The 115,343-nt window shown below is 53.3% G+C and carries 117 protein-coding genes and 1 pseudogene (1 of these 118 running past the window's edge); 8 read left to right on the plus strand and 110 right to left on the minus strand.

Features of this window, described 5'->3' with window-relative positions; all coding sequences use genetic code 11:
- Positions 1–112 precede the first annotated feature (112 nt).
- The 9 genes and pseudogenes from hisIE to KNP60_RS04105 form a co-directional block, all read right to left on the minus strand.
- Positions 113–750, minus strand: a pseudogene (hisIE, locus tag KNP60_RS15670) (bifunctional phosphoribosyl-AMP cyclohydrolase/phosphoribosyl-ATP diphosphatase HisIE).
- A complete protein-coding gene (gene hisF, locus KNP60_RS04070; RefSeq protein ID WP_214797010.1) occupies positions 699–1,466 on the minus strand; it encodes an imidazole glycerol phosphate synthase subunit HisF in 768 nt (255 codons plus the stop codon). Before hisF ends, hisIE begins: the two are co-directional and overlap by 52 nt.
- Positions 1,459–2,172 carry a 1-(5-phosphoribosyl)-5-[(5-phosphoribosylamino)methylideneamino]imidazole-4-carboxamide isomerase gene (gene hisA / locus KNP60_RS04075; RefSeq protein ID WP_214710015.1) on the minus strand — a complete coding sequence of 238 codons (714 nt, stop codon included), beginning with the start codon at positions 2,170–2,172 and terminating at the stop codon, positions 1,459–1,461. The genes hisF and hisA overlap by 8 nt, the downstream gene beginning before the upstream one ends.
- Positions 2,150–2,737, minus strand: coding sequence for an imidazole glycerol phosphate synthase subunit HisH (gene hisH, locus KNP60_RS04080; RefSeq protein WP_214797011.1), 588 nt, complete (start codon positions 2,735–2,737; stop codon positions 2,150–2,152). Before hisH ends, hisA begins: the two co-directional genes overlap by 23 nt.
- The gene (gene hisB / locus KNP60_RS04085; protein WP_214797012.1) at positions 2,734–3,321 is read right to left on the minus strand and encodes an imidazoleglycerol-phosphate dehydratase HisB; all 588 of its coding nucleotides are present in this window, start codon (positions 3,319–3,321) and stop codon (positions 2,734–2,736) included. The genes hisH and hisB overlap by 4 nt, the downstream gene beginning before the upstream one ends.
- A complete protein-coding gene (locus KNP60_RS04090) occupies positions 3,308–4,321 on the minus strand; it encodes a pyridoxal phosphate-dependent aminotransferase (protein ID WP_138859525.1) in 1,014 nt (337 codons plus the stop codon). Before KNP60_RS04090 ends, hisB begins: the two co-directional genes overlap by 14 nt.
- Positions 4,318–5,535: a histidinol dehydrogenase gene (gene hisD / locus KNP60_RS04095; RefSeq protein WP_034777383.1), complete on the minus strand. Its 1,218-nt coding sequence runs from the start codon at positions 5,533–5,535 to the stop codon at positions 4,318–4,320. Before hisD ends, KNP60_RS04090 begins: the two co-directional genes overlap by 4 nt.
- A complete protein-coding gene (hisG, locus tag KNP60_RS04100) occupies positions 5,532–6,140 on the minus strand; it encodes an ATP phosphoribosyltransferase (RefSeq protein WP_034777382.1) in 609 nt (202 codons plus the stop codon). The genes hisD and hisG overlap by 4 nt, the downstream gene beginning before the upstream one ends.
- Positions 6,137–7,060 carry an ATP phosphoribosyltransferase regulatory subunit gene (locus KNP60_RS04105; protein ID WP_214710981.1) on the minus strand — a complete coding sequence of 308 codons (924 nt, stop codon included), beginning with the start codon at positions 7,058–7,060 and terminating at the stop codon, positions 6,137–6,139. The genes hisG and KNP60_RS04105 overlap by 4 nt, the downstream gene beginning before the upstream one ends.
- A gap of 109 nt (positions 7,061–7,169) precedes the next feature.
- On the opposite strand from KNP60_RS04105, the gene hisJ reads away from it, so the two are divergent.
- On the plus strand, positions 7,170–7,982 hold the full coding sequence (hisJ, locus tag KNP60_RS04110) for a histidinol-phosphatase HisJ (protein WP_214752796.1): 813 nt from the start codon (positions 7,170–7,172) through the stop codon (positions 7,980–7,982).
- A gap of 162 nt (positions 7,983–8,144) precedes the next feature.
- On the opposite strand, the gene KNP60_RS04115 is transcribed toward hisJ, so the two are convergent.
- The 13 genes from KNP60_RS04115 to KNP60_RS04175 form a co-directional block, all read right to left on the minus strand.
- A complete protein-coding gene (locus tag KNP60_RS04115; RefSeq protein WP_034777378.1) occupies positions 8,145–8,501 on the minus strand; it encodes a hypothetical protein in 357 nt (118 codons plus the stop codon).
- A 200-nt stretch (positions 8,502–8,701) separates the two neighbouring features.
- Positions 8,702–9,277: a deoxycytidylate deaminase gene (locus KNP60_RS04120; RefSeq protein ID WP_034777377.1), complete on the minus strand. Its 576-nt coding sequence runs from the start codon at positions 9,275–9,277 to the stop codon at positions 8,702–8,704.
- Between the two features lie 53 nt (positions 9,278–9,330).
- The gene (locus KNP60_RS04125) at positions 9,331–10,560 is read right to left on the minus strand and encodes a toxic anion resistance protein (protein ID WP_034777376.1); all 1,230 of its coding nucleotides are present in this window, start codon (positions 10,558–10,560) and stop codon (positions 9,331–9,333) included.
- Positions 10,544–11,260, minus strand: coding sequence for a 5-bromo-4-chloroindolyl phosphate hydrolysis family protein (locus KNP60_RS04130; RefSeq protein WP_034777375.1), 717 nt, complete (start codon positions 11,258–11,260; stop codon positions 10,544–10,546). Before KNP60_RS04130 ends, KNP60_RS04125 begins: the two co-directional genes overlap by 17 nt.
- Positions 11,261–11,444: 184 nt before the next feature.
- A complete protein-coding gene (locus tag KNP60_RS04135) occupies positions 11,445–12,797 on the minus strand; it encodes a sodium-dependent transporter (RefSeq protein ID WP_214797199.1) in 1,353 nt (450 codons plus the stop codon).
- Positions 12,798–12,918: 121 nt separating this feature from the next.
- Entirely contained in the window at positions 12,919–13,797 is an 879-nt protein-coding gene (locus tag KNP60_RS04140) for a diacylglycerol/lipid kinase family protein (protein ID WP_214797013.1), read from the minus strand.
- A complete protein-coding gene (locus KNP60_RS04145; protein ID WP_214797014.1) occupies positions 13,794–15,299 on the minus strand; it encodes an ABC transporter permease/substrate-binding protein in 1,506 nt (501 codons plus the stop codon). Before KNP60_RS04145 ends, KNP60_RS04140 begins: the two co-directional genes overlap by 4 nt.
- Positions 15,292–16,026, minus strand: coding sequence for an ABC transporter ATP-binding protein (locus tag KNP60_RS04150; RefSeq protein WP_034777371.1), 735 nt, complete (start codon positions 16,024–16,026; stop codon positions 15,292–15,294). The genes KNP60_RS04145 and KNP60_RS04150 overlap by 8 nt, the downstream gene beginning before the upstream one ends.
- A 158-nt stretch (positions 16,027–16,184) precedes the next feature.
- Positions 16,185–16,928 carry a 3D domain-containing protein gene (locus KNP60_RS04155; protein WP_034777370.1) on the minus strand — a complete coding sequence of 248 codons (744 nt, stop codon included), beginning with the start codon at positions 16,926–16,928 and terminating at the stop codon, positions 16,185–16,187.
- 223 nt (positions 16,929–17,151) lie between these two features.
- Positions 17,152–17,616, minus strand: a complete 465-nt coding sequence (locus KNP60_RS04160) for a GDYXXLXY domain-containing protein (RefSeq protein WP_034777369.1) — start codon at positions 17,614–17,616, stop codon at positions 17,152–17,154.
- Positions 17,613–18,803, minus strand: coding sequence for a DUF2157 domain-containing protein (locus tag KNP60_RS04165; protein WP_214797015.1), 1,191 nt, complete (start codon positions 18,801–18,803; stop codon positions 17,613–17,615). The genes KNP60_RS04160 and KNP60_RS04165 overlap by 4 nt, the downstream gene beginning before the upstream one ends.
- Positions 18,804–18,820: 17 nt before the next feature.
- Positions 18,821–19,021 carry a DUF2187 family protein gene (locus KNP60_RS04170; RefSeq protein WP_021067243.1) on the minus strand — a complete coding sequence of 67 codons (201 nt, stop codon included), beginning with the start codon at positions 19,019–19,021 and terminating at the stop codon, positions 18,821–18,823.
- Between the two features lie 41 nt (positions 19,022–19,062).
- Positions 19,063–19,689, minus strand: a complete 627-nt coding sequence (locus tag KNP60_RS04175; RefSeq protein ID WP_214709992.1) for an NUDIX hydrolase — start codon at positions 19,687–19,689, stop codon at positions 19,063–19,065.
- A gap of 104 nt (positions 19,690–19,793) precedes the next feature.
- Here KNP60_RS04175 and KNP60_RS04180 point away from each other — a divergent pair, with 104 nt between their 5' ends.
- A complete protein-coding gene (locus KNP60_RS04180) occupies positions 19,794–21,332 on the plus strand; it encodes an FAD-dependent monooxygenase (RefSeq protein WP_235420188.1) in 1,539 nt (512 codons plus the stop codon).
- A 33-nt stretch (positions 21,333–21,365) separates the two neighbouring features.
- Here KNP60_RS04180 and KNP60_RS04185 read toward each other — a convergent pair whose 3' ends face one another.
- The gene (locus KNP60_RS04185) at positions 21,366–21,614 is read right to left on the minus strand and encodes a hypothetical protein (protein WP_034779838.1); all 249 of its coding nucleotides are present in this window, start codon (positions 21,612–21,614) and stop codon (positions 21,366–21,368) included.
- 95 nt (positions 21,615–21,709) lie between these two features.
- Here KNP60_RS04185 and KNP60_RS04190 point away from each other — a divergent pair, with 95 nt between their 5' ends.
- A complete protein-coding gene (locus tag KNP60_RS04190; RefSeq protein ID WP_235420186.1) occupies positions 21,710–22,003 on the plus strand; it encodes a hypothetical protein in 294 nt (97 codons plus the stop codon).
- Positions 22,004–22,031: 28 nt separating this feature from the next.
- Here the strand turns inward: KNP60_RS04190 and KNP60_RS04195 are convergent, their stop codons facing one another.
- From KNP60_RS04195 to recU, 8 genes are all read right to left on the minus strand, one after another.
- Positions 22,032–22,607, minus strand: a complete 576-nt coding sequence (locus KNP60_RS04195; protein WP_138859540.1) for an NERD domain-containing protein — start codon at positions 22,605–22,607, stop codon at positions 22,032–22,034.
- A gap of 18 nt (positions 22,608–22,625) precedes the next feature.
- Positions 22,626–22,922: a cell division regulator GpsB gene (gpsB, locus tag KNP60_RS04200; protein ID WP_034777365.1), complete on the minus strand. Its 297-nt coding sequence runs from the start codon at positions 22,920–22,922 to the stop codon at positions 22,626–22,628.
- Between the two features lie 5 nt (positions 22,923–22,927).
- The gene (locus tag KNP60_RS04205; RefSeq protein ID WP_034777364.1) at positions 22,928–23,473 is read right to left on the minus strand and encodes an SLOG family protein; all 546 of its coding nucleotides are present in this window, start codon (positions 23,471–23,473) and stop codon (positions 22,928–22,930) included.
- Positions 23,470–24,627, minus strand: a complete 1,158-nt coding sequence (locus KNP60_RS04210; protein ID WP_214797016.1) for a ribonuclease H-like domain-containing protein — start codon at positions 24,625–24,627, stop codon at positions 23,470–23,472. Before KNP60_RS04210 ends, KNP60_RS04205 begins: the two co-directional genes overlap by 4 nt.
- On the minus strand, positions 24,624–26,873 hold the full coding sequence (locus KNP60_RS04215; RefSeq protein ID WP_214797017.1) for a DEAD/DEAH box helicase: 2,250 nt from the start codon (positions 26,871–26,873) through the stop codon (positions 24,624–24,626). Before KNP60_RS04215 ends, KNP60_RS04210 begins: the two co-directional genes overlap by 4 nt.
- Before the next feature lie 14 nt (positions 26,874–26,887).
- Positions 26,888–27,448 carry a hypothetical protein gene (locus KNP60_RS04220; RefSeq protein WP_251128543.1) on the minus strand — a complete coding sequence of 187 codons (561 nt, stop codon included), beginning with the start codon at positions 27,446–27,448 and terminating at the stop codon, positions 26,888–26,890.
- An 89-nt stretch (positions 27,449–27,537) separates the two neighbouring features.
- On the minus strand, positions 27,538–30,165 hold the full coding sequence (locus KNP60_RS04225; protein ID WP_214752779.1) for a transglycosylase domain-containing protein: 2,628 nt from the start codon (positions 30,163–30,165) through the stop codon (positions 27,538–27,540).
- Positions 30,166–30,186: 21 nt separating this feature from the next.
- Positions 30,187–30,783: a Holliday junction resolvase RecU gene (gene recU / locus KNP60_RS04230; RefSeq protein WP_084592793.1), complete on the minus strand. Its 597-nt coding sequence runs from the start codon at positions 30,781–30,783 to the stop codon at positions 30,187–30,189.
- Positions 30,784–31,135: 352 nt separating this feature from the next.
- On the opposite strand from recU, the gene KNP60_RS04235 reads away from it, so the two are divergent.
- Entirely contained in the window at positions 31,136–31,987 is an 852-nt protein-coding gene (locus KNP60_RS04235; RefSeq protein WP_034777355.1) for a DUF3800 domain-containing protein, read from the plus strand.
- Positions 31,988–32,027: 40 nt separating this feature from the next.
- On the opposite strand, the gene KNP60_RS04240 is transcribed toward KNP60_RS04235, so the two are convergent.
- The 15 genes from KNP60_RS04240 to bshB1 all read right to left on the minus strand — a co-directional run bounded on the left by KNP60_RS04240 (position 32,028) and on the right by bshB1 (position 46,982).
- Positions 32,028–33,248, minus strand: a complete 1,221-nt coding sequence (locus KNP60_RS04240) for an MFS transporter (RefSeq protein ID WP_214752777.1) — start codon at positions 33,246–33,248, stop codon at positions 32,028–32,030.
- A 104-nt stretch (positions 33,249–33,352) separates the two neighbouring features.
- Positions 33,353–34,015: an endonuclease III gene (nth, locus tag KNP60_RS04245; protein ID WP_034777352.1), complete on the minus strand. Its 663-nt coding sequence runs from the start codon at positions 34,013–34,015 to the stop codon at positions 33,353–33,355.
- Positions 34,015–34,602, minus strand: coding sequence for a DnaD domain-containing protein (locus KNP60_RS04250; protein ID WP_034777350.1), 588 nt, complete (start codon positions 34,600–34,602; stop codon positions 34,015–34,017). Before KNP60_RS04250 ends, nth begins: the two co-directional genes overlap by 1 nt.
- Positions 34,603–34,661: 59 nt before the next feature.
- A complete protein-coding gene (gene asnS / locus KNP60_RS04255) occupies positions 34,662–35,963 on the minus strand; it encodes an asparagine--tRNA ligase (protein ID WP_034777348.1) in 1,302 nt (433 codons plus the stop codon).
- A 20-nt stretch (positions 35,964–35,983) separates the two neighbouring features.
- A complete protein-coding gene (locus KNP60_RS04260) occupies positions 35,984–37,171 on the minus strand; it encodes a pyridoxal phosphate-dependent aminotransferase (RefSeq protein WP_034777347.1) in 1,188 nt (395 codons plus the stop codon).
- Between the two features lie 21 nt (positions 37,172–37,192).
- Positions 37,193–37,651, minus strand: a complete 459-nt coding sequence (locus KNP60_RS04265; RefSeq protein WP_235420184.1) for a hypothetical protein — start codon at positions 37,649–37,651, stop codon at positions 37,193–37,195.
- Between the two features lie 17 nt (positions 37,652–37,668).
- Positions 37,669–37,854 (minus strand): YpmA family protein, encoded by a 186-nt coding sequence (locus KNP60_RS04270; protein ID WP_016509977.1) that lies wholly within the window; start codon positions 37,852–37,854, stop codon positions 37,669–37,671.
- Between the two features lie 66 nt (positions 37,855–37,920).
- Complete coding sequence (gene dinG, locus KNP60_RS04275; RefSeq protein ID WP_214752775.1) at positions 37,921–40,731, minus strand: ATP-dependent DNA helicase DinG; 2,811 nt, start codon at positions 40,729–40,731, stop codon at positions 37,921–37,923.
- Positions 40,732–40,838: 107 nt separating this feature from the next.
- The gene (panD, locus tag KNP60_RS04280; RefSeq protein ID WP_021067221.1) at positions 40,839–41,222 is read right to left on the minus strand and encodes an aspartate 1-decarboxylase; all 384 of its coding nucleotides are present in this window, start codon (positions 41,220–41,222) and stop codon (positions 40,839–40,841) included.
- Positions 41,223–41,227: 5 nt separating this feature from the next.
- Positions 41,228–42,058: a pantoate--beta-alanine ligase gene (panC, locus tag KNP60_RS04285; protein WP_034777344.1), complete on the minus strand. Its 831-nt coding sequence runs from the start codon at positions 42,056–42,058 to the stop codon at positions 41,228–41,230.
- The gene (panB, locus tag KNP60_RS04290; RefSeq protein ID WP_138859551.1) at positions 42,055–42,891 is read right to left on the minus strand and encodes a 3-methyl-2-oxobutanoate hydroxymethyltransferase; all 837 of its coding nucleotides are present in this window, start codon (positions 42,889–42,891) and stop codon (positions 42,055–42,057) included. The genes panC and panB overlap by 4 nt, the downstream gene beginning before the upstream one ends.
- A gap of 218 nt (positions 42,892–43,109) precedes the next feature.
- Positions 43,110–44,072, minus strand: a complete 963-nt coding sequence (locus tag KNP60_RS04295; RefSeq protein ID WP_214752773.1) for a biotin--[acetyl-CoA-carboxylase] ligase — start codon at positions 44,070–44,072, stop codon at positions 43,110–43,112.
- Positions 44,045–45,184: a CCA tRNA nucleotidyltransferase gene (locus KNP60_RS04300; RefSeq protein ID WP_034777341.1), complete on the minus strand. Its 1,140-nt coding sequence runs from the start codon at positions 45,182–45,184 to the stop codon at positions 44,045–44,047. The genes KNP60_RS04295 and KNP60_RS04300 overlap by 28 nt, the downstream gene beginning before the upstream one ends.
- The gene (gene bshA / locus KNP60_RS04305; protein WP_034777340.1) at positions 45,181–46,302 is read right to left on the minus strand and encodes an N-acetyl-alpha-D-glucosaminyl L-malate synthase BshA; all 1,122 of its coding nucleotides are present in this window, start codon (positions 46,300–46,302) and stop codon (positions 45,181–45,183) included. The genes KNP60_RS04300 and bshA overlap by 4 nt, the downstream gene beginning before the upstream one ends.
- Positions 46,299–46,982, minus strand: coding sequence for a bacillithiol biosynthesis deacetylase BshB1 (gene bshB1, locus KNP60_RS04310; RefSeq protein WP_034777339.1), 684 nt, complete (start codon positions 46,980–46,982; stop codon positions 46,299–46,301). The genes bshA and bshB1 overlap by 4 nt, the downstream gene beginning before the upstream one ends.
- Positions 46,983–47,093: 111 nt before the next feature.
- Between bshB1 and KNP60_RS04315 the strand changes: the two genes are divergently transcribed.
- Positions 47,094–47,969, plus strand: coding sequence for a YitT family protein (locus KNP60_RS04315; protein ID WP_034777338.1), 876 nt, complete (start codon positions 47,094–47,096; stop codon positions 47,967–47,969).
- 46 nt (positions 47,970–48,015) lie between these two features.
- Here the strand turns inward: KNP60_RS04315 and KNP60_RS04320 are convergent, their stop codons facing one another.
- The 27 genes from KNP60_RS04320 to prsW all read right to left on the minus strand — a co-directional run bounded on the left by KNP60_RS04320 (position 48,016) and on the right by prsW (position 69,720).
- The gene (locus KNP60_RS04320) at positions 48,016–48,483 is read right to left on the minus strand and encodes a GreA/GreB family elongation factor (protein ID WP_052090100.1); all 468 of its coding nucleotides are present in this window, start codon (positions 48,481–48,483) and stop codon (positions 48,016–48,018) included.
- Positions 48,484–48,542: 59 nt separating this feature from the next.
- A complete protein-coding gene (locus KNP60_RS04325) occupies positions 48,543–49,226 on the minus strand; it encodes a zinc metallopeptidase (RefSeq protein WP_034777336.1) in 684 nt (227 codons plus the stop codon).
- Positions 49,227–49,264: 38 nt separating this feature from the next.
- Positions 49,265–49,879, minus strand: a complete 615-nt coding sequence (locus KNP60_RS04330) for a DUF1405 domain-containing protein (protein WP_034777335.1) — start codon at positions 49,877–49,879, stop codon at positions 49,265–49,267.
- A 99-nt stretch (positions 49,880–49,978) separates the two neighbouring features.
- Positions 49,979–50,773: a menaquinol-cytochrome c reductase cytochrome b/c subunit gene (locus KNP60_RS04335; RefSeq protein WP_021067210.1), complete on the minus strand. Its 795-nt coding sequence runs from the start codon at positions 50,771–50,773 to the stop codon at positions 49,979–49,981.
- Positions 50,774–50,806: 33 nt separating this feature from the next.
- Positions 50,807–51,478, minus strand: a complete 672-nt coding sequence (gene qcrB / locus KNP60_RS04340) for a menaquinol-cytochrome c reductase cytochrome b subunit (RefSeq protein WP_021067209.1) — start codon at positions 51,476–51,478, stop codon at positions 50,807–50,809.
- Between the two features lie 15 nt (positions 51,479–51,493).
- A complete protein-coding gene (locus tag KNP60_RS04345; RefSeq protein ID WP_021067208.1) occupies positions 51,494–51,997 on the minus strand; it encodes a QcrA and Rieske domain-containing protein in 504 nt (167 codons plus the stop codon).
- A gap of 110 nt (positions 51,998–52,107) precedes the next feature.
- On the minus strand, positions 52,108–52,548 hold the full coding sequence (locus KNP60_RS04350) for a DUF2487 family protein (protein ID WP_034777334.1): 441 nt from the start codon (positions 52,546–52,548) through the stop codon (positions 52,108–52,110).
- A gap of 168 nt (positions 52,549–52,716) precedes the next feature.
- The gene (locus KNP60_RS04355) at positions 52,717–53,250 is read right to left on the minus strand and encodes a ReoY family proteolytic degradation factor (RefSeq protein ID WP_034777333.1); all 534 of its coding nucleotides are present in this window, start codon (positions 53,248–53,250) and stop codon (positions 52,717–52,719) included.
- A 24-nt stretch (positions 53,251–53,274) separates the two neighbouring features.
- Positions 53,275–54,546 (minus strand): tetratricopeptide repeat protein, encoded by a 1,272-nt coding sequence (locus tag KNP60_RS04360; protein WP_034777331.1) that lies wholly within the window; start codon positions 54,544–54,546, stop codon positions 53,275–53,277.
- Positions 54,547–54,582: 36 nt separating this feature from the next.
- A complete protein-coding gene (aroA, locus tag KNP60_RS04365) occupies positions 54,583–55,833 on the minus strand; it encodes a 3-phosphoshikimate 1-carboxyvinyltransferase (RefSeq protein ID WP_034777329.1) in 1,251 nt (416 codons plus the stop codon).
- A 1-nt stretch (position 55,834) separates the two neighbouring features.
- Positions 55,835–56,881, minus strand: a complete 1,047-nt coding sequence (locus tag KNP60_RS04370; RefSeq protein ID WP_034777327.1) for a 3-dehydroquinate synthase — start codon at positions 56,879–56,881, stop codon at positions 55,835–55,837.
- Positions 56,875–58,035: a chorismate synthase gene (aroC, locus tag KNP60_RS04375; protein WP_034777325.1), complete on the minus strand. Its 1,161-nt coding sequence runs from the start codon at positions 58,033–58,035 to the stop codon at positions 56,875–56,877. Before aroC ends, KNP60_RS04370 begins: the two co-directional genes overlap by 7 nt.
- 10 nt (positions 58,036–58,045) lie before the next feature.
- Positions 58,046–58,825 carry a CheR family methyltransferase gene (locus tag KNP60_RS04380; RefSeq protein WP_034779832.1) on the minus strand — a complete coding sequence of 260 codons (780 nt, stop codon included), beginning with the start codon at positions 58,823–58,825 and terminating at the stop codon, positions 58,046–58,048.
- Positions 58,826–58,942: 117 nt separating this feature from the next.
- Positions 58,943–59,359, minus strand: a complete 417-nt coding sequence (ndk, locus tag KNP60_RS04385) for a nucleoside-diphosphate kinase (protein WP_034777324.1) — start codon at positions 59,357–59,359, stop codon at positions 58,943–58,945.
- A 91-nt stretch (positions 59,360–59,450) separates the two neighbouring features.
- Positions 59,451–60,413, minus strand: coding sequence for a polyprenyl synthetase family protein (locus tag KNP60_RS04390; protein WP_034777323.1), 963 nt, complete (start codon positions 60,411–60,413; stop codon positions 59,451–59,453).
- Between the two features lie 3 nt (positions 60,414–60,416).
- Complete coding sequence (locus KNP60_RS04395; RefSeq protein WP_034777322.1) at positions 60,417–61,118, minus strand: demethylmenaquinone methyltransferase; 702 nt, start codon at positions 61,116–61,118, stop codon at positions 60,417–60,419.
- A 20-nt stretch (positions 61,119–61,138) separates the two neighbouring features.
- Entirely contained in the window at positions 61,139–61,711 is a 573-nt protein-coding gene (locus KNP60_RS04400) for a heptaprenyl diphosphate synthase component 1 (protein WP_034777321.1), read from the minus strand.
- 127 nt (positions 61,712–61,838) lie between these two features.
- On the minus strand, positions 61,839–62,111 hold the full coding sequence (locus tag KNP60_RS04405; protein WP_021067196.1) for an HU family DNA-binding protein: 273 nt from the start codon (positions 62,109–62,111) through the stop codon (positions 61,839–61,841).
- Between the two features lie 109 nt (positions 62,112–62,220).
- Positions 62,221–62,931, minus strand: coding sequence for a hypothetical protein (locus KNP60_RS04410; RefSeq protein ID WP_034777320.1), 711 nt, complete (start codon positions 62,929–62,931; stop codon positions 62,221–62,223).
- A 3-nt stretch (positions 62,932–62,934) separates the two neighbouring features.
- Positions 62,935–63,135 carry a DUF2768 family protein gene (locus KNP60_RS04415; protein WP_034777319.1) on the minus strand — a complete coding sequence of 67 codons (201 nt, stop codon included), beginning with the start codon at positions 63,133–63,135 and terminating at the stop codon, positions 62,935–62,937.
- Between the two features lie 80 nt (positions 63,136–63,215).
- Positions 63,216–64,259, minus strand: a complete 1,044-nt coding sequence (locus tag KNP60_RS04420) for an NAD(P)H-dependent glycerol-3-phosphate dehydrogenase (RefSeq protein WP_034777318.1) — start codon at positions 64,257–64,259, stop codon at positions 63,216–63,218.
- 17 nt (positions 64,260–64,276) lie between these two features.
- Positions 64,277–65,587, minus strand: a complete 1,311-nt coding sequence (gene der / locus KNP60_RS04425) for a ribosome biogenesis GTPase Der (protein ID WP_034777316.1) — start codon at positions 65,585–65,587, stop codon at positions 64,277–64,279.
- Between the two features lie 129 nt (positions 65,588–65,716).
- A complete protein-coding gene (gene rpsA / locus KNP60_RS04430) occupies positions 65,717–66,865 on the minus strand; it encodes a 30S ribosomal protein S1 (RefSeq protein ID WP_034777315.1) in 1,149 nt (382 codons plus the stop codon).
- Between the two features lie 140 nt (positions 66,866–67,005).
- Entirely contained in the window at positions 67,006–67,629 is a 624-nt protein-coding gene (locus KNP60_RS04435) for a lysophospholipid acyltransferase family protein (RefSeq protein WP_034777314.1), read from the minus strand.
- Entirely contained in the window at positions 67,626–68,303 is a 678-nt protein-coding gene (gene cmk / locus KNP60_RS04440) for a (d)CMP kinase (RefSeq protein WP_034777312.1), read from the minus strand. Before cmk ends, KNP60_RS04435 begins: the two co-directional genes overlap by 4 nt.
- Positions 68,304–68,377: 74 nt before the next feature.
- Complete coding sequence (locus KNP60_RS04445) at positions 68,378–69,043, minus strand: flagellar brake protein (protein ID WP_034777311.1); 666 nt, start codon at positions 69,041–69,043, stop codon at positions 68,378–68,380.
- 20 nt (positions 69,044–69,063) lie between these two features.
- The gene (gene prsW, locus KNP60_RS04450) at positions 69,064–69,720 is read right to left on the minus strand and encodes a glutamic-type intramembrane protease PrsW (RefSeq protein WP_034777310.1); all 657 of its coding nucleotides are present in this window, start codon (positions 69,718–69,720) and stop codon (positions 69,064–69,066) included.
- Positions 69,721–69,828: 108 nt separating this feature from the next.
- Between prsW and KNP60_RS04455 the strand changes: the two genes are divergently transcribed.
- Together KNP60_RS04455 and KNP60_RS04460 are read left to right on the plus strand one after the other, a co-directional pair.
- Positions 69,829–70,800 carry an asparaginase gene (locus KNP60_RS04455; RefSeq protein ID WP_034777308.1) on the plus strand — a complete coding sequence of 324 codons (972 nt, stop codon included), beginning with the start codon at positions 69,829–69,831 and terminating at the stop codon, positions 70,798–70,800.
- Positions 70,801–70,836: 36 nt separating this feature from the next.
- Positions 70,837–71,844, plus strand: a complete 1,008-nt coding sequence (locus tag KNP60_RS04460; protein ID WP_034777307.1) for a YpdA family putative bacillithiol disulfide reductase — start codon at positions 70,837–70,839, stop codon at positions 71,842–71,844.
- Positions 71,845–71,898: 54 nt separating this feature from the next.
- Here KNP60_RS04460 and KNP60_RS04465 read toward each other — a convergent pair whose 3' ends face one another.
- The 7 genes from KNP60_RS04465 to KNP60_RS04495 all read right to left on the minus strand — a co-directional run bounded on the left by KNP60_RS04465 (position 71,899) and on the right by KNP60_RS04495 (position 78,676).
- Positions 71,899–73,167, minus strand: a complete 1,269-nt coding sequence (locus KNP60_RS04465; RefSeq protein ID WP_021067184.1) for a Glu/Leu/Phe/Val family dehydrogenase — start codon at positions 73,165–73,167, stop codon at positions 71,899–71,901.
- 151 nt (positions 73,168–73,318) lie between these two features.
- Complete coding sequence (locus KNP60_RS04470; RefSeq protein ID WP_034777306.1) at positions 73,319–74,236, minus strand: D-alanine--D-alanine ligase; 918 nt, start codon at positions 74,234–74,236, stop codon at positions 73,319–73,321.
- 96 nt (positions 74,237–74,332) lie between these two features.
- Entirely contained in the window at positions 74,333–74,914 is a 582-nt protein-coding gene (locus KNP60_RS04475) for an adaptor protein MecA (RefSeq protein WP_034777305.1), read from the minus strand.
- Positions 74,915–74,975: 61 nt separating this feature from the next.
- On the minus strand, positions 74,976–75,833 hold the full coding sequence (locus KNP60_RS04480) for a MerR family transcriptional regulator (protein WP_034777304.1): 858 nt from the start codon (positions 75,831–75,833) through the stop codon (positions 74,976–74,978).
- A 164-nt stretch (positions 75,834–75,997) separates the two neighbouring features.
- On the minus strand, positions 75,998–76,201 hold the full coding sequence (locus KNP60_RS04485; RefSeq protein ID WP_034777302.1) for a hypothetical protein: 204 nt from the start codon (positions 76,199–76,201) through the stop codon (positions 75,998–76,000).
- Positions 76,202–76,242: 41 nt separating this feature from the next.
- The gene (locus KNP60_RS04490) at positions 76,243–77,670 is read right to left on the minus strand and encodes a RecQ family ATP-dependent DNA helicase (protein WP_084592791.1); all 1,428 of its coding nucleotides are present in this window, start codon (positions 77,668–77,670) and stop codon (positions 76,243–76,245) included.
- On the minus strand, positions 77,654–78,676 hold the full coding sequence (locus tag KNP60_RS04495) for a YpbB family protein (RefSeq protein ID WP_251131339.1): 1,023 nt from the start codon (positions 78,674–78,676) through the stop codon (positions 77,654–77,656). Before KNP60_RS04495 ends, KNP60_RS04490 begins: the two co-directional genes overlap by 17 nt.
- Positions 78,677–78,819: 143 nt before the next feature.
- Between KNP60_RS04495 and KNP60_RS04500 the strand changes: the two genes are divergently transcribed.
- A complete protein-coding gene (locus tag KNP60_RS04500; RefSeq protein ID WP_021067177.1) occupies positions 78,820–79,068 on the plus strand; it encodes a ferredoxin in 249 nt (82 codons plus the stop codon).
- Between the two features lie 38 nt (positions 79,069–79,106).
- Here the strand turns inward: KNP60_RS04500 and KNP60_RS04505 are convergent, their stop codons facing one another.
- The 30 genes from KNP60_RS04505 to pyrH all read right to left on the minus strand — a co-directional run.
- A complete protein-coding gene (locus KNP60_RS04505; protein WP_034777300.1) occupies positions 79,107–79,904 on the minus strand; it encodes a thermonuclease family protein in 798 nt (265 codons plus the stop codon).
- Positions 79,905–79,995: 91 nt separating this feature from the next.
- Positions 79,996–80,955 carry an ABC transporter permease gene (locus KNP60_RS04510; protein WP_034777299.1) on the minus strand — a complete coding sequence of 320 codons (960 nt, stop codon included), beginning with the start codon at positions 80,953–80,955 and terminating at the stop codon, positions 79,996–79,998.
- Positions 80,952–82,016: an ABC transporter permease gene (locus tag KNP60_RS04515; protein WP_034777298.1), complete on the minus strand. Its 1,065-nt coding sequence runs from the start codon at positions 82,014–82,016 to the stop codon at positions 80,952–80,954. Before KNP60_RS04515 ends, KNP60_RS04510 begins: the two co-directional genes overlap by 4 nt.
- Positions 82,013–83,539 carry an ABC transporter ATP-binding protein gene (locus KNP60_RS04520; RefSeq protein WP_034777297.1) on the minus strand — a complete coding sequence of 509 codons (1,527 nt, stop codon included), beginning with the start codon at positions 83,537–83,539 and terminating at the stop codon, positions 82,013–82,015. Before KNP60_RS04520 ends, KNP60_RS04515 begins: the two co-directional genes overlap by 4 nt.
- Positions 83,540–83,600: 61 nt before the next feature.
- The gene (locus tag KNP60_RS04525; RefSeq protein WP_034777296.1) at positions 83,601–84,686 is read right to left on the minus strand and encodes a BMP family lipoprotein; all 1,086 of its coding nucleotides are present in this window, start codon (positions 84,684–84,686) and stop codon (positions 83,601–83,603) included.
- A 128-nt stretch (positions 84,687–84,814) separates the two neighbouring features.
- On the minus strand, positions 84,815–85,534 hold the full coding sequence (locus KNP60_RS04530; RefSeq protein ID WP_034777294.1) for a GntR family transcriptional regulator: 720 nt from the start codon (positions 85,532–85,534) through the stop codon (positions 84,815–84,817).
- Between the two features lie 402 nt (positions 85,535–85,936).
- On the minus strand, positions 85,937–88,114 hold the full coding sequence (locus tag KNP60_RS04535) for a DNA translocase FtsK (RefSeq protein WP_034777293.1): 2,178 nt from the start codon (positions 88,112–88,114) through the stop codon (positions 85,937–85,939).
- 62 nt (positions 88,115–88,176) lie between these two features.
- Entirely contained in the window at positions 88,177–89,844 is a 1,668-nt protein-coding gene (locus KNP60_RS04540; RefSeq protein ID WP_034777292.1) for a ribonuclease J, read from the minus strand.
- Positions 89,845–89,939: 95 nt separating this feature from the next.
- On the minus strand, positions 89,940–90,593 hold the full coding sequence (locus KNP60_RS04545) for a M15 family metallopeptidase (RefSeq protein ID WP_034777291.1): 654 nt from the start codon (positions 90,591–90,593) through the stop codon (positions 89,940–89,942).
- Positions 90,590–91,843 carry a lipid II:glycine glycyltransferase FemX gene (locus KNP60_RS04550; RefSeq protein WP_034777290.1) on the minus strand — a complete coding sequence of 418 codons (1,254 nt, stop codon included), beginning with the start codon at positions 91,841–91,843 and terminating at the stop codon, positions 90,590–90,592. The genes KNP60_RS04545 and KNP60_RS04550 overlap by 4 nt, the downstream gene beginning before the upstream one ends.
- A gap of 3 nt (positions 91,844–91,846) precedes the next feature.
- Positions 91,847–93,307 carry a UDP-N-acetylmuramoyl-L-alanyl-D-glutamate--2,6-diaminopimelate ligase gene (locus tag KNP60_RS04555; RefSeq protein ID WP_034779828.1) on the minus strand — a complete coding sequence of 487 codons (1,461 nt, stop codon included), beginning with the start codon at positions 93,305–93,307 and terminating at the stop codon, positions 91,847–91,849.
- Between the two features lie 83 nt (positions 93,308–93,390).
- Positions 93,391–94,608, minus strand: a complete 1,218-nt coding sequence (locus KNP60_RS04560) for a M16 family metallopeptidase (protein WP_214797018.1) — start codon at positions 94,606–94,608, stop codon at positions 93,391–93,393.
- Positions 94,609–94,658: 50 nt separating this feature from the next.
- A complete protein-coding gene (gene pnp, locus KNP60_RS04565; protein WP_034777287.1) occupies positions 94,659–96,875 on the minus strand; it encodes a polyribonucleotide nucleotidyltransferase in 2,217 nt (738 codons plus the stop codon).
- Positions 96,876–97,007: 132 nt separating this feature from the next.
- Positions 97,008–97,277: a 30S ribosomal protein S15 gene (rpsO, locus tag KNP60_RS04570; RefSeq protein WP_015881433.1), complete on the minus strand. Its 270-nt coding sequence runs from the start codon at positions 97,275–97,277 to the stop codon at positions 97,008–97,010.
- A gap of 124 nt (positions 97,278–97,401) precedes the next feature.
- Entirely contained in the window at positions 97,402–98,328 is a 927-nt protein-coding gene (locus KNP60_RS04575) for a bifunctional riboflavin kinase/FAD synthetase (RefSeq protein ID WP_034777286.1), read from the minus strand.
- A 15-nt stretch (positions 98,329–98,343) separates the two neighbouring features.
- The gene (gene truB, locus KNP60_RS04580; RefSeq protein ID WP_034777284.1) at positions 98,344–99,252 is read right to left on the minus strand and encodes a tRNA pseudouridine(55) synthase TruB; all 909 of its coding nucleotides are present in this window, start codon (positions 99,250–99,252) and stop codon (positions 98,344–98,346) included.
- Between the two features lie 48 nt (positions 99,253–99,300).
- Positions 99,301–99,651: a 30S ribosome-binding factor RbfA gene (gene rbfA, locus KNP60_RS04585; RefSeq protein ID WP_034777282.1), complete on the minus strand. Its 351-nt coding sequence runs from the start codon at positions 99,649–99,651 to the stop codon at positions 99,301–99,303.
- Between the two features lie 18 nt (positions 99,652–99,669).
- Complete coding sequence (gene infB / locus KNP60_RS04590; RefSeq protein ID WP_034777280.1) at positions 99,670–101,904, minus strand: translation initiation factor IF-2; 2,235 nt, start codon at positions 101,902–101,904, stop codon at positions 99,670–99,672.
- A 21-nt stretch (positions 101,905–101,925) separates the two neighbouring features.
- Positions 101,926–102,222, minus strand: coding sequence for a YlxQ family RNA-binding protein (locus tag KNP60_RS04595; protein WP_021067159.1), 297 nt, complete (start codon positions 102,220–102,222; stop codon positions 101,926–101,928).
- Positions 102,219–102,497, minus strand: coding sequence for an RNase P modulator RnpM (gene rnpM, locus KNP60_RS04600; RefSeq protein WP_200881481.1), 279 nt, complete (start codon positions 102,495–102,497; stop codon positions 102,219–102,221). The genes KNP60_RS04595 and rnpM overlap by 4 nt, the downstream gene beginning before the upstream one ends.
- Entirely contained in the window at positions 102,494–103,660 is a 1,167-nt protein-coding gene (gene nusA / locus KNP60_RS04605; protein ID WP_034777276.1) for a transcription termination factor NusA, read from the minus strand. The genes rnpM and nusA overlap by 4 nt, the downstream gene beginning before the upstream one ends.
- Before the next feature lie 12 nt (positions 103,661–103,672).
- Entirely contained in the window at positions 103,673–104,143 is a 471-nt protein-coding gene (rimP, locus tag KNP60_RS04610; RefSeq protein ID WP_034777274.1) for a ribosome maturation factor RimP, read from the minus strand.
- 119 nt (positions 104,144–104,262) lie between these two features.
- Complete coding sequence (locus KNP60_RS04615) at positions 104,263–108,555, minus strand: PolC-type DNA polymerase III (protein ID WP_034777272.1); 4,293 nt, start codon at positions 108,553–108,555, stop codon at positions 104,263–104,265.
- 75 nt (positions 108,556–108,630) lie between these two features.
- Positions 108,631–110,331 carry a proline--tRNA ligase gene (locus tag KNP60_RS04620; protein ID WP_034777271.1) on the minus strand — a complete coding sequence of 567 codons (1,701 nt, stop codon included), beginning with the start codon at positions 110,329–110,331 and terminating at the stop codon, positions 108,631–108,633.
- 46 nt (positions 110,332–110,377) lie between these two features.
- Positions 110,378–111,628: an RIP metalloprotease RseP gene (rseP, locus tag KNP60_RS04625; protein ID WP_034777270.1), complete on the minus strand. Its 1,251-nt coding sequence runs from the start codon at positions 111,626–111,628 to the stop codon at positions 110,378–110,380.
- Positions 111,629–111,644: 16 nt separating this feature from the next.
- The gene (gene dxr / locus KNP60_RS04630; RefSeq protein ID WP_034777257.1) at positions 111,645–112,790 is read right to left on the minus strand and encodes a 1-deoxy-D-xylulose-5-phosphate reductoisomerase; all 1,146 of its coding nucleotides are present in this window, start codon (positions 112,788–112,790) and stop codon (positions 111,645–111,647) included.
- Between the two features lie 12 nt (positions 112,791–112,802).
- The gene (locus KNP60_RS04635; RefSeq protein ID WP_034777254.1) at positions 112,803–113,600 is read right to left on the minus strand and encodes a phosphatidate cytidylyltransferase; all 798 of its coding nucleotides are present in this window, start codon (positions 113,598–113,600) and stop codon (positions 112,803–112,805) included.
- 1 nt (position 113,601) lies between these two features.
- Complete coding sequence (locus KNP60_RS04640) at positions 113,602–114,339, minus strand: undecaprenyl pyrophosphate synthase (protein ID WP_214797019.1); 738 nt, start codon at positions 114,337–114,339, stop codon at positions 113,602–113,604.
- A gap of 83 nt (positions 114,340–114,422) precedes the next feature.
- Positions 114,423–114,983, minus strand: a complete 561-nt coding sequence (frr, locus tag KNP60_RS04645) for a ribosome recycling factor (protein WP_034777248.1) — start codon at positions 114,981–114,983, stop codon at positions 114,423–114,425.
- Positions 114,980–115,343, minus strand: the 3' portion of a protein-coding gene (pyrH, locus tag KNP60_RS04650; protein WP_034777246.1) for a UMP kinase. Its footprint extends 362 nt past the window's final position; 364 of the gene's 726 nt are visible here — the last part of the coding sequence; its start codon lies beyond the right edge, outside the window; its stop codon occupies positions 114,980–114,982. The genes frr and pyrH overlap by 4 nt, the downstream gene beginning before the upstream one ends.

Here is a 115,343-nt window from a genome sequence, read left to right on the forward strand (position 1 = left end):
GAATGCCGACTTCTCGCCATAAAAAAACACTCCCCAATAGAATAAACAGATTTGTTATTTCATCTGTCTACCTATTGGGGAGCATATCATTGTGGCTTCGTTCCTTTTTGTGTTACCAGTCGGTAACGTCTCGGCGTGGTTTCGCCGGAGTCGTCGTCCCGTGCCGTTTGGCGAGGAGCGCCTCAACGTCTTGTAATGAAACGCCTTTGGCGGCGAGTAAGACGAGCAAATGGTACAAGAGGTCGGCCGACTCTTCGACCAAATCTTCATCGTTCAGCGCCGCGATGACGACCTCGAACGACTCTTCCCCAAACTTTTTGGCAATCTTGTCGACACCTTGGTCGAACAGATACGATGTGTATGAGCCTTCCTTCGGTGACGCCTGTCGTTCTTGAATCAACTTCTCTAATTCGTGAATCATCCTTCCACCTCCGTGAAAAAGCAGCTTCGATTTCCTGTATGACACGTCGGTCCATTGGCACGGACACGGACCAACAACGCGTCTTGATCACAATCGACGTGGATGCTTTCGAGCTCGAGCGTATTTCCGCTCGACTCCCCTTTCATCCAGAGTCTCCCTTTCGAACGTGACCAGAACGTGACCGTGTTCGTCTCGAGCGTCTTCTGAATCGCCTCGTCGTTCATGTAGCCTAACATGAGGACGGCGTCGTCCTCTGTCGACACGATGATGGCTGGAATCAATCCATTGTCGTCGTAACGAACCGCATCGGCAAGTTGTGCTCGCTGCATACGTGTTTCACCTCTTCCACTGTCGTTTTCCGGTCATGCAAAATCGAGGCGAGTAGCGCCGCATCGACCTTCTCGAGCGCGTCGACGACGTGATTCGCGTTCCCGGCACCGCCAGAGGCGATAATCGGGATATCGACGGCGTCCCGGAGCAAATCAAGGATTCGCAAATCGTAGCCGCTCTGCTTTCCGTCCTGATTCATCGACGTGACGAGCAGTTCACCCGCCCCAAGTGCGGCCACTTGCTTTGCCCAATCGACGGCCCGCAACTCGGTCCGGTTCTTCCCGCCATACGTATAGACGAAGTAATCGTCGTCTTCGAACTTGACATCGATGGCGATGACGATACATTGTGACCCGAACCGCTCGGCCGCTCGTTTGATCAAATCGGGTGATTCGACGGCGAGCGTGTTGAGCGACACTTTATCGGCCCCAGCTTTTAAGAGCGAGGAAATATCCTCAAGCGACCGGATGCCGCCACCGACCGTGAGCGGAATGAACACTTTCCGGGCGACAGCACTGACGACGTCAAGCATCGTCTGGCGGCGTTCCGTACTCGCGGTGATATCGAGAAACACGAGCTCATCCGCACCGGAGGCGTCATAATACTTGGCAATCTCGACCGGGTCGCCGATGTCACGTAACGCGACAAACTCGATCCCTTTGACGACACGACCGTCTTTCACATCAAGACACGGAATGATGCGACGTTTAAGCATGGCGCGCCTCCCACTCGATCAAGTCATCAAGACTGACTTGTCCGGAGAGTAGTGCCTTCCCGACGACCGCCTCGTCGATGCCGGCCGCTTGAAGCGCCTCGACGTCAGCCTCGGTCGTCACGCCACCCGAGGCAATGATCGTGACCGAAACAGCCTCACGGAGCGCCTTCATCCGCTCAAGGTTCGGTCCGTTCAATTTCCCGTCCGAACCGATATCCGTATAGAGAATCGTCTTGACCCCACGGTCGACGAGTTCTTTCGCGGCATCGATATCTTTTAAGTCGGTCGCTTCTTGCCATCCGTTGACGGCGACGATGCCATCATAGGCGTCGAGGGCGACGGCGACACGATCACCGTACTTCGCGAGCGCCCGGTCCAAGAAATCCGGGTCTGTAAACGCCTTTGTCCCAAGCAAGACACGGTCGGCGCCGGTCGCCATGACCGCATCGAGCGCTTCCTCGGAACGAATGCCTCCGCCGGTCTGGACGAAGAAGCCGCACGATTTGGCGAATCGGACGACATCAAGATGTCTCGGTTCGCCGGCTTTCGCTCCCTCGAGATCAATCAAGTGAAGCATCGGAACGCGCCCTTGCCATTCCTTCAATTTTTCGTATGGGTCGCCATACTGTTCTTCTGTATTGAAATCGCCTTCCGTCAAGCGGACGATTTTTCCGTCAATCAAATCAATGGCCGGTAGTAATCTCACGTTCGACCGCCTCCTTCCATTCTTTCAATAAACTGAGTCCAAACGCGCCGCTCTTCTCCGGGTGGAACTGCATCCCCGTGACGAGCCCTTTTTGCACGATGGCTGGCACGTCTTCCCCCATATAATCGGCAGAAGCGATCACATGGGTCGGGTCGGTCACGACGTGATACGAGTGAACGAAATAGACGTCCTCGTCTCGCAAAATCGAGTTCCAGCCGACGTGTGGCAGACGTTTCGCCCGCATCCGTTCGACGCGCCCTTTAATCAAACCGAGTCCTTCTGTCGGCAACCCTTCCGTGCTCGACTCGAATAAGAGCTGCATGCCAAGGCAAATGCCAAGGAACGGTTTTTCTTGTGCCGACCGTTTCAACAGCGGAATCAGACCCGTCTCGTTCAGCGATTGCATCGCCTGCGGGAACGCTCCGACACCAGGTAACAAGATGGCATCAGCTGCCTTGATTTCCACTGGATCGTTCGTGATGATGACGTAACAGCCGATAGCTTGGAGTGCCCGTTCGACGTTGAACACGTTACCCATTCCATAATCGATGACCGCGATTTTCATCCTTCGATCAGTCCTTTCGTCGACGGCAATCGATTCGACCCGTCTTGCCCAATCGCCTCGGCGAGGGCGCGACCGAACGCCTTGAACAACCCTTCAATCATGTGGTGCGAGTTCGACCCGTAGAGGACCTCTAGGTGCAGTGTCAACCGGGCGTTCATCGCCACGGCCCGGAAAAACTCTTCGGCGAGCTCGGTATCAAAGTCTCCGAGTTTCGGATTTTTAATATCAGCCCGGTAGACGAGGAACGGACGGCCCGACACGTCGACGACGGCACGCGCGAGCGTCTCGTCCATCGGCAAATAACTCGTGCCGTAGCGGCGAATGCCGATTTTGTCGCCGAGCGCTTGATTGATCATCTGCCCAAGGGCGATTCCGACGTCTTCGACCGTATGGTGAGCGTCGACCCACGTATCCCCTTCGACATGGACCGTCAAATCGATTTGGCTGTGGAACGCGAACAGTGTCAGCATATGGTCAAAGAAGCCGACACCTGTCTTGATGTCACTTTGTCCTGTCCCATTCAAATCAAGCTTGAGCTCGATGTTCGTCTCTTTTGTCTCTCGTTTCGTCTCAGCTGTTCTCAAGTGAAGTCACCTCTTCTATCGTTTGTTGAAGCAAGCGGTACGCCTCGTCCGTGCCGGCACTGACACGAATCCCGTCTGCGAACGCGCGAACATGGACATCCTTTTCTAAGAAACGGGCGGCCCAAGCTTCGCTGTCCGGTGTTTTGACGTATAGGAAATTGGCACGGCTCGGTAAGACGTTTCCAATCGGTGCGAGCAACGTTTCAAGCTTTTGTCGTTGCGTTTGATGGAAGTTGATCGACTCCTCGATATATTCGGAGTCGTTCAACACGACCGTCGCCACGGCCGCACTCAGCCCGCTCACGTTGAATGGCGAACGGAACCGGTCAATCTTCTCGATTAAGCGCTCGTCGGCAATCATGAAACCGATGCGCAGATTCGCGAGTCCGAACGCTTTCGATAACGTACGGAGAATGATGACGTTCGCGTGGTCCGCGAGTCGGTCTTTGAATGAATCTTCCATCGTGAAATCGATATATGCCTCGTCCACGACGAGATATGGAACACGGCTAGCGACCGTTTCGAGTTCATCGAGTGACCACATCTTTCCCGTCGGATTGTTCGGGTTCGACACGAGCACAAGTTTCGGCCGTTCCGCCTCGATCGTCTCGAGCAATGATTGAATCGACAATCCGTCCGCATCCGGCTGCACAAAATTCCCGCGAGCGATATGCGTATAAATGCCGTACATCGAAAAATCGGGAATCGGGGCGGCGACGACGTCATCGGCGTCAAGAATTGCCTGACATAAAATGGCTAGCAGTTCGTCACTGCCGCTCCCGACCATGAGTTGTTGCGGATCCACACCAGCATATGTCGCATAACTTTGTTTCAGCGCTGCCAACTCATCGACCGGATAATGGCTCAAATCGAGCGGAAGCTCTCGGATTGCCGTCTTTAACCGCTCTGGGAACTCATATTGGCTCTCGTTTTGATTCAACGCATGTCCTTTGACCGCCTGCGGGACGTAGCGGGGAATCGTCTCATAGTTCTGTCTCATACGTCCTCCAATCGAACCGCCATCGCTCGGGCGTGGCCGTCAAGTTGTTCTTGTTGTGCGATGCGAATCGCGGCGCGTGTGACACGTTCATCGAGCTCCGTCATCTGAAGGAACGTCTGTCTCCGGTAAAAATCATCGACCGAGAGGCCGCTCGAGAAGCGGGCCGTCCCGCTCGTCGGCAAGACGTGGTTTGGTCCAGCGATGTAATCGCCAAACGCTTCCGCGGCTTCATGACCGAGGAAGAACGAACCACCGTGACGGATGGCTTGCATATAGGTTTCCGGGTCGGAGACGGCAAGTTGCACGTGCTCGGCTGCCATCTCGTTGGCGACTTCGATTGCACGTTCGCTCGACATGATGCGTACCCCGCCTCGTTTCAATGCCTCGACCGCAATGTCACGGCGTGGTAGCTCGGCCAGCTGGCGTGCCAATTCCTGTTCGATCCGTTCGGCCAACTCGTCTGACGTGACGAGAGCGAGTGCCGTCGCTTCGACGTCATGTTCGGCTTGGGCGAGCAAGTCGGCGGCGACCCATTTCGGATTGGCCGTCTCATCGGCGATGATGAGTACTTCAGACGGCCCAGCGACCGAGTCGATGCCGACGATGTGAGAGACGAGCGACTTCGCGGTCGCGACATAGGCGTTACCAGGTCCGACAATCTTGTCGACCGGTTTGATCGTCTCGGTGCCAAACGCAAGCGCGGCCACGGCTTGTGCCCCGCCGACCAGATGACACTCATCTGCCCCTGCGATTTTTGCCGCAATCAATAGCGACAAGTCGATGCCATCTGGTTTTGGCGGCGTCACCATGACGATCCGTTTCACACCGGCCACTTTCGCCGGGATGATGTTCATCAAGACGCTCGAGGGATAGACGGCCGTCCCACCCGGTACGTACACGCCGACCGAGTCGAGTGGCATGAAGCGACGTCCGAGTCTGAACATGCCATCTTCATACGCGTCGTCTTGACGACGCTGACGCTCGTGGAACGTGCGAATGCGTTCGGCGGCGAGCGTCAACGCCTCGGTCAACTCCCCGTAAGCTTCAGGTGGCGTGAAGGCCGTCAAGTCGACCGTTTCGATTACGTCGACACCGTCAAATTTCTTTGTAAACTCTAGGAGCGCCTCATCTCCGTTCGACTCCACGGCCTCGAGAATTGGCTTAACCGCTTCCGCCCAGCTTTCACGCCGGCTCCGATTCGTTTCCGTGCTCATTTCGCTTCCTCCTTGCTTAAACGACGAATCCAGGCCTTCAATTCATCAGGATCGTTAGCGAGCGCCGTCTCACTCGTGATGAACTTGGCGTTCACCGTGAAAATCGTTTCGTATTCCTCGAGGTCGTTCGCACGAAGCGTCGCCCCCGTCTCGACGATATCGACGATGCAATCGGCGAGTCCTGTGAGCGGTGCGAGTTCGACCGAACCGTTCAACGCAATCACTTCGACGTTCTGTCGCTTCGAAGCGAAGTGAGAGATGGCGATATTCGGATACTTGCTCGCGACTTTCAATTTTTTCGTCCCGTTCTTTCGTTCTTTCGGTCCGCAAACCGCCATCCGGCAACGGCCGAACGGCAAATCGACGACTTCGAGGACGCCAGGCGTCTTCTCTCGCAAGATGTCGCCACCGACGACGCCGACATCAGCCGCGCCGTGCATGACATATTTATAGACGTCATCCCCTTTGACGAAGATGAACTCATGCCCGTCGACTTCGACGGTCAGTTCTCGGCCGCGTTTTTCGGGCCAGACGGTTAATCCGACTTGTTCGAAATAGTCTCGGGCCGCTTTTTCAATGCGTCCTTTCGCGATGGCCACTTTCATAAAATCACCTCACCTAACTGTTCTAAATCAAGCGACAATCCGAACGCCCGTCGCGATTGGCCGAAATGTCCGTATAGCGAATCATAGCGACCGCCCGAGAGGACGCGCCGTCCGTCGATGCTTCCTGTCACCGTCAATCCTGAATAATAATCAAAATCGCCGGTCTGTCCAAAGTCGTACGATACGTTCAAACCGATGGCGCGTAAATGTTCGACCGCCCGCTCGACTTCATTGATCGCAGCCGTCAACCCTGGCTCGGCGACTTCTCGTAGTTCAGCGAGTGCCGAATCACCGATTAAGAACGGTAGCTTCGCGATTAACGGGTATTGGTACGTATCCGCGAGGTCACGAAGTGATTCCAAGTTACGGAGCGCCAAATATTGACGGAGCGTCCGCTCTGGGATCCCGGCCTCTTCCGCCACGGCCGCGACCAAGGCAGCCGAGCCGACTTGAATCCGAAGCCCGTCTTGCGGCAACACCCGCTCGGTCATACTGAGGAACGATGCAATCAGCTCCATATCTGGTGCATCACCATCAATCCATTCAAGCCCGAGCTGTTGACGCTCATGCGGCTGACCCGAATGTTTCGGGGTACGCCGATAGACGGCACCGGCATAGGCGACTCGCATCGGTTCATGACCATCGGCGAGCTTCCGAGCGATTTGCAACGTATAGTCCGGACGCATGACGAGCAACTCGCCGTCATTCCCGAACAGACGATAATAGGCCGACTCATCGAACAAGGCCAAGTCTTGATAGTGCGAATAATATTCCACGAGCGGCGGCTCAATGACACTGTAGCCATTTGACTCGGCTCGTTCTAAAAATGACAACATCCACTGCTTCGGACGCAGGACGTCTTCCCCTTGCAATTCGTGCCATCCTTCCGGGATGGATCCTTTTGTATTGAACCAGATCATCAATATCACCCTTTATCTTATTATCACTTTACCAAACTAAAGTAGTGTGTTAAATTTATCAAACCAAGCCGTTGCTGTCAACCGGCGAACTCGAAAGGAATGTCGACTGATGATTGACTTTACCCGTGATGGTCACCTTCACACCCCATTTTGTCCGCATGGTTCATCCGATTCGCTCGAAGCGTATGTAAAGCGCGCCTTGAACCAAGGAATCAAGACGCTCACGTTCACGGAGCACGCTCCTCTCCCGGCCCGGTTTCAAGACCCGACGCCAGACCAAGATTCAGCGATGGCGCTCGATTTGCTCCCGCGTTATATAGAAGCTTTGCAGACGTTGAAGCGGTCGTATCCCGAACTTGATCTCCGCATCGGTTTGGAGATCGACTATTTGCCCGGATATGAGTCCGAGACGCTGGCGTTGCTCGAGCCGTATGCCGACGTATTAGACGAAGCAATCTTGTCCCAACACTTTCTCCTCGTCGACGACGAGCTCCTGCCTATCGACTTCTCGGCCGACACGTTTGATGCGCTCGTCAAACGTGTCGGCTCGTTCGAGGCCGTGATGAAACAATACTACACGGCGCTCGCTGCCGGACTCGCATTCCCTTGGGAGCGCTTGAAAGTGGACCGCATCGGACATATCGACTTACCGATCAAATATCAACACAAGTACACGTGGGCCCGCTCGAACGTGCAGGACGAACAGACGCGCTTGCTACAAACGATCGCCACGCGCGGTTTCGGTCTCGATTTGAATACGGCCGGTCTCCGCAAGCCCGATTGCGGCCAACCTTACGCCATTGACGTCGCGTCCGAGGCGGCCGCACTCGGCATCCCGTTCGTGCTCGGTTCAGACGCCCATATCGCCTTCGATGTCGGCGCCGGGTTCGAAATTATACAAAAAAAAGCCACGTTCCTATGAACGTGGCTTTTTCACAGCGATCTAGCTATCTAGATCCCCATTTTTGGTTGTCGATAACGATATGGCGTTCCATTTCTTCATCTATTGACAATAATACCATACTGAACCCGCATTGCAACCCGAAAATGAAAAAAGGATGACGTGGGTGTCATCCTTACAAAGTTAGACCGCCATCTCGGCGTATAGGTCTTTCAACTCTTCCGTCGCTGCCTCGTCCATTTGTAACGCCACGAGTTCAACAAACCGGAGCGCCGGATCCGTATCCCCTGACAAGGCGACGATCTCAGCTGCGGCACCATCGAGCGCTAGCAAGATGCCCGAGACACCGAGCGTCGGATAGTAGCGAAGCAACGCCCGAACGTGCTTCAACTCCGAAACCTCATTTCCGTTGATCTTTAATGACTTAACGGCGAGCTCTTTATGCGTCCCGATGGCAAATTTATCTTCCCACACCTCTTCGAGTGTGATCAACGCTTCCACATCATAGGCACCATCTGTGAAACGAACTTGTTTTTCCATGTAACATTTCCCCTCTCGTTAATCTACTTTCATTATAAGAAAGAAACCCACGAAAAGATTGTGAAATATTGAACATTATGTGTAAACTTTGTCTCACCTGTGCTTAGCCATAAAAAAAGGTCCCTCCGAAGAGAGACGAATAATGGAAGAGTAAAACACCATTGGCAGTACATTAATAATATAACATCGAATGTAAACGTTTACAATGTGTTTTTGAAACTTTTTTCGAGTGGCATATGTACCACGTCAATCCCACTCTCACGCATCAAATCGAGGCCGTCACCGTGCTCATAGCCGACCGCATAGACGACACGGGCTACGCGTGACGCAATCAAAGCGAGCGAACAGGCATGACATGGTGAGTGGGTCACATAGGCTGTCGCGCCGAAGGCGTTCGTCGAATCCGCGGCGAGCTTACCAATCGCGTTGATTTCGGCGTGGATTTCATGTTGCTTCGACCAATTATGGTGGTCGTATGGGTCCGAACATCTAATAAATGTCACACCCTCATGGATGAATGAAACCGGTGCCTCGAGCAAATCGACCGCATCTTCTGACACGTACTCGGCCCGTTTATAAAAACCGTCTTCCCGTTTTAAAAAGATCTCATTGCAGTTCGTATGCCCGGGTGGCGTCCCATTGAGCCCAATCGAGATCGGCTTCTCATCTTTGACGATGACGCAAGCGACACTTTTCGAGGCGCATTTCGAATGGCGTACCGCCATCATATCAGCGAACTGCAACCACGTCTCATCCCATAGCCGTTGTTTTTCCATTTTCTTATCCTCCTCAAAGAAAAGGAAAGTCTGAGGGCTCAGACTTTCCTCGTTCAATATCCAGTCTCTTTTGGCAACTCTTTGTTTTTTGAAGCGATCTCGATGACTTTTTCTTTCAACTCGTGCTCCATGCGATCGAGTTCACGTTCGGCCTCACGACGCTTCTGACGTCCTTCTTGTTGAATCCGGAGCGTCTCGTCGAGCGTCGAGAGCAAGTTCTCGTGCGCCACTTTGAGCGATTCGACCGAAACGATGCCTTTCTCGTTCTCTGTGGCGATCTCGATCGATGAGTCTTTCAACATCTTCGAGTTCTGCTCGAGCAACGTGTTCGTCGTCTTCGTGACGTCTTGCTGCATGCGGAGCGCCGTCTTTTGTCGTGTCAAGCTGAGCGCAAGCACGACTTGGTTTTTCCAGAGCGGAATCGTATTGACGACCGCCGACTCGATTTTCTCGGCTAGAATCTGGTTGTTCTGTTGGATGACCCGAATTTGCGGTGCCATCTGCAGACTGATTGTCCGGCTCAGTTTCAAATCGTGCAATTTTTTCTCGAATCGGTCCGCGAGTTGAATCATGTCGTTCAACTGTTGAAGTTTGACCTGGTCTTTCGACATCTCCACTTCTTGACGGAGCGGGGCGATCTCATAGCTGCGCACGTGGTCAAGTTTCGTCTCACCGGCGGCGATATAGACGTTAAGCTCTTCAAAATAACGCTTGTTCTTATCGTACATCTGATCGAGCATCGTGATGTCCTTCATCAAACCGAACTTGGCCCGGTCTAGATTATGGATGACTTCTTCTAAATAGACGCTCATCTTTTCAAACTGGAGTTTGTAGTTCTCGGCTTTCTTCTTGGCCCGTCCGATGAGCGGCAAGTTGTCCATAAAACTCTTCTTCTCTGGCTGCAACATGTCCGGGTCCATCTTGCGTACGTTCTGCATCAAGTCGGACAATAGCTTTCCGGCGTCACCGCCATCCTTCATCCGGACCTCGGTCAAGATTTGGTCCGAGAATTGCGACAGTTCGCGTTGCACGTTTGAGCCGAACAACATGACGGAATCTGTCTTTTTAATATCGATCGACTCTGCGATGCGCGTGATCCGTTCTCGGTGTTCCTGGGGGACATCTGGATTCACTTGAATCGCCGGCACCTCATGTTTCTCTGTCATAGATGACCAGTCCACGGACGGGTCCGAAATCGCATCGGTTTCCGTCTTCGTTTTCGTCTGTGAAGTGAGCTCTTCTTCTGGCCATGACTGCCAGTTCGTTTCATTCGATGAAGTCATGTTTTTTTCTCCCTTCTGGTTGATCGGCCAATACTTTTTCCATCATGATCAACTCTCGTTCAAAGTCGACCGCATCGTCTTCTAAGAGACGGCTGCGTTGCTGTTTGAACTTATCGACGATGAGTCGCATATTGGTAATCAACTGTTCACGTGTCTCTTCTTGAATGACGACGCGTTTTCCTTCTAGTTCTTTAAATTTCAACACGACCGACACAAGCGAATCCAAATAGAACGTGAAGAGATCACGAACATGTTTCGCGTCTTGTGGATTCTCGAACAGTTCGGCGAACAGTTCGTGCGCTTCCTTCGAGACGGCCTTCATCTCACGCCGCACCTCGATGTCTTTGATTTCCGGCAAGACGCGGTCGATTTGTTGCAGTTTCTCATAGCCTTGTTCAATCGTCCGTTGCAAAAATTGAAGCTCTAAATCGTCGGTCGCCTCGAACTGACGTACCGGCGCCGCTTCTTCAAGCGGTTTCAAGATACGCGAGCCGACGAACGGTTCGTCTTCATCGAGCAACAGCTTTTTCTTGGCCCGTTTGGCAACGGGGGCCGGTGCCCGCTTCCGGCGTTTATTGGTCGACCACACTTCGTTTAATACGAGCGCCCCGACGATGATAAACAACCAAGAGAAATCAAAAACGTTTATGGCAAAATATAGGATCGCCCCGGTCAGGGCCCATTTCATCCATGTTTTCATCCGTTTCACCTCGTCTCATGATACTTCTATTGTACCTTACGTGACCCTTCAAAAAAAGTTTCGTCATCTTTATAAGCTTAGCATAATGACGCCGCACGCTCTCTCGGTCGCAAGAACGAAAAGTCAGGGTCGCTCGAATGTAAAAAAACCTCCTGATTCAATGAATCAGGAGGAGTTCGTCACGTTAAACCGTGACCCACGTTGTCACCATGACGATGGCGACCGTCACCGGAATGACATAACGAATGAGGAAGTGCCAGACCGGGTACAGCTTGACACCAGCGCCCGATGTTTGAATCTCTTCTTTAAGAATGCGTTGATCAACGACATACCCGACGAAAATCGATGTCAAGAGCGCACCGACCGGCATCAAGACATAGCTGACGATATAGTCCATCGAATCGAAGAACGTACGACCGTTCAAGAACTGTATCTCGCTCATCACTCCGAACGAGAGGGCCGAAGGGATACCAACCGCAAAAACGATCGCTGCTGACAAGAGTGTGACGTTCCGTTTCGACATCGTCTGTTTCTTTTCGTTCAGTCGGTCGGTCACACCGGCGACGACGACTTCAAGCATCGCAATCGATGACGTGATCGAGGCGAACGTGAACAGCAAGAAGAACAATACCATGAAGAAACCACCGAGCGGGACTTGATTGAAGACGGCCGGCAAGACGACGAAGAGAAGCGCCGGGCCTTCAGCCGGGTCGAGACCTGATGCGAACACGGCCGGGAAAATCGCGAGACCCGCCAACAGCGAGACGGCGATGTTCAATAGAACAATCATGTTCGCCGAGCGATTGAGCGTGCCTTTCGTTTTAATGTAGGACGCATACGTCAACATGGCCGCAACCCCGAGTGATAGCGAGAAGAACGCTTGACCGAGGGCGAACAAGACCGATTCCCCCGTCAAGGCAGAGAAGTCAGGCTGCAAGAAGAAGCGAACCCCTTCCATCGCCCCGTCGAGCGTCAATGAGCGGATGACGAGGACGATGAAACTGACGAACAGGAGCGGCATCAAGATCTTGCTCATCCGCTCGATTCCAGCTTCGACGCCTTTTAGCACGATTAAGAGCGTGATCAATAAGAATAAGAATTGACCGAACACGGCGATGCCTGGTGACGAGACGACATCTCCGAAGACGGCACCGAATTCGTCAGGCGATCGGCCGTTCAATGTCCCGCTCAAGCCGAGACCGACATAGATTAAGACCCAACCACCGATGACACTGTAGAATGAGAGCAATAAGAAACATGCGATGACACCAAGGTAACCGACGAGCGTCCAACGGCCGTGTCCTAATTTTTTGAATGCGAGCAGTGCCGTTTTTTGTGTCGAGCGTCCGACGATGAACTCACCGATCAATAACGGGAGACCGAGTAAGAGCGTAAACGCTAAAAACATGAGCAAAAAGGCGCCGCCTCCACTTGTGCCGGTGACATACGGAAATTTCCAGATCGCACCGAGACCAATCGCTGACCCTGCGGCCGCTAAGATGAATCCAATTTTTGAGGCGAACGAGTTTTGCGCCATTACCATCCCTACTTCCTGTTTTCATATCTATTTTCATAATAATAGTGAAATACTAACACGGTTCAGAAATGAGAACAACAAAAAACAGAGAAAAGTCTGAATTCTTTTCTCTGTCTGGTTTTTAGTGGGATGGCACAAGGAATGTCAGTTCACTTGGCAAGACGTCGATGTGTAATCGGTCCGCCTCAAAATGTTCCCCATCGACGTCGATGATCTGTGATTCGCTCAAATGGACGGTCAGTTGAGACATCTGTAGATGGACCCACTCCGGCGACGACTGTTCGAGTCCGAGTTGTTGCGTAAGCAGTTGCCGAATCATTGGAAAGCCGATGGCCGAGCTGTGCACGACTTCGACGAGTCCGTCGGTGAACGATTGGGTCGGTAACTTTGTCGGTACCGTACCAAGATATGCCCCGTTTCCGACGTACAAAAAACTGACCGGCCCATCATGGACGACTTCTCCGTCCTGCTCGATGCGGACGTCGAACGGGTCGAGTTCACGAAACTGCCGGATTGTCGCTAAAAAATACCCAATGGATCCGAGTGATTCTTTTTGGAGCGGATCGATTTGTCGCGATGCGTCGGCGATCAGGCCGACCCCAATAAAATTGAGGCCATATCGATCATTGACCCGCATGACGTCGACGGGCTGGACATGACTCATCTTAAATAACCGGGCCGCCTCAATCGGTTCGACTGGTAAATCGAGCGCACGGGCAAAGTCGTTGCACGTACCACCGGGGACGAGGCCGACCGTCGGACGCTCGTCCTTCGGAAGTGACATGAGGCCGTTGACGACCTCATGCAGGGTCCCGTCCCCACCGATGACGATCAAGTGCTCGAACGACCCACTCGCCTCGGCAAAGCGGGCAGCATCTCCTTGTTCGAGCGTCTTTCGAATCAGAATCTCGTCATACAAGGATTCGACCGTCCCGACGACCTCACCGAGCATCGTTTCACTTGCACCGGATGTTGGATTCGAGATAATCATTGCTCTCATAGGAGACCTTCCTGCTCCAAGAAGTCTTGTGCGACGTCATAAGCACGCTCATTCCCATACGCGACGCGGCGGTTGAGTTCAGACATTTCTTCATCTGTAATTTTACCGGCCAATTGATTGAGCGCGTCCTCGATTTCAGGGTGCTCGTCTAATGTCTCTTGCTTGAGCAACGGTGCCCCTTGATATGGCGGGAAGAACTGTTGATCATCTTCAAGGACGAGCAAATCATTCTCGGCGATATCCGGGTCCGTCGCGTATGCATCGACAAGGTTGACGTCACCACGAGCGATGGCGCGGTAACGGAGTTTCTGTTCCATCGATACGACCGACGGGAAGTCGAGACCGTAGGCTTGCTGAAGTCCAGGGTATCCGTCTTCCCGGTCCGTAAACTCGAGCGTGAAGCCGGCTTTAATGTCCGTTTGCACGTTCCGTAAATCAGAAATCGATGTGATGCCTTCCTCTTCGGCGTAGTCGCGTGGGATGGCGATGGCATATGTGTTGTTGAACTGCATCGGCTCAAGCAAGGCATAACCGTCGTCTGCCAGCGCATCACGAGCCTGTTCATACACTTCGCGAGCGTCATTTGAGTTCGGTGTCTCTTTCACGAGACTGGCGAGTACCGTCCCTGTGAATTCTGGGTAAATATCGACATCACCAGATTGGAGCGCACCCCAGACGAATGTCGTCTCGCCAAAGTTTGGTCGGACAGAAACAGTCAAATCAGTCTCTTCCTCGATCAATAATTTATACAAGTTCATTAAAATTTCAGGCTCTGGTCCAAGTTTTCCGGCGACGACGAGATCGGTCTGTTGCGTGCGACCGAGCGCGAGCGGTGCCGCGACGATTAACGCCAAGACGGTAGAGACAGCAATCAATTTTGTCTTATTCCGCGTAGCTGTCGCGCCTTCCATTTGTCGGAGCAAGAAATCGAACAAGAGAGCGAGGATGGCGGCCGGGATGGCGCCGAGTAAAATCAAGTAGTTGTCATTCCGGTTGATTCCTAGAAGAATCAACGTCCCGAGCCCACCTGCTCCAACGAGGGCAGCGAGCGTCGCCGTCCCGACGATGAGGACCATCGCCGTTCGAATCCCGGCCATAATGACCGGCAAGGCGAGCGGGAGCTCGACTTTCATCAAGCTCTGGTTCGGCTTCATGCCGCAAGCTCGTGCCGCTTCGATGAGCGATTTGTCGACCTCGTTCAGTCCGGTGAACGTGTTTCGTAAAATTGGGAGTAAGGCGTACAACACGAGGGCGATCGTCGCCGGCAAGGCGCCAATCCCAACAAGTGGAATCATCAGTCCGAGGAGCGCCAAAGAAGGAATCGTTTGAATGATGGCAGTGACACCGATGGCGGTCTCGGCCACTTTTTTACGGCGCGTCAACCAAATACCGAGCGGGACGGCAATCAAGACCGCGATCAATAAGGAGACGACGGAGAGCTGCAAGTGCTCGATGAGCGCCTCGACGAGTTCCCCTCGTCGGTTTTGGAATGTCTCAAGCATCAACCTCACCTCTTCCGCGTTGTGTAAAGTCGAGGACGAACGGGTCCGTGCTCGCTCTGATTTCATCTGGTGTCCCGACGACGACCAACTCGCCGTCACGCATCAACGCGATACGGTCTCCGAGCTTCATCGCTTCCTGCATGTCGTGGGTCACGAACAAAATCGTTTTCCCAAGTTCATCGTTCAAGCGTTTAATATCGTCTTGGAGTTGGCCCCGGCTGATTGGGTCGAGTGCCGAGAACGGCTCATCCATCAAGATGACGTCAGGATCGGCCGCGAGCGCACGGAGCACCCCAACGCGTTGCTGTTGTCCACCGGATAGCTCGGTCGGCTTTTTAGCCCGCAAGACGGGATCTAATCCGGCGATTTCCATGAGTTCGGTCACGCGGTCTTTCGTCTTTTGCTTTGGCCACTTCAATAGTTCAGGAACGACAGAAATATTTTCTTCGACCGTTAAATGAGGGAATAAGGCAATTTGTTGAAGTACATAACCGATATTGCGGCGTAACTCATAAATATCGAATTGGTAAATCTCTTTCCCATCAATCAAAATTTTCCCGTCGGTATGATCGATCAGTCGATTCACCATTTTCATGGTTGTCGTCTTGCCACACCCTGATGGGCCGATCAAGACAAAAATCTCGCCTCTTCGTACTGTTAAATCCAAATCTTTGACGGCTAACGTCCCGTCTTCGTAACGCTTAGATACATTTTGGAATTCTATCAACTCTACCCCTCCTCGGCTCGTAACTTTTCATGAAAGTCAAATATTAGTTTGCCCGTTTCCAACGATTGTTAAACAATGAAACGTGCTGGGACGCGGTCGAAAGACTGCCAACCCACGAGGCGAGACAAAAAAGGTTCCCCCGCAGGAGAACCTTTAAATTATGGCAATGTGATTGTGATATGACGACGACCCCAATTGATGGCCTCGCTCTTCGTGTCGACGAGTAAATCGACGATGTTCCCTTTAATGCGTCCTCCTGTATCAAGGGCGATCGCTTGGCCGATGCCGTCGATTTGAACGACCGTACCGAGCGGGATGACAGATGGGTCGACTGCGATGATACGCATGCCGTTATAATAAATCGAGTCTGTCACGTCATGGCCTGTCGCCGTCAAGACGCGTCCCCCGTAAGAACCGTTGTCAGCTGCATCGTTCGTGTAGGCCGTTGACTCGGCTTGAATGACACGTCCTTGTGTCGAGACCGGTGTCACGGTCGCACTCGATGCCGCTTGTTGCTTCTTCTCGGTTTTTGCTGCGGCTTGGCGTTTCGCTTCTTCTTGTCGTGCCTTTTCGGCAGCGACGCGCTTTTCTTCTTCCAAACGTTCTGCTTTCGCTTTCGCTTCACGCTCGGCCTGTTCACGTTTGGCTTTCTCTTCTGCCAAGCGCTTTTCTTCGGCTAAACGTTTTTCTTCAGCGAGCCGTTTCTCTTCGGCAAGACGTTTCTTGCGTTCGATTTCTTGCTGGCGCTCCAACTCAATGGCCTGACGTTCTAATTCAAGTGGGTTTTGGACAATTTTCTGTTCAGTCCCGATTCCAATTTGGGCGGCATCGGCATTCGCAGCAAACACGAATGTTCCAACAGCGGCAAATAAAATCGCGATTATATATTTTAAGGAATGCATTAATAGGTCAGCACCTTTCTCGTCATCTAACGAACAGGAGTAAATTTACCATGTCGTTTCAATCACGAGAAGGGATTTTGACGAAGTGAAATATTTCTGACACATCAAGAAAGAACTGGTTACAATCTGTAACATTTACAATAAACCTAGTGTTACCAACCGTTTTCGTAAAAAATTACAGATTCGTTACAACATAACGTGTAACAAATCTGTAATCTGATTGTCATTCTGTTTCAGCTTCAATCGAGCGTAAATCATGGGGGCGAACCATGCCCCAAGGTGCCACGTCGACATCCACTTCGAACGTTTTCGCACCTTCGATCGCCGACGTTTCTTCTTCGGCGACCCGATACGAACTCATGTCATCGATATACACTTGCCGGTCATAGTAATTGGCACGAGTGCCACCGAAGAACGGCCGTGAACTGACCCGATCAATGGTCGCGTAACCGTCGTCCCCCGTTTTGAACGACACGTATACCGTCCCTGATTCGACATCTTGTCTGCCGTCGAACGAATCGTATTCCAAATAGACAAAGTCTCCAAAGAACGGATCGTACGGCTCATAGGAGGTCGCTTTGAACGTATACGTCTCTCCGAACCAGGAGACCGCATAGACGAGCAGAATAAAACCGACAGCGATCACTACTTGCAAAACCGGCACTAGCCAAGGCGTCAATCGTTTCATGTCTGAGCATCCCCTCTCGTACGGCTACGGCTGCGCCACCACAAAGCGAGCGACAATGCGAAGACGATCAATGCTCCGATGAGGAAGAACAGCGAAATGTCGAGTCGATCCCAAACGTAAATGAAGTAAATCGTCATTTGGACGAGCAAGAAATAAATGAAAGCAAGCACGATCGGTTTGCGATTGTGGTCTTGATAGACGAGATAGGCGAGTGCGACCACTTCAAGTAGCACCGCTAGCAAGATGCCGGAGTCTTCGAATAATGAGAACGGGATGACAGCGAGTAAACTGACCCACATCAAGTCCTGGCGTCGGTGAAGTAAATAGACGGCGACGAGGACGACCGAAAGGATCGTCGCCTCGATGACCGAGGGCGTTCGTTGCGACAACCAGCCTTCCGTCGCATTGATTAAATAACCGATCGATAGGACGGCCGCGACGAAGAGGTACAAATAATTCCACTGGGCCCGCTCACGATAGATAAGGAATAGGACATGTAAGGCAGCAAGGGCCCATAGCGGCCAAAAGCGTCCTTCGTAGCCGGCATATTGACCGATTGTGATGAGGAGGCCATAAAAGCCGAACCAGGCGAAGATACGATCGAGCTCGTTGTCTCCGTAATGGAACCAGACCCAGGTTACGAGGAACCCGAACGCGATCAACGTGATGCCGATGCCTTGAAAACTGTTCGTGATCGCCAAAAAGGCAGCGAGCGCGGCCAGGAACGTGTAGATGGGATGCTTATAGATCAATTTATGCAGGACAGCGACGGCAAGGAAGAGCCAAAATAAGAGCGGGATTTGCGAGGACAGATTATAAGTGGAGAAGATGACGATCATCGTGGCGACGAAGAAAGCGACGCCTAAAAGCCGGAACAGCGTGACATAGCGTGACGCCTTCACTTGCAGGCGTTCGGCGGTCACATACATCCCGACCATAAACACGAGGAAAATAGCGACTTTCACAAGGTCAGGAATCGCTTGCCAATTGGCCGCGACAAAGCTGAATAGACTGAGTGCGAGCAAAATAGAACCGATGATCACAAGAATAGGCGGTTTGTGCTCACGTTTGTCACCGACCGCCAATTTCTTATGTTCATATTCGACCAAGCGCTGACCGGTCACTTCATCAAGTAAACCGGCCTCTTCCCATTCACGAACTTTTTTGTCAATGGACACCTGAATCATCCCTTTCGATTAAAAGGTCAGCTGGCGCGTTCGATCAATTCCAAATCTTTTTTCAGTAAAACTTGCTTCTCAAATTCGAGACCAAGCTGTTGAAATTCTTCCATGATGGAAACGTCCCCGATGACCGTATTGGTCAATACGGCAGTCACTTCTGCGACCCAACCTTCACGAGTTGACTTGACGATATCACCCACAACGAATTCTACAGACACACCCATTCACTTCCAATCTTAAATTTGTTTCTATCATTATAACGAAATTATATCGGTTTGAATACGTTTTCTTTAAGCCGTTTAATAAATTGTGTCAAAATTTTTCCAGTCAATCCCCAAATAATGTAGTCTTCATGTTCATAAAAAGGTTCTCTCATTTTAATTACCCGTTTTTCGTACGCTTTAGCATTCGCCATCCGTTCAAATGGGATATTTTGATCCGGGTTCATCGTCCATTCCATCTCCCCATGGAACGGGTCTAGCAAAAGCAACGTCTCGACCGGGATTGAAAATAAATGGTCGACCTCATCCGTATGATGCACGTCCGGTAGCAGTGGAATTACCCCGACGAACGGATAGATCAGTTGCCGGTGCGGCGTCGCGAGCGGCTGCAGGCGACCGATGACCTCGATATCGGATAAGGCGAGTAATAACTCCTCACTCGTCTCTCGAACAGCGGCCTCGACCGGTGTCTCACCGGGATCGAGACGGCCGCCCGGAAATGAGATTTCTCCGGGTTGACGCCGCATTGTATGGGCGCGTACTTCAAAGACGACGTGCCACGTCCCGTCGACCTCGGTCAACGGGATCAAAACGGCTGCCGTCTGTTCATAGTTTTCTTCCATCGAGAAACTGTCACGTAGTTGTTGTTCCGTGATCCACGATTTGTCCATTCTCTCCACCTCGTTCTCTTTGTTTCTACACTTCCACCGTTGTCTCCTCGTTTAAACGCATCAAATGTCGGAAATATCATTATTAACGATAGGAGTTGGTGGATGTGGTGGATAAAAAAGTTGATGTATTGATCGTCGGAGCGGGCCCGACCGGACTCACGCTCGGATTGACGTTAGCCAGATATGGGATCTCATTTGAAATCATTGATCGTAAGACGACCCCGTCGAACAATTCCCGGGCCATCGGGATTCAACCGCGAACGATCGAAGTGTTCTCTCGTCTCGATGTCGCCAAGGAAGTACTCGGCCGGGCACGGACCATCGAGAAAGGCAATCTATACTTCTCGGGTCAATGGACGGCCAAACTTGAATTTTCTCGCCTCGTCACGCCGTACCCGTTCGTGACGCTGCTACGCCAAAACGAGACCGAGGCGATTTTAGAGGATGCGTTAAACGGACACGGTCATTCCGTCCAGCGCGGTGAATCGCTCGTCTCGTTGACACATTACCCGTCTCGAGTGCTCGCCCACCTTGAGTCAGATGCATCAAACCGGACGATCGAAGCCAAATACGTCGTCGCGGCCGATGGGGCGAACAGTTCGATTCGCCGGATGCTCGCCCTTCCGTTTAGCGGAAAATCGTTCAAAGAGTCGTGGGTGCTCGCCGATATGAAAGCCAAATGGAATATCTCGCGCGAAGAAGTGCATATTTTCTTTTCCGACCGGGGCGTCTTAGAAGTTTTCCCGCTCACGGATGACACGATTCGCATCACAGGGAACCTCGCGAGCGACGAGTCGTTCAATGAGTCGGAACTGCGCAAGTTGATTGAACAGCGAAGCCATATGGATGTTGAGATCGACGAAGTTGAGTGGTTCTCGCTCTTCCGGGTCCACAACCGTATGGTCGACTCGTTCATCCACAATCGAGTCATTTTAATGGGAGACGCCGCCCATATCAACTCACCCGTAGGCGGACAAGGGATGAACACCGGCATCGCCGACTCGTTCAACCTCGGGTGGAAGTTGTGGCTTCATTTGAAGGCTGGTGCCCCGTTCCGCGTCGTCGCCTCGTATCGCGACGAACGTGAACACGTGGCTCGTAACGTACTTCAGACGACGAACGTGGCGACTGAGGTGTTACAGACGACGTTGCCTGTCCTCTTGCCGTTCCAAGCGCTCGGCGCCGACGTCTTTACGCGCGTCAACTTGGTCAACCAAAAAATAACGGAACGAATCGCCCAACTGCACTTGTCTTATCCCGGGCATTCCCGAATTCCGTTCTTGCGTGTCACCAAGGGCAAGATCTTCCCGGAGATCGAGATCATCCGGACCGATGACGGGTTGCGCACCAAAATCTCGGAGATTGCGGACGGCCGGTTCCAAGTGCTCATCCTCGACGATGATAAACGTGATGCGACCGCACTCTATGATTATTTGAACGATCATCAATCGTTCTTCCAAATCATCACGCTCTCGAAGACGAGTCGTCCCTTCTTCGACCAAGGCAACGAGCTCGCGAAATCATTGTTCATGAAGCGCGGCGTGCTCGTCATCCGACCGGATGGCTATTTGCTTCATAAACAGCGGCACCTGCGCCCTGATTCGTTGCAAGAGACGATGTCCACTTGGCTGCCGACACCATGACAAAAGCTCCACTCGAGATGAGTGGAGCTTTGTTTACGCTTGGTTATAATAAAGCGTCCCTGGCTTCGAGAGCGTCAAATCGTAGAACGCCTCAAACGCTTCGATGTCCTCTAACTTGCGGAAATCGACTTTGTCCGTCTCTTCATTCGGAATCGCGACGACGATTCCGTCTTCGGTTTGTTTGATCATCCCGGTCTGCCCGTTATGGATGCGGATGTAGAGCACGTGCTTGTCTTCTAGCAGCGTCACGGCTTCGCGACGCGATTGAATCGTTGTTTTCATCGTCATCCCTCACTTTCTTTTGAGTATACCGGTCTATCGTTGTTGCTTTCAAGCGGTTGCACCCTTAAAATTATGTAAAGAAGGGGTTGAACGCTTTGGATTTGGAAACGCTATTGATTATCGTCTTAGGCATCACATTCGTCGTGCTCGTCTCGATCCGCGCCGTCCGCAACTTACAGTGGGTCCGTTTCGGCGAGGCGTTTGGCAAGCAAGGCGAGGCGCTGCTCGACGACTATACGTATTTGACGGAACAAGGCATCACGTGTCGCGTCGAACACGGCTTGCCGACCGGGCGCCTGTTCCGCCCGCTCGCAAAAAACTTGGACGACCGGGTCGCTTTGTTCGTCCATCGTAAAGATGCAGAACAAGCCCGACAATTATTGAAATGAAAATGGCGCTGAAGCTTCAGCGCCATTTTCATTTATGTACTTGACGCTCCGAGCAATAGTAGGCGATGTGTTTAATTGTCGCCTCCGATAACAGCTCGAGCTTCGTTTTCGCGATGACGTCATCAATCACATCGAACGTATCGGCACAGTTGGCTTTGATGCGTTCGACCTTGAGACGGGATGTCTCAGGGAAAATCAAGAACGACGTGACAGGGACTGCCTGTCCGCATTGCTTCTTCAGGACGCTCCTGACGTGCTTCGTCATCCGCTCAAGCTCTTCCATCGGATGCGGATAGATGTTTTTCCAACCGAGCGACGTCTCGAGACGACAGTCACGGTTCGTCATATGGACGGCCGACGTCGTCCGATTGATGCGGACTAAAAAGACGCCTTTCGGGCCGACCAATACATAATCGAGCACATCCTCACCAAGCTCGACTTGTTCGATCATCATCCAATCAAACCGGCATGTGTGACGGATAATCTCGACGATCTCGTCCGTGTACGACTTCGGCGGTGCGATGACTTCTTCTTTCGTGCGGAACAAGCCTTTCGTCTGTCGTTTCTCAGGTTCTTTTTTGACGGCCGTCAATACTTGTAACATCTTCTCCACCTCCTCACTTTATTCGCTCGGGCCGACCTGTTTTCCGAAGACGGCCTTTTCTAAATTCGAGATGCGACGCAACATGTCATAGTTCGACGCGACAGGCTGGGCCGGTTTGACCGGTTCTGCTTGTTCGTTCGAACCGCGGCGGAGCGACTCGTTCTCTTGGCGCAACCGTTCGATTTCTTTCGTCATCTTCTCATAATCGCGGATGACGACGTCCAAAAACTGGTCGACTTCTTCTTGTGAGTACCCACGAAGGGCGGTCTTGAATTCTTGTTTATAAATGGCTTCGGCTGTTAATTCAGTTTGCATCATTTTCACTCCCAATGTTGTTCCCATTGTTTTTCTTCTTCGATCACGCGTAATTCTTCCTGTGTGATCAAGAATAACTCCATCTGGTGTTTTCGTTTAGCCCCTTCGACGAGAAAGCGTGGGCTTCCTCCCGTCTCTTCGTCATACAGTGTGATTAATCCTGCTGCTTTGTCTAAAAAGAAGGCGGTTTTTGCCCGCAACTGGCTCGGGTCCTCGTAAGGACGCTGGGTCAGTGCTTCAAAAAAGTCGGCCTCGAGCTGCAAACGAATGAACAATTCTTGCTCGTACGGCTTATACTTCTCTTCCATCTGTAAAAAAGGTGGAAATACGGCGATTTTGATTGGATAAGTTTCTCTTAACTCTAACAATACTTCTCCAGCCCATAATTCACAACCGTTCGTGCCACTAAAAATGAACCATTCGGCTCCGAGCTCGATGGCTTCGACAATTTTTCGCTCATACGCTTCCTTGATGATGCCGATACCGGGATGGTCGGCTTTGAAGATGCCGAGCTCATGCGGCCGGTATCCTGTGATGGCGACAACTTTCATGACTGCTTCCTTTCTAGCCGGTTCATCCGGTGCCGAAGCGCCCGCATCTCGGTCAAAGCGGTCTGTCGAAGCACCGTCTCTTTCCGTTCCGCCAAAGCGATGGCCTGTTCGGTATAGATGATGGCCCGATTGATGTCTTTTTCGCGATGTTCGGCGTATTTCGCCAATTCGACGAGCGCCTCGACCGTACCGACTTGTTCGAACAGCGGCAACGCCTGCTCCATCTGACCGGTCCGTTTTAACAGGAGCGCTTGACGCATCAAGGCCCGCTTCGTCGGCTGTTCGAGCCGCTCGTACTCTTGAAGCGCCGCCTCGGCGTTGCCGAGGTCGTTCAACCAGTGCGCCCGTTCTTCACCAAATGGCGTCTCGTCGGCTTCGACGAGATGACAGAGCCGTTTGTAGAGCGAGACGAGGCTTAGACAGTCGGCATGATGGTGTTCGATGACCGGCTGTAAAATATCCGGTTCCCGGTCCTTCACATATTGGAAATAGTGCATCGGGGCCAAGAAGCCGGGCAAGTCGTCCGTCCGGGCGTGGCCGAAATGGGCCTCGACCGCTTTGAGCGATACCGATTCGAGCGTCGGTTTCAGCAATCGCCGTGAGGCATGCAACAAATCGACATGGCCGACGGCCGGTAACGCCTTGACTTTCGAGCGGACGAACGTGTGCCGTGTCTTGATTTGGGGCCAGTCGAACGATTTTCCGTTATACGTCACGAAACGGACCTCGTCGCCGATGTCGTTCAAGAAGTGATAATAAAACGCCGTCTCGAACGCGGGATGAGGCAACACGTATTGGATCATCTCGAGATGGTCGTCTTGGAAACGCGCGAATCCGATCAAAAAGATCGAAGTCCCCGATCCGCGGAGCCCGGTCGTCTCGGTATCCATGAACAACACCTGCTCGGACGGGACATCGACTTGGAAAAAGGGATGGGTCGATGTCGCGAGTGAAGCTTTGGCGGAACCGAACGTAAAGTCGTGGTACGTCTCGTCGAGCGGATAAATCTGCTTCAAGCGGACACACCACTCTTGTTCGAACGTCAGGATTTCTCCACCTCGGGCCCGCCATTTTGCTTGTTCGACGTCGTCCGGCGTCACGGCCGTTTGTTTCGGTTCATTCGTTTTGATGAGTCGTGATAGTTTTGCTTTCATATCGATCCTTTCAATGCATACAACTGCTGGACGACTTGCTGTTTGAAATCACCGTATCCAATCATGCCGACGCAACGCGGACAGCCGCTCTCACACGGACAGTCCTCGACCGTACGGATGGCTGCATCCAAGACCTCATCGGCGTCGCGATAAAGTGCCTCGCTCAGTCCGATGCCGCCTGGGTAGCGGTCGTATAAATAGACGGTCGGTTTGTTCGTATGGGTCGCTTTCATTTGAATTGTCGTGAACAAGTCGAGCGTGTCACACATCAAATAGAGCGGGGCGAGCCGCCGCAAGAGATCACTGACCGCTTCGAGCTGATCTTCCATGTCGGCCTCCGAGTAGGCGAACCGTTCGTCGAGCGTGAACCACGTCGCCGTCGTGTGCAATTCTCGTTCCGGCAAATGAATCGGCCCGGAACCGATATTCTCGTGCGTCCCGAACTTGATTTTCTTGAATAGTGTCGCCATCGCGATGACCGATACTTCTCCAAACGTCTTCACGCCGGTCGTCTTGTTCTCTTCCAACACTTTCAGTTCGACCGCCAAATTGGCGTCCGTATAGTAGTCGACGTCGACACGTCGGACGTAAGCTTTCTTCTCTTCAAAGTCGAGTCGTTCGACTTGGTATTGCTCGGCCCCATGTAAATAGATGGCCTCGTCATGCAGTAACGTCATCGCGCTGAACGTATCCATCTCACCGATGACCTGGTTTTTCGCGGTCTGGTCGACGATGACGACATTCTCTTGGTCACTCGTCCGCAGCGAGATGTCGTGAGCCGGGAATGCGTCCGTCATCCAATAATATTTATTGGCCCGTTCATGCAAGATGTGGGCGTCCGTCAAGAAATCGAGAATTTCTTCCGTCTCGACCGTGCCGAATCGTTCCCCTTTCGAGAAAGGCAGTTCGAAGGCGGCACATTTCATATGGTCAACGAGAATGATTAAATTGTTCGGGTCGAGACGAGCCGCTTCCGGAGACCGGTCTAAAATCAAATCGGGCTGTTCGACGACGAGTTGGTCGAGCGAAGACGACGAGGCGACAAAAATGACGAGCGCTTCGGAATGACGGCGTCCGGCCCGGCCCGCTTGTTGCCACATCGAGGCGACCGTGCCCGGATAGCCGTTCAAGACACACGCCTGCAACTGGCCGATATCGACGCCGAGTTCAAGCGCATTCGTCGAGACGACAGCTTTAATCTCACCGTTACGGAGCCGACGCTCGATTTCACGACGCTCCGACGGTAAGTAGCCGCCCCGATAGCCAACGATCGATTTTGGTCCGAGCTCGCGCCGCGTCAGTTCTTGTAAATACGTCAACAACACTTCGACCCGTACCCGTGAGCGGGCGAAGACGATCGTCTGAATGTCCGCTTCGACGAGCTTTGAGGCGATCCGCTTCGTCTCGAGCGTCGCGCTCCGACGAATCCCGAGCGCCTCATTGACGACAGGCGGATTGTAGAAAATTAAATGTTTCTTCCCTTGGGGCGCCCCGTTGTTGTCGACAAGCACGACGTCCTCTTCGGTCAACAGTTCAGCCAGCTCGACCGGGTTGGCGATCGTCGCTGACGTCATGATCCATTTCGGATGGCTCCCATAATAGGCACAGATCCGTTTCAAACGACGAAACACGTTGGCGACGTGGCTACCGAATACCCCTCGGTACGTGTGCAACTCGTCGACGACGATATATTCCAAGTTCTCGAACAAGCGAATCCATTTCGTATGATGCGGCAAGATTCCAGAGTGAAGCATATCGGGATTCGTGATGACGATATTGCCGGCGTCCCGTACTTTCGTACGAGCCGCTGGCGCCGTGTCCCCATCGTAAGTGAAACAGCGGAGGTCACCTTCGAGCGCCTCGACCATCTCCATCAAATCACTGTTTTGGTCTTGGGCGAGCGCTTTCGTCGGGTACAGGTAGAGCGCCCGGGCATTCGGTTGTTCAATCATTTTCGATAAAACCGGCAGATTGTAACAGAGCGTCTTCCCGGAAGCGGTCGGGGTGACGATGACCGTCGAGTTGCCTCGAGACGTCTGCTCGATTGCTTCGGCCTGATGGGTGTACAGTTGTTCGATTCCGCGGCCATGGAGCACCCGGACGAGATCTGGCGGGACGCTCGCTGGAATCGGCGCATACCGGGCCGGCTTCGCCTCGACCGTGTGCCAATGCGTCACGTTGCCCGAGAAACCCGGGTCGGTCTTGAGCGTCTGAATCATTTCTTCCACGGAACGTTTTTTCCGCATAGAGTTCACCTTCTTTACGATTTCGAAGGTGCAAGACGTTCCACGACAGCCTTGACTTGGCTGATCCGTTCGTCGCGTACGAGCCGGTGGACGGCCGGCAAACGGAGCACGTCCATCGCTTTGAACGAATCGGCGACATGCTCATTCTCTTCTTCGAGACGCGTGATCGCATCGTCAAACAACCGTTGCGTCGACCGTCCGAACAAGACGATGGTATGTAGCTTCGTGCACTTCGAGTGGACCGCTTGTAAATGCTTCGTGTAACGCTGCACCGCTTTATGATAATCTTCATGCGTCGCGAGCGCTTGGCGCTTGCCCCGCAGAAGTTCAGGGTAGTATGACTCGTCGCCGAGAAACATCGTCTCAACGCCGATCCGTTTCAAATAGGGATGGCCACTGGCCTCGGCCACGGCTTGATCATCAATCAAGCGTCCGAACGGAATCGATTCCTCGAGGAGCAATCGGCCCATCTTCAAGCCATTGACGCCATGTAACGGGATGCCTAAATCATCCTCTTGCAGTCGGTCGATCACAAACAATACTTTCATCTTACGTTTCAATGAGAGTTGTACCATGTGTCACCATCCTATTCGCTTTCTTTTCATTATAGCAAACGAAACAGAAAAACAGGGCGCTGATGTCGCCCTGTTTCCTGTGAGTCAGATTAGTCACGACCCCCGTTGCCATTCCCGTTGCCGTTGTTACGGTCATCCGAGTCTGACGTCGATTGACGGCTGACGTCCCCCTCCGAATCCGACTCCCCGTCTGTCTCATCGGTTGTCGGTTCTTCTTCGGTCGGTTCTTCCGTGTTCTCGTCTTCGGTGTTGTTGTCGTTTCCGTTATTCTCATTGTTTTCGTTATTGCCATTGTTCTCGTTGCTCTCACCATCGGTTTGCTCGCCTTCTTCTTCAGGAGGCGTCTCTTCCGTGGCTGGCTCTTCTTCCTCTTCGGCAGCAGGCTCCTCGCTCCGTTCGACCGTGTAGGAAGTTTGGAGCGGGCTCGACTGTTGATCGCCGACGAGCGCGTTCGTCGCGTTGGCGACAATCGTGAACGTCGTCTCCCCTTCACCGAGGCCAGAAATGGCGATGCTCGTGTCTTCGGTCGTGCCGACGACACGCTCGCTACCGTCCGGACGTGTCTCCGTCACGGTGAACGAAAGTCCTTGGTAACCAGCTGCTTCGACTGCTTGCTTGTCGTATGACCACGAGAGCGTACCTGTCTCGCCTGGCACATCGTAGTCAATCGATGCGCCGGTCGGCGCGGCGAGTTTGTCCGGCTGCAAGTCTTTCGGTTTCGTTCCTTTGACGTACAACTCGTTCCCGAGCGAGAGCACCGATTCCGGTTGCTGGAAGCGATCCGGTTGACCCGTCGCTTTCGTCACTTCTTGCATCATATACTCGAAGTAATATTGGGCGTAGTTCGGTTTAAACAACGATACGGGTATGTCATTTGATACACGGGCCGTCCATACCGAAATTGAGTAATCGGTCGTATAGCCGGTAAACCATTTATCATTCTCCTCGCCCTTTTCATCGTTCGTCGTCCCGGTCTTCCCGGCGACGTCGTACGGGAACGCGCCTGGTTCATACGTCCCGTTCGAACCGCTGACGACGTCACGAAGCATGTCCGTCAACATGTAAGCCGTATAGTCTTCCATCGCCTGCTTCGCTTTGATCGGTGAGTTGATCGTCGAGCCGTCATTGAATTCAATTTTTTGAATCAAGTGCGGCTTCGTATACATACCGTTCGTGCCGAGCGCCGCGTAAGCAGCCGCCATTTGTGTCGTGCTCGCTTCTGCTACACCAAGACTGTTTGCCGGCAGAATCTCGTCACCCGCACGCGCCGGCTCGATGCCGACGTTCTCGACGAACGACTCAATCGCCTCCGAACCGAACTCTTCCTGTACTTCATAGAAGGCACGGACGGCTGGTGTGTTCCCGGAAACCGTCAAATAGTAACGCATCGTGTTGGCACCGCGGAACCCTGGATAGTAGTTCCCTGGTTTAAAGGTTTCACTTTCGTCAAACTCTTTATCGATCAAAATTTTCCCAGTCGACCACTGTGCGTTCTCAATCCCTGGGCCGTAATCGAAGAACGGCTTCGCCGTCGAACCGATTTGGCGTTTTTCGCGCGAATAGTCGCGATAGTTCTTATCGCCTTGTTTCGCTTGTTCACTGTCGATAACGGCGACGATTTCACCCGTCTTCGTGTTCAACACGGTCGCTCCCATGCGAAGATCTTCTGGGAACTCACTTGTTGGAAGGTTGACGTTATCGTTCTTAATGTCGTTATTGAACTTCGTATGCAAATCTTTATTGATTGACGTATACACTTTCAAGCCCGTCCCGTAAATGTCGGCCTGCTCGAGACCGTAGTCTTCCTCGAGCTCGGCTTGGACGCGAGCGTAAATAGAGCGCGTGTACGTCTCTTCTTCTGTTTCTTCACCTGGTGAGATGACGTCCGCGATCTCGACGTCGAGCGCCTGGTTGTATTCTTCTTCCGTGATATGACCGTCACGCTTCATCGCTGAGAGCACTTGCTCTTGACGATAACGCGTCAGTTCCTGGTCCCCGTTGATCGGGTCATAGGCACTCGGACGTTGCGGGAGACCCGCCAAAATGGCCGCCTCTTGGTAATTCACTTCTGAGACCGGCTTATTGAAGTAGCGTTTCGATGCCGTTTGGACACCATATCCGCCTGTACCGTAATAGTTCTTATTCAAGTACATCTCGAGAATCTGCTCTTTCGTGTACTCGCGCTCAAGTTTGATGGCGAGCCACTGTTCTTGCAGCTTCCGCTTCAATTTCTTGTCGGTCGACAAGAACGATTGTTTGACGAGCTGTTGCGTGATCGTCGAACCACCTTCGGCCCCAAAGCCGTCCGTCAAGTTCGCGACCACGGCGCCGCCGATACGGCGCAAGTCGATTCCGTTATGTTCATAGAAGCGACGGTCCTCGATTGAGATGACCGCTTGTTGCATCACTTCTGAAATTTCATCGATGGAGACGTACTCCCGAATTTGTCCGCTTCCTTCGAGCGGTTCGCCTTCAGCTGATAATAGTTGGATCGGATACGTATCGACCAACTTCTCTTCATCGAGCGGCGGTGCCGTCGCGATCGCATACGCCGTGTATGCGGCGCCGGCGATGACGCCGATAATGAATAAAATCCCTAAAATCGTTAAAATGCGTCGAAACTTTGACTTCTTCGTTTTTTGTTTCGGCTTCTTGGCCGCTGGTTTACGTTTATTGCTCGTCGTATCTTGTCGACGTGCCATCCGACTTCGTTCCATTCACGCTTCACTCCTTCTATTTCAATCGAGCCACGCCTCAATCGCCGTCAAATAATCGACGGCGGGCATCGCCCGGGTTGGAACTTCAATTGCTTCTTGCTCGATATAAGAGAGCGGAATCGACTTCCGTCCCGATTCGCGCTGTTCCCACCAAACTAATAATTGCTCCGTTGATAACACATATTGCGTATTATAGCGGCTAAACCGAATGATGACAAAACAAACCCCTCCATGCCGCTCGCACTCACGCATGTGGTTGATTTGGTGGTCGTGGAAGTTTCCGAGTGGAAATGACGTCTTATTGTTCGTCTCTTTCGCCTCGAAATCGATGTACTTCCCGCGATACACTCCGTTATAATCGGTCGTCGACGCTTGCTTGAAATACGCCTCGGTCACTTTCGCCGCACTCCGTTTCGGGTAATCGACTTTCACGATTTGCAGCGGTGTCGGCTTCTTATGGATGACCGCTCGTCCATGGAGTCGGTAAAACTCATTCGTGTCGTTCAGCAGCGTCTCAAGGTTCATGCCTCGATTCGCATACGTCTGCGGATTAGAGCGGACCGGCGTTGCCGCAGGTTTCGGCTTTTTCCCGTTCGGATAATGGAACAATGTCGTCACCCCTAGTCTCTAGTTTAACAGGTTGGTCCAGCCGTTCCTTCCGTCTGAAGTCTGATTGTCGAGTTCTGTCGCTCGACTCCTGTGTGGATTTTCCGCAATCCATATCGTACCAAACTCCCGTATGTTAAACTAGTATGTAGTTCATTGTGTAGTCAAATTGACACGACCTTGTTACGGAAGAGCTATTTATTTTTCTGAAATAAGTCTTCTACTTATTAGCCATAATCAAGACAGATTAAACGCAGATTGACGTAAGTTTGAAAAAGTGCGCAATAAGCAATGTAAACCAAGGTTGGAAAACAATTAGCAGGCTCGCTTAGATAAACAGTTGAGCCATGGTTGGAGGAGTAAGATGGAAACACAAAAGAAGTATGTCATGTTCGTCGATGAGACGGGCACGCCAAAAGGAAATACCCAGTTCAACCTCACCGGCGTATTGATGGAATACAAATATGCAATCGATGCCGACGAGGCCGGGATGCCATGCGAGTTGAAGCGCCGGTTACATGCCTTCAAACGCGACGTGTTCAAGACGGAGAATATCCCGCTCCATTTAAAAGAGATTTTAAAGGCCGAGCATCCGTATGGAAAAGAGGATGGCATCACGATCGATATGCTTCGTGACTTTTGGAACAAGTTGCCGGACTTCCTACGCGATATCAACTGCACGATCATCAGCGTCGAGGTCGATAAACAAAAACTTCACGACTTTTATTCAACGCCGAAAGACCCGTACGTCGTCGCCTTCGCCCACTTGATGAAATCGTTTTATGCATTCTTAGAAGAGACGGAAGCGGTCAGCGCCCGTGTCGTCTTGGAGTCGCGAGACGACTATCAAAACTTGCTCATCCAAAAAGCGTTCTTCGATATCTTCAATTCAGGGACGGTCCATCTCGACGTCGAGAAGAGCCGACAAAAGATTAAAGGTTTCATCTTCTCGGAGAAACAGAACACCATCTATCAGTCTGGGCTTGAAATCGCTGACCTCGTCTGTCTCCCGCTCTCGCGCGTACGTCGCGGCGTCATCGAAGTGAAACCACGGTTCGTCCATTATGGGGATGAGAACCGGATCTTCAAAGCCATCAAGGACAAGATTTACATTCGTAAAGAAAGTCCTGACCAAGATTTCCGTAACTGGGGATTCAAAAAAGTACCCATCACGAAAAAACGCCGCGAATGGAGCGACCATCCGTGGAACCATTAAAAAACTGCCTTGCCGAAGCTTCGGCAAGGCAGTTTTTTGATTAACGCAAACCTGGAAGTGTCTCCCGCAAACGACCGAGCGCATTGAGTCCGGCCAGGAACGGTAGGACGGCCACAAGCCCGATTGCCCAATCGATGGACAATATGTCGGTCAACACCCCGGCAAAGATGGCTCCGAACGCATAGCCGCTGTCGCGCCAAAACCGATAAACGCCCATTGCTGAGGCGCGCCAATACGGCTCGGCGACGTCACTGATCGAGGCTTGGAGCGTCGGATAGACCATTGCCGTCCCGATGCCGAGCATGACCGCGGCGAGCACCCATTGCCAATAGTCGGACATGACAAGAATCGCCCAAAGCGAACCGGCCTGGACCCACATCCCGGTGACGATCAATCCTTTGCGTCCGATGCGATCGCTCCATACCCCGGTGAACAGTTGGAAGAAGCCCCACGCCGCGGGATATACCGCCACGATTAATCCGACTTCAGCTAGACTGAGCCCTTGTGCGGCAAAATAAATCGGGAACAAGCCCCATGCCATCCCGTCTTTCAGATTGGTCGACAGACCGGCCACCGTCAGACTCGAGAGCGAGCGATCTTTCCAAGTCGTCGTCATAAATACGTCTCTCGCAGAACGTGTTTTCTCAGACCCGCTCGTCGGTTGGAGCTGTACCTGATTCGTCGTATCGCGGACGAACAGTGATAACCCGAGACCGATGAATGCGACGAGGACGCCGATATAAAACGGTTCCGGCCGACTGCCGTACGTGACGGCAATCATCCCAGAGACGGCGGCCATCACGGCGACACCGACATAACCGGCGAATTCATTCAGTCCGACCGCGAGCCCCCGCTCCGTCGGTTTAGCCAAATCAATCTTCATATTGACCGTCATCGACCACGTCAGTCCTTGGTTGATCCCAAGCAAGACGTTCGCCACGATGATCATCCACCAGGCCGGGGCCAACATGACGAGCACGGGGACGAATAACCCGATCCCCCAGCCGAAGACGAGCACTTTCTTGCGCCCGAATCGATCGGCGATGGCCCCTGCGAAGTAATTGACGACAGCCTTCGAGAATCCAAAGCTGATGATGAACGATAGCGCCGCACTCGTCGAGACGAGACCGAAGTCCTCTTCTCCGATGATGGGCAAGATCGTCCGTTCGAGGCCGACCATCGACCCGACGAAAAAGTTCGTCACGACGAGCAAGATGAAGTTCATTTGATTTTCTTTTATTCCAATCCGGGTTTCACCCATATACATCCTCCTTGCCAATCGCTAACTGGATTGAGTATACCAAAAAATACCCCCCTGCGTATAAAAAGCGTCTTCCTGATCATTGTAATCAGGAAGACGCTTGTTCATTGTCCGGTCGCTTGCTTGGACTTCATTCGTTTCTTGCCTTCGCGGCACATGTGCAACAGCGGACATGTCTCGCAGGCAGGACGTTGCGCTTTACAATGGTAACGTCCGAAAAAGATGAACTGATGATGGAGCTGAGACCATTCTTCGCGCGGGAACTTCTTCATGAGCGTGTCCTCGACTTGACGGACGTTGTCTTTCCAACGACAAATCCCGAGCCGTTTCGAGACGCGCTCGACGTGTGTGTCGACGGCGAACGCCGGTTCATGAAACGCGACGGACAAGACGACGTTCGCCGTCTTCCGTCCGACGCCAGGCAATGCCTCGAGCGATTCGCGGTCCGACGGAACGATTCCGTTATGACGTTCCACGATTTGCATCGACAGCGCCTTCACGTTTTTCGCCTTGTTCCGATAGAGACCGATACGCTTGATTAACGCCTCGATGTCGGCGACGTCTGCCGCGGCCATCGATTCGACGGTCGGATAGGCCTCGAACAGACCAGGCGTCACTTTGTTGACGAGTGCATCCGTCGCCTGCGCCGATAACGCCACGGCCACGACCAGTTCGAACGGGTTGCGGTGCGTCAACTCACAGTGGGCGTCCGGGAACATACGGCGCATCTCGTCCGACACTTCGTTCAATTGGGCTCTCGTCAACATCACTTTTTCCTCCGTTGATAATCGACGAGGTCCTCGAGCGACTCGACGTTATGGTCTTGCCACACCCGGAGGATCTTGTCCATATATTTGAAGTTCCGTACGTTGCGTAGTTTTGCTTCCCGAAGCGCGGCCATGATCAGCTCTTCGCTGAAGCCGTCCTCGGTCAACCAGCCGACAATCTGCTCGATTTCAAATGGAGTGATTGTCCCGAACTCGCGCTCAAACGTATGAATGATGTTCTCATTCAACGAATGGGCCGATTTTTCAGGTGCCGCCCCTTCCTCGAGCGCCAAGAACAATGGAAGCAGACTGTATCGTTCGACCTCGGCCGACGCGTCGATGGCGATCAACTCTTTTTGGAGCAGGCCGAGCAACACGGCGCGGGCCTCGCTCTCGGCCACGTTCATCCGGTCCCCGAGCTCACTCGGAAGCGGCATCTCGATGCCTTCCCCAATCATTTCAAGCAGATGGATGACGAGATTGAACTCGACCGGCGTCAAGTTGAGGCGACGTGCCTCGGTGAACAGTTTCCTCGGAACGACGACTGGATTTTGTTCGAACAGCTTGATTATATTATGTGCATCCATGTCGCACATCCTTTCTAGACAAATCAATCGGGGAAGACAAAGTCATCCCCGATCGGCGATTATGGGTGAATGCGGTTCAAGAGACGTGGGAACGGGATCGCTTCGCGGATATGCTCGATACCGCTAATCCAAGCAACCGTCCGCTCAAGGCCGAGGCCGAATCCAGAATGCGGGACCGACCCGTATTTACGGAGTTCGAGGTACCAGTCGTACGCGTCCGTCTCATCAAGACCTTCTTTGATGATTTCTTCTTTCAAGCGGTCGTAGTCGTCTTCACGCTGCGAGCCGCCGATGATTTCGCCGTAACCTTCCGGCGCGATCAAATCGGCACAAAGGACGAGTTCCGGGTTCTCCGGGTCGACTTTCATGTAGAACGGTTTGATGTCTTTCGGCCAATGGGTGATGAACACCGGGAGGTCATGCGCGTTGGCGATGGCCGTCTCGTGCGGTGCACCGAAATCGTCACCGTACTCGATGTCGTCGAAGCCTTCCTCTTTCAAGAACTTGATCGCATCCGTATAACGGACGCGCGGGAACGGTGCTTGAACTTTTTCAAGTTTTGACAAGTCACGTCCGAGCAGTTCCAATTCGTTACGGCAGTTCTCAAGTGCAGACTTGGCGATGTATGAGACGTAACGCTCTTGGAGCTCGAGGCTCATGTCGTGGTCGAAGAACGCCATCTCTGGCTCGATCATCCAGAATTCGATCAAGTGACGGCGCGTCTTCGATTTTTCGGCCCGGAACGTCGGTCCGAACGAGAATACTTTCCCGAGTGCCATCGCTGCGGCTTCCATATAAAGTTGGCCCGTTTGCGACAAGTAGGCCGGCTGTCCGAAATAATCTGTCTCGAACAATTCCGTCGTGCCTTCCGGTGCGCTCGACGTGATGATTGGTGGGTCGATCTTCACGAATCCTTCTTGGTTGTAGAACTCGTACGTCGCCCGGATCAATTCGTTACGGACTTTCATGATCGCGTGCTGACGACGCGAGCGGAGCCAAAGGTGACGGTTGTCCATCAAGAACTCTGTCCCGTGCTCTTTCGGTGTGATCGGATAGTCGACGGATTCCGCGATCACTTCCATATCTGTCACCTCGAGTTCGAACCCGAGCGGCGTGCGACCACCGTCCGATTTGACGGTACCGGTCACCCAGACCGATGTTTCTTGTGTCACGCCTTTGGCGAGGGCAAACAAATCTTCGGCCACATCGGCTTTGACGACGACCGCTTGGGCGAAGCCGCTCCCGTCACGAAGTTGAAGGAACGCGATCTTTCCGCTCGAACGTTTGTTGGCGATCCAAGCTCCGACCCGGACCGTCTGGCCTTCATAGTCTTTAAATTGGCTGATTGAAATAGTTGTCATGTTCATATCCATCCTTTCGCTTATCGAGCGTTACGTGTAATGAAGTCTTCCACTCGATCGAGCGCTTCTAGTACTCGTTTTAATTCTGTTGCATATGACAAGCGGACGTAGTCGTCCTGACCAAAACCTGAACCCGGGACGAGCGCGACGTACGCTTCACCGAGGACGGCCTCGCACCACGCATCGACCGAGTCGTAACCGCTCATCGTGGCCGCTTCTTTGGCGTTGGCATATAAGTAAAATGCGCCTTGTGGCTTCAAGCATGTGATTCCTGGAATCGCAATGAGTCGTTCATAGACGATCTCGAGTCGTTCAGCAAACGAGACACGCATCATCTCGACGTCATCTTGTGGCCCATTGTAGGCTTCGACCGCCGCAGCTTGCGCGATCGACGTCGGGTTCGATGTCGAGTGCGACGCGAGGTTCGTCATCGCCTCGATGATCGTCTTGTCACCGACTGCATAGCCGATGCGCCATCCCGTCATCGCATGCGACTTTGAGACACCGTTGATGATAATCGTCCGTTCCCGCATGTCAGGAAGCGTCGCGATGGAGACGAACTCCGCCTCACCGTAAACGAGTTTCTCATAAATCTCGTCACTGACGACGAGCAGATCGTGCCGTTTGACGACGTCCGCAAGCGCCGAAAGTTCAGATTCTGTATAAATCATGCCGGTCGGGTTCGATGGGCTGTTCAAGATGACCGCCTTCGTACGATCCGTGATAGCCGCCTCGAGCAGCTCCGGCGTCAGTTTGAACATCGTCGTCTCGTTCGTGTCGACGTAGACCGGAACTCCGTCAGCCAGCTTCACTTGCTCCGGATAACTGACCCAATATGGTACCGGGATGATGACCTCGTCCCCTTCATCTAAAATCGCTTGGAACAGCGCATAGAGGGCGTGTTTCGCACCGGAAGCGACCATGACCTCTGGACGTGTGAACGTTAAGTTGCTGTCGCGTTTCGTCTTTTCGATGATCGCGTCTTTGAGTGCGACCGTCCCGCCAGATGGGGTATACTTCGTGTCGCCATCGCGTGCAGCCTGACAGGCTGCCTCGATGATGCGTTCAGGCGTATTGAAGTCCGGCTCACCGGCCCCTAGCCCGATCACGTCTTGACCCGACGCTTTTAACGCTTTCGCTTTCGCCGTGATGGCGAGTGTCGTTGAAGGTGTCAACTGCTTTACACGTTGTGCCAATAGATGTTCCATTGAGATCCCCCTCTAGTTTCGTCAAGGCGAGTCCGTCAATTGGACCCGTCGAATGAATTCGCCCGCTTGGAGCGTATAGTACGAGTACGTGTAAGACGTGCCCGCTTTTGTCACGACTTCGATCAATGCCCGTTCATCGAAGCCATATTTACAGCTGACGAGCGTACCGCCGGTCTCTGCGACCGAATCGGCACAGATTTGTTCTGAATCGACCGTTGCGATATCCCGTGTCTCGATTGGCAACTTGTCGTCGACCGGCACGAACTGGACCCGATCCGTCTCCTCGAAGACGACATACGGTTCTGTCCCGTTAAACAGTTCGGCCCGTTCAATCGAGACGGACGGTTGCTCGTCGACGAGTCGCTCACGCGCTTCCTCGATCATTTTCTCTTTCGTCCGCTCGGTGTGGCCGACCGTGAACCAATAAATGCCACTAAATACGATGACGACACCGATGAGTGCCGTCATGAACGCAATCACTACTTTTGTCTTCCGTGTCATTCCGTCCGATAGATGGTGAACACCATCTCTTCTTTCTTCGGATCATTCACTTTTTTCTCTAAAGCAAGACCGAACATTAAATCTTGGCTCTTCAACGTACGATTCAACAAGTCGACGATTTTGTAGACGTCTGCCGTCGGCTCGATTCGAACCGTCGCCAACGTCTCAATATTCGAATTCATGATTACTCCTCCTTCAAAAAACACTATACCCATTATTATAAAGCGATAATTTCACGATGCCTAGCGTTATCTCTGATTTCCTAGCCCGGTCTTCTCTTTCTCGTCTAAAAACAGCTCAAGTTCAGCGAGTGCGGTCTCGAGCGGTCCGTCAATTCGATCGACGGATGGTAGACTGTTGATGAACTGCTTGCCGTAACGCGTCGTCTCGACGCGACGGTCGAAGACGAAGATGGCGCCATAATCCTCTTTCGAACGGATCAGGCGACCGACCCCTTGCTTGAAGCGGATGACCGCTTGCGGAAGCGATAGTTCAAAGAAAGACGATTTACCGGTCGCCTCGATCTTCTCGGACCGAGCCTGCATGACCGGCTGGTCGGGCGGCGCGAACGGAAGCCGGACGATGATGAGGCAGGTGAGTGCCTCGCCTGGAATATCGACCCCTTCCCAAAAGCTTGCCGTTCCGAACAAAATCGACTGGTCGATCCGCTTGAACTGTTTCGTCAAGCGGCTTCGCGATCCGCCGCTGACCCCTTGGGCGAGGAGCGTGTACGCCTCATCCAATTGGTCTTTGACAGCCTCGTGCGTCAAACGCAACAGTTCGTTCGACGTGAACAAGACAAGCATCCGTCCTTTCGTCACGTTGGCGATTTGGGCGATCGAGTCCGCGATCTGCTCGACGAACCGCGGCAACGGAACTTCGTTGATGAGCGGGATGTCGGACGGCACGAACAGTTTCGCTTGCTTCTTGAAATCAAACGGTGACGCCAGGACGACGCGGCGAACGTTTTCCCCATCGAGTCCGAGACGCCGCTCGATGAAGCCGAATCGTCCTGAGACGGTCATCGTCGCAGACGTCAGAATGGTCGGCCGTTTGGCGAACAGCCGCTCATGCAGGAGCGGTCCGATCTCGACCGGCTGGGTGTACACCGAGGTCAACTTGCGATTAGCCAGATTGAGCTCAACCCAACTGACGGCATCGTCGTCCCGCGTGAGCATCGTCTCGTAGAGGACGCTCTCGATATCGCGCACGTCGCCGATGAATGCCTTCAAATCACCGAGCACGGCCCGTTGTTTGAACGTCATATGCTCTTTATGCTCATCGAGGAGACGGTGCAGTTGTCGCAATGTCGTCCGTAACGTGCGCAGTCGGTCCTCGAGCCGTTTCGCCACTTCACGAATCGGTCGGAACGGTTCCCCTTCCCGCTCGAAGCGGACGGTTTGACGTTGCTCCCGCTTTTTCCCGAGCGACTGGAGCGCCGTGAGCAAATCGTTCAGCTCATCGTCGACGCGGGCGAGTGCTTGATCGGTCGCTTTGCTGAACGCCTCCGCCTCTTCCGAGACGGACGTCAAATCGGCGAGCCCGAGCACGCGCGAATGAAACTTGCCGTCGGCACCGTAGCCGAACCATTTGAACAGGCGGTCAAATTGAATCGCGTCAAACGTGACTCCGAAGTGATGCGACGCGACTTCCTCGACTTGATGCGCCTCGTCCAAGACGAGTGGCGTATCGGTCGGGAGAATCCCAGCCTGGTGTTGCAAATCAGAGAACAACAAAGCATGGTTCGTCACGATGATATCGGCCTCTTTCGAGCGCAAGACGGCCCGGGTGAAGAAGTCACGGCTATACCAAGGGTCGAAGCGACCGAAGTCAGAGGCTGCATCGGCCTGGATCAGCCGTTTGAACGAGGCCGGCCCTTGTGACGCCGCACCGGGCAATGACAACTCTTCCAAGTCCCCCGTCTCGGTCTCGGTCAACCAGACGAGGACCATCGCTTTGCACATCGCCGGGAGCAGCCCGTCATTCGTTTCTTCGAGAATCATCTCGAACTTTCGGAGGTCGATGTAGTTGCGTCTCCCTTTCAAAAGTGTGAACTCGATTTCAGGGAAAATCGCTTTTAAGATTGGTAAATCTCGATTCAACAACTGTTCTTGCAACTGAATCGTATGTGTGCTGACGACGACCGGGCGCTTCGTCTCGAGGGCGTGGTGTGCGCTCGGAATCAAATACGCCAATGTCTTTCCGGTCCCCGTACCCGCCTCGATCAACAGCGTCGCCTCGTCGTCGAGCGCCTTATAGACGTGTCGCATCATCTCGAACTGGCTTTGACGCGGTTCAAATTGACCGAATAGCGCCGGAAGCGTCTCTTCGATTGTCCGGTGAAGAAACGGCTCGAACGGTTCGCGTTCGACAGCGGGTTCGAATGTATCGACGAGACGTCGGAGTGCGATTTTCCGATGAATATCGAACGTCGTCTCATCGTCGGCTCGGATCCCGACCTCAAGAATCAACTCGTCGAGGAGCGGTTCGACGTTGCTCGTCCACGACTCGGACAGGCGTCGTAACTGTTGTAACGTCACGAGTGGTAAGGCGCGCAACCGTTCAATCAAACGAATGAACAGTTCTGCCGTCGCTTCGGCATCGCTGAGCGCCCGGTGCGCGTCAGTATGCACGAGATCAAACGTCTCGGCGAGCGACTCGAGCGCATGGCTCTCAAGCGTCGGGTATAGGATCCGGGCCAGCTCGACCGTATCGATCGCTCGCCCTTGGAACGGCAAGTACCCGGCTTGCTCGAGGCTTTCATTTAAAAAATTCAAATCGAAAGACACGTTGTGGGCGACGAATATTCGCCCATCGAGCATCTTCCATATATCTGGGATCACTTCCTCAAACGTCGGGGCTTCCGCCACGTCTTGGTTCGTGATCGTCGTCAACTGCGTGATAAAAGGCGGGATTGGGCGACTCGGGCGAATCAAGGTACTGTAGCGCTCAATCACTTCACTCCCTTGAACGACCACCGCCGCAAATTCAATCAGTTCGTCGCCGGACTTGACGGAATGACCAGTCGTCTCCAAATCCACTATCACATAGGTGTCCATAACATCCATCCCATCTTCGGCACGCTCGTGCTTTCTGTCTGTCTCATCTTACCATAGAACGATACACGAAAAAACGGGGATGCCTCTATCGGACATCCCCGCTCGTTTCATAGAATCGTATGGGCGATCTCTTCATAAAGAAGTTGATCGATCTCGTTCCGTTCGTTCAAGACGGCGACTTTCGGACGATGCTGTTTCGCTTCCTCGGCCGTCATTTGGCCGTACGCCATGATAATGACGACATCTCCGACTTGGAAGTGGCGGGCCGCTGCCCCGTTCAGACAGACGACACCCGAACCTCGTTCTCCTTTGATGACATACGTCTCGATACGAGCTCCGTTATGGTTGTTCGTGATGTGCACATGTTCGTTTTCCATGATGCCGACCGCGTCCATCAAATCTTCATCGATTGTGATTGAACCGACGTAATGCAAGTTCGCCTCGGTGACGGTCGCTTTGTGTAGTTTCGCGTGCATAAATGTTCGAATCATTGGATTCATCCTCTCTTCCAAATCACATTATCAATCAAGCGGGCCCGTTCGAACTGCACCGCTACGGCAATCAATAGTTCGGTCGACGCGGAGGTCACCTCGGTCAACGTCGGGTAGTCTTTGATCTCGACATAGTCGATCGTACTGTTTGGGATGTTCTTCAGACGTTCCTCGAGATGTGCTTTCACATCTTGAATCGTTTTGCCTTGTACAAGCGCATCCTTTGCTTCAGCCAATGCCCGATTGATGTCACTTGCATCCGCCTTCTCCGTCTCCGACAAATAGACGTTCCGGGACGACTTGGCGAGACCTGATTCTTCACGGATGATTGGACAGCGTCGAATCTCGACCGGGACGAAATAGTCACGGACGTATCCTTCGATCAAGGCGACTTGTTGCGCGTCCTTCAAACCAAAATAAGCACGCGTCGGACGGACCAAGTTGAACAGCTTGGACACAACGGTCAAAACGCCATCGAAATGACCGGGCCGGCTCGCTCCGCAGAGGACATCTGCGCCGGTACGTACCGTGACGCGAGCCATGTCGAGCGGATACATCGTCTCCGTGTTCGGGTAGAACAAGACGTCGACACCCGCCTCGCGGGCGAGCGCCTCGTCACGCTCGAAATCACGCGGATAGCGGTCGAGGTCCTCGTTCGGACCGAACTGGGTCGGGTTGACGAAAATGCTCATGACGACGAGGTCGTTCTCTGACTTGGCCGCCTCGACGAGACTGAGATGCCCTTCATGCAAATAACCCATCGTCGGGACGAAACCGATCGTCCCGGCGTCGGTCAACAGTTTCTGTAAGTCATGTGGTGTCGTGACGATGTTCATGCCTTGCCCCCGTAGAGCGTGTCGAGCAACGACTCATCCATCGTGAACGTGTGCCGTTCGAGCGGGAACGAGCCGTCTTTCGTCGCCTCGACATAATTGCGGATTGCCGTCGTCGCGACCTCGTTCACATCAGCATACGCCTCGACGAACTTCGGCAGACGGTCGACGCCATATTTCAAGATATCGTGATAGACGAGCACTTGACCGTCCACGTCGGCACCGGCACCGATGCCGATGACCGGGATTGTAAGTGCCTCGGCAATCTTTTTGGCCAATTGGTGCGGCACACACTCGAGAACGAGCATCTTCGCACCGACCCTTTCGGCCTCGAGACTGTCGGCGATCAACTGTTCGGCATCCTCGAGCGATTTCCCTTGTACTTTATAGCCTTCAAGTACACCGACCGATTGTGGGGTGAGGCCAAGATGGGCCACACACGGCATACCGACTTTCGTCAGACGTTCAATCGTCTCGAGCACCTCACCGGCCCCTTCAAGTTTGATGGCATCGGCCTGACCGTCTTGGAATAACGTCGCGGCCGCTTGAAGCGTGCGGTCGAAGTCGCCATGGTATGTCGCGAACGGCATGTCGACGACGACGAACGTGTTCCGTGCCCCGCGGCGCACGGCCTTGGCATGGTGGACCATGTCGGAGGTCGTCACTGGGATTGTCGAATCGTAGCCGAGCACGACCATTCCGAGCGAGTCCCCGACTAAAATGATGTCGACCCCTGCTGCCTCGGCCAGTTTCGCCGACGGATAATCGTAGGCCGTCAACATGACCAATTTCTCTTCTTGCTTCATCTTCTTCAATAACGAAGTCATCGTGTGCATATGGTTCTCCTCCTAAATGTGGAGACAGGTTACAAAAAACGCCTTCCTACACGAATGGTAAGAAGGCGCACGAAAACGATCTCAAGTAGTTGAGTGTCCTTCTGTCCCTGTCAAAATGATCAAGGCAGACAAAATATAGAGTGGCGGTCTGCAGTTCCGGTACACTTCGCGAGCGATAGCGTCCGGCACAATCATTATAGACCACGAACCCGTTTCCATCAATCATTCCAAACTGCGATCTCCGCCGAATAAATCGGCTCGATGATTCCTTCTTGTTCCAAAAGGAGTGCGCCTTCTTCCGAAATACCGCGCATCGTTCCATACCTCGGCTTACCTGACGCCGTCAACGTGATCGATTCGTTCAGATAAGCGGCATGCTCGAGCCAATGCTTGCGCACAGGGCCGAACCCAGACTCAAGGAACAAGTCATATTCGCTTTCAAGCTCGGCGAGTAAGTTGGCAAGCAGCTCGCTTCTGCGATGCGTCTGATTCGTCTCGAGTTTGATCGATGTTGCCCGATGCGCGAGCTCTTCCGGGATGACCTCGCTGTTGACGTTCATCCCGAAGCCGAGGATGACGGCTTGAATCCGGTCACCCTCCGTCTGCATCTCGGTCAAGATGCCGCCGATTTTTTTCCCGTTTAGCAACAAGTCGTTCGGCCATTTGATGGTGGCCGGGATGCCTTGCGCGTGCAGGGCGCGCGCGAACGCGCTCGCCGCCATGAGCGTCAGCTTCGAGGCGTCTCGAATCGGCAACGCCGGCCGCAAAATCACGCTCGCCGCGATATTGACGTGGCTCGGATTATACCAGTTCCGGCCGAGTTGGCCTCGGCCCGCTGTCTGCTCTTCGCTGATGACGAGCGTTCCTTCGAGGACGCCCTTTTGCGCCAATTCATGGGCGATGCGTTGGGTCGTGTCGATTTGCTCAAACGCATGGACGACTTGTCCGAACCGCCCTTTTCGGAACGATACGAACGCCGGTTCATCGAGCCGGTCGGTCTGGCCGAACAATTGATACCCTTTTCGAGGAATCGTTTCAATCGCATACCCGTCTTGTTTTAACGTCTCGATATGCTTCCAAATAGCGGTACGTGAAATATTTAATTGGCGGGCCAACTCTTGACCGCTCCAGACGGCCCCGTCCTGCAACAGATTTAAGACTTTTCCGCGTGTCGAAGCCATTGTTCGGCCTCCTTTCGTAACGATTCCGGCTCATTGGCGAGCTCGCCAATGAGCACGAGCCGCTCAACGTGGGCGAGCAGCTGTTTGATGAGCGGTCCCCGGGCACCGAGATGTAGCGCATCGCGACCATCGAATCGGAGTTCCCGACGCGACTGGATCGGCAACTGCCGCTTCAACTGTTCGGCCGTCTCGCTTCGTCCGGACATCCGCAAGTATGTCGCTAACGTCTCCGGCGTCGTCTCATAGATGGTGAACGTGTCGAGCCCGCTGTCGAACAGACGCGCGAGCACGCCCGCCTCCCGCTTCAGTGCGTTCGAGCGTTTCCACGGTGTCAGCCAATCGGTGGCGTCAGCATAATAGACGAACAACGCCCACCCCCCGACCGGGTCGACCGGGGTCCGCTTGTCGGCGATGACACGGCGGATGAGCGTCTCCGTGACGTTCGGCAAATATTGATGGATGCCGAGGTCAAGTATCGTCGCGAGCGCCTTTCGGTATGCCGGGCCCATCATCAACTTCTCGAACTCGATGGCGACCCGTTCCATCGCGATGTCCTGCAGTTTATGGCCGAGTTCGCGTGAGGCCCGTTGCACGTCTTCGTCGAGCCGGAAATCGAGCTGGGCCATGAAGCGGAACGCCCGCATGATGCGGAGCGCGTCCTCGCTGAAGCGTTCGTAGGGGCTGCCGACGGTCCGGATGACACGTGCCTCGAGGTCCATCCGTCCGCCGAACAAGTCGACGACGTTGCCGTCGTGAAACGCCATCGCGTTCATGGTGAAGTCACGCCGTTTCATATCTTCTTCAAGCGAGACGCCGAGCGAAACATGGTCGGGTCGTCTCGAGTCCGAGTACGTCCCTTCCGAGCGGAACGTCGTCACTTCGAACGGATGATGGTCGAGGATGACCGTCACCGTGCCGTGGTCAATCCCGGTCGGTACCGATTTCGGGAACAAGCGCATGACTTCGTCCGGGAAGAGCGACGTGGCGATATCGATATCATCCGGAAGCGTACCGAGCATATAGTCACGGACGGCACCCCCGACGATGTACGCTTCGCCACCGTGGGCGTTGATCGTCTCGATGATTCGTTTGGCGTATTCCCATTCCGTCATCGGCCCACCACCTGTTCATAAAGCGATTCATACGCCGTGACGATATCGGCCGAGGCAAACTGTTTGGCCCGCTCGAGCCCGTTCGCACGGAAGCGCGCATGGAGCTCGTGGTCGAGCAAGATCGCTTCGAGCGCTTTCGTCGCCGCGGGCGCGTCGCCGCGTTTGACGACGAACCCTTCCACGCCGTCGGTGATGACTTCCGGCAATCCGCCCGCATCGCTGACGACCGACGGCACACCCGTCGCCATCGCCTCGAGAGCGACGAGGCCGAACGCCTCTTTGTCCGACAACAGGATATGGACGTCGCACATCGATAGAAGTGCCGCCACTTGCTCTTGCTTCCCGGCGAAGATGACTTGCTCTTCGAGCCCCATCTCGCTCACGAGGCGGCGCATCGCTCCCATGAGTGGACCGTCACCGACGAGGAGCAGTTTTTTGTGCGGCACGTTCATTTGCTGGAACGATTCGAGCACGAGGTCGATTCGCTTCACTTGCCGGAAGTTCGAGATATGGATGACGACCCGGTCCTGTTCCGATAAACCGTATCGTTCGCGAAGCGACGTATCGGCCTGCGGTTGATAGACGGCCTCATCGATAAAGTTATGGATGACGTCAATCGACAAATCGGACCCGATCCGCTCGAGCGTCTCTTGTTTCAAGCTGTCCGAGACGGCCGTGATCGCGTTCGATTGGCGCAACCCATAAAGGATGGCCGGCTTGAGTTCTTCGTCTTCCCCAAGCACGGTGATATCGGTCCCGTGGAGCGTCGACACGATCGGCGTCTTCGTCCCGGCCATCTCGCGGCCGAGGGCGGCACAGACAGCGTGCGGCACCGCGTAGTGGGCATGAATGACATCAAGGCCGAACGCCTGGATGACGCTCGCGATTTTCGAGGCGAGCGTGATGTCGTACGGCGGATAGCGGAACACCGAGTACTGGTTGATCTCGACTTGGTGGAACGTGATATTCGGATGGTAGGCGTTCAGTCGGAACGGGATGCTCGACGTGATGAAATGAACGTCATGCCCCCGGTCGGCGAGTTTCATGCCGAGCTCGGTGGCGAGTATGCCCGAACCTCCGACCGACGGATAACAAAGGACCCCGATGCGTAGTCTCATGCGAGCTCACCCGCCTTCATGACAACGTACGGACGGGTCGTCATGAGCCCTTCGGCGTACTCCGTACCGATCAAACTGCCGAAATGACGTTCCCGTGCCAACACCCGATCGAGATAGGCGTCCGTGAGCGGCGTCGCCACACCGTCGACCGGTGTGAACTGACTGGCATAAGCCCGTAAAGCGTTTAGTTTATGTTCGATCGTCGCCGTGATGTCGATGCAGACGTCAGGCGTCGTATGGGCGTTAATCATATATTGATAGACGCTCGACGGTCGATACGCGGCGACGTCCGGCATAAATTTACGGATTCCCGCGTTAAAGAGCGCCTCCTCGACGAGTCGGGCGCAAGCCCCGTGGTCAGGATGGCGGTCGACGCCGTATGGATAGAAGACATGTGTCGGACGTTCGGTCCGAATCAAACGGACGAGCGCCTCGACTTGTTCATTGCCCCCTGTCAAACCCCGGTCCGGAAAACCGAGGTTCACACGCCGGATACCGAGCACACGGTCGGCCGTTTCGGCTTCTTTCCCCCGGGTGACGACGTCCCCGTTCGATGACAGTTCGGCTCTCGTCAAATCGACGTATAGGACCTCGACCCCGTCCTCGGTCCATTGGGCGGTCATACCGGCGATGCCGATCTCAATGTCGTCCGGATGGGCCCCAATTGCTACTATTTTCATAAAATCACCTCTTCTGTGAAAAGTATATCGGACTCCGTCTCGATTGTCATATGTTCAGGGTAGGCAATCGAGAGGTTTTTCGAGTACGCTACTAGATGGGAGGTGAACCAGATGACGGTACAATTACCGATTCGGTTTCGCAATATATTCTTCATTTTGATTGGTTCCTTTATTTTTGCGTTCGGTGTCTACCACTTCAACGTCCAGAACAACTTGGCGGAAGGCGGCTTCACAGGCATCACCTTGATTCTGCGGGGCTTGTTCGATTGGTCGCCATCGATCACGAACTTGGCGCTCAACATCCCGCTCTTCTTCGTCAGCTATAAGCTGCTCGGGCGGACGACGTTCATCTACACGCTCATCGGGACGTTCAGCTTCTCGCTCTGGTACGCCCTCATTGCCAAGTACTCAAACCTCGTCATCGATTTGACGGACGACATGGTGCTCGCGAGTTTGTTCGCCGGCCTGTTCATCGGTGTCGGTCTTGGGATCATCTTCAATAACGGCGGTACGACCGGAGGCGTCGACATCATTGCCCGGCTCGTGCAACGTTACGTCGGCTGGTCAATCGGCAAGACGTTCCTCGTGTTCGACTTTTTCGTCATCGTCCTCAGTTTGACGTATCTCGATATTCGCGAGGCGATGTATACGCTCCTCGCCGTCTATGTCGGGGCCCGCGTCATCGACTCGATGCAGGAAGGGACGTATGCCGGGAAAGCCGCTATGATTATCAGCGACCATCGCACGGCCATCGCCGACGGCATCCACGCCACGATGAACCGCGGGACGACCCGTCTTCTCGCCAAAGGCGGCTATTCGAACAAGGAACTTGAAGTCCTCTACGTCGTCGTCGGGCGGAACGAAGTGAACCGGTTGAAGACGATCGTCAAACAGATCGACCCGCACGCTTTCGTCACGTTCCACCACGTTTATGAGGTCGGCGGCGAAGGGTTCACGTTCGATGAGAACCGGATTCCTTTGAAATAAGTCACGACGCACAACGCCCCGTTCGAATGAACGGGGCGTTGTTTCATTATCGTTCGATGCGGACGATCTCAAACGTGAGCGTGCCGCCCGGTGAAGCGATGGAGACGGTTTGACCGACGGCAGCTCCCATCAAACCGCTACCGAGCGGTGACGTCGCGGAGATCGACCCGTTTGCCAGATCGGCCTCGAGCTCGCCGACGATTTGGTACGTCTCGGTGTCACCATCCGGCAGTTCTCGCAACGTCACCGTATCACCGAACCCAACTTTTCCGGCAGTCGCTTCCTCTTCCACGACGACGGCATCGGCGAGCGTTCGCTCTAGTTCGATGATTTTCGTCTCGATGCGCTCTTGTTCACGCACTGCGTCAAAGTACGTCACATCTTCTCGAAAGTCACAAAATTTCCGGGCCGCCTTGACACGTTCGAGCGCTTCACGCCGACCCTCGATGCGAAGCGTCTCGAGTTGTTCGATCAGACGCAGACGACCCGCCTTCGTCAACTGTGGTTTTGACATCTCGGTCCCCTTTCCAAACATGATAAAAAAAGTCCCGTCGCGAGACGGGACCGTTGATTCTACTCATCACGTGGCATGAAGACGATGAGTGCCAAGCGGATCAATTCGGCGACGGCGACGAGCGTTGCCGCCACGTACGTCCATGCTGCCGCGTTGAGCACTTTGCGCGCACCCGACTCTTCGGTTGCCGTGACGATTCCGTGGCTCGTCAGTTCAGCCATGGCCCGTTTCGAGGCATCGAATTCGACTGGGAGTGTGACGAGTTGGAACACGACCGCCCCGAGCATCATGACGACACCGAGTTGGGCGAGGCCCATCGCGCCGAGCAAGAAACCACCTAAGAGAAGCGGGAACGACAAGTTCGACGTGATGTTCACGACCGGCACGAGCCGGTGACGGACACGCATCATCTTATAGTCGGTCGCATCTTGAATGACGTGGCCGATCTCGTGGGCCGCAATCGCAGCCGATGAGATTGTCGAGCCTTGATACACTTCACGTGAGAGACGGACGACTTTATTGACCGGATCGTAATGGTCACTCATTAGTCCGTCGACCATCTCGATGCGGACGTTGTTGACGCCGTTTTGTTTCATGATGAAGTCAGCGACTTGGGCGCCGGTGACGCCGCTTTGAATCGGTTGTTGAAGAAATTTTTTGTACGTACTTTTCACTCGCATCTGGGCCCATAATGGGATGAGCATAATCAGTGCAAGATAGAAAATATAGCCACCTAATGACATGTTCTCTATCACCTCTGCGTGTATTTGATACCCTGATTTTACATTCTTATGAACTTATTATCAAGTGAAGTGCGCAGGATGAGGTGGTATCCCATAAAAAAACATATTCCCGTCAACCAGAACGAACCGTAGCCGATCCAGGCGATATGCTCGGCGAGCGACGGATAGCGCGGCCATTGGCCGAGCACATAATCGACGACGTCATTGTGGACGACCCAGACGAGCGTCAAAACGAACGAACGAACCGTCCATGTCATGAACGGTGCATACAACAGCGCCTGGAACGCCATCGCTCCGTGCGACACCATCAGCATGACGGCCATGAGCACGGTGAACGTCTCGGCGTCCGGACCGAGTTCTCGCAAGAACAAGAGGTTCATGATGACGGCCCACACCCCATACTTGATGAGCGTCACGAAGGCGAGCGTCTCCATGAGCGGCGACTTCTTTCCGGCGAGCCATAGGCCGAGCACAATCGTGAAGAAGAGCGAGGCCGTCGGGCTGTCCGGTACGAACGGCCAATAGATGAGCGGCGTATCGCGAAGCTGGGGCTCATACCAGACGTACCCGTAGATCGTGCCGAGCAGATTGATGAGAAAGAGTAGTCCTAACACGAGCCGGTGTGTCAGGATCGGGCGCAACATATGTATCATTCGAGTATTCCATCCTTTTTTTCTTCATTGTAGCGCAACGAAACGAAAGTAAAAAGAAGTGTGGCCCGTTTGACGGGTCACACTTCTTGAACCAATCGTTTATTGGTTGTTTTCTCCGCCTTCACCGTATGAAGCGATGAATTCAGACATGGCTTGGAGGTCCTCATCCGAACCGTCCCATTGGCCGGCCGGCATCGTACCGACACCGTTGACCGCGATATCCGCGATCTCTTCGGCCGTGTACTGAGTGCCGACGAGTGCAGGAGCTGCTGCCCCGCCTTCTAGGTTCTGACCGTGACAGTTCACACATGACTGCGCCGAGTAAATCTCGTAACCTGGTGCGGCCGTATCGATTTCAGGGCCCTCGCCCGGTACTTCCAAGATTCCTTGTTCATGCACTTGATCCCAATGTGTCGTTTGAACCGATTCCCACGTCAAGTAGAAAATCGACAAGACGCCGAGAAGCATGAAGCTGATGGCGACCGGACGTTTCGCCGGACGGCGTTCGAGTCCTTGGTCGAGCCATGGTGCGATCAAGAGCGCCGTGAAAGCGACCCCTGGCAAGATGACCGTCCCAAGAAGAATCCAGTCCCCTGCTGCGAATTGGTATTTGAGCAATTGATACAAGAACAAGAAATACCAGTCCGGTAACGGAATGTAAGACGTGTTCGTTGGATCGGCGATGTTTTGGAGCGGTGGTGCCTCGACGATCGTCAAGGCGATGAATCCGATCAAGAAGACCGAACCGACCATCCACTCTTTCAACAAGAAGTTCGGCCAGAACGCCTCAGTGCGTCCTGGGTATTCAGAATAGTCTTTTGCAATATTTTGTTTCCGATTCGAGATTCCTACTCGAGAGTCGGTTACAAATTTCATCCCTTTACCGCGATGCATATCGTTTCTCCCCCTTTATATCTTCGAATCGGCTTATAGCGGTCCTGAAATCCCTTGTTTACGAATCATCAAGAAGTGGGCTCCGAGGAGTCCGAACAAGGCCGCCGGTAAGAAGAAGACGTGAATGGCGAAGAAGTTCGTGAGCGTCCGTGCGCCGACGATCTCACCACCGGCGAGAAGCGTCTTGGCAATGCCACCAATGACCGGGACACTCTCGGCAATTTGAAGCGTAACTTTCGTCGCGAACAACGCTTTCATATCCCACGGCAACAAGTACCCTGTAAGACCGAGCGCCAAGACGACGAAGAACAAGAGAACACCGACGACCCAGTTGAGTTCGCGCGGTTTCTTATACGATCCGGTAAAGAATACGCGGAGCGTATGTAAGAACAACATGACGATGGCGACCGATGCGCCCCAGTGGTGCATCCCACGAACGATTTGTCCATGTGCGATCTCGTTTTGTAAATAGTACACCGACGCGTGCGCGTTGATGATGTCTGGTACGTAGTACATCGTCAAGAACATCCCTGACAGAATTTGAATCACGATCGTGAAGAACGTCAGACCGCCGAAGCAATAAACAAATGCTGAAAAGTGATGGGCAGGGTTGACGTGTTCTGGAACTTCATGGTCAGCGATGTCGCGCCATAACGGCGTGATGTCGACGCGTTCATCGACCCAATCATAAATTTTTTGTAACATCGACTATTCCCCCTCTCACAACTGTGCGACTGGACTGCCCAAGTATAGGAAGCCGTCTTTTTCTTCTTTTTCGTAGCGTGCAAGTGGTGCAGTCGGAGGCGTACCAGGAATGTTCGTTCCATCTTTCTCATAGCGACCGAAGTGACACGGGCAGAAGAACTCTGTCGGTCGAGTCGGGTCTCCACCATATCCTACTTGACAGCCGAGGTGCGTACAGATCGGAGACAAGGCGATGATCTCGCCGCTCTCATCTTTAAATACCCACGCCGAAAGCGTTTCTTCAAATTCATACCAAGCATCTTGCGTTTGTTTCTTAAAGTCGACACGTTGCGGCTCAGTCGTGATGTCGTCGAGACTGATGACTTTTACTTTATCGCCCGCTCCCGATTTTTTTAAGACCGGATCGATCGCAAAGTTGACCATCGGACTGATCAATGTTGCCGCCATAAAGCCACCTACACCAGTCAACGTATACGTTAAGAACTGACGGCGTGTGACTTTTGACCCATTTTGAGCCATTTCGTTCCCCCCTCATTCGTGTGCATAACCCCATAATTCTTTATGCATTCTTCACAAAAATTTCTCACTCAACAAAATAGTATATCAATAAAACCTCCACGTCAACCGCTTCATGTCGCCATCCAACGGCTCGAAAGCTCGGTAATGACTTGCGTCGCAAAATTTTGAACCATCGTGTGCGACTGCTCGCCGGACATGCCTTTTAAAGCAAGCGGCGGAACAAACATAATCGGCAGTTCAGACGCTTTGAAACGCAAATCCGAGGAGATGAACAACACGTGGGAAAACCCAGAGGACACCGCCTTCGTGAGTACCGCTTCTGCCGTCGCCCGGCCAGCGTCCACGTCGACGTAACTAAGTGTCGGGCTGAGCATCGTCCGTCCCGACAGTTGCCGTTCGGTCTCAAGTGCCACCGCCTGAATGACTTCGTTCCCTTCGGCTTTTCGCACCATGTCCTCATCAAACGCCAGTTCGACGAGTGGGACGACGAGCGTGTCGACGTATTGGCGTTCTGTCAGCGATTTCATCGCGTCTATGCCATCGAACCTCATCTTCCTCCTCCTCTCCTCCAGACATACATCATCATCATGTCCATTGTAGCGTACCTACAAACGTTCCCTATGCGAAACTTATGAACGAAATGTGAAATTATTGTGTATTCCTACGTCATTAATATACCAAAAAACAAGCGCCGACCATAACGGAAGCGCTTGTTTTTATTAAAATAATTTTGAGGCTCGCACTTGATGCAGCTGACTCGTCAAATTGCGGAACAATTTCTCGTCACGCCGGTCGAGCGCCTTGTCGATTTCGACGAGCAGACGTTCTTCCTCGAACTGGGCGACCGAGGCCCGAATGACCGTTTGCGCGGACGTCGTCACTTCATCCTTAAGTTCGGCCACGGGTTCGAACGGGTTCAATTCAACGATGTCGATCCACATTTCGTCGATCATCATCCCTTGGAAGTTGAGCTCCACGTAGATGGCGCCGTCATGGAGCCGGATGTCGTGATACGCCTTCTCGGGATTGACCGTGATGAGGTCACCCCGGCGGTAACGGAACGGTTCCCCGTCAAAACCGTACGCCGTCATGATCAGGCTACGCGGTGAGACCGAGGCGTTCGTGACGAAATGAACGTTCCCGAGTTTTTCTGGATGTCTGAGCCAGTAGTCGATAATCCACTTGGCTTCTCGTTTGCGAAGCGTATGATGAGCGAGGAATCGCTTTAAGAACATCTTTTTCCGCTCGACCATATGACCCCATCTCCTTTGTATCGATTAATCGTGGTCCGTCAACCGTTCGAGCCGCTCCTCCAGAACTTGGCGGTCGTCGACATCGACGGTGAGCGCAAGCGTTTGCTCGAGCACTCGTTGCGCTTCGGCACGCTGTCCTTCTTCTATCAATAGTGTAGCCCATTCGATGGCAAATGACACGTCCTCTTTATAAACTTGCTCGATCGACCCGTATAACGTGACGGCTTGATTGTAGTCCTCGAGTTCATAGGCCGCCTTCGCTTTGTACCAGGTCATGAGCGGGGACGTCGAATGCTCTTCGAGCGTGTCGATCGTCTCGAGGACGGCCTCCATGTCACCCGATTCGAATAAGACTGATAAGAGGAGCTCGGTCGCCTGGAGCGATTCCGGGTTCAGCGCGAGCGCTTCCCGGAGTTCCGTGACCGCCTCGTCCGTCCGCCCTTGCTTCAAGAACAGCTTCGCCTTCACCGTCCGCAACTCGTCGTTGTAGTCGTCACGGTCGATTCCCTGATCGATCACATCCAATGCCTCTTCGAAGCGGCCGAGCGCGTCGAGCGCTTCCGTATAGGGCAAGTAGAGCGACGTGAAGTCCGGGTCCATCGCCCGGAGTGACTCGAACTGCTTCACGGCGATTTCATCGCGACCGATGCGATGGGCGGTCATCGCGTGACCGAACACGGTATTCAAGTTGCGATCGTTTGCTTTCTCATACTCATCGAGCGCCTCTTCGAACGAGCCGATCATCGTGAGCGCCTCGGCGTAGTCCGCCTGATAGTCGAGTTCTTCCGGCAAGCGCAAGTGCGGCAGACGGGCATAGAGCGGGACCGCCTGTTCGAATGAACCGATCGACGCATACAATTCGGCTAGGCCATAGATGAGGAGCGGTTCGTCTGGATTCGCCTCAAGCGCCTCCATCAATTTCTTCACCGCGACCTCATCCAACCCTTGGGATTGATAGAGATCAGCGAGCAAGACGAGGCTGCGCATATGCGCTTCCTTGTCTGTCGTATCAATCTTTTCGAGGACGGCGATCGCCTCTTCTTCCCGGTCGCTGTCCAAGTAGGCCTCGGCGAGTGACAAGGCGACGTGCGGATTGCCCGCGTAGTCGACGTAGAGTGCCGCGAGTACGTTCACGGCCCGATCGGCGAGCCCGAGTTCGAGGTAGATGTCAGCGATGGCCAGACGGTCTTCATCCGACCCTTCCTTCTCGAGCGACTCGAGATGCATGAGGGCATGCTCGGTCTCACCTTTCTCGAGCATCTCAATAATATGATTCAATTCTATTTCGTCTAACATGTTTATAATTCCTCCTACCGGCTACTCGTATTGACGTTATTCTATCTCACGGCCGAGGCGTTGTAAATCGTCACGGAATCGTGGGTAACTTACATCAGCTGCCTCGACGTGTTCAATCGTCACACGGTCCGTCGTCAATAAGTCTGCGATTTGGAGCATCATCGCCAAGCGATGATCCCCGTGCGAGGAGACATGACCCCCGTGCAACCGGCTCGGATAGACGTCAAATCCGTCCTCGGTTTCGCGCACATCGACCCCGAGTGCCGAGAGTTCGTGCACGACCGTCTGAATCCGGTCCGTCTCTTTCACTCGGAGTTCGCCCGCGTCCCGGACCGATGACGGACTCGTCGCTTGCGACGCGACGAGAGCGAACAACGGCAATTCATCAATTTGGTGCGGGATGGCGTCCCCGTCCAAACGGATGCCGTGAAGTGTACTCGTCGACACTGTCACGTCGCCGACTGACTCTTCCCCGAGCATGCGAACGTTCGTCACTTCCGTCTTCACACCCATCCGTTCGAGCGTGCGTAAAAATCCGATTCGTGTCTCGTTCAAACAGACGTCGGTCGTCGTGACGCGACTGCCCGAGACGAGCGCCGCCCCGGCCCACCAAAAGGCAGCCGAAGATGGATCGGCCGGAACGGCCACCGTGGTCCCTTTGAGCACGGATGGAGCTAACCGGATCGTTCGGACACCGTCCTCTGCCGTGATGTCCAATTGCCCACTGAACAAAGGCAGCATGCGTTCCGTATGGTCCCGCGATAAGACGGGCTCGCGCACGATCGTCGGTCCGGTCGCACGAAGTCCCGCAAGCAGGACCGCTGACTTCACTTGCGCGCTCGCGACAGGCAACGTGTAATCGATGCCCGCCAGCGTCCGGCCGTGAATTCGGATCGGGGCGAACTCCCCGTCGAGGTCCGCGCCCATTTGTCGGAGCGGGTCCGTCACCCGACGCATCGGACGTTTTGAGAGCGAGGCGTCTCCGGTAAGCGTGAACTCCCCATCGTAACCGGCGAGAAGCCCTGCCAAAAGACGCATCGTCGTGCCCGAGTTCCCGCAATCGAGTTCGGCCGATGTGAGCGTCTTCGCCCCCGTGATGAGGAGGCGGTCCGGCTCTTCGATGATGTCCGCTCCTAACCGCCGAATCGCCTCGAGCGTCGACCGGCAATCCTCCCCAAGGAGTGGATCATAAATCGTCGTCTCCCCGGTCGCCATGGCCCCGAACAAAAGAGCGCGATGCGTGATTGACTTGTCACTCGGTACCCGTATGAATCCATTCAATCCCATGTCAAAACCACCCTTTCATTTGATGGAACGCTCCAGCGAGTCGCTCGGCCGTGACGCTCGCAACGGTCACCTCAGCGCCGAGCAAGACGAAGCGGATCTGGCCGTCCCGATTCTTTTTATCGTGTCCCATGCCTGCGAGATACGTGTCAAACGATTGCCAGTTGACCGTTGTGATGCCTTCCCGCTTCATGAATGAAGCGAGGGTTTCGGCCCGCTTCTCGTCGCCCGAGACGAGGAAGGCGTACACCATCCCGTAGAGAATCGCTTCCCCGTGCGACAACCGGTATGCCTCAGCCGACTCCAACGCATGGCCGAACGTATGACCGAAATTCAGCCACGCCCTCACGCCTTGTTCGCGTTCATCGGCCTCGACGACTAATCGCTTCACTTCGATCCCTCGTGCGAGCCATGTTTCCCAATCGAGCGGTCCTTGTGCCAAAGCCGTGAACAACTCGGCCTCGAACGAGTGACCGAGGACGTAACGTGACAGATAGGCGTGCTTAATCAATTCACCGAGCCCGCTCAAGACGTCCCGAACGGACAACGTCTCGAGACGGTCCACGTTATAGTGGACGCCCGCCGGTTGATAGAAGGCACCGATCGCATTTTTCGCGAGCGGATGGTTCACCGCGACTTTCCCGCCGACGGCCGAGTCATGCGCGAGAATCGTCGTCGGCACTTGTATGTAACGCACACCGCGCATATAGACGCTCGCTAAAAAGCCGGCTAAATCCCCGACCATGCCACCTCCGAATGCCACGACGAGCGTATCCCGGTCACAACCGCCCGTCAATCCGTCCGTGACGAGCCGTTCGATCGTGTCGAGCGACTTCGAGCCGTCACCCGGGCGGACGACCGACCAGACGACGTTCCGATGTTTATGCGCGAGCCGGTCCCGGAACGCACTTCCGTGCAACCGGTCGACCGTCTCATCTGTGACCACCCAGACGGTGGAGCACGAGAAGTAAGGGACGCGGTCGAGCCAGGCGTCCCCTCGTTCAATTGTGACGTCGTACGGGGTCGAGGCGTTCACATGGAGCGTCACCACGTCCGAATCTCCTCTCGGTATGCGGCGACACGTGACTGGATCCGGTTGACCGTGTCATGTCCGAACGTCTCGCATAACTCGCGGGCGAGCTCAAACGCGACGACGGCCTCCACGACGAGCGAGGCGGCTGGGACGGCGCAGGCGTCACTCCGTTCGATTTGCGCGAGAAACGGTTCTTTCGTGTCGATATCGACGGATTGGAGCGGTTTGTAAAGCGTCGGAATCGGTTTCATCACAGCTGTACAGACGATCGGCATGCCCGTCGTCATCCCGCCTTCGAAACCACCGAGATGGTTGCTCAGCCGCGTATAACCATCCGGGCCATAGGCGATCGGGTCCATGACTTCCGACCCTGGTCGATAAGCCATCTCGAACCCATCCCCGAACGCGACGCCTTTGATGGCGTTGACGCTCATGACGGCGCGGGCGATGGCCGCGTCGAGTTTTCGGTCGTATTGGACATACGACCCGAGCCCCGGGATGACGCCATGCACTTCCGTACAGACGACACCGCCGAGCGAATCACCGGCAGCTTTCGCCTCGTCGATTCGATGCATCATCGCCTGACCTGCCGCCTCATCCATCGTCCGGACCGGCGACGCCTCAATCGCGGCGTGCAACGTGTCGAGCGACTCGTATGAGGCATCGGCCTCGACCCCACCGATCACTTTGACATAGCTGACGAGCGACATGCCGACCGCAGCGAGCAGTTGCTTGCTAAGTGCCCCGACAGCGACACGGGCCGCCGTCTCTCGAGCGCTCGAGCGTTCGAGCACGTCTCGCAGGTCGCGATGGTCATACTTCAGTCCGCCGACGAGGTCGGCATGACCCGGCCGTGGCCGGACGACGCGACGCTTGATTTCAACATCCGCGTCGACCGGTTCGGCCTGCATGACGTTCCGCCAATGGGTATGGTCCTTGTTCTCGATCCAAAACGAAATAGGGGCCCCTGTCGTCACCCCGTGACGAATACCGGCCCTCACTTCGATTCGGTCTGATTCAATTTGCATGCGCCGGCCGCGTCCATAACCCGATTGCCGTTTGGCAAGCTCGTCATTGATTGCCTGCACGTCGACTTCAAGCCCGGCCGGCACGCCCTCGATGATGATCGAGAGTCCGGGACCGTGCGATTCTCCTGCCGTCAAATAACGCATGTGCGCCACCTCACTCTTCAAATTTTTCGTAGAAGAAACTTTGTTTCATCTTGTAGCCATACCGTTTCGGTTGAAAGATTTGCTCCGTGCCTCCGACGAAAAGGATCCCGCCCGGGCGAAGCGAACGGTGGAATGATTTATAAACTTTCTCTTTCGCTTCCTCGGTGAAATAAATCAAGACGTTGCGACAGACGATCAAATCAAAATTCCGCTCGTACACGTCGGCCAACAAGTTATGTTTTTTAAACGTCACCAATTTCTTGATGTCTTCTGTGATGTAATAGTCGTCCCCACGGCGAGTGAAATAACGCTGCCGAAAATCAGGGGGCAAGTCGACGAGCGCCCGCTCATGGTACTTGCCTTGCTTCGCTTTTTCGATCACCACATCATCTAGGTCCGTCGCCGTGATCGTGAACTGGGCGGGTGACAAATGTTTCGATAATAGCATCGCTAACGAGTACGGCTCTTCTCCGGTCGAACAGGCCGCGCTCCAGACACGCAATTTGCCTTGGCTTTTTCGGATGAGCTCGGGTAAGATATCCGTCTCAAGCTGCTGCCAGCGGACGGGGTTCCGATAAAACTCGCTCACGTTGATCGTCATGCGATCTAAAAATTCATCGTACAATCCTCGATCCGCTTCCATCGCTTTGAAATACTCGATGAACGTGGCATACCCTTTCTTCTCACGAAGCGCGATCATCCGCCGCTTCATCTGAGCCTCTTTATATAAATTCAAGTCGATCCCTGACTTCAAATAAAACTTTTTAACGAAGATGGCATAATCATTTATCACCAGTTCCAACCTCAATTCTTTCTCTTCTCCTAGATCATGTCGTGCCAAAACGAGTGAGAGCGCTTCAATCCCAATATAAAAAGGGACAGGAGGCCCCCGTCCCTTTTATCGTCATCAAACGTGTGATGCTTCAGTGGCGAACCAGAGTGACAATTCACGCTCTGCGCTCTCCACGCTATCTGAACCATGGATGACGTTTTGTGACATCGTCGAGGCCAAGTCGCCACGAATCGTTCCAGGTTGTGCGTCAAGCGGGTTCGTCTTCCCGATCATCAACCGAGAGACGGCGACGATATTCTCGCCTTCCCATTCCATCGCCACAACAGGACCAGACGTTAAAAAGTCGACTAGCTCTCCAAAGAACGGCTTTTCCTTATGTTCCGCATAATGCGATTGTGCAACTTCCACTGATGGTGTCAACAATTCAAGACGATTCAACGTATAGCCTTTTTGTTCGAAGCGCGAGATGATTTCCCCAATCAATCCACGTTTCACGCCATCCGGTTTCACCATTAAAAATGTTTTTTCCATTCCCCTAATCCCCCTAAATCGATATGTGTACCATGTACGTTATTAGTTTACACGGTCATCACCATTATTGAAAGGGTTTACAAGGTGCCGATTACCATTTTCGTTTCCCGATGTACTCGGCAATCTCGATGAGGGAGCGTTTGTCGGCCACGTCCGGTAACCCGTCAAGACGTCGGATCGCCCGGTTCACATAACGGTCGATCGTCCGTTGGCTCCGCTCGAGCGTCCCGTTGCGTTGCACTTCACGAACGAGCGTGTGCGTCAAAGCATAATCAGACGAATGACTGACTTGTTGCAACCGATCGAAAAATTCCGGATTTTCCGCTGAATAGAAGAGCGGTAGCGTTTTATGACCGTGTTTCAAATCTTCACCGACCGGTTTTCCGAGTTGGAAACTTTTTGCGGTGAAGTCGAGCAAGTCGTCCGTCATTTGAAACGCCATCCCGATATCATAGCCGAACAACCGCAGCTGTTTGACAACGTCAGGAGAGGCTCCCGAGACGACGGCACCAGCCGCACAACTCGTCTCGATCAACAGCGCCGTCTTGCGGGCGATGCGGTCGAGATATCGTTTCGGAGACTGGGCCCAGTCATATTGATCTTGGATTTGATTGATTTCCCCGACACAGATCAGTTCCATCGTATCAGCCATGATTTGCATCACGTCTGGGGAATCGATCTCAGAGACGAGCCGAATCGCTTCACCGAACAACGTATTACCGGTGTACATCGCGACCCGTTCATCGTAACGTTCCATGACGGTCGGTTTGCCGCGGCGCAATGTGGCGTCATCGATGACGTCGTCATGAACGAGCGAGGCCATATGAATCAATTCTAGACTCGCCGCCACTTTCGTCAATCGGATGTCTTTCGTCTGTCCGAATCCGGCGCTAAGCAGGACGAACGCCGGCCGAATCCGCTTCCCACCCGCGTCTAACAGTTGTTTCGAAGCCGCTTCGATGACCGGATGATCGGTTTGGACTCGCGTCGACAAGAACCGGTCAATCTGTTCAATCTCTCGGTTCATGTGGCGATAAAGTCGCTTCAAAGACATCGGTCACCACTTCTTTCCTAAGTGCATGGCACACGCACCGCCGGAGAACGCCTTCACTTCGACTTGTTCGAATCCTGCCGTCTCAAACATCCGTTTTAGTGTCAACCGGTCCGGGAATTGATCGGTCGATTCTTGGAGCCACTTATATTGATCATACGAGCCGGCAAACACTTTACCGAACAGCGGCATGACCGATCCAAAGTAAAATCGGTATAGCTCGCTGAAGAGTGGTGCCGTCGGTTGGCTCGTCTCGAGACAGACGACCGTACCACCCGGCTTCAACACCCGGTGCATCTCACGGAGCACCGTCATATAGTCCGGAACGTTGCGAAGACCAAAACCGATCGTCACATAGTCGAACGAGTGATCGCCGAACGGCAATGCCATCGCGTTACCATGGATGAGTTCGATCGTCGGATATTCTTCCACTTTCTCTTGTCCGACCGCGAGCATGTTCTCGGAGAAATCGAGACCTTTGACGACACCGGTATTCCCGGCCGCCTCGGCGAGTTGAATCGTCCAATCAGCCGTCCCGCAACAGACGTCGAGACATTTAGCCCCTGGGAACACTTGCATGCGACGCATTGTCGCTTTGCGCCACCATTTATGCAAACGGAAGCTGATGATCGAGTTCATCGTATCGTAGCTCGGTGAGATTGATTGAAACACGTCATATACTTTTTGCTCTTTTTCTTTCGGTTGCAATACGTAACATCCTTTCCGTTCTAAGCGACAGCGTGCGCCAGGAGCGTCGATAGCTGTTCTCGTTGTTCTTGGCGCAGTTCCGCCGCCTTTCGTTCGATGATCGTTTTTCCGTATGCGGTCAAGTAAGCCTGACCGATCACTTCAGAAAACGTTTTGATCAATCCGAAGTTCGCTTCCATCCACGTCGTGACAGGTACGTCTGCGTCTAACGCAAGTGTACATTTCGCCCCGTTGACGAGCTGAACCGTCCGGCCGAAGCGATTGCTATAGTCGGCAGGAAACAGGGCCAGAATTTTATAAAATTGAGCCGAGGCATAATCGCCGGCGAGCACTTTCAATTGCCGCTCGAGCGATCCGTTCGGACTATCCTTTACTTGATCGTGCAGTTCGAGCGCTTGGTGCGCAAAATACGTCGCAAGCACGAGCTGACGTTGTTGATTCGATTCGATTTCAATCATCTCGACCATCCAACGAAGTAAAGGCATGTCGACTGCGGGTACAATCTCGTGTCTCGTCAAATACGGATGGGTCATGCGTTCTTCGATTTGACGAGCAAGGTCGGTGACAACGGTTTCGTATGTCATCTGTTCCATGCTATCCCCCCTCGTCCTCTTCGTTGTCATTCTGACATAGTATAGCACATTTTTGTCACATTCACGCCATGTGAACTCGCTTTCCACCACAAAAAAAGCCGCCTTTCGGCGACTTATGTATTGCACATTATTTGACCGCATCTTTGAGCGCTTTACCTGCTTTGAAGGCAGGAACTTTGCTCGCCGGGATTTCGATATCTTCTTTCGTACGTGGGTTACGGCCTTTACGGGCAGCACGTTCACGAACTTCAAAAGTACCAAAACCGATCAATTGAATTTTATCACCGTTTTGGAGTGCTTCAGTGATAGATTCGAATGTAGCTTCTACAACTTGTGTAGCTTCTTTTTTCGAAACGTTGGCTTTCTCCGCAACTGCTTGGATCAATTCAGTTTTGTTCATCACGATTCACCTCCTCTCACAGGGAGTTTACGGGATTAATCATATCGTACAAACGTTGATATGACAACATTTTTTAAGTGAAAAGCCCATATTCGACCCGTTCCGACGATCAGTTGTTTAAAAACTCGACCTCACCTTGTTCATTAATCGTGTACCCTTGCGAATAAGCAGGGGCGAACGGGGAGTCATTATAGAGCAAATACCGAATGTCTTCCCCGACTTTCGGCTCTACATCCGTGTTCTCAAGGGCGGCTTCGAGGTCGGTCCGGTAATCGACAAATAATTGCCCGGTCCCGTCGACATAGATCGGCAACTCGGTATCGGTGTATGGACTCGGGACCGTCGGTTCTTCTGAGACGAAGATGAGGTCATAGTCGATCGTGAATTGATTCTTACCGACCGACCCGTCAAACGGAAATTTCCCTTCTTTGGCCCGAAAGGCGTTAATGTTCGTCTGTAACGTTTGCAACCGTTCGGTCACGCGCAAATCAATGAGCTTGACCGTAGGCTCGGTCTCGGCGTCGACAAGGACGTATAAGAACAAGCCGCCCCCTTCGAAACTGTTCGCCGGCGGATCGGCCAAATAACCAGGCACGAGACGGGCGAATTCGATCGGGTAACGCTCCATGAGAGGCGTTTCAGCCGGTTTCGTTTTGATTGGCAAGACACCGGTCGTCTCTTTGAACGAATCAACGGCCGTCTGGACCGATGTCAATTGATCTTCATACGGCACGTTATCGACCCGGTTCGAGTCCGGGAACATACATCCACTGAGCACGGTCGCCGCCAAAAGACTAGCGACCAACAAAATCCGTTTCACGTGTTATCCTCCTGTCGGTCCTGAAGCGACCACATAAATCATGATGATCGTTCCAAATAAAAATATGACGAATGCGATGACGCGGACGAGCGCCGCGAACCATCCCGATAGCTTCGTATGGCTGATTGCCACCATAAGCGCGGCGATGGCAAACGCTCCAATCCCCGCAAATGAAATCCACATCTTGATGAGTGACGGTGTCACGTCTATCCCCTCGACTTTCTCTTTAATTCTTTCTCCGTACATAAGTGTAGCAAAAAAAACAAAGGAACTGAACGAAAACGTCAGTCCCTTTGCTCTTCGCCGCCTTCGAAATGGAATACTTCTTCCATCTCATGCTTTTGCGGGCGTCTCATTAACTTTTGTACTTCATCATGCGGGCTCTTGCCTTCGAACAATACGTTGTAAAGGGCTTCCGTGATCGGCATCTCGACACCGGCTTCCCGAGCGAGCGTATGCGCCGCCTCACAGGCACGAACACCTTCGACGACCATGCCCATATGACCGAGCACGTCCTCGAGTTTTTCACCGCGGCCGATCGCATTCCCGGCACGCCAGTTACGGCTATGCTGAGACGTGGCCGTGACGATTAAATCACCAATCCCGGTCAATCCCGAGAACGAGGCCGGGTTGGCACCGAGTTTGACCCCGAGTCGCGCGATCTCGACGATCCCGCGCGTCATGAGGGCCGCTTTGGCATTATCGCCGTAACCGAGGCCGTCCGTCATCCCCGCAGCGAGCGCGATGATGTTTTTAAGGGCACCACCATACTCCGCTCCGATGACGTCCGAGTTCAAATACACCCGGAACTGATCGTTCGTGAGCAACTCTTGAATCTCATCGGCCACGTCCAAATCCTCGCAGGCGATCGTGATGGTCGTCAATTTACGGACCGCCACTTCTTCCGCGTGGGTCGGGCCGGTCAAAACACCGATGGCCCGGCGTTTCGCCGGATCGATTTCTTCGGCGATGATCTCCGACAGACGTTTGTGCGTCTTCGGTTCGATCCCTTTAGCGGCGTGGACGAGTACGGCCGGCTCTGTGAGAAGTGCGTTCAACTCACGAGACACCGGACGAATCGCCGAGCTCGGGACGACGAGGAACACGATGGAGCGGCCGGCGACCGCTTCTGCCAAGTCCGTCGTCGCTCGAATCGAGGTCGGTAACGGCGCATCTTTCAAATACGTCGAATTCGTGTGGTCGGTATTGATTTCATGCACATGCTCTTCTTCACGTCCATAAAGCAGGACGTCGTGTCCGTTGTCAGCGAGGACGAGTGATAACGCCGTTCCCCAGCTCCCTGCGCCGATGACAGCAACTTTTGCCATAGAAGGCACCCCCATTACTAGTTTTTCTGACGCGCCACGATATGAATCGGTGTACCAGTGAAGTCAAATGCGCGACGAATCTGGTTGTCTAGATAACGTTTGTACGAGAAGTGAAGCAACTCTGGGTCGTTGACGAACAACACGAACGTCGGCGGCTCGATGGCCACTTGCGTCGCGTAGTTGATCTTGAGTCGCTGTCCTTTGTCCGTCGGTGTCGGGTTCATCGCGACCGCGTCGACGATGACGTCGTTCAACACGCTCGTCGAGATCCGACGACGATGCGACTCGGCCACTTCCTTGATGACCGGAAGCAACGTCTGAAGACGTTTCGACGTGAGAGCCGACAAGAATACGATCGGCGCGTAGTCGAGGAACAAGAACTCTTTACGAATCTTCTCTTCCATCTTCTTCATCGTCTTATCGTCTTTGTCGACGGCATCCCACTTGTTGACGACGAGCACGATGGCTTTCCCCGCTTCGTGGGCGAGGCCGGCGACGCGTTTGTCTTGTTCGATGATGCCTTCTTCGCCGTCGATGACGACGAGGACTACGTTCGAACGTTCGATTGCCTTTTGGGCACGCATGACGCTATAACGCTCGGTTGATTCATACACTTTTCCGCGTTTACGCATACCGGCCGTATCGATGATGACGTACTCTTGTCCATCCCGTGTGAACGGTGTATCGATCGCATCACGAGTCGTCCCCGCGATATCCGAGACGATGACGCGTTCTTCACCGAGAATCGCATTCGTCAAGCTCGATTTCCCAACGTTCGGACGTCCGATGAGCGAGAACTGGATGACTTCTTCATTGTATTCATAGTCATCTTTATCTGGCGCCAAATCGAGAACTTTGTCGAGCAAGTCTCCAAGCCCGAGTCCGTGTGTCCCCGAAATCGGGAACGGGTCGCCGAATCCGAGCGAATAGAACTCATACATGAGTTCGCGCATCTCGAAGTTATCGACTTTGTTGACGGCGAGGACGATCGGTTTGTTCGAACGGAACAACAAGTTCGCCACTTCTTCGTCTGCCGCTGTAATGCCTTCGCGTCCGTTCACCATGAAAATGATAACGTCCGCCTCATCGATCGCAAGCTCGGCCTGGTGGCGCATTTGAACGAGAAGCGGCTCATCACCGACCTCGATCCCGCCTGTATCGATTAAATGAAACTTACGGTTCAACCACTCACCCGTCCCATAAATGCGGTCGCGTGTTACCCCCGGTTTATCATCGACGATCGACACGCGATCTCCGATAATCCGGTTAAAAATCGTGGATTTCCCAATATTCGGGCGGCCTACGATGGCCACTGCTGGAATTCCCATATAAACACCTCTCTAACTTTCATTCAATAACTGATCGTTTCTAATTGCAACTGTACTATCATATCACAGCGCTATTTCCGTGACCATACAAAAAGAAGCGGGAGTCTGGCTCCCGCTTGAACGACCGTCTTATTTAGAATCGTCCGAGGTCTCTTCTCCTGTCAATTCAGAGACAGAGAACCCTCCTTGGTCACTATACTCGTCAAGCAGCGATTGGTCCGCGTCTTCACGCGTCGAATCACTCGACTCGAGCGCACGCATCGAGAGTGAGATTTTCTTCTCATCAAGATGGACATCGAGCACTTTCACTTTCACGTCTTGGCCTTCTGACAACACTTCAGACGGCGTCGCGATGTGTCGGTTCGCAATCTGCGAGATGTGCAGCAAACCTTCGACTTGCGGCGCGACTTCGACGAAAGCACCGAACGTCACGAGACGTTTGACTTTCCCGTCGATCACGTCGCCCGGTTGAATTTTACCTTCGACCGATTCCCACGGTCCAGGTTGCGTCTCTTTGATCGACAACTTCACTTTCTCGTTGTCGAGGTCAAGTCCAAGCACTTTCACTTTGACTTTGTCTCCTTCAGTCACAACATCGCTCGGTTTCTCTACCCGGCTATGGGCCATTTCCGAAATGTGGACGAGTCCGTCGACGCCGCCGATATCGACGAATGCACCGAAATCAGTGAGACGTTGAACCGTCCCTTCGATGATTTGACCGACCTCGAGCGATTCGAGCGTCTCCGCTTTCTTCGCGCTCATTTCAGCTTCAGCAACCGCTTTATGCGACAAGATGACGCGATTTTTCTCGCGGTCAATCTCGACGACTTTAACCGTAATCGGTTTATTCAAGTAGGATGAGAAGTCTTCGACAAAGTGGTTTTCTACGAGCGAAGCCGGGATAAATCCACGGATACCGATGTCAACGACAAGTCCACCTTTGACCTTGTCTTTTACCATGACTTCGAACACTTCGCCAGATTCGAATTTCTCGACGATTTGATCCCAAGCTGCCTCGGCATCCACGTCTTTCTTCGAAACGACCACCTCTTCGTCCGTGACCTTTTTCACTTTGACACGGATTTCGTCGTTAACATGGAGTGATTCGTTTAAATCGTCTAAATGCATGCTTGATACTTCGCTGATTGGTAAAATTGCCTCGGTTTTATAACCGATATCGATCAACGCTTGTTTGTCCTCGATTTTGACGACAGTACCGGTCACAATTTGACCTCGATTAATCTCAAAATCAGGCATATCTTTCATTTCTTCGACCATTCCAACACTACCCCCTCACGATGAGTACAAAAAGGAACGCCCTAAGGCGCTTACACCTAGTATAAACTTCTTATAATTCGAAAGATTTGTCAAGGTGTTATCAGGTTAGTTCCTTTCCTGGCGCGAGATTAAACCTGAAATTAACGAACGTTCCGTGAATGCTGCATGTACAAATCACCGATCGTCGCCATAATCAAATCGGCCGCGGTTTGAGCACTCGCCTTCTCCGCTTTTAGCCCGCTCAAGTCGACTGGCTTGCCGATCACGACTTTAAGCTTCGAACGGAACTTATATGTGCCGATGATGGCTACCGGAAGCACCGAGGCGTCCGAGCGGAGCGCAAAGAACCCGACTCCGGCCTGGGCTTTGCCGAGCGTCCCGTCTTTCGAGCGTGTCCCTTCCGGAAAGATCGAGATGACCTCGTCTTCCTTCAACTTTTGCAAGACGACACGGAGTGCCTGGCGGTCGCCTTCTCCGCGTGACACAGGGATTTGACCAGCGCGGTTCAAGATATGTTTCAATACCGGGACTTCAAACAACTCTTTTTTCGCAAAGAAGCGGAGCTGGCGTTGTTTCGGCATCGCCCCGGCGAGAAGTACCGGGTCCCAGTTCGATTGATGGTTTGAACAGACGATCATCGACCCGTCGAGCGGGACGTTTTCCCGTCCGATATATTCGACGCGGAAACTCAACCGGCGAATGATATTGACGACGCCCACCGCGAGACGATACATGCCGAACGGCCCATTGTTGAGTGGTCTCATCGTTCAATCACCTGCTTCATCAATTGCTCGATCGCCTCGACGACCCCGTCGATCGACAGCTCGGTCGTGTCGAGGTAGTGCGCGTCGTCCGCTTGGCGAAGCGGAGCGACCTCTCGTTCCGAGTCGCGCTTGTCGCGGAGGGCAATCTCAAGCTGTAACTGTCCGAGGTCGCTCGGCAACCCTTTCGCCACGTTCTCTTCGTGGCGACGGCGGGCCCGTTCTTCGACCGTCGCCGTCATGAACACTTTCAAGTCGGCGCCTGGTAAGACGTGCGTGCCGATATCACGGCCGTCCATGACGATTCCGCCTTTACTCGCGAGGTCACGCTGTAAATCCATAAGGGCAGCCCGTACTTCCGGCTGGCGCGCGACGAAACTGACGTTGTTCGTCACTTCGCTCGTCCGGATGACATCGGTCACTTCTTCCGTGCCATCGAACACGCGTTGACCGTTCTCAGACGGGACGAGACGTAAATCCATCTTGTCGATCATCTCAGCGAGCATCGGACCGTCTTCGAGACCGACGCCGTCTTGAAGCGCGCGATACGTGACGGCGCGATAAATCGCACCCGTATCGATATAGACGTATCCTAGTTTTTTAGCGAGCGTTTTCGCGATCGTGCTCTTGCCGGCCCCAGCCGGTCCATCTAATGCGATTTGTAATGGTTTATTCATAAAAATTGGGTATCGGCTCATCCCGATACCCGCCTCCTCTCGGTCATTTGTTCCGAGAACATCATACCAGTTTTTTATCGTGAAGAAAATACGGAGCCGGTCCGTTTTCTCGCTTCGAGCTGGGCTCGGAAGCAATAACGTAAAATCGTCTCCTGGTCCCGGTGTGATAACTCTTCAAAGCAAAGCGACAACTCTTGTTTGGCCATCTGTTCATGGATGCGGACGAGGCGGCTCTTGACGCGGAACGTCTGCGGCACGCCCCGGTCATCATTAATATGGAACGTGACGATCATCGACTCGTCGACCGCGACCGGGGCTCGATTGGCCACGATTCGCATACCGCCGGCCGACACGTCGAGCGACGTCGTCTCAAACGACGGGAACGCCTGGCCGTCCTCGGCGGATACGGTCACATTGATCATTTCAGGGACACGTAAATATTCACGGCGCTGCACGCGCTTGATTTTCTTTTCATCCGGCAACGCGAAGGCGTAGCGAAGCGTCAGTTGCGCATCGCTCACCCGTCTCGTCACGACCGTATCAAACGCATAGAGCTGCTCTTCTCCTACGAAGAAATAGACACGCATCGATTCGTCCTCGTGCAAGAAAAACGTCTTTAAGGTATCCGTCTCACTCGGGGACTCGATCCAGACGACTTGGTCGTTGATAGCCGCGATTTTTGTCTTTCCTTCTTTTCTCCCTTCGACTTCTACCCGTAACTCTTGTCCTACTTTTAACATGAAACGATTCCCCTTTTATTCTATTTGTACTGGCGATGGTTGGAGCGATTGGCGGTCCGCACGAGCAAAAGCGCGACCATCCAAAGAACGACGATGTAGACGACAGCCGGCACTTTGTTCATCGGTTCGACGAGCAAGATATAGTCGAACATGCCATGCAACAATGTCGCCGCCATGACGGCCGTGAACAGCCAGAAGCGCTCATGGGCGGAATGTTTGGCCCGGCCGAGGCAAAACCCCATCACGACAGCGAAGAGCGCATGCCCGCTCACCGGCAACACAGCACGCCAAATGGCGATTTCAATCGAGTCGTACACCCATAAATATAGAAAATTCTCTAACGTGGCAAAGCCGAGTGAACAGGCGACCGCATAGAGAATCCCGTCGTAGTAATCATCAAAGACTTTATGTATGTATATTGTATAATAAATCATGAACCACTTAAAAAACTCTTCTAATAGCGCGGTGGCCACGAACGCCTTCCAAAACGGGCCCACGAGCACCCCTTCTTCCACGAACGCATACTGCACGAACATGATCGGAAAGACGAGAATGGCCCCGGCGACGAACGAACGGATCACATAGCCGAGCGGTTCCGCTTCCAATTCATGCCGGAGATAGAAGTAGGAAAGAAGGGCGAACCCTGGCGCAACCGCAGACAAGGCGATTGCAATCATGATGCATCTCTCCTTTCTCACGTTAAGCATACACTGAAATAGAGGAAAGAAAAAGTAGGTCGCACCTAGAAATTGGAAGAAACGAACAAAAAAGTTGGAGGTCTGTTTATGAACCATTTATTACTGATCCACACCGGCGGCACAATCGCCATGTCTCAATCGGGGTCGGGACATGTCATGCCGAGCGAAGTCAATCCGATCGACGCGACGTTACCGAAAGCGACGGACATCGCGAATATCACAACGAAACATTTCTCGAACATCCCGTCGCCGCACATGACGCCCGAGAAAATGCTCGAGCTCGCCCAGTTCATCAATCAACAATTGACACAAGACACGTACGATGGGGTCGTCATCACTCACGGGACGGACACACTCGAAGAGACGGCCTACTTCTTACAAATCACGCTTGGTGCACCGGTACCGATCGTATTGACCGGAGCGATGCGCTCGTCAAACGAGGTCGGCTCGGACGGCGAATTCAATCTCATCACGGCGCTTCGGGTCGCCCAAAGTGATGTGGCACGCGGCAAAGGCGTGCTCGTCGTCTTCAATGGTGAAATCCACTCCGCGTTTAACGTCACGAAGACGCACACGTCCTCGGTCGACACGTTCAAATCGGTCCACTTCGGCAACGTCGGTATGGTGACGAAAGATCACGTCCTCATTTATAGTCAGCCGACGACAAAACAACCGAAAATGATTCCATCGATCACGAAACGGGTCGCGGTGCTGAAAGTCGTCGCCGGGATGGAGCCGGACCTGCTCGAGGCGGTGCTCGCGCTCGGCTATGACGGGCTCGTCCTTGAAGTACTCGGGCAAGGGAATGTCCCACCGTCAATCGTCCCCGCGCTCGAGATGCTCGTCGAACGGATGCCGGTCGTCATCGTCAGCCGTTGTTTCAACGGAATCGTGCAAGACGTGTACGGCTACGTCGGCGGCGGCCAGCAACTGAAAGAGATGGGCATCATCTTCTCGAACGGTCTGAACTCACAAAAAGCGAGACTTCGCCTCCTTGTCGAGCTCGAGGCGGGTTCGTCCCAAGCGGTCATGGAACATAGCTTCAGCTTCCAACAGTGAGTTGGCGGCTTGCCAACCGTTTCGTCCTTCCATACAATGAGGGATGAGGTGATTTCATTGAATAAACATGCTATCGTCGTCGGCGCCGGACCATGCGGACTGTCGGCTGCAATCGAATTAGAACGGATCGGCATCTCGTGCACGGTCATCGAGCGCGGCAATATCGTCGATGCCATCTATCGGTACCCGACCCATCAAACATTTTTCTCTTCTGCCAGCTTACTCGAAATCGGGGATATCCCGTTTATCTGTAAAGATTTGAAACCGCGTCGTCAAGACGCGCTCGTCTACTATCGGGAAGTCGTCAGCCGGACCGGTCTCGACGTCCAACCGTTCGAGACGGTCGAAACGGTCGCGCGTTCCGAGGACGGGTTCATCGTTCGGTCACGCCATGATCGCGACGGCGTCAAAGAACGCCGAGCCGATTATGTCATCTTGGCCACCGGGTATTATGGCCGTCCTCGTACGTTGGACGTCCCAGGTGAAGAGTTGCCGCACGTCACGCATTATTTCAAAGAAGCGCATCCGTTTTACCGACAACGTGTGACGGTCATCGGCGGAAAGAACTCCGCGGTCGACGCGGCCATCGAGCTCGAGAAGGCCGGTGCCCACGTCACGGTACTCTATCGCGGGGACGGCTACAGTCCGTCTGTCAAACCGTGGGTCCTGCCGACGTTCGACTCGCTCGTCCGTCATGACAAGGTGCGACTCGAGCTCGAAGCGGAGATCGTTCGAATCGAACCGCATCACGTCGTCTATCGTCAGCATGGTGAAGAACATCGGCTCGAGACCGACCACGTCCTCGCCATGACGGGCTACCTGCCCGACCATGGGCTGTTCGCCGATGCCGGGGTCCAAGTCGATGAGGAGACCGGTGTGCCCTCGTTTGACGAGACGACGTTCGAGACGAACGTCGACGGCTTGTTCATCGCCGGTGTCGTCGCCGCCGGAAATGACGCCAATAAGATCTTTATCGAGAACGGCCGCTTCCATGGCCAAGCGATCGCCGAGACGCTTCGGGAGCGTAACGGTGTGACAACGTAATCGACAAAAAGAGGGAGAACCTGGCGCCAGGTTCTCCCTCTTTTTGCTGTTTAATTATACCCAACCGCGGAAACGCGATGCTTCCGCCATCTTGCGTACACCGACCATATAGGCGGCGAGACGCATGTCGACTTTACGGGCCGATGACGTGTTATACACCGTATTGAACGAGTGGACGAGCACTTTCTCAAGCTTCTCTTCCACTTCCTCTTCCGTCCAATAGTATCCTTGATTGTTTTGAACCCATTCGAAATACGAGACGGTTACCCCACCGCTCGAAGCGAGTACATCCGGGACAAGCAGGATGCCGCGCTCTGTCAAGATGCGGGTCGCTTCGTTCGTCGTCGGTCCGTTGGCGGCCTCGACGACGATGGACGCCTTGATGTTGTCGGCGTTGTCTTCGGTGATTTGGTTCTCGATCGCGGCCGGGACCAAGATGTCGCAGTCGAGTTCTAACATTTCTTTGTTCGAGATCGTGTTCTTGAAGAGCGTCGAGATCGTCCCGAACGAATCTCGACGATCGAGAAGATACGGGATATCGAGCCCGTTCTCATCGTGGATCGCACCATATGCATCGCTGACGGCGATCACTTTCGCCCCGGCGTCATGCATGAACTTCGACAAGAAGCTACCAGCATTCCCGAACCCTTGGACGACGACACGCGCTCCTTTCAATTCGATCCCACGGCGCAGCGCCGCTTCCCGGATCATGATGGCGACACCTTTTGCCGTCGCCGTCTCACGTCCATGCGAGCCACCGAGCACGAGCGGTTTACCAGTGATGAAGCCCGGCGAATTGAATTCATCGATGCGGCTATACTCATCCATCATCCACGCCATGATTTGCGAGTTCGTGAACACGTCCGGCGCTGGGATATCTTTCGTCGGTCCGACGATTTGACTGATGGCTCGGACATAACCCCGGCTCAATCGTTCGATTTCACGGAAACTCATCTCACGCGGATCACAGACGATCCCGCCTTTACCGCCACCGTATGGAAGGTCGACAATTCCGGCCTTCAAGCTCATCCAGACCGACAACGCCTTCACTTCGACCTCCGTCACGCTCGGGTGGAAGCGAATCCCACCTTTCGTCGGTCCGACCGCGTCATTATGTTGCGCCCGGTATCCTGTGAAAATCTTTGTCGATCCGTCATCCATACGTACCGGGATGCGGACGGTCAACATCCGAAGTGGCTCTTTCAAGAGCTCATACATCTCTTCTGGATACCCGAGCTTATCAAGCGCCTCGTGTATCACTTCTTGTGTCGATTCAAGGATGTTTTTTCGTTTTTGATGACCTTTTTCTTGATCCGTAATCATGAAGGTTTCCTCCCCTAAATTGTCAATTCTCCCCCAAGAATCAACCTCGTATTCGTTTAAAAGTATAGCTGATACGCGCCCAATTTGAAAGGCTTTTACAAAAATAATGAAAGCGTTTTCTAAAATGAAAAAAGAAGGGGGAGTTCCCTTCTTACTTTTCTAGTGCCAGTTCGATGAATCGCTCTAACAGCTCACCGTACGAGATCCCGACGGCCCGGGCGCTGTCCGGGAACAAGCTGAGCGGTGTCATACCCGGAAGCGTGTTCGTCTCTAAAATATAAGCGAGCCCATCTTCAGAGACGAGGAAGTCCGAACGAGAATAACCGCTGCAACCGAGGGCACGGTGCGCTTTGATGGCAGCCGTTTGAACTTCTTCAGTCAACGCGTCCGGCAACTCGGCCGGACAAACGTGAATCGATCCACCTTCTGAATACTTCGACTCATAGTCATAAAATTCATTTTTCGGGATGATCTCGATGACCGGGAGTGCGGCCTCAGCCCCGTGATTCCCAAGGACGGGTACCGTCAACTCACGGCCTTTAATATATTGCTCGACCAAGACAGCCGTATCGCACGCGAACGCTTTATCAATCCCTTCACGGAGCATCGCTTCGTCCATCGCGATCGTCAATCCGTTCGATGACCCTTCTTGGGCCGGCTTGACGACACATGGAAACTCACTGCCCCACTCGACGATTTTTGCGTCGATGTCGTCGCCCGACTCGATGAGGACGTCACGGGCGATGCGAATGCCGGCAGCGGCGAAAATAATTTTCGCACGGGCTTTGTCCATCGCGAGCGCTGATGCCAAAACGCCCGACCCCGTGTACGGCAATCCGGCCATCTCTAAGAGCGACTGAACACGGCCATCTTCGCCGTATTTGCCATGCAGGGCGCTGACGACGACGTCGGCTTGAAGCGTCAACAGCTCATTGGCCCGGTCCGGGTGAAAATCAATCGCCACGACGTCGTGACCCCGTGCTTCGAGCGCTTCAATCATTCCTTTACCACTCGTGAGCGACACTTCCCGCTCACCTGATACACCACCATATAATACCGCGACTTTCATCAAATCTCTCCTTCGGCTAACTTCTCAAAAATTCAAGTTTTATCATACCATGTGTCGGCTGAAAACAATAGAAACAGAACAGTAAAAAAGCCGTACTTACGCGAACGTATCGTACAGCTGTTTCACGGCTTGTTCAGTTTGAATCGTCTTGCCATACTCCATCATGACGTAAGGGCTGACGGTCGTCGTGCGGCCGTATTCCGACAAGATGGCGGCCAACCGCTCTTCGACGTCCGGTTTGAGCACTTCGACGAAGTGTAAATAATAGTGTCCGTCATAATGGTAGAGCGCCCCGCCCTGCTCCGTATCCTGCATGTGCGGGAACAAACGGACCGAGGCGTTGATGACGTCCTCGATATCATCAAACTGATAAATCAGATGATGAATCACATCGATCGTCAAACGGATCTCGACTTGTTCTTGATCCGCATCCGGGACGGCTGCCTCGACTTTTTGGACGTCGATGACGAGCCCATCACGGGGAAACATTGTCACGTTCAAGTCGACGGTGCCTTGGGGCATGAAACCGAATTCCGCTTCCGCCGTCTCGAGCAATTCCCGCCACAAGTCTTGACCACTCTCGCCAACGATCGTATCGATGGCAATCCCTCGAATCGAAAGGTCACTCGCCGTCAAATATACCCTTAAATGTTCTTTAGTTTGCTTTTCAAATCTCAAACGAAAACCTCCAAAGATTAATCAATCCTACTTTATAAGCTACTCTCGTTTGTGCAACCTGTCAAATAGTTGACAACCACTCGGTCCATGCTTCGGGCGTATCTCCAAGGAAGGCCGACTCAAACTCGGTCGCGTGAAGGCTGACGGCATATCCGCCGGCCCCGATGACGAGATCGGGATGATCCGCTTGGATAAATCGCATCGCCTCTTTCAGGTCCTCGAGATGTTCCGTCAACGTGCAGGAGAAAATCAAGCACTTGGCGTCGATATCGTGCAACGCCTCATTTAAATCCTCTTTCGGGAAGCCCGCACCAAGGAAAATCACGTCGTATCCATATTGACGCAAGTAAAGCGTCACGAACAACAGACCGATCTCGTGCATCTCGCCCGGGGCACACACACAAATGATCCGCGGTAAAAATGGGTTCATCGGCATCTGCAGCGAGAGGGTCGACAATCGGGCCCGCAAAAAAGCGGTCGCAAAATGCTCATGCGCGATCGTGATGTCCCCATTCTCCCAACGCGTCCCGATCTCCATCAACAACGGACCAATGATATCTTTCGTGACCTTCTCAAAACTGAACGTATTAAAGGCACGATTGATCAAATCGTGCGCCTTGCGTTCGTCAAATGAAAGTAACGCCTCGAGCAACCCGTCCATGAGCTCCTCGTCATAGAGGCGGGCAGGCTTCGGCTTCGGGGCTTCATGAAGTTGTTGAATCGCTTGGGAAACGGTCAAGCCTTCCCGTTGTTTTTCAACGACCCATTTAATCTTTTCGACGTCTTGGTCGGAATACAATCGGTGGCCGGATTCGGTCCGGCTCGGCACGATGAATTGATAGCGGCGTTCCCACGCTCGAATCGTCGTCGGGTTGACCCCGGTGAGCGACGCGACCGTCTTAATGGAGTACTTCGGCACAGCAGCCCCTCCTTTCCTACAAGTTCTTCTTATTTAGTATAGACCCATCTGAAGCGCTTTACCTGTTTTATTGTGCAATTCCTGTGAGAAATTGGTGAGATTGTGCGATTGGTTCGACAAAACAAAGATTGCTCATAAAAAAATACGACGTCCCCGTCGTATTGTCAGAAAAATATTGTATGACGACCTATATATAAAAATACGAGAATAATGGCAAACATCGTCAATGTCAGCATCATAGCGAGCGGCCGTTTCAGCCAATTGTCGTTCAATTTTTCTTTCCGCTCATGCTCTTGTCGTTCAGCGCGAGACGGCAACGTGTCCACCACTTGTTCACGAAGTGAGTCCGCTTGGTTCCGATGTCGCAACGTGTGCCCTCCTTTACCTTTTTTATCATTTTACTATGATATCAATCAAAGGAGAAGATACGAGATAAACGATGTTTCCAATCTGTCACATTTTTAGACACAATTTGAACCGACGGCGGGAACACAATCTCCCCACAGACATCGCAACAATCGGCTTGTTTGACCGGTTGTTCCGAGAAATAGTTCAACAAGTAATCACGCCGGCACGTCTTGATGAGGGCGTAGTCCATCATCTGTCCGAGCTGGCGATAGCGGGCCCGCTTTCTATCTTTTACCCAATCAATCGCCTCGGCAAGCGTCCGCTCGGCGAGCATCTGGTTCAACAATCCCCAAACCGGGTCTTCCTCGTTCAACCGCAAGAGACGCGGCAGTTGGGCCAGACTCGTGCCGTTGTCGCGTTCCAAATACGCGAGACGGATGTCTTTGTCTTTCGGATATTGTTGGTCGATTAAAAACTGTTGAATGCGTTCGTCGCCTTCGGCATAGAGCAAGACGGCAAATGCGGGTTCGCCGTCTCGTCCGGCACGCCCGATTTCTTGCATGTACGCCTCGAGCGTGGCCGGGATTTGATAATGGATGACCGAACGGACGTTGTCTTTATTCACACCCATCCCGAACGCACTCGTACATACCATGATCGCGACTTCATCTCGCAAAAATTGCGATTGCACGAGCCGGCGGTCCTCAGTCGACATGCCACCGTGATAAAACAAGGCGTCGTCAAGATGAAGCGCGAGTGCTTCGGCTTCACGCCGTGTCGCCGTATAGATGACGGCCGGTTTCGGGACGTCATGGACGAGCTCGCTCAACCGCCGCATCTTGTCCTCGGACTCGAGACGTTCGACGATGAGTCGAATCTCAGGCCGGTTTGCCGAATGGACGAACTGCGCCGGCGAGAACAACGCCAACTTCTCGATGATATCCCGTTTCACCGTCTCCGGGGCCGTCGCGGTGACGGCCATGCACTGCGGGCTGCCGAGTTGTTTACGCAACTCGCCTAGACGGGCATACTCGGGTCGAAACTCATGGCCCCACTGCGAAATACAGTGGGCCTCGTCGACGACGAGCATTTGAATCCGCGTCCGAGCGAGCGCCCGCGTCACGTGCGGCACGGCGAGTTGTTCGGGCGATAAATATAAGAAGCGATAACGCTTCAAATGGTTCAAGATGTCTTGTTTCTCCTCGAGCGTCTCCATCGATGTCAATCGCGCCACTCCCCGCTCGCCCCGTTCACGGATGTGGAGCATCTGATCTTCGATTAGCGACAAGAGCGGTGACACGATGATGGTCAGCCCGTCATTTTTAAGATAGGACGGGAGTTGGAACGTCAACGACTTGCCCGCTCCGGTCGGCATGATCGCCAACACGTCCTGGCCGTCGGCGACCGCTTCGATCACATCCCGTTGACCGGGACGGAAGCTGTCGTAGCCGAACACCCGCTTCAACGTCTTCTCAAACAAATGTCTCACCTCGTTTCAATCTCGCGAACACCAATCGGATTTGATAGTAACTGATCCCGTCGATTTGTTCAAAAATCGGCTTGAGCGCCCAGCTCGACTCGTCACGCAACTGCTCGACTTGCTTGATTTGCTCGAGCGGAACAAATTGGTCGAGCGGGAACTCGTCTAAATACATCGCCATCTCGACGACGTGGTCTTCAATCGTACTCGTGCGCAACCGTCGCTGGGACTGGACTTGTTGGAACGTTCGACCAGCCGAAAACTGCTCATACGACTCGCGCGCCGACAACGTCATCCGCTCGCTCGACAAGCCGTGCGCGAAGCCAAGCAACTTGGCATCCCTTGGCAATTTCCACAGGAGCGCATTCCACCCGGCCAAAAAATAGAGCCGCGCCGTGCGCCCATCGACATCGAGAAGCGAGGCGATTTGTTCATACGTGTATCCTGTCTCGAACGCACCGGTGAACCGATAGACGACGGCGGTCGCGTACGGGTCCCCCACTTCTTCAAGCGCCGTTTCAAGCTCCTGGTGAAAGCTGTGGATCAGCGGTTGCCACTCCCGCTCGGTCCGGACGATCTGTTTGACCCAGCGTTCGGCCAACCGATCGGCCTGCACCGGATAGAACGTCCGCTCATGCTCGAGCGACATGAACGTCTGGACGAACAAACTGAGCCGCTTCCACGTCATCGTCGTATAGTCCCGATACTCACCGCCGAGACGGTCGAACAGCTCACTGACCGCCTCCGGCGAAGCGAGCATCTTGCCGGCCTCGGTCAACGTGAAGCTCGAACGGTTGAGCCAGCCTCGCTTCTCGAACGAGGCGAGCAGTTTCTCATAGTCGTACTTCGTATAGGGGAACAATCCGAAAATTGGTTCCAAGTCATAAAAAAAGGCATCTTGCAGTGTCGTCGCCGAACGTTTGCCGTTCAACACATGAAACAAACTGCGCTCGCTGCGCTCCCCTTTCAAGCGCTCAATCGAAAGCAACAACACCCCGTCCGCTAAATGAACCATCGTTCCACCTCCTCGGTCAAAATTATGCTTCCAAAACGTTATTCGTTTCCTCATTGAAATATTTGGGTATGTAGACTACAATTACTCATAGTCAGTAGAAAATCATTTCTATGCAGAGAGACGAAACGTATGGAGGGTTACAAATGGCAAAATTTACGATTGTTGATAAAGATACATGTATCGCATGTGGGGCCTGCGGAGCAGCCGCCCCAGACATCTTCGACTATGACGACGAAGGCCTCGCGTTCAACTTGATGGACGACAACACGGGCACGATCGAAGTCCCGGACGAATTGTATGAGGACTTGATGGACGCGTTCGAAGGATGCCCGACCGACTCAATTAAAGTCGCGGACGAATCGTTCGATGGCGACGCACTCAAGTACGAATAAGAGAGACATGTGTGCCTGAAGGGCGCACATGTCTTTTTTTATCGCGTCGCTTTCCGGAAACCCGCTTCACGCGCCTCTTCCTCTGTACAGAACATCTCTTCTGGGATCGTTCGCTCATAGCTCGCCCCGCCCGGAACGTGATAAATCTTCTCTCCGTCCCGATTGATATTCCCTTTAATGTCACATCCATCCGTGTCACGTTTCGGCTGGGCCGGCTCGGTCGCCTCATGGTCGAAGCCGTTGCCGGTCACGTAGTCCTCAAGACTCCAAATCCCGAGCAATTCCTGACGCGCGGCCTGCTCGACCTCCCGAAACGCATCGACGTGTTGCGTGTTCGGCGCGTATACATAGGCGACACGCGCCAACCCGCGGCGCAACAATTCCTCGTTCAACATCGCTTCGTCATACCAGACGTAGGCGAGTGTCCGTTGATAGCGATCGTAGCGCCCGACGTCATACTCGAGTGTGATCGTATCTCCTTCTGGCAGCCAACGCTCGACGAATGATTTCGCATCCTCTCCGAACGGTTGGACCGGCAGCGTCGGATGGCTCGTCTCTGGCGTATCGACGAGCAAGAGACGAATCGATTCGGTCGCTCCGTTCTCAAACTCGACTTTGAGCGTATCTCCGTCGATGACGCGGTCGAGCGTGACCGTCTCGGTCTTGCCGAGCGGCCGTGCGACTTGTTGCGCGACCGACGCCGACGGAAAATCGGCCTCGAGTTCGACGAGCGATTCTGGCGGGTCGATTTGTTCGGCGAACCAGTCATCGACGGAGCAGCCCGCGAGCGAAACGCTCAGCACGACGGCGATCAGCAGTTGCCACCATTTTTTCAATTATCTCACCTCTACACCAGTATAACAAAAAAGGTTGTTTGACTTAAGCGTCAAACAACCTGGATGAAATGGACATTTGTCCTTTTGATGATTAGCGTTTCCCTTTAATATATGGGATACCGACCGATTTCGGTGCATCCGCACGTCCGACGACACCTGCGAGAGCAAGGATCGTGAGCGCATACGGCGCAATCAAGAGCAACACTTGCGGCACGTTGCTGATGACCGGCAAGTTGCTACCGATGATCGACAACGCTTGGGCGAATCCGAAGAACAGACCGGCACCGAGCGCGCCGAGCGGATTCCACTTCCCGAAAATCATGGCGGCGATGGCCAAGAAACCTTGACCGACGATCGTCGTCCCGCTGAAGTTCGTCGTGACGGTGACAGCGTACACTGCACCAGCGAGTCCGCCGAACGCTCCTGAGAGCATGACGCCCATGAAGCGCATTTTCGTGACGTTGATCCCCATCGTGTCAGCCGCCATCGGGTGTTCCCCGACCGAACGGAGACGAAGACCGAACGGTGTCTTGAAGATGACGAACCAGACGACGAACGCGAGAATGATCGCAATGAACGACGTGTACTGCACGTTGATGAAGAACATGCGAAGCACCGGGATATCCGATAGAATCGGAACGTTCTCTTTGGCAATCCGAAACTCGATGAAGTCGGTCTGCCCTTTGTTGTAAAGCACACGGACGACGAAGATGGCGAGTCCGATCGCGAGCATGTTGATCGCGACCCCGAGTACCGTCTGGTCAGCCCGCCAAAGGATGGCCGGCACCGCCAAGAAGAGCGAGAAGAGCGCACCGACGACCATAGCGACCAAAAGTGAGATCCATGGACTGAGACCGCCCAGCCCCATATCTGTCAACGTGAGCGTCGTGATAATTCCTGTCGCAGCACCGATGACCATGATGCCTTCTAAGGCGATGTTGACGACACCCGAACGTTCACTGAAGATGCCGCCGAGCGCCGCGATGATGAGTGGAGTCGCATAGGCTAAGGCAACCGGCACGACGATGTAGAGGACTTCTAAGAAGCTCATTTTTTCTCCACTCCTTTCTTACGATTTCCTTTGAATTTGTCAATCACGTAGTTAAAGGCGTAACCTGAAGCCACGAAGATGACAATCGCGGCGATGATGACTTTGACGAGCTCAGATGGGATGTTCGCACCGAGCTGCATCGCGAGTCCGCCGATATTGAGTCCAGCGAACAAGATAGCTGCCAAGACGACACCGACGGCCGTGTTCGCACCGAGGAGCGCGACGGCGATCCCGTCAAAACCGACTCCGGTGAACGAGGCGCTGAGCGTCATGCCGTTGAACGTACCGAGACCTTCCATCGCCCCTGCGAGTCCTGCGAACATACCCGAGATGACGAATGAGAGAATGATGTTCCGGTTGACGCTCATTCCTGCGTACTGCGATGCGTGTTTGTTGAAACCGACGGCACGAAGCTCATAACCGAGCGTCGTCCGTTGCAAGATGTAGTAATAGACGATCGCTGCGAGCACGGCGATGAGGACACCCCAATGCAAGCGCGAGAACGTCGTCAATTCTTGAAGCATCGGTGACGCGAGCGACGCCGAATCTTTAATGGATTCGGTGCGTTCGTTCGTTACCCCGATGACACTGCGCAAAATCGCGTTCGTCGTGTAGAGCGCGATATAGTTCATCATGATCGATGTGATAACTTCGTGGACGTGGAACTTGGCTTTCAAGAAACCAGGTACGAACGCCCAGAGCGCTGCTGCGAACATGGCCGCGAGAAGCGCGAGCGGCAAGTGGATGAACATCGGCAAATCAAAGTTGATCCCGACATACACCGCTGCCACCCAGCCAATCAACACTTGGCCTTCGACCCCGATGTTGAAGAGGCCGGTCCGGAACGCGAACGCGACCGCCAAACCTGAGAAGATGAGCGGCGCTGCGGCGCGAAGCGTCTCACCAATTGCGTACGGGCTGCCGACCATGCCTTCAAACAGTGACGAGAACCCTCGAATCGGGTCATAGCCACCGATGAGCATGACGATCGCCCCGACGAGAAGTCCCATCAAGATCGACAAGAGCGGGATGAGCAGTCGATTAAATCCTAGTTTATTCATACTGTTTCTTCTCCTCTCTTACCGCCGGCCATCAAGAAGCCGAGTTCTTGCTCCGTCGTCTCTTTCGGATCACGGATTCCGACAATCTTCCCTTCATACAAAACGGCGATTCGGTCCGCGACGTGTAAAATCTCTTCGAGCTCGAACGAGATCAACAAGACGGCGCGTCCTTTTTCACGCTCTTTGATGAGCTGTTCATGAATGAATTCGATTGCCCCGACGTCAAGACCTCGCGTCGGTTGCGCCGCGATCAACAAGTCAGGTGACCGGTCGACTTCACGGGCGATGATGGCTTTCTGTTGGTTACCACCCGACAAGGCACGGGCAGGTACATCGACCGATGGAGTTCGGACGTCAAACTTCTCAATCAACGCTTTCGCTTTCTCAGCCACGGCTTTATAGTTCATCAAACCGCGCTTCGAGAACGGCTCTTTATAATACGTTTGGAGCACCATGTTGTCGCGAATCGTATAATCGAGGACGAGGCCATGTTTATGCCGGTCTTGCGGGATGTGGCCGACACCAGACTCCGTCACTTTGCGCGGCGTGAACCCGGTCACGTCTTTCCCGTTCAACATCACTTTTCCAGACTCGGGTTTCTTCAAGCCCGAGATGGCTTCAATCAATTCGGTTTGTCCGTTCCCGTCAATCCCGGCAATCCCGAGGATTTCCCCTGAACGAATCTGTAAATCCAAGCCGTCGACGGCTTTGAGCCCGCGACTGTCTTTGACGACAAGTTTTTGGACGTCGAGGACGACTTGCTGTGGATCTGCCTTGGAATATTCCGCATCAAAGTTAACTTCACGCCCGACCATCATTTCTGCCAAACGATCTTCGTTGACCGTCTCATCGATATCAATCGTACCGATATAACGTCCACGACGGATGACCGTACAGCGATCGGCGACTTGCATGATCTCTTTCAGCTTATGCGTGATCAAAACGATCGATTTACCTTCTTCAATCAGACGCTTCATGATTTGAATGAGTTCTTGAATCTCTTGCGGCGTCAGTACAGCGGTTGGCTCATCGAAAATCAAGATTTCGGCCCCGCGATAGAGCGTCTTCAAAATTTCGACCCGTTGTTGCATCCCGACCGAGATATCCTCGATTTTCGCATCCGGATCGATCCGAAGACCATACTGTTCCGAGATGTCCATGACTTTTTTACGCGCCGTCGCCCGGTCGACCGTCAGTCCACTCTTCGGCTCTGAGCCGAGGATGATGTTCTCGGTCACCGTGAACTTCTCAACGAGCATGAAGTGTTGGTGTACCATACCGATCCCAAGGTCGTTGGCGATGTTCGGATTCTCAATGTTCACTTTCTCCCCGCGCACGCGGATCTCCCCGCCTTCCGGCTGATAAAGACCGAACAGGACGTTCATGAGCGTCGATTTTCCGGCCCCGTTCTCGCCGAGCAACGCATGAATCTCTCCTTTGCGCAATTGGAGGGTGATATTGTCGTTGGCAACGAACGTTCCGAACTCTTTGCGAATATTGAGCATTTCAATTACATATTCCAAGAAAGTCCACCCCTAACTTTAAGTAAAGGGAGACCGCATGGGTCCCCCCTAACTCAATGAATTATTTTACTGTTTTCATGAACTCTTCGAACTCAGCGTCAGTTGCTGGAGCCGTGATGTCTCCGTCGATCAACTGTGTGCGGTACTCTTCAACTTTTGCGAGGACGTCAGCTGAAACGTTCTCATCAGATGTTTCAGCAATCCCTACACCATCGTCTTTCAAAGAGAACTCAACGATTTCGCCTGCTGGGAACTTATCTTCCATCGCAAGTTTCGATACTTCGTAAGTAGCCGTGTCAACACGTTTGACCATTGAAGTAAGCGTTACGTTTTCTGGAAGACCTTCTTCGTATTGGTCACGGTCAACACCGATGACCCATACATCTTCGCCGTTCTTCTTACGGTTTTTCGCTTCTGTGAATACCCCAACCCCAGTACCGCCTGCTGCGTGGTACACGATATCAGAGCCTGCTCCGTACATACCTGAAGCGATTGCTGTACCTTTTTCAGCTGAGTTGAAATCTTCAGCGTACTTCACGTCGATTGTCGCATCCGGGTTAACGGCCATGACGCCAGCTTTATAACCGTTCTCGAACTTCTTGATCAAGTCAGACTCAACGCCGCCGACGAATCCAACTTTGTCAGTTTTCGTAGTAAGACCAGCGACAACACCGACGAGGAACGAACCTTCTTGCTCTTTGAACGTGATCGATGCGACGTTCGGTGCATCAACGACCATGTCGACGATCGCGAAGTTGTTGTCTGGGAACTGCTCAGCAACTTTTTGGATGTCTTCGCCCATCAAGAAGCCGATTCCGTAAATCAAGTTGAAGTTATCGCGTGCCAATTGTTGCAAGTTTGGCTGGTAGTCTGCTTGCTTCGATGATTGAAGATATTTGAATCCTTCGTTCTCAGTCAAGTTGTTGTCTTCCCCGAACTTCGTGAGACCTTCCCAAGCTGATTGGTTGAACGACTTATCATCGACACCGCCCGTATCGGTTACCATCGCTACTTTGAAGTCACTGCCTTCGCCGCCGCCTTCGCCGTTCGATGCCCCTTCATTGTCATCCCCGCCACATGCTGCGAGTACTGTCGAGAGTGTGAGACCTGCTGCTAAAGCTGAGAGAATTGTTTTTTTCTTGTTCATCGTCGTGTTTCCCCTTTCGGATCATAACAATTAAGGTTGTCATGTCATCAGTAGTCTTTACACCGGTATAAGAAAGCGCTTTCACGCTGTTCCCCAAAAATAACCGTTTCCGGATAAAACGAACGTGCTTAAACGCGTTTGCGGACGACGTGGAAGTCGAAGCGGTCCGCTCGGAAAAAGTTTGCCGAATCGAGCAGCGGTAAGTCGCTCTCATCGTAATGCAATTGTTTCAATGCCAGTAACGGTTGGTCCGTTTGAAGTTGCGTCGAAATTTCAGCGTTCACACTCGGTTCGATGTGCGTGATCGCATATGCGACCCGACGTCCTACCTCTTTTTCGAGCGCATCAAACAATGACTTTCCTTCCGTCAACGCCTTCGGATTCGAGACGAGATGGGCTGGGATTTTATCGACACAGTAGACGACTGGTGTCTCATCCGCATATCGAATCCGGACGATCCGATAAATCGGTGAGTTCGGTTCGATTTTTAAACGCTCGGCTTCTCTCTCGGTCGCTAGAACCTTTTCGGCCACCAACACTTTCGTTCCTGGTGTCATTTTGGCGCGCATGATCATGTCCGTGACGCTGAACAGCTCTTCAATCCCTGAAGTAAACGGGGGTTTTGAACTGATGAATGTCCCGACGCCATGTTTCCGCACGACAAATTTCTCGTCTTCGAGAATACGAAGTGCTTCCCGGAGTGTCGCTCGACTGACTCCTAGTTGCTTCGATAACTCGAATTCTGAAGGAAGTTTCTCTCCTTCACGATAGACACCATCGTCGATATCTTGCTTGATTTTCTCAATCACGCGAAGATAGAGCAAGCGATGATCGAGCTTGATCGACATGGGCCTCACCACCTTTACCTATTTCTTACCAGTGCTCAGACATCTGACGTATGAATGTCCTTGCCAATATTAAGTATAGGGATTCGAGAAATAGAACGCAATACTTTTTGTTCGGAATCAGGGAAATATTTTAAAGTGAAGGGATTATGTACACTTCATAGTCTATATTACCTGTTCTGGCAGGCTTTGAAAAGAAATCGTAAAATGAAAACGGTATTAAAAAATGAAAGCGGTTCAACATTTTTAGTAGTATGTCCTAATGAATCAAATAGGTCAGATGTGCTATATTAGTTCGTCCCAACATGACGTCGACCCCGATCGTGTCGTTTGAACCGGATTATCTGAAATTAGATAAAAAACGAACGATTAGGATTGATTATACCTAATCGTTCGTTTTATTTATTAACCCTCTGGTTGGTTAATGAGCACTTTCCGCGGCTTCGAGCCTTCTGACGGCCCGACATATCCGGCTTGTTCGAGTGAATCGATCAAGCGGGCTGCCCGGTTATAACCGATGCGGAATCTTCGTTGAATCATCGAAGTGGACGCCGTCTCTTGCGTCAAGATGAATTGAACGACTTCTTCGAACAATGAATCGTCCGAATCAATGGTCGTGACCTCTTCTTCTTTCGGCATCATCGCCTCGACGTATTGGGCCCGTTGCTGGGCGATGACATGATTGACGACCGTTTCGACTTCTTGGTCCGACACGAACGCACCTTGCACACGGATCGGTTTGTTCATCCCGTTGGCGAGCATGAGCATGTCACCCCGGCCGAGCAACTTCTCAGCACCTCCCCCGTCAAGGATCGTCCGTGAATCCGTCTGCGACGAGACGGCGAACGCGATGCGGGACGGGATGTTCGCTTTGATGACGCCCGTAATGACGTCGACAGACGGACGCTGGGTGGCGAGCACCATGTGGATGCCGGCCGCCCGTGCCATCTGGGCAAGACGCATGATCGCGTCCTCGACGTCGTTCGAGGCGACCATCATCAAATCGGCGAGCTCATCGACGATGACGACGATGAACGGCAGACGTTTGGCGTCCTCATCGTCCGATTTATCGACGAGTTCGTTATAGCCTTCGATATTCCGCACACCATAACGGCTGAACAACTCATAGCGCCGCTCCATCTCGGCGACAACTTGTTTGAGTGCTTGGGCAGCTTTCTTCGGATCCGTCACGACCGGCGTCAGCAAGTGTGGGACACCGTTATAGACGTTCAACTCGACCATTTTCGGATCAATCATCATGAGCCGGACTTCATCAGGACGAGTCCGCATCAAGAGCGACACGATCATGCCGTTGATACAGACCGATTTCCCGGAACCGGTCGAACCAGCGACGAGCAAGTGCGGCATCTTGTTCAAGGCGATCGTCACCGTCTCGCCACTGATGCTGCGCCCAAGGGCGACGAGGAGCGGCGACTGCTCCCGCTTGACCGGATCGGCCTCGAGCACTTCACGGAGACAGACCGGGGCCACTTCCTGGTTCGGCACTTCAATCCCGATGGCGGCCTTTCCTGGGATCGGCGCCTCGATCCGGATGTCTTTGGCGGCAAGCGCAAGGGCAAGGTCATCGCTGAGCGAGGTGATGCGGCTCACTTTGACCCCGATATCCGGTTGCAGTTCATATTTCGTCACGGTCGGACCAAGATGAATCTTTAACACCTTCACACCGACGCCGAACGATTTGAGCGTTTGGACGAGTTTTGTCGCATTTGCTTTCAAACGGGCGTTCTCGCCGGACAGGTCGGTCACGACCGGTTCGCTGAGGATGGTGAACGTCGGCAATTCATACGTGTCCGACACGTCTTGTGACGCCGTCATCATCATGTCCTCGGTCGGTAGCTCCGTCACTTCCTCCGTCGAGGCCACTTCTTCCGTTTTCGGACGTTTCTCGGCGACGACTTTCTCGCTGAACCCGACAATCGGGATGTCATGCATCGTCACCGCGTCTGCTTCAGGCTCGGCTTCGACCGGCTTCGATTCAACTTTTGCCGGTGCCGAAACCGCCTTCTTCCGATTGGACACCGGAGCCGGTTTGACCCGCTCCCGGTCGCGCCACTCTTGTTTGATGGCCGTACCGGTCTCGAGCAGGCGCGACCCGATCGTCCGCCAAATCGTCGGCGATAAGAGCGAGATCCCGATGATCATGCATAGCACGCCTAAAAAGATGATCCCAAAGTCGGAGAGCAAGTATTGGTTGAGCTGATACAGCGCCCCGTTGATCGTCCCCCGTTCCGCTCCCCATACCAAATCTCCGAACATGAGAAACGAGACGAACAGGAACAGGATGCCCGTCCGTTGCATCGGACGAAATTCGTTTAAAAAGACGAGCAACGTGAATGCGATTGCCAAATACGTGAGTGCCCCCCAGCCTCCGAATAACGTCGTCGCGAGGAGTGACGTCTGATTCCCGACCCAACCGAAGTCGAACAAGGAGAAGATGAACGCCGTGATCGACATGACGAACATGACCCAGCCATATGTACGTAGTGGGATTGGCTGTTTTTTCGCACGCCTTGTCGTCGGTCGCTTCCGCTTCGCCGGAGTTTTTCTCGATTTTTGTGCCACCTTAGATTCCTCCTAAAAAAACGAGGCAAAAGTCTGATGACTTTTGCCTCAATCTCAATTCCTTAAATCTCCATGATGATCGGCAAGATCATCGGACGACGTTTCGTCTGTTCGAACAAGTAGACGCTGAGCCGCTCGCGGATATTTGATTTCAACTCGGTCCAATCACTTCCAGCCTGGAGACTCTTCTCGATCTGTTTCGTGACGATGCGGTTCGCTTCTGAGATCATCTCTTCGGATTCACGCATATAGACGAATCCGCGCGAGATGAGTTCAGGTCCTGAAATCAATTTCTTCTGTTTCCGGTTCAACGTGACGACACAGAGGACGACACCGTCTTGTGACAAGAGACGACGGTCACGGAGGACGATGTTCCCGACGTCCCCAACGCCAATCCCATCGATCAAGACGTTGCCGGCCGGTACTTTCCGGCTCATCCGAGCTTTACGTCCCGTGAACTCGACGACATCCCCTTTTTCGACGATGAAGATGTTGTTCGATTTCACACCGACTTGCTCGGCGAGTTTCGAGTGGGCCATCTGCATCCGGTATTCTCCGTGAATCGGAAGGAAGTACTTCGGTTTGACGAGGTTCAGCATGAGCTTGAGCTCTTCGGCCGAACCGTGTCCCGAGACGTGTACTTTCCGTTGGTTATAGATGACGTTCGCTCCTGAGCGGAACAAAAGGTCGATCGTCTTCGAGACGGACTTCTCGTTCCCAGGAATCGGTGTCGCCGCGATGACGACCGTGTCGTTCAAGCGGATGTTCACTTGCTTATGGGCGTTGCGCGCCATGCGCGTCAAGGCCGCCATCGGCTCGCCTTGCGAACCGGTCGTCAAGATGACGACTTTGTTGTCAGGCAAGCGATTCACTTGCGACAGCTCGACGAGCGTCTTCGGCTTGAAGCGAAGGTAGTTGAGCTTCTGCGCCACTTCGACGATATTGACCATGCTGCGACCGACGACGGCGACTTTGCGGTCGTTCGCCTCGGCTGCCGCGAACACTTGTTGAAGACGGTGCACGTTCGAAGCGAAAGAGGCGACGATGACGCGGCCCTCAGCTTGATAGATGACATCGTTCAACTCGGCGCCGACGAGCGACTCCGAACCAGTTTGGCCAGGGCGTTCCGCATTCGTCGAATCTGACAATAAGCAGAGGACGCCGCGTTGGCCGATGGCTGCCAACTTGTTAAAGTCCGACTGTTTCCCATCGACTGGCGTGTAATCAAACTTAAAGTCGCCCGTGTGTACGATGGCGCCTTGTGACGTTTGAATGCAGACACCGACACAATCCGGGATTGAGTGGTTGACGCGGAAGAAAGTGATGAAATGATCAGCGATAGTCAATTTCGTTTTGGCGTCAATCAATCGGAGGTCGACTTCTTTTAACAAGCCCGCCTCTTTCAATTTGAGCTCGATTAAACCGAGCGTCAATTTCGTCCCATACACGGGAACGTGCTTCAAATCACGGAGTACGTAGCTGAGCCCACCGATATGGTCTTCGTGACCATGGGTGATGAAAATCGCGCGTACCCGATCTTTATTTTCTTTTAAATACGTAATGTCTGGGATGACAATATCAATCCCGAGCATCTCATCGCCTGGAAACATAAGGCCGGCATCGATGACGAAGATGTCGTCGTCTAGTTCCACGACGTACATGTTCTTCCCGATTTCGCCTACGCCTCCAAGCGCAAAGACGCTAACGTTCTCTGTCTTCTTCTTTGACACTAACAAAAACCTCCTAGATGTTGCATATTCTGTTTCGTCCACTTATCGCTACTGAATATTGTATCGGAAAACTGCTGATATGCCAACATTTCCGTTCAATTGACGAGAGGTTTCATCACATCGGCGAGTGGCATCGTCGCTTTGTCGTCCGGACGTTTCCCGGAAGCGAGTTGGCGAATCGACAAGCCGAAGTCCATTTGTAAATGCGGGTAATCCGGAAAACTTCTCCAATCCCCGCCCCATTCGAAGCCGAGTGCTTTGCCGAGTTCTCCTAACTCTTGCCAATCGGGTTCGTCCGATCGGTTGTGGTCCGACTCGAGATTGTAATCGGCACGGTTATTGTGGATGATGACGAAATCGACGGCGAGCCCATAGTTATGGTAACTTTGTCCCGCCTTGGCGTTCGTCACGACTTGTCCCGGTTTCGAGCGCCCTTGGGCATAGAGCGCGTTCTGCTCATCGGCCGACCGATACCCCGACGTCAGACGGACCTCGAGGCCGAGGCAAGAGTAGGCCAGGCGCACGAACGATTCGCTCCGTTCGCGGACGTGCGGATGAAGCTTCGCGAACGCCTGTTCACTCCGCTCGACGACGACATCTTCCGAGCGCGGGTTGCGTTCACACATTCCCGCTTCAAATGTCGGTTCATCGACCCATGGCATCGGGCCCGGACGTGACAACGTGTACGCTAAAAAGATTCCGACTAAAAACGCCGTCATCGCGAACGTCAAAACGCCGGTCCATTTCATCGGCGCAACCGTTTACGGAGTCCTTTGACGAGCGGTAATCCCGTCTCGAGGGCGAAATAGAGCGGACGATTCAAGACGAGGTCGAACTCGCCGACTTTCTCGATCAAATCGCTTCCCCAGCCCGACTTGAACGCATAAAGCCCTGCATACTCGTCATCAGGCTCCGTGCTACCCGATACGCCACCGAAATCGTAGCGTTCGGCCCCGCTCGCCTTGGCTGCTTGCATCATCGTCCATTGCATGAGGTGGTTCGGCATAAACTCACGAAACTCGTTCGAGGATGCCCCGTACAGATAATACGAGCGTCGTCCGGCAAGCGTCAACAGACCGCCCGACAAAACGAGACCGTTCGGGTATTTCTCGTGTAACTCCGTCAGTTCAGGTAACGCGGCTTGAATCTTCTCGATTTGCTCACGTGTCTGCTTTTGACGGTTCAACAAGCTCGTCCGTTTCTTCTCGACCGTTTCCGTCTCGAGTGACCGTTCGATTTTCCCAAGGTCACGCTCCGCTTTTTCGAGCGTGGCCATCTGTTGGTCGAGTGCGAGTTTCGGCTCGAGTTTCGTCAAAAACAAACGGGCGTCATCAGGTTGCAGACAATCGTATAGGTTCTCGAAATAGTCAAGTCCACGAATGGCAAAACCGTCACGCTCGCCCGTCACTTTCATCAAATCGGCGAACGTCTTAAGCCCGTCGCGCCCGACTTCCGTGCAGACGATCCCTTTCCGTTCGGCCAAGCGAACGTTATAGCGGAATTTATGATGGAATTTGCCGAAGATGTCTTTCTCGCTCGGGCGTAAATCCGTCTCCATCGTGAACCGCGGTTGGGCGTAATCAAACCCACCGCCGTATCCTTTATGGGCGAAGCCGAGACTCGCCATCTCGGTCAATAGACCTGGCACTTCATCTCGATCGATATTCGGATCGATTTTCACGACGATCGCTTTGTTCGCCTTGGCGACCCGCTTCGCCTCCTCGGTCAATGCCCGTAAAGAAGCCACGTCGTCATAGTCGACGACGAAGCCGCGTGGCGCATAGCAGAGTGTGAATGGGAGCTTCGGTACACGTTTGAATAAGAGTAACGCCACCCCGCTCGTCACCCCATCGTTCGCGACGGCGACCCGCTCGGCAAACCAGCCGTTTTGTCGTTTGACGTCGGCCCAACTCGAAAGCTGAAGCAAGTCCCCACGGTCGTGTGTTTTGACGAAATCGTCATGCTCTTTCTCTGTCAAGGTGATCGGTTGTACTGCCATAAATCATATTTCCTCCGTCTTCAAAATTGTCGCTCGGACGATTGCTTCTTCATCTAGCGGAATTTTCTCATTACCGATGATTTGATATTTCTCATGCCCTTTTCCGGCCAAGACGACGATATTGTCCGGTTCGGCCAACCGAGCCGCATAACGGACAGCCTCTTCCCGGTCCCCAATCTCGACGAAATTGTCGTGGGTCATCCCGGCGGCGATTCCGCTCGTGATCGAGTCGTACGCTTCAAAACGCGGGTCATCCGTCGTGATGACGACCGTCCCCGCATATTTCGAGGCCATCTCTCCCATCGTCGGCCGCTTCGTAACGTCACGGTTCCCGCCTGTACCGATCAAGAACACAATCTTCTCTTTCGGGACACCGACGAGTGATTTCAAGCATTGCTCGATGCCGTCCGGTGTATGCGCATAGTCCGCATAGACGTTATACCCTGGTACGTCGAGACGTTGCATCCGCCCTTTGGCAGGATGAATCGACTCGAGTGCCTGGACGATCTCGGGCAAACGATAGCCGGCAGCGATCAAACACCCGGTCGCGAGCAAGATGTTGTACACGTTGAACCGGCCGATGAATTGAACGGTCAACGGATGACTCTCCCCTTGGTAGTTGAGGCTAAAACTCGTCTCTGACAGCGTCTGAACGATATCTGATGCCGTCACATCGGCCATCTCGTCGATTGCATACGTGATCACTCGGGCGCCCGTCATCGTCTCGTACAGCTTGCTGTACGAATCATCCGCGTTCAACACGGCAACTTTGTGACGCGACGCCATCTGTCCGAGTTGAGCGAACAATAAGCCTTTCGCCCGCGCATAGTTCTCGAACGTACCATGGAAATCGAGATGGTCATGCGTCAAGTTCGTGAAGCCGACGATATCGAAGTCCGTGCCGATGACGCGACCGAGTTCGAGTCCGTGCGATGACACTTCCATCATCACATCGGTGACGCCTTCTTCGTGCATCCGGGCGAGCAACTGTTGCAGCTCAGAGCTTTGCGGTGTCGTGTTTTTGCTCGGGACGACCGTATCGTTAATGCGTACCTCGACCGTGCCGATCAAGCCGGTGCTATGTCCGAGCTCGGTGAGAACATCACGTAAAATGGTCGTCGTCGTCGTCTTGCCGTTCGTTCCCGTGATCCCGAACAGACGCATCTGCTCAGACGGATATTGATAGAACGCGGACGCCAATAGACCGACCGTACGCGTGCTGTCACGCACGATCAAGTTCGGCACACTCAAAGAGAGTGGCCGTTCACTGACGACGGCGACTGCGCCTTTAGTGACTGCTAAATCAGCGTAGTCGTGACCGTCGACCGTATAGCCTTTAATGGCGACGAACAGCGTCCCTGGGACGACTTCACGCGAGTCGGTCGTCACATGGGTCACCGTGATTCCTTGTAGGTTTGGTTGATTAATCAATTGTATGTGGTTAGCTAAATCCGTTAAGTTCAAGTCTTTCCCTTCTTTCACCTGTTCCTGTCCAAAGTAAAGAATACCTCTTAATCAGTGTAGAGAACTTACAATTCGGTTTCAAGTCAGTCTTCGGACGGAAGGACATATGATTTGGCAGGGGCGTGGCCGAGCACCTCATTGATGAGGGTGTTGACGTCACGCGTTTCAATGCGATCAACTTTGTCGAGCACTTCGTTCAACTCCTCGACTTCATCGAGCAGGACGAGGTTGCGCCCGTTGCGGTTCATCCGTGCGCTCGTGCTCTCGTTCCCAAGGACGAGCGACCCTTTCAGTTGTCGTTTCCCTTTCTCGACTTCCTCATCGGACAGCCCATCCGCTTTTAACGTTTCGAGCTCACGCGTCATGATCGTCTCGACTTGCGCGAGCGTTTCTGGTGACGTTCCGATATAAATGGTGAACGTCCCGTGGTCGTCGAACGTCGTATAGTACGAGTAGATCGAGTAAGCGAGGCCTTCCTCTTCTCGAATCGATTGGAACAGCCGTGACGACATCGTCGCCCCGATCGCATTGTTCAACAAGGCCAAATGCGGCAATCGATCGTCTTTGGCGGCAATCGCCTCGAAGTTCCAACACAGGTGCGCTTGCTCCGTCTCTTTCTGTTTCTTCACCACGTCGCTATACAAGATCGGCGTCGTCGATTCTTTCGGTGATTCCCCTGATGGAAGGTCGGCAAACCTTCTCGTGACCGCCTCGACCAACTCTTGCGGCACGTGGCCGGCGATTGAGACGACGACACGGTTGCCTGTATACGTCGAAGCGACGTAGCGGAGCAATTGCTCCCGAGATAGTCCGAGGACGCTCGCTTCCGTCCCGAGAATCGGTTCGGCGAGGATGTCGTCCTTATAGACGGCTTTCGCGAGCAGCTCGTGGACGAGATCTTCCGGGGTGTCCTCATACATTTTAATCTCTTCTAAGACGACCCGCTTTTCTTTCTCGAGCTCCGTCTCATCAAACAACGAATCGAATAGCATGTCGGCGAGCGCGTCGAAGGCGATGACCGCGTGCTCGTCAAGCGTCTTCACGTAATAGCACGTATGATCTTTTGACGTGAACGCGTTCACGCTTCCGCCAAGTTCATCAAAGAACGACGCGATCTCTTTTGCCGTTCTCGTCTTTGTTCCTTTGAATAACATATGTTCAATCAAGTGGCTGATGCCGATCTCGGTCATGTCTTCGGTCCGAGTGCCGGCTTTAATAAAGACACCGGTCGACGTGCTGCGGACATCCGCCATCGGTTCAATCACGATGCGGACGCCGTTGTCTAATGTGATCCATTCCATGTTATCACTCCTATGAAAAAGGCCATCGCACCAGACGATGGCCATCATGATTAGTTTGTCGGGCGTGGCGGACGACGGTCTCCGTCACGACGCGGCGGACGGCTGTCACGTGGTGGACGGCTCTCGCGCTGCGCTTTACGTTTCGCTTCGTATGCTTCGCGTTCTTCCGGTGACAATCCTTCAAGGATGAGCACTTTGTGCGAGGCATTGACTCGGCCTTTGTCATCGATTTCCGTTACGCGGACTTTAATTGTATCACCGAGTTTAACGACGTCTTCGACGTTCGCGACGCGATCAAGACTGAACTCAGAGACGTGGACGAGCGCGTCCTTGCCTTTGAACAACTCAACGAAAGCGCCGAATTTCTCAATACGACGAACCGTCGCATCGAACTCTTCGCCGACGACGACTTCGCGGACGATGTCGCCGATGAGCGCCATCGCCATGTCGATACCTTCTTGATCGGTCGACGCGATGAAGACTGTACCGTCTTGCTCGATATCGATTTTGACACCCGTTTGGTCGATGATGCTGTTGATCATCTTCCCGCCCGGTCCGATCACGTCGCGGATCTTGTCCGGATTGATCGTCATCGTCACGATTTTCGGTGCATACTTCGACAACTGCGGACGCGGTGCGTCGAGCGTCTCAAGCATATGGTTCAAGATATGGAGACGGCCTGAACGTGCTTGTTCGAGTGCCTCTTCCAAGATCTCACGCGTGATCCCGGCAATTTTGATATCCATTTGGAGCGCCGTGATCCCGTCTTTCGTTCCTGCTACTTTGAAGTCCATGTCTCCGAGATGATCTTCGAGACCTTGGATGTCAGTGAGGACCGTATAGTGTTCGCCTTCCATGATGAGACCCATTGCGATCCCGGCAACTGGTGCCTTGATCGGCACACCTGCGTCCATGAGGGCGAGTGTCGAACCACAGATTGACGCCTGTGAACTCGAACCGTTCGACTCGAGTACTTCCGAGACGAGACGAATCGTGTACGGGAAGTCGGCTTCTTTCGGGATGATTGGAAGAAGTGCACGTTCTCCGAGGGCACCGTGACCGATTTCACGACGACCTGGCGCACGCACCGGACGAGCTTCTCCGACCGAGAACGGCGGGAAGTTATAGTGGTGCATGAAGCGCTTGTTCTCTTCTAACCCGATGCCGTCGATGATTTGCGCATCTCCGATGACGCCGAGTGTCGCGACCGACATGACTTGTGTTTGTCCACGTGTGAACAACCCAACGCCATGGGCGCGTGGCAACAAGCCCGTTTCTGATGCGAGCGGGCGGATGACTTCCGGGCGACGACCGTCCGGACGAACTTTGTCGACCGTGATCAAACGGCGGACTTCGTCTTTGACGAACTTGTTCAAGATGCCAGATACTTCTTTCAACTTGGCCGGTTCGTCAGCGAGTGATTCTTCGTATGCAGCTACGTATTTGGCAATCACTTCGTTGATTGCTGCGTCACGTGCATGCTTCTCTTCGACTTGAACCGCGGCGTTGATTTCTGGACGTGCTGCTTCGAGCTCAGCCGTCAAAGCGTCATCAAACTTCGATACCGTATATTCGAACTTCGGTTTCCCGACAGCTTCGACAATCTCTGTTTGGAACGCGACCAATTTCTTGATCTCTTCGTGACCGAACAAGATTGACTCGAGCATGACGTCTTCCGGTACTTCGTTCGCGCCTGCTTCAACCATGTTGATCGCAGTTGCTGTTCCGGCGACTTGGAGCTCAAGGTCCGTCTGTTCGAGTTGAGCTGTCGTCGGGTTGACGACGAACTCACCGTTGACACGTCCGACTGTCGCTCCGGCGATCGGCCCGTCGAACGGGATGTCCGAAATCGAGAGTGCGATCGACGTTCCAAGCATACCGGCCATTTCAGCCGAGCAGTCTGGATCGTTCGACATGACGTAGATCATGACTTGAATATCGTGACGGAATCCGTCAGGGAAAAGCGGACGGATCGGACGGTCGATGAGACGTGATGTCAAAATCGCGTTCTCTCCAGGACGTCCTTCCCGACGGAGGAAACCTCCTGGGATTTTACCGACCGAGTATAATTTTTCTTCATAGTTGACCGTGAGCGGGAAGAAATCTAAATCCTTCGGCGCTTTCGATGCTGTGACCGTGGCGAGCACGACCGTGTCCCCATAACGGACGAGTGCCGAGCCGTTTGCTTGTTTCGCAAGTTGCCCGACTTCTACAGATAGCGGACGACCGCCCCATTCAGTAGAAAAGACTTGTTTCGTACCTAACATGAACATTCTCCTCTCAAACCTTATCTAGTTTATTATGTAACTCATTCATATGAATGTCTAATGATTTTCCTCCCAAAAAAGAAGAAACGGACTAGGAACAAGTGTCCCAGTCCGTCACATGGTCCGTTCGGATTAACGACGGAGACCAAGGCGTTGAATCAATTCACGGTAACGTGTAACGTCCTTGTTACGAAGGTACGTAAGCAAGTTACGGCGACGTCCAACCATTTTCAAAAGACCGCGACGTGAGTGGTGGTCTTTCTTGTGTGTACGAAGATGATCGTTCAAAGTGTTGATTTGTTCAGTCAATACTGCAACTTGAACTTCCGGTGAACCAGTGTCACCTTGTTTTGTCGCGTATTCCGCGATGATTTCGTTTTTACGTTCTTTTGAGAGTGCCATTGCCTCTCCACCTCCATTTAATAGAAAATTGCCGCGTTGCCGAGCCGTCGTTGGTGAATCGTCCAGCCAAGCGAAGCGGTGTACTTTGCGTACCAAATTAGGATACCGTACCACCCATTCAAAGTCAAGACAGGATTGCCCGGGCGGCTGTCTCATCTTGCTTGAGTTGAGCGATGAGTGCGTCGAGTCCGTCGAACGCCCGCTCGTCACGCAAGTAATGCATCCATTCGATCTCGATCAGTTGCCCGTATAGATCCTCTGAGAAATCGAACAAGTGGCTCTCGATCGAGACGTCCCCGGTCGCATAAAACGTCGGCCGCCGCCCGACGTTCGTCATCGCATCGAACGTCCGGCCGTCCTGAAGCCGTACACGCGTCGCGTAGACACCGAGACGCGGCATGACATACGATGCGTCCATGACGACGTTCGCTGTCGGGTAACCGATCGTCCGGCCACGGGCGTCGCCGTGGATGACTTCCCCGCAGATGACGTACGGCGTACCGAGCAACTCGCTCGCCACATCGACGTCACCGGCACCGAGCAATTGACGAATCCGCGTCGACGACACTTTTTCGCCGCCGCTCGTCTGTTCGGCGACGACCGAGGTCGTGAAGCGACCGCGCGCATGATACGGCAGCGTCTCCATCGTCCCTTCGCCAAATTTACCGTACGAGTAGTCAAAACCTGCCGTCACGTGGACCGCACCGGCACCGATCAAATAGTCATCCACGAATTGTTGCGGTGACAGGCTCGCCAACTCTTTCGTGAACGTGATGACGATACACCGTTCGACACCGAGTCCGGCAATTCGGTTCAATTTCCGCTGGAGCGGTGTGATATAACGGACCGCATCCGGTTTGTTTGAGAGCACTTGTTTCGGGTGCGGGTCGAACGTGATTACGGTCACGGGTACATCGAGCTGTTTCGCTTGCGCCTGTGCATGCCGAATCACGGCCTGATGTCCGGTGTGGACGCCGTCGAAAAATCCGAGCACCATGACCGAAGGGACCAGGTCTGGTGTCTCAGGATACGTCAGATGGATCGTTTCCATACTTCAATCTCCCCTTTAGTCGATGGTCAACATGACCTCGACATTTGCGTCTGTTGTTCCGTCAAGCCGTCGATAGAGGGCAAGTGGAATTCCTTCTTCATTATAGACAGTAAACAGTTCAAATTCGAGCGAGACGTCGTTCAAACGTCCCCCGTTTCGAATATACCGCTCCCGATTGGCCGGAATCGTCATGGCAGGCCAACGTTTGATGACCTCTTCGAGCGGGATGAGGTGGTTCATGCGTTCCTCGACCGTCTCGAGGTCGGCGAGTTGTTGCAACGTGACAGCGGCCGTCTCCTCGAAAGAACCAGACCGCGTCCGCCGCAGGTCGCTCATATGGGCCGGATAGCCGAGACACTCCCCGATTTGGACGGCGAGCGTCCGGATGAATGTGCCTTTGCCACACTCGACGTCGACACGAAAACGGCAGACACCGTCTTCGATGACCGGGTCATTCGTCCGGACGATGCGATGAATCTCGACGATGCGGCGCGGTCGTTCCACCGTCTGACCTTTCCGGGCGTATTCGTACAATTTCTTGCCGTTCACTTTGACGGCAGAGAAGTACGGTGGGATTTGCTCGATTTTTCCTGTCAACGTCTCGAGAACGCGATCGATGTCTGCAGCAGTGAACGCCTCCGGACCGACTTCGCGCGTCTCGACGACCTCGCCATGGGCATCCTCGGTCATCGTCGCCGTCCCGATTGTAATCTCGGCGGCGTACCGTTTGCCTTCATCGGTCAGAAAACGTGACAGCTTTGTCGCCCGGCCGAGACAAATCGGCAGGACACCGGTCACTTCGGGGTCGAGCGTGCCGGTATGACCGACTTTCTTCGTTTGGAACAATTTACGGAGCTTGAACACGCAGTCGTGGCTCGTCATGCCGCTGTCTTTATCTAAAATCAATACACCTGTTGGTTCCATCTGGATTCCTCCCATCAAAAAAGGGGAGACGCGAGTCCCCCCTTCAATTTATTGGTCGTTCCGATTTAAGTCACGAATCAATGAATCGATATGGCTACCATATGCGACCGATGAATCGTATTCGAACGACAATTCTGGCGTTTTCCGAAGACGGATGCGGCTCCCGATCTCGCGGCGAATAAATGCGCTCGCCTTATCGAGACCAGCTTGCGTCTCAGCCTTCACTTCGGCGTCGTCTCCGAGCACCGTGTAGTAGGCTGTCGCTTGCTGCAAATCTCCCGTCACATCGACGCTTGTAATTGTAGCGTTCTTCGTACGTGGGTCGTTGACTTCACGGAGCAAGATATCTGTAATCTCTTTTCGCATCTGCTCTGCGACGCGTTGGGCACGAATGTTCATACGTGTTCCCTCCTCGCTTTATTTACGTTCGACTTCTTTCATGATGAACGCTTCGATAACGTCCTCCACTTTGATGTCGTCGAACTTCTCTACTTTAATCCCACACTCGTAACCTGTCGCGACTTCTTTGACGTCGTCTTTGAAGCGGCGGAGCGTATCGAGTTTTCCTTCGTACACAACAATCCCGTTACGGATGATGCGGACGCCGGCGTCGCGTGAGATTTTACCTTCTGTGACGTAACAGCCGGCAATCGTACCGACTTTCGAGACTTTAAAGACGTCACGGACTTCAACTTGTCCTGTGATTTCTTCAACGAACTCAGGGTCGAGCATCCCTTTCATCGCGCTCTCGATTTCATCGATCGCGTTATAGATGATGCGGTGCAGACGCATTTCAACATGCTCTTGCTCGGCCATCGACCGGGCGTTACCATCTGGGCGAACGTTGAATCCGATGATGATCGCATTTGCCGCCGAAGCGAGAATGACGTCACCTTCTGTGATGGCACCGACACCTTGGTGGACGATGTTGATTTTAACGCCTGCGACGTCGATTTTGCGGAGTGAACCAGCGAGTGCTTCAGCCGAACCTTGAACGTCTGCTTTGATGATGACGTTCAAATCTTTGACTTCGCCTTCTTGAATGCGGCTGAACAAGTCATCAAGACTAACTTTAGCCGATTCGCGACGCTGTGATTCGAGGTAACGTTGGTAACGTTTTTCTCCGATTGCACGTGCTTTTTTCTCATCTTCGAACACGATGAACTGATCCCCGGCTTGTGGGACATCGTTCAATCCTGTGATCTCGATTGGCGTCGATGGACCGACTTCTTTCACACGACGACCGATATCGTTGACCATGGCCCGGACGCGTCCGAACGTGCTGCCGACGACGATTGAGTCACCAATCCGGAGTGTCCCGTGTTGAACGAGAAGCGTGGCGACAGGACCGCGGCCTTTATCGAGCTTCGCTTCGATGACCGAACCGCGAGCTGGCATTTCAGGCGTCGACTTGTACTCTTCGACTTCTGATACGAGTAAGATCATCTCGAGCAACTCATCGATCCCCTCGTCTTTCAAAGCTGAGATCGGTACGAAAATCGTTTCGCCGCCCCACTCTTCCGGTACGAGACCGAACTCTGTCAATTCTTGTTTGACGCGGTCAGGGTTTGCGCCTTCTTTATCCATTTTGTTCACGGCGACGATAATCGGCACGTTTGCCGCTTTCGCATGTGAGATGGCTTCTTCTGTCTGTGGCATCACGCCGTCATCCGCTGCGACAACGATAATCGCGATATCTGTCACTTCGGCTCCACGGGCACGCATCGTCGTAAAGGCGGCGTGACCTGGTGTGTCGAGGAACGTGATCTTTTTATCGTTGACTTCAACTTGATAAGCACCGATGTGCTGCGTGATTCCGCCGGCTTCACCAGCAACGACTTTCGTGTTGCGGATCGAGTCAAGAAGTGTTGTCTTACCATGGTCAACGTGACCCATGATTGTGACGACAGCAGGACGCTCAACAAGCTCGTACTCAGAGAAGTCGATTTCCACTTCTTCAAAGTCCGTCTCATCGATGAGTACTTCTTTCTCAACTTCGTAACCGAATTCAGTTGCAAGCAACTCAATCGTCTCGTCATCAAGCGTTTGGTTGATCGTCGCCATGACACCAAGACCCATCAACTTCATGATGATCTCGTTTGGCTTTTTATCCATCTTCGCAGCGAGGTCTGATACGCTGAGGACATCATCGTACTTGATGACGTTGCCCATTTCAGACTCTTGCGCTAAACGAGCTGCTTTACGTTGACTCGTTTTTGAATTCGGATCCGCTTCCAATGGCACGGCTGCTTTCGCAGGCTTGCCTTTGAATTTACCACCGCGTTTCTTGTTGCGGTTGTCGTTGCGATTGTTGCCGAAGCGGTTGCCACCACGGTTGCCCGCTTGGTTGCTTTGACCGCCAGACGCTTGTGGGCGTGCTTTCGGTGCTTCTTGCTTGGCAGCAGGTTTCGCGTCAGCCGGTTTTGACTCGGCAGACTTCGTTGCAGCTGGTTTCGTTGCAGCTGGTTTTTCTTGCTTGTCAGCCGAACGGTATTTCTCAGGATTGAAGACACGATCGAGTTGCTTGACCGATTCCTCATCTAAGACAGCCATGTGGTTTTTCACTGGCTTGTTCATTTTCTCGAGCTGAGTAATGACTTGTTTACTTGTTACATTCTGTTCTTTTGCAAATTCATAGACGCGTTTTCCCAAAGCATCCACCTCCGTTAATAGTTAAGAGAGAAGTTGCTTAAGCTTGTTCGCAAATCCGGATTCTGTCACAGACACGACGACTCGCATGTCTTTACCTAAAGCAGCCCCGATCGTATATCGGTCGCTCACTTCAATCAATGGAACACCATACGATGTACATTTGTCGGTAACCCGTTTTCTCGTAGACGCTCCAGCGTCTCCGGCAAGGATGACGAGTTTGGCTCGGCCAGCTCGCACATCCTTCAACACAAACTCTTCTCCCATCGTTACTTTCCTCGCCCGTGCGGCGAGGCCTAACAATGATTCCCACTGACTCATGATTCGGCTCCTGCAACAGCTTGAAGCAGCTGCTCATAAAGCGTGTCACTCGTCTTGACTTTTAAATGATGATCGAGTGTCCGTTTTTTCTCTGCTAAACGAATCACATCCGCATCTTTCGACAAATACGCTCCACGCCCGTTCAATTTACCGGACGTATCGATGACGACATCGCCTTCCGGCGTCCGAACGACACGAATCAACGCTTGTTTCGGTAACATTTCTTGCGTGACCACACATTTGCGCAAAGGAAGTTTCTTTTGCTTCATGGTCATTCCTCTTCTTTCACCGTTGTCGGCTCGAGGGCGACGTCAACCGAGTCAGTTTGTTCCATTTCATTGTGAACAATTTCTGGCTCCGGTTCAACTTTTTCGGCGTACGTATCATACAAGTCCATGCCTTCTGCATCCGTCTCGCTCTTGATATCAATTTTCCATCCCGTCAATTTAGCGGCAAGACGGGCGTTTTGACCACGCTTCCCGATGGCGAGTGACAATTGATAGTCTGGCACGACGACCGTCGTCGACTTATTCGGTTCATTGACGTACACGTCAACGACTTGAGCCGGGCTGAGTGCGTTTTTCACGAACTCTTTCGGATCGTTCGACCAACGAACGATATCGATTTTCTCACCGTTGAGCTCATCGACGATCGTTTGGACACGTTGCCCTTTCGGACCGACACAAGCGCCGACTGGATCGACGATGTCTGAATGGACGGCAATCTTCGAACGATCACCCGCTTCACGTGAGACCGACATAACATCGACCGTACCGCTCGCGATTTCTGGCACTTCGAGCTCGAACAAACGACGCAACAGACCTGGATGCGTCCGCGAGACTTGAATGGCTGCGCCAGAACCTTTCGTCGTCGAATCGACTTTCGTCACGTAAACTTTGATACGGTCATGAATCTGGTACGATTCATTCGGCATCTGTTCGTTCGGTGTGAGCACCGCTTCGATATTGTTTTCAAGACCGATATACAAGTTGCGTGGGTCGAACCGTTCCACAATCCCCGTCATGATCTCGTCTTCTTTATCGACGAAGTGGTTATAAATGCGCTCGCGCTCGGCTTCCCGCATCTTTTGCGTGACGACTTGTTTGGCTGTCATCGCCGCGACGCGACCGAAGTCGCTCGGTGTGACTTCTTCTTTATGGAAGTCCCCTAACTCGTAGTTCGGGTCAATCTCATGCGCTTCTTCGAGCGACAATTGTTGCTCCGGATGCGAGAGACGTTCAACGACTTCGAGAAGTGCGAAGACACGAATATCACCAGTCACTTGGTCGAATTCAACTTTTACGTTTTCATTCGGGTTGGCGACGTTTCGACGATATGCCGAAATGAGCGCCTGCTCGAGCGCATCGATGATAATCTCTTTCTCGATTCCTTTTTCGTTAGCAATCTGTTCGATTGTTGTGAGTAATTGTGGCCCCATCTTTACCTCTCCTTAACTAAACGTGACCGCTAGGCGGGCTTGTGCAATTTTGTCTACCGGTAGCGATATCGCTTTTTTTCTTGTCTTGATGCGCGTCTCGACGACGGCAGTCTCGCCGTCATATTCCGTCAAAATGCCTTCGAACTCTTTGGCACCTTCAATCGGGGCAAACGTCTTGATATAGACGTTCTTCCCAATCGCACGTTCAAAGTCGGTCGGCTTTTTCAGTGGTCGCTCGGCACCGGGACTCGAGACGTCAAGATAATAGGCTTGTTCGATCGGATCGCTATCGTTTAGTTTTTCCGAGAGTTGTTCGTTGATGTTGACGCAATCATCTAAATCGACGCCCCCCGGCTTGTCGATATAGACGCGCAAGAACCAATCTGGCCCTTCTTTCACGAATTCGACATCGACCAATTCCATGTTCTCACGCTCCACGATCGGCAACGCGATCGCTTCGACGACTTCTGTTATTTTGGACACTCTCATCCCTCCTTCTGGCTTTTACATACAAGAAAGGAGTAGGGTTCCCTACTCCTTTCCGTCGTAGTATCCAACATTGTTCGATACCAATATATCATATTTTCCCGGTTTTTCGCAACTTACACCCCAAAATCAAAGAACGAGAGTTGGTTCTCATCCGGGAGGCCTTCGAGACATTTCATCGTATCGAGCGTCTCGACAATCGTCTTCGATAATTTAGCCCGTTTGCGCAAATCCTCTTTCGATAGAAACTGGCCTTCGGCGCGCGCCTCGACAATGGCTTTCGCCGCGTTCGTTCCGAGGCCATCGACCGCATTGAACGGTGGAATGAGCGTGTTGCCTTCAATCAAGAACTCGGTCGCGCTCGAGCGATACAAATCAATGTTTTGGAACTTCATGCCGCGCTCTAACATCTCGAGCGCAAGTTCGAGCACGGTGTGAAGCCCTTTGTCTTTCGCCGTGGCTTCGAACCCTTTTTCACGGATATCCGACATCGCCTTGCGCACGGCCTGTGATCCTTTGATCATCGCCGACAAGTCGAAGTCTCCGGCCCGGACCGTGAAGTACGTCGCGTAATACAAAATCGGATGATGCACTTTGAAGTAGGCGATCCGGACGGCCATGAGCACGTACGCCGTGGCGTGGGCTTTCGGGAACATGTACTTGATTTTCTTACAAGACGAGATGTACCATTCCGGGACGTCGTTGGCCCGCATCTCCGTTTCCATGTCTTCCGACAAGCCTTTCCCTTTCCGTACCGACTCCATGATTTTGAAGGCGAATGACGGTTCGAGGCCCGCATAAATCAAGTAGACCATGATGTCATCACGACAACCGATCACGTCTTTCAGTTCGCACGTCCCGTTATAGATGAGCTCGTTGGCGTTCCCAATCCAGACGTCGGTCCCGTGAGACAGTCCCGAGATTTGGACGAGCTCAGAGAATGTCGACGGTTTCGTCTCCTCGAGCATTTGGCGGACGAACTTCGTCCCGAATTCCGGAATGCCGAGCGTTCCCGTCTTCGATTCGATTTGCTCCGGTGTGACCCCGAGCACGTCCGGAGACGAGAAAATTTTCATGACGGTCGGGTCGTCCGTCGGGATCGTCTTCGGATCAATACCCGATAAATCTTGCAACATGCGGATGGCGGTCGGGTCATCGTGACCGAGAATATCGAGTTTGAGCAAGTTGTCGTGAATCGAGTGGAAGTCGAAGTGGGTCGTTTTCCACTCGGATGACTTATCATCGGCCGGATATTGGATCGGCGAAATTTCGGCGATGTCCATATAATCCGGGACGACGATGATTCCCCCCGGGTGTTGTCCCGACGTCCGTTTGACGCCGGTGACGCCCGAGACGAGCCGATCGACTTCGGCGTTCCGATAAATCTTATCGTTCTCGGTCGCATAACCTTTCACATATCCATACGCCGTCTTATCGGCAATCGTCCCGATTGTACCGGCACGATACACATACTCTTCACCGAACAATACTTTCGTATAGGCGTGGGCGTGTGGTTGATATTCACCCGAGAAGTTCAAGTCGATATCAGGGACCTTGTCCCCTTTGAAACCGAGGAACGTCTCGAACGGGATATCGTGACCGTCTTTCGTATACCAGGTCCCGCACTCCGGGCATTGTTTGTCCGGCAAGTCATACCCGGACCCGACCGAACCGTCATTGAAGAAGTGCGAGTGTTGGCACTTCGGACAGACGTAATGCGGCGGCAACGGGTTGACCTCGGTGATTTCGGTCATCGTCGCAACGAAACTCGAGCCGACCGAACCACGTGAACCGACGAGATAGCCGTCGTCGAGCGATTTCTTGACGAGCTTATGCGAAATCAAATAGATGACCGCAAAGCCATGTCCGATAATCGATTTCAGCTCTTTCTCGAGCCGGGCCTCGACGATTTCCGGCAGTTCTTCCCCGTAAATCGAACGGGCCATGTCGTAACTCATGTTCCGGACCTCATCGTCTGCGCCTTCAATTTTCGGCGTGTACAAATCGTCCGGAATGATTTGAATCGACTCGATTTGATCGGCGATCGCATTCGGGTTCGTGATGACGATTTCGCGGGCGAGTTCGTCCCCGAGGAACTTGAACTCTTCCATCATCTCTTTCGTCGTCCGGAAATGGGCGTGCGGGAGTTCTTTCCGCGTGTTGATGAAGTTGGCACCACCTTGCGTCCGAATCAAGATCTCTCGGTACGAGCGGTCTGTCCGGTCAAGGTAATGAACGTTTCCGGTCGCACATACCGGCAGGCCGGCCTGTCCGGCGACGCGAATGATCCGCTTGATGATTTCCCGTAACTCGAGCTCGTTGGCGACGATCTCTTTATCAATCAAATGCATATAGAGCGCCGGGGGATGAATCTCGATGAAGTCGTAGAACGCCATCATCTTCTCAAGCTCTTCGTCTGACTTGTTCAGGGCGGCGTCAAAAATTTCACCGTTGTCACACGCCGAACCGATGAGAAGTCCTTCACGGCGCTTCACGATTTCCGAGCGCGGCATGCGTGCCATCCGGAACAAGTAATCGATGTGGGACAACGAGATTAGTTCGTATAAGTGACGAAGTCCCGGTTTTTTCGTTTTCGCATAAATCGTCGCATGGAACGGACGGATTTTCGAGACGTCGCTTCCGACTTTCGCGTTCAGTGAGCGATGCGTCTGCATCTCAAACATCTGTTTGGCGAGTTCGAGCAGTTTCATGAGCAAGTACGCCGTCGCCTCCGCATCATAGATGGCCCGGTGATGCTGGGTCAACTCGATATCGAATCGCTTCGCGAGCGTGTTGAGGCGGTGGTTTTTGAGCGTCGGTAAAATCGTCCGGGCGAGTTCGAGCGTGTCGATGACGGGATAGTCATCCGGCTCGTGCCCCCCGCTCCGAAGCGTCGCTTCTAAGAAGCCCATATCGAACGATGCGTTATGGGCGACGAGGATGCCGTCCCCGCACCAGTCGACGAACTGTTTGGCGATGACTTCGGGATCGGGCTGGCCATGGACCATGTCGTCCGTGATGCCCGTCAGCTCGATCGTCGTAGCCGAGAGCGGATGTTTCGGATCGGCGAACGCCTCGAACCGGTCGATGATTTCACCGTCTTTAATTTTGACACCGGCGAGTTCGATGATTTTGTTGTAGACGGCCGAAAGTCCGGTCGTCTCGACGTCGAAGACGACATATGTCGCATCATCGAGCGGGACATCGGTCGGGTGATACGCGACAGGCACGCCGTCATTGACGACGTTCGCCTCGACCCCGAACAGCACTTTGATGTCATTCTTTTTCCCAGCGTAATAGGCTTCCGGGAACGACTGGACGCCGGCGTGATCCGTGATAGCGATGGCGCGATGGCCCCATTTGGCCGCCCGGGCGACGAGCGCCGACACGTTCGTGACCGCGTCCATCTGGCTCATTTGCGTATGCGCGTGTAATTCGACGCGTTTCTCACCGGCCCACTCGTCACGGGCCGGTTCGACTTTCACTTCTTGCAGTTGCGATGCCATCATGCACAGTTCGCGCATGAAGCTGTCATCCTCGACCCGGCCAGCCGCTTGAATCCACATGCCTTTTTTGACGGCGCTGAGCATCCGGTCATCATCGTCATCGCGTGCGAACACTTTGACGATGAGTGAATCGGTATAGTCCGTCATCTTGAACGTGAACAGTTTCTTCCCGCTCTTCAGTTCTTTCCGTTCGGCCGAGAAGACGAGGCCACGGATGGCGACGCGTCGTTCTTCTTCGATGATCGTCTTAATCGGGACGATCTCGTCTTTGATCAAGGCGCCCATCCGTACCTCGGTGACCGGTTCGTCGTTCGTCTCGGTCGCCTTCGCGAATTGCGCTGCGAGCGCGAGCTTCGCTTGTTCCAAATCTTCTTGCACGACTTGTTCACGGAGCGCTTGGTTTGCTTCTTCATTCTCCGAGAACAGCGCTTGGCAAGGTTTCTTCATAAAGCCGTAGGCGCTATAGAGCGCTTGGACTTCTTGACATAACTCTTTATCGACATAGTTCGCCTCAGGGGCCGAGCGCACCGGGATGAGCAATTTGTTCTGCTCAAAGCGTGGTGAGACCGATGCGAAATAACTGCGCATCGCACCCGACACTTGGCTGAGTTCACTGACGATACGCGGCCAATAGTCGATATAATCCTGTTCGGCACCGCCTGAGGTCGTCGTGAAACGCGCGTACACCTCGTCAGCGAACGTCGCGTACCGGCTCTCGATTCGGCTCATGAACAGTTGATACACCTCGTACGGTAACACGCGCTGCAACTGGAAATAAAACGTCCACGTCCGGCGCTGCTTGTTGACGACAAGTCGCGTCAATTCCGCATCGTCGAATTGTTCCGTCTCGGTTGTGATGCCGAGATCGGTCAAGAGCAATTGCATTTTTTGATTAGCTTCCACGGGTAAGAAGTCCCCCCTTTTATCATTCGATGTCGAAAAATGAAGGTGACGGCAAGAAACCGTCACCTTCATCGATCATTTTGCCTCGTTCAGTTGCGCCGTGATCACACGTGGCAACTCATCTACCGTCGTCTCAAGGACTTCGCCAGTGGCACGTACTTTCACTTCGACGATACCTTCGCTCGCTTTTTTCCCGACGTTGATACGAATCGGAAGACCGATCAAATCAGCATCGGCGAATTTGACGCCAGCCCGTTCTTTACGGTCATCATACAACACATCGTACGTCGATGACAGCTCATCGTATAAACGGTTCGCGAGTTCGACTTGCGCTTCGTCTTTCGTGTTGATGGCAATCAAGTGCACATCGAACGGAGCGACGCTCTTCGGCCAAACGATACCGCGATCGTCATGATGTTGCTCGATGACGGCCGACAATGTGCGTGAGACGCCGATGCCGTAGCAACCCATAATGAGCGGTTCGGCCCGACCTTCTTCGTTCAAGAACGTCGCACCCATCGCTTCTGAATAGCGCGTGCCGAGCTTGAACACTTGCCCGACTTCAATCCCGCGAGCGAAGCGGACCGGACCCGACTCGTCAGGTGCCATGTCGCCTTCGACGACGAAACGGAGGTCATGATACGTCAAATGCGACAAGTCGCGTTCGGCGTTGACGTGCGTATAATGGGTGTTCGCCTCGTTGGCGCCACATACCGCGTCGACCAAATATTTGACGGCGTAATCGGCCACGACTTTGACCGGTGCATGAATCGGTCCGAGCGTGCCCGGCTCACAGCCGAACAAGTCGATGATCGTCGCTTCTTCTTCCATTTGGATGTCGAGTCCGCCGAGGGCGTTCTTCACTTTGACGTCGTTCGCCTCGTGATCACCTCGAACGATGGCCATGACCGTCTCGCCATCGACGTTGAAGAGGACCGACTTGATCGTCGTCTTCGTGTCGACGTTCAAGAAGCGCGCCACATCTTCAATCGTCTTATTGTCTTTCGTGTCGACCTTGTCGAGGGCAAGCACTTCGGCCGCTTGCATGTCATAGCGGTCGAGCGTTTCTGCCATCTCGATATTGGCGGCGTAGTTCGACGTGTCCGTATAGACGATCGTGTCTTCCCCGATATCGGCAAGCGCTTGGAATTCGTGCGTGTCTTTCCCGCCGATGGCACCCGAGTCAGCTACGACCGGGCGATATTTTAAACCGATGCGGTCAAAGATGTTGGAATAGGCGTTATACATGTTCTTGTATTCGTCGTCCAAGTCATCTTGTGTGGCGTGGAACGAATACGAATCTTTCATCAAGAACTCACGACCCCGGAGCAGTCCGAAACGTGGACGACGCTCGTCGCGATATTTCGTTTGAATCTGATACAAGTTGACCGGTAACTTTTTGTAGGAGTTGAGTTCATCGCGCACGATCGACGTGATGAGTTCCTCGTGCGTCGCACCGAGGGCGAAGCGACGATCGTGACGATCGGTCAATCGCATAAGTTCAGGACCATAAATACCCCAGCGACCCGTCTCTTCCCACAGTTCCGCCGGTTGAATCGCTGGCATGAGCAATTCTTGGGCACCGGCCCGGTTCATCTCTTCGCGGATGATCGTTTGAATCTTTTGTAACACGCGGTGGCCGAGTGGAAGATACGAATAAATTCCAGCGGCGTTTTGGCGCATGAAGCCCCCGCGGACGAGGAGTTGATGGCTGACGGCTTCTGCGTCGGCCGGCACTTCTCTAAGCGTAGGCATGAACAGTCTCGATTGTTTCATAGGTATCAACGTTTCCCTTCTATAACCCGATTAGATCTTACTTTTATTATTTAAAGAATGATTGAATATCATTCCACGTGACGATCAACATGAGGAGCATGAGCAAAGCGAACCCGATAAAGTGGACGAATCCTTCCTTTTTCGGATCGATCGGCCGTCCGCGCACCGCTTCGAACAAGAGGAAGATGAGTCGTCCTCCATCGAGTGCCGGGAGCGGCAACAAGTTAAAGATGGCCAAGTTGACTGATAAAAGTGCCGTCCAGTTGAGGAGCATGATGAGCCCGCTCGCCGCCACTTCATCGGTCATGCGGACAATCCCGACCGGTCCGGCCAATTGGTCGACGCCGACTTGACCGGTAACCAAATCACCGACCGCGGAAAAGATGAGCGTCGACATCGTCCACGTCGTCTCAGCCCCAGTCGTGAAGGCTTTCGTCGGTGAACGCTCGAGCGCGTTCGTCACGCCCAATATCCCGACCGTCTCGCCGTTTTGTTCGACCGCTTGCGGCGTGAGCGTCACCGTTTGTTCTGCATTATCTCGAATATACGTCACTTCGGTTGGCGTGTCAGCCCGGTCGGCAAGCACAGTCCGAAGGTCGAGCCAGTCATCAATCGTCTCGCCTTCGATGGAGACAATTTCATCTCCCGCCATGAGACCTGCTTGATCTGCAGCCGAATCTGGCTGCACCGTACCGATTCGTCCATCGTCCGTTGGCGTCCCTTGGACGAGACCGACGATGACAAGCAAGATGAAGGCAAGGACGAAGTTCATCGCTGGGCCGGCTGCAATCGCGAGCACACGTTTCCATACCGATTGAGCTCCGAACGTGCGGTCGTATGGGGCAATTTGAATTTCCATACCTTGGTCGACGAGAAGCGTGTCCCGTTCAAGTGAATAGACACGGACCTCATCATCGACGAGTAACTGGATCTTCAATTCGCGAATCGAATCGAACTTGTCGACCGTCCCGACGATGTGCACGTCTTTTGCCTGGTCCGGCTGGAAGTAGACACGATCGACCGTGCCGGCGTTCGTCAGGCGTAACCCGACGTGTTGACCGGCTTTCACTTCGATCGGCTCAAAATCTTCTCCTGCCATTTTGACATACCCACCGATTGGCAATAAGCGAATCGTATACAGCGTCTCATTCTTTCTGAACGAGAGGATTTTCGGTCCAAACCCGATTGCAAATTCATGACAGAGAATCCCTGCCCGTTTCGCCATGACGAGGTGTCCCCATTCATGAACCGATATGAGTACCCCAAACATCAAAACGATGGCGATAAAAGTCGTCATTGTCTATTCCCCACCTTCACTTTCCTTGCTGAATTTGTTCTCGAACCGCTCGGTCGACTTGAAGGATCTGTTCGAGCGTCGGTTCTGCAATTACCGTATGTGTCTCCATCGCTTGTTCAACGATGCGTTCGATATCGAGGAAAGCGATCTCCCCGTTCAAGAACAGCTCGACAGCCGCCTCGTTGGCCGCATTAAGCACCGTCGGCATCGAACCACCGGCGCGCCCGGCCTCATACGCGAGGCGTAAGGCCGGATAACGCGTCAAGTCGGCTTCTGCGAAGTGAAGCGTTCCGATTTCTCTCAAGTTTAACCGCTTGTTCCCGTCGATTTCAAGACGTTTCGGACCTGAGAGCGCATAGAGGATCGGTCCCCGCATATCCGGATTTCCAAGCTGCGCCATGACGGCGGCATCTTTGAATTCGACCATCGAGTGGATGATGGACTCACGATGAAGCACCACTTCAATATCATTATAATCGATATCGAACAACCAGTGCGCTTCGATGACTTCGAGTCCTTTATTGAACATCGTCGCCGAATCGATCGTGATTTTCGCCCCCATCGACCAGTTTGGATGTGCGAGCGCCTCTGCGACGGTCACGCCGTCTAATTCATCCCGCGACTTGTCACGGAAACTCCCGCCTGATGCCGTTAAGATGATTTTCGAGACGTCCTCTCGGCGTTCACCGTTCAAACATTGATAGATGGCCGAATGTTCACTATCGACTGGAAGCAGGCTGACCCCATGCTTCTTGACGGCTGCCGTGACGAGATGGCCCGCCGTGACGAGCGTCTCCTTGTTCGCCAAAGCGATGTCTTTACCTGCCTCGATGGCAGCGAGCGTCGGCTCAAGACCGACAGCCCCGACGACGGCTGTGACGACGATGTCAGCCCGCTCTGCGGTCGCACATTCGATCAACCCTTCAAGTCCGATAAAAAAGAGTGGTTCGTATGTAAGTCGTGGTTTGAGTTGTTCGAGCACTTCGATGTCTTTGGCGGACACGTATTTCGGCCGCAGGCGGTTGATCCATTCCTCGGCCACATCTACATTCGTTCCGAAGGCATAGGCCTCAAGTTCAAACAAGTCGGGGTGCTGTTCGATGACGTCACATGTCTGTACGCCAATCGAACCAGTCGCCCCGATTAAGCTGATTCGCTTCATCTTGACACTCCTTTATAACAAATTAAATACCCAGATGACGGTGAATACCGCGATCATACTATCAAAGCGGTCCAAAATGCCACCGTGTCCCGGTAACAGATGACCCGAATCTTTTACGTTGAATTGACGTTTATACGCCGACTGCACCAAGTCCCCGAGTTGCCCGACGACGGATACGACGACCGCGAGCACCAATACTTCGAGAATCGGCAACACCGGTTCGACGAGGACGTAGACGAGACCGACGACGATAGACGAGATGATCCCACCGACCGCCCCTTCAATCGTCTTGTTCGGACTGATTGAGGGCCACAGTTTTGTCTTACCGATTGCTTTGCCCGTGAAGTAAGCACCCGAGTCGGTCGCCCAAATCATGAACAGGACGAGAAGTACTTTGACGAGCCCATCCTCCGAAAGACGGACGAGCGCAAAACTAGAGAAACCGATGACGAGATAGACAGCAGATACAAAATAAAAACTCGCGTCTTCATACGTGAAACGGTTTTTTGTGACGACCGTCCAAAACAGGAGGAGCATTAAACCGAGCACCATCCATTGATTCGTCGACATCGGCATCTCGCCCATGACAAGCTGTCGCTCAAGCAACATCAATACGAACGGGAAGGCTACAAGGAGCGACGTCACAAGGAACGGAAACGCCGTCAACTTGTGATTGCGCATCATCGTGAACTCGCTCAGTCCAATCAAGGCGAGCACACCCATCAAGATGACGAACGGACTGCCCCCGAGGGCGATCAAGCTGACAAAAATGGCACCGGCCCAAAGACCGGTAATAATTCGAGTCTTCATGTCACACCCCACCAAACCGGCGCGTCCGCGCGTTATACGCTTCGATTGCCTCGACGAAGTGGTCTCGTTTGAACTCAGGCCATAACACGTCTGTGAAATGGAGTTCAGCGTACGCCCCTTGCCAGAGCAAGAAGTTCGAGAGACGCTGTTCCCCGCTCGTCCGGATAATCAAATCGACGTCTTGCATATTTGTCATGAGACGATGTCCGATCATGGCGTCATCGATGTCGTCCGGTTGGATCTTCCCTGCCGCTACATCGCTGGCGATATGGCGCATCGCTTGTACGAGCTCGTCGCGGCCACCATAGTTTAAGGCAAAGACGAGATCCAGACCTGTGTTCGTCGCCGTGCGCGTACGAGCCTCATCGACTGCATCCCGCGTGCCGCGCGGTAATTTTGACACATCACCTGCGACGAGGACGCGAACGTTTTGTTCGTCCAGTTCTTTTAAGTCCGTCTCTAAAAATTGTTTCGGCAATTTCATCAAGAAGTTGACTTCTTCTTCCGGACGCGTCCAGTTCTCCGTCGAGAACGCATAGAGCGTCAACGAACGGATCCCGAGTTCTTGGGCGGTGCGAACCGCTTCCCGGACCGATTTCATCCCTTCCCGGTGACCCATGATGCGAGGGAGTCCACGCTTTTTCGCCCAACGGCCGTTGCCGTCCATAATGATGGCGACGTGTTCGGGGATGCTCAGTTCCGCCTCGGTCTTCGTTTTAGGATTCACCCATTTAAACATACTCTATCCTCCTGATTGTATGAAAGAGGGACCCTCTCAGTAAAAGGGTCCCCACACAGCTTTTTGGTATACCACTTCCGTGATTACACTTCCATGATTTCTTTTTCTTTCGTCGCTGCAGATTCATCAATCTTTTTGATATACGAATCCGTTAACGATTGAACGTCATCCGCGTAACCGCGAAGGTCGTCCTCAGTCAAGTCCCCATCTTTTTCAAGCTTCTTCAAGTTTTCGTTGGCGTCACGACGAACGTTACGGACAGCGACTTTCGCTTCTTCCGCATATTTCTTCGTCACTTTCACGAGCTCTTTGCGACGCTCTTCCGTCAAAGCTGGGATGGCGAGACGAATGACGGTCCCGTCCGACGACGGCGAGAGACCGAGGTCGGCTTTTTGGATCGCTTTCTCAACGTCAGACACCATCGACTTGTCCCATGGTTGAATCAAGAGAAGGCGTGCTTCCGGTGTATTGATGTTCGCTACTTGATTGAGCGGTGTCGGTACGCCGTAGTAATCGACTTGAACCGGGTCCAAGATCGACGCGCTCGCACGTCCCGTCCGAAGTGTCCCGAAGTCACGCTTCAGCGCGGAAACGGCTTTCTCCATTTTCTCTTCAGCAGTTTTCAATACGTCATTTACACTCATGAATTGATTCCTCCTACTACCGTCCCGATATGTTCCCCGAGTACGACACGTTTGATGTTTCCTTCTTCAAGCAATGAGAATACAATCAGTGGGATATGGTTGTCCATACATAGTGACGTGGCTGTCGAATCCATCACTTGGAGACCGTCTTTTAAGACGTCCAAGTACGTGAGCGTGTCATATTTGACTGCATCCGGAACGAGTTTCGGATCGGCCGAATAGACGCCGTCGACGTTGTTTTTTCCCATCAAGATGACGTCAGCTTCGATCTCCGCTGCGCGGAGTGCCGCTGTCGTGTCTGTCGAGAAGTACGGGTTCCCCGTCCCTGCCGCGAAGATGACGACGCGACCTTTTTCAAGG

Origin of the sequence: Exiguobacterium sp. s5 (assembly GCF_018618075.1) — a bacterium.
In the GTDB taxonomy this organism is placed as follows: domain Bacteria; phylum Bacillota; class Bacilli; order Exiguobacteriales; family Exiguobacteriaceae; genus Exiguobacterium; species Exiguobacterium mexicanum_A.

Bases quoted from the DNA above. Each gene is read 5' to 3' on its own strand.
- hisF (WP_214797010.1), bottom strand. From the start codon at position 1,466: ATGCTTAAACGTCGCATCATTCCGTGTCTTGATGTGAAAGACGGTCGT.
- hisH (WP_214797011.1), bottom strand. From the start codon at position 2,737: ATGAAAATCGCGGTCATCGATTATGGAATGGGTAACGTGTTCAACGTC.
- KNP60_RS04090 (WP_138859525.1), bottom strand. From the start codon at position 4,321: ATGAGACAGAACTATGAGACGATTCCCCGCTACGTCCCGCAGGCGGTC.
- hisD (WP_034777383.1), bottom strand. From the start codon at position 5,535: ATGAGCACGGAAACGAATCGGAGCCGGCGTGAAAGCTGGGCGGAAGCG.
- hisG (WP_034777382.1), bottom strand. From the start codon at position 6,140: ATGAAAGTGGCCATCGCGAAAGGACGCATTGAAAAAGCGGCCCGAGAC.
- KNP60_RS04105 (WP_214710981.1), bottom strand. From the start codon at position 7,060: ATGATCTGGTTCAATACAAAAGGATCCATCCCGGAAGGATGGCACGAA.
- hisJ (WP_214752796.1), top strand. From the start codon at position 7,170: ATGATTGACTTTACCCGTGATGGTCACCTTCACACCCCATTTTGTCCG.
- KNP60_RS04115 (WP_034777378.1), bottom strand. From the start codon at position 8,501: ATGGAAAAACAAGTTCGTTTCACAGATGGTGCCTATGATGTGGAAGCG.
- KNP60_RS04120 (WP_034777377.1), bottom strand. From the start codon at position 9,277: ATGGAAAAACAACGGCTATGGGATGAGACGTGGTTGCAGTTCGCTGAT.
- KNP60_RS04125 (WP_034777376.1), bottom strand. From the start codon at position 10,560: ATGACTTCATCGAATGAAACGAACTGGCAGTCATGGCCAGAAGAAGAG.
- KNP60_RS04130 (WP_034777375.1), bottom strand. From the start codon at position 11,260: ATGAAAACATGGATGAAATGGGCCCTGACCGGGGCGATCCTATATTTT.
- KNP60_RS04135 (WP_214797199.1), bottom strand. From the start codon at position 12,797: ATGGCGCAAAACTCGTTCGCCTCAAAAATTGGATTCATCTTAGCGGCC.
- KNP60_RS04140 (WP_214797013.1), bottom strand. From the start codon at position 13,797: ATGAGAGCAATGATTATCTCGAATCCAACATCCGGTGCAAGTGAAACG.
- KNP60_RS04145 (WP_214797014.1), bottom strand. From the start codon at position 15,299: ATGCTTGAGACATTCCAAAACCGACGAGGGGAACTCGTCGAGGCGCTC.
- KNP60_RS04155 (WP_034777370.1), bottom strand. From the start codon at position 16,928: ATGCATTCCTTAAAATATATAATCGCGATTTTATTTGCCGCTGTTGGA.
- KNP60_RS04160 (WP_034777369.1), bottom strand. From the start codon at position 17,616: ATGAAACGATTGACGCCTTGGCTAGTGCCGGTTTTGCAAGTAGTGATC.
- KNP60_RS04165 (WP_214797015.1), bottom strand. From the start codon at position 18,803: ATGATTCAGGTGTCCATTGACAAAAAAGTTCGTGAATGGGAAGAGGCC.
- KNP60_RS04170 (WP_021067243.1), bottom strand. From the start codon at position 19,021: ATGGGTGTGTCTGTAGAATTCGTTGTGGGTGATATCGTCAAGTCAACT.
- KNP60_RS04175 (WP_214709992.1), bottom strand. From the start codon at position 19,689: ATGGACAAATCGTGGATCACGGAACAACAACTACGTGACAGTTTCTCG.
- KNP60_RS04185 (WP_034779838.1), bottom strand. From the start codon at position 21,614: ATGAAAACAACGATTCAATCGCGTCGCGAAGCCGTGACGCTGCTAGAA.
- KNP60_RS04195 (WP_138859540.1), bottom strand. From the start codon at position 22,607: ATGTTACAAGTATTGACGGCCGTCAAAAAAGAACCTGAGAAACGACAG.
- gpsB (WP_034777365.1), bottom strand. From the start codon at position 22,922: ATGCAAACTGAATTAACAGCCGAAGCCATTTATAAACAAGAATTCAAG.
- KNP60_RS04205 (WP_034777364.1), bottom strand. From the start codon at position 23,473: ATGAAAGTTGTCGCCATCACAGGATACCGGCCGCATGAGCTCGGCATC.
- KNP60_RS04210 (WP_214797016.1), bottom strand. From the start codon at position 24,627: ATGAAAGCAAAACTATCACGACTCATCAAAACGAATGAACCGAAACAA.
- KNP60_RS04215 (WP_214797017.1), bottom strand. From the start codon at position 26,873: ATGCGGAAAAAACGTTCCGTGGAAGAAATGATTCAGACGCTCAAGACC.
- KNP60_RS04220 (WP_251128543.1), bottom strand. From the start codon at position 27,448: ATGGTACAACTCTCATTGAAACGTAAGATGAAAGTATTGTTTGTGATC.
- KNP60_RS04225 (WP_214752779.1), bottom strand. From the start codon at position 30,165: ATGGAACGAAGTCGGATGGCACGTCGACAAGATACGACGAGCAATAAA.
- KNP60_RS04235 (WP_034777355.1), top strand. From the start codon at position 31,136: ATGGAAACACAAAAGAAGTATGTCATGTTCGTCGATGAGACGGGCACG.
- KNP60_RS04240 (WP_214752777.1), bottom strand. From the start codon at position 33,248: ATGGGTGAAACCCGGATTGGAATAAAAGAAAATCAAATGAACTTCATC.
- nth (WP_034777352.1), bottom strand. From the start codon at position 34,015: ATGTTGACGAGAGCCCAATTGAACGAAGTGTCGGACGAGATGCGCCGT.
- KNP60_RS04250 (WP_034777350.1), bottom strand. From the start codon at position 34,602: ATGGATGCACATAATATAATCAAGCTGTTCGAACAAAATCCAGTCGTC.
- asnS (WP_034777348.1), bottom strand. From the start codon at position 35,963: ATGACAACTATTTCAATCAGCCAATTTAAAGACTATGAAGGCCAGACG.
- KNP60_RS04260 (WP_034777347.1), bottom strand. From the start codon at position 37,171: ATGGAACATCTATTGGCACAACGTGTAAAGCAGTTGACACCTTCAACG.
- KNP60_RS04270 (WP_016509977.1), bottom strand. From the start codon at position 37,854: ATGAATTCGAATATTGAGACGTTGGCGACGGTTCGAATCGAGCCGACG.
- dinG (WP_214752775.1), bottom strand. From the start codon at position 40,731: ATGGACACCTATGTGATAGTGGATTTGGAGACGACTGGTCATTCCGTC.
- panD (WP_021067221.1), bottom strand. From the start codon at position 41,222: ATGATTCGAACATTTATGCACGCGAAACTACACAAAGCGACCGTCACC.
- panC (WP_034777344.1), bottom strand. From the start codon at position 42,058: ATGAACATCGTCACGACACCACATGACTTACAGAAACTGTTGACCGAC.
- panB (WP_138859551.1), bottom strand. From the start codon at position 42,891: ATGCACACGATGACTTCGTTATTGAAGAAGATGAAGCAAGAAGAGAAA.
- KNP60_RS04295 (WP_214752773.1), bottom strand. From the start codon at position 44,072: ATGGCTTCGACACGCGGAAAAGTCTTAAATCTGTTGCAGGACGGGGCC.
- KNP60_RS04300 (WP_034777341.1), bottom strand. From the start codon at position 45,184: ATGACGGAATGGGAATACGCCAAACGAATCATCGAGACGATCAACGCC.
- bshA (WP_034777340.1), bottom strand. From the start codon at position 46,302: ATGAGACTACGCATCGGGGTCCTTTGTTATCCGTCGGTCGGAGGTTCG.
- bshB1 (WP_034777339.1), bottom strand. From the start codon at position 46,982: ATGAAAATAGTAGCAATTGGGGCCCATCCGGACGACATTGAGATCGGC.
- KNP60_RS04315 (WP_034777338.1), top strand. From the start codon at position 47,094: ATGACGGTACAATTACCGATTCGGTTTCGCAATATATTCTTCATTTTG.
- KNP60_RS04320 (WP_052090100.1), bottom strand. From the start codon at position 48,483: ATGTCAAAACCACAGTTGACGAAGGCGGGTCGTCTGCGTCTGATCGAA.
- KNP60_RS04325 (WP_034777336.1), bottom strand. From the start codon at position 49,226: ATGTCATTAGGTGGCTATATTTTCTATCTTGCACTGATTATGCTCATC.
- KNP60_RS04330 (WP_034777335.1), bottom strand. From the start codon at position 49,879: ATGATACATATGTTGCGCCCGATCCTGACACACCGGCTCGTGTTAGGA.
- KNP60_RS04335 (WP_021067210.1), bottom strand. From the start codon at position 50,773: ATGCATCGCGGTAAAGGGATGAAATTTGTAACCGACTCTCGAGTAGGA.
- qcrB (WP_021067209.1), bottom strand. From the start codon at position 51,478: ATGTTACAAAAAATTTATGATTGGGTCGATGAACGCGTCGACATCACG.
- KNP60_RS04345 (WP_021067208.1), bottom strand. From the start codon at position 51,997: ATGGCTCAAAATGGGTCAAAAGTCACACGCCGTCAGTTCTTAACGTAT.
- KNP60_RS04350 (WP_034777334.1), bottom strand. From the start codon at position 52,548: ATGAGGTTCGATGGCATAGACGCGATGAAATCGCTGACAGAACGCCAA.
- KNP60_RS04355 (WP_034777333.1), bottom strand. From the start codon at position 53,250: ATGGTCGAGCGGAAAAAGATGTTCTTAAAGCGATTCCTCGCTCATCAT.
- KNP60_RS04360 (WP_034777331.1), bottom strand. From the start codon at position 54,546: ATGTTAGACGAAATAGAATTGAATCATATTATTGAGATGCTCGAGAAA.
- aroA (WP_034777329.1), bottom strand. From the start codon at position 55,833: ATGGGATTGAATGGATTCATACGGGTACCGAGTGACAAGTCAATCACG.
- aroC (WP_034777325.1), bottom strand. From the start codon at position 58,035: ATGCGTTATTTGACGGCAGGAGAATCGCACGGTCCCGGACTCTCGATC.
- ndk (WP_034777324.1), bottom strand. From the start codon at position 59,359: ATGGAAAAAACATTTTTAATGGTGAAACCGGATGGCGTGAAACGTGGA.
- KNP60_RS04390 (WP_034777323.1), bottom strand. From the start codon at position 60,413: ATGTCTTTGAAGCGACTTTATCGCCACATGAACCGAGAGATTGAACAG.
- KNP60_RS04400 (WP_034777321.1), bottom strand. From the start codon at position 61,711: ATGGAACAGATGACATACGAAACCGTTGTCACCGACCTTGCTCGTCAA.
- KNP60_RS04405 (WP_021067196.1), bottom strand. From the start codon at position 62,111: ATGAACAAAACTGAATTGATCCAAGCAGTTGCGGAGAAAGCCAACGTT.
- KNP60_RS04420 (WP_034777318.1), bottom strand. From the start codon at position 64,259: ATGGCAAAAGTTGCTGTCATCGGCGCAGGGAGCTGGGGAACGGCGTTA.
- der (WP_034777316.1), bottom strand. From the start codon at position 65,587: ATGGGAATTCCAGCAGTGGCCATCGTAGGCCGCCCGAATATTGGGAAA.
- rpsA (WP_034777315.1), bottom strand. From the start codon at position 66,865: ATGGTCGAAGAAATGAAAGATATGCCTGATTTTGAGATTAATCGAGGT.
- KNP60_RS04435 (WP_034777314.1), bottom strand. From the start codon at position 67,629: ATGAGACCACTCAACAATGGGCCGTTCGGCATGTATCGTCTCGCGGTG.
- cmk (WP_034777312.1), bottom strand. From the start codon at position 68,303: ATGAATAAACCATTACAAATCGCATTAGATGGACCGGCTGGGGCCGGC.
- KNP60_RS04445 (WP_034777311.1), bottom strand. From the start codon at position 69,043: ATGTTAAAAGTAGGACAAGAGTTACGGGTAGAAGTCGAAGGGAGAAAA.
- prsW (WP_034777310.1), bottom strand. From the start codon at position 69,720: ATGATTGCAATCGCCTTGTCTGCGGTTGCGCCAGGGTTCGCCCTTCTT.
- KNP60_RS04455 (WP_034777308.1), top strand. From the start codon at position 69,829: ATGAACCATTTATTACTGATCCACACCGGCGGCACAATCGCCATGTCT.
- KNP60_RS04460 (WP_034777307.1), top strand. From the start codon at position 70,837: ATGAGGGATGAGGTGATTTCATTGAATAAACATGCTATCGTCGTCGGC.
- KNP60_RS04465 (WP_021067184.1), bottom strand. From the start codon at position 73,167: ATGATTACGGATCAAGAAAAAGGTCATCAAAAACGAAAAAACATCCTT.
- KNP60_RS04470 (WP_034777306.1), bottom strand. From the start codon at position 74,236: ATGAAAGTCGCGGTATTATATGGTGGTGTATCAGGTGAGCGGGAAGTG.
- KNP60_RS04495 (WP_251131339.1), bottom strand. From the start codon at position 78,676: ATGGTTCATTTAGCGGACGGGGTGTTGTTGCTTTCGATTGAGCGCTTG.
- KNP60_RS04500 (WP_021067177.1), top strand. From the start codon at position 78,820: ATGGCAAAATTTACGATTGTTGATAAAGATACATGTATCGCATGTGGG.
- KNP60_RS04510 (WP_034777299.1), bottom strand. From the start codon at position 80,955: ATGAGCTTCTTAGAAGTCCTCTACATCGTCGTGCCGGTTGCCTTAGCC.
- KNP60_RS04515 (WP_034777298.1), bottom strand. From the start codon at position 82,016: ATGAATAAACTAGGATTTAATCGACTGCTCATCCCGCTCTTGTCGATC.
- KNP60_RS04525 (WP_034777296.1), bottom strand. From the start codon at position 84,686: ATGAACAAGAAAAAAACAATTCTCTCAGCTTTAGCAGCAGGTCTCACA.
- KNP60_RS04530 (WP_034777294.1), bottom strand. From the start codon at position 85,534: ATGTCGATCAAGCTCGATCATCGCTTGCTCTATCTTCGCGTGATTGAG.
- KNP60_RS04545 (WP_034777291.1), bottom strand. From the start codon at position 90,593: ATGAAATGGACCGGCGTTTTGACGTTCGCGATGACGGCGTTTTTAGTC.
- KNP60_RS04550 (WP_034777290.1), bottom strand. From the start codon at position 91,843: ATGGCAGTACAACCGATCACCTTGACAGAGAAAGAGCATGACGATTTC.
- KNP60_RS04560 (WP_214797018.1), bottom strand. From the start codon at position 94,608: ATGGAATGGATCACATTAGACAACGGCGTCCGCATCGTGATTGAACCG.
- pnp (WP_034777287.1), bottom strand. From the start codon at position 96,875: ATGTTAGGTACGAAACAAGTCTTTTCTACTGAATGGGGCGGTCGTCCG.
- rpsO (WP_015881433.1), bottom strand. From the start codon at position 97,277: ATGGCACTCTCAAAAGAACGTAAAAACGAAATCATCGCGGAATACGCG.
- KNP60_RS04575 (WP_034777286.1), bottom strand. From the start codon at position 98,328: ATGGAAACGATCCATCTGACGTATCCTGAGACACCAGACCTGGTCCCT.
- truB (WP_034777284.1), bottom strand. From the start codon at position 99,252: ATGGAACCAACAGGTGTATTGATTTTAGATAAAGACAGCGGCATGACG.
- rbfA (WP_034777282.1), bottom strand. From the start codon at position 99,651: ATGAACATTCGTGCCCAACGCGTCGCAGAGCAGATGCGAAAAGAGATT.
- KNP60_RS04595 (WP_021067159.1), bottom strand. From the start codon at position 102,222: ATGAGTCAGTGGGAATCATTGTTAGGCCTCGCCGCACGGGCGAGGAAA.
- rnpM (WP_200881481.1), bottom strand. From the start codon at position 102,497: ATGACCATGAAGCAAAAGAAACTTCCTTTGCGCAAATGTGTGGTCACG.
- nusA (WP_034777276.1), bottom strand. From the start codon at position 103,660: ATGGGGCCACAATTACTCACAACAATCGAACAGATTGCTAACGAAAAA.
- KNP60_RS04620 (WP_034777271.1), bottom strand. From the start codon at position 110,331: ATGAAACAATCGAGACTGTTCATGCCTACGCTTAGAGAAGTGCCGGCC.
- rseP (WP_034777270.1), bottom strand. From the start codon at position 111,628: ATGACGACTTTTATCGCCATCGTTTTGATGTTTGGGGTACTCATATCG.
- dxr (WP_034777257.1), bottom strand. From the start codon at position 112,790: ATGAAGCGAATCAGCTTAATCGGGGCGACTGGTTCGATTGGCGTACAG.
- KNP60_RS04635 (WP_034777254.1), bottom strand. From the start codon at position 113,600: ATGAAGACTCGAATTATTACCGGTCTTTGGGCCGGTGCCATTTTTGTC.
- KNP60_RS04640 (WP_214797019.1), bottom strand. From the start codon at position 114,339: ATGTTTAAATGGGTGAATCCTAAAACGAAGACCGAGGCGGAACTGAGC.
- frr (WP_034777248.1), bottom strand. From the start codon at position 114,983: ATGAGTGTAAATGACGTATTGAAAACTGCTGAAGAGAAAATGGAGAAA.